This window comes from Pantoea sp. B566 (genome assembly GCF_024793925.1).
Lineage (GTDB): Bacteria > Pseudomonadota > Gammaproteobacteria > Enterobacterales > Enterobacteriaceae > Pantoea > Pantoea ananatis.
The window spans coordinates 1,669,845-1,785,187 of sequence record NZ_JANUQL010000003.1; the positions used below are offsets into that span (position 1 = coordinate 1,669,845).

Here is a 115,343-nt window from a genome sequence, read left to right on the forward strand (position 1 = left end):
CGATCACCACCACGATGTGGACGGATCGTGAGGCAATGCACCACAGTAATCTCAGCGAATCGGTGACGCCTTATAACGTTAATGCGCAGCAGATGTACAGTCAGCTTGAGGGGATGGGCATGACGCATCAGCAGGCCTCAGCGTACATCGCTCAGCAGATCACCAATCAGGGATTGATCATTTCCGCCAACGAGATTTTTTGGGCGTCGGCGGGCGTCTTTCTGGTGCTGTTGGTGCTGATCTGGTTTGCCCGTCCGCCCTTTACCGCCGGTGGCGGTGGTGGTGGCGCGCACTAGACGAACGCGATTGGGTTCTGGCGTGGAAGTCACGCCCGCCAGAACCCGTTTTTACGCCCAGCGCGTCGCTTTCATATCCATCACGAACCGGTATTTCACGTCACCTTTTAGCATTCGCGTAAAGGCTTCTTCGACCTGCTCTCCACGAATCATCTCAATGTCTGCGGTGATGTTGTTGTCGCCGCAGAAATCCAGCATCTCCTGGGTTTCTTTAATGCTGCCGATGGACGAGCCGCTGATGCTTAAACGACGGAACACCATTGGCGTCACGTTCGGTGAAGCGTGCGGACTGTCGGGAATGCCCACCAGCACCAGGCGGCCATTGGTTTTGAGCGTCGCCAGATAAGGGTCAAGATCGTGCGGGGCCGCCACGCAGTCAACGATAAGATCCAGCGCGTTCTGGCTGGCCTGCATAGCCTGAGCATCGCGTGATACCACCACATGACGGGCACCGAGACGGCGGGCATCCGCGGCTTTGTCAGCCGACGTGGTGAAAAGCGTCACCTCAGCTCCCAGCGCACTCGCCAGCTTCACCGCCATGTGGCCTAACCCACCCAGGCCAATCACGCCAACCTTATCGCCCGTTTTCACGTTAAAATGGCGCAGCGGTGACCAGACAGTGACGCCCGCGCACAGCAACGGCGCAACACCGGCCAACGGCAGGTGCTGTGGCACCGAAACCACGAAGTCCTGATCGACCACCACGTGCTCAGCATAGCCGCCTCGGGTAGATTCACCGGTGTATTTATCCGTACCGTTATAGGTCGCAGTGAAACCGGCTTCACAATATTGTTCTTCCTGCTGCTGACAGAAATGACAGGTGCGGCAGGAATCCACCATCACGCCCACGCCAACAATATCACCCGGCGTAAATCGGGTGGCAGCGCTACCGGTTTCGCTCACCCGTCCAACGATTTCGTGTCCTGGCACCAGGGGATAATGGCTTACCGCCCATTCGTTGCGTGCCATATGCAAATCTGAGTGGCAAACGCCACAGTAAAGGATTTCTATCCGGACATCCTGCGGTTGAAGCGGACGCAGCGCGATCTGGCCGGCGGTAAGGGGCTGGGTCGCATCGTGCGCGATCAGTGCATTAATTTTCATGGTGCCTCTCATAGTGACTGGCTTTTGATAACGGAGGGCGGCAAACTCTACTTAAATAGTGCCATTATTGATAGTAGTTACCATTTGGTGACCATAAAGGAGGGAGAAGACGATGCCTGCCTGGGTAGAGGGTAAACTGGTTTTTTATGTGGATTCACCGCCGCGCCGACTCATGGATCTTTTTTCTGCCAAGTGGAATCCGATGGTGCTGCATGCGCTGTATCACTGGCCGGGAGGCCGCGCACGCACGGGCGAGTTGCAGCGAAGTTTGCAGGGGATATCAAAAAAGATGTTGTTTCAGACGCTGAAGGAGCTGGAGCAGCGCGGATTGATCACCCGCCATGTTTACGACGTGATCCCACCCAAAGTCGACTATGCGTTAACGGCGCTGGGCCAGACCTTCGCGGAACCGGTAGAGCAGCTGTATCAATGGGGGCTGGATAATCAACGGGCGCTTGATGAGATGGACGAACATGTTGATCAGGCTACATCCGACTCCGGGGATGGTAAGGCGGGGTAACGGGCTGGCGGAGCATCTTTCACGCCCCGCCGGGAACGCTGAACCTGTATGGCACGTTTCACGGCACCATACATCAGCTAACATCAGGCGTTCTGACGCCACCATTCGGCCAGCAGAACGCCGGTAGCGACGGAGACGTTCAGACTTTCCACGTTGCCGGTGCCGCCAATCGACACGCTCATATCGCCCTGCTGGAACGTGCTGTCAGACAAGCCTTCACGCTCCTGACCCAGCACCAGTACCATTTTGGCCGGTAGCACCGCGTCAGACAGGGATGTGCCCTGATGGCTCGAGGTCGTCACGATGGTGTAACCCGCTTTGCGGAAGGCTTCGAGGCCTTCATTAAAGGTTGCGCCGCTGATAGCCTGAACGTGTTCAGCGCCGCCTTCCGCCGTGCGAACCGCTGCACCGGATTCCAGTAGCGAGGCATCGTTAACCAGCAGACCTTTCACACCAAAGTGCGCGCAGCTGCGCATGATCGCGCCAAGGTTATGGGGATTGCTGACATCTTCAAGCGCCAGTACACAGTCTTTGCTTTCGGCCTTGTTAAGCCATTCTGCTACGTCCATGCCCATGCGTTTCTTGATCAGGAAGCAGACGCCGCCGTGGTGTTCAGTACCGGAAGCTTTGGTGATCTCTGCGTCATCGACCACGTGGTAGGCTTTGCGGTTAGCCGCCAGCCAGCGCAGCGCATCGCGAAAACGTGGCGTCACGCTTTGCACAAACCAGGCGCGAACGATGCATTCAGGACGGCTCTGGAACAGCGCCTGACAGGCGTTTTCACCGTAAACGCGGGTTTCTTCCAGACGCTGGCGACGAATCTGCTCAACGTCAACCACGCCTTTACCGCTAATCCCTGGGTTTTCCGGTTTGTTGTCTTCCACGACCGGCGCGCGGGAGACGGTGCGCCATGGGGAATCACTGCTGCCGTAAGCATCACGATTGTCGCTGCCGCGATCGTTGCGGCGCGGTGCGCTGTCACTGCGGCGTGGCGCGCTATCGCTGCGACGGCCTGTACCGCGACCGCCTTCTTCACTACGCTCAGTGCGCGGGCCGGATGAACGACGATTGTCTTCACGGCGAGCAGCAGGACGGCCACCTTTGCCTGTACGAGGATTCGGCGCGCGCGCGCTTTGCTCATCTTCGCCACGCACATACATGACTTTGACCTTACCACTTTTGCCTTTAAATTCGTCGTTCATTTCTTCCTCCTGCATTGAGAGCGCGAAGATTACCTGATGTGACTGCGCTTAGCTATCAACTATTGTACCTATAGAGCAATCCACATTGAGACGATCTTACCACCCTTTCATAATGGACAATATTGAGCAAAGTGCTCTAGTTCATTATCAGAGGTTTATATGAATACGGTATGCACGTCTTGTCAGGCAACCAATCGCGTTCCCGAAGAACGGCTTGCCGATGGTGCCAAATGTGGTCGTTGCGGCGAAAGCCTGTTTTCTGGCGAGGTCATCAACGCCACCGCCGCCACGCTGGACAGCTATCTGCAGGACGATCTGCCGGTTGTGGTGGACTTTTGGGCGCCATGGTGCGGCCCCTGCGTTAATTTTGCCCCGGTGTTTAAAGACGTCGCACAGGAGCGCAGCGGCAAGGTGCGCTTCATTAAAGTGAATACGGAGGCCGAGCCGGCGCTGAGCAGTCGCTTCCGCATTCGCAGCATTCCCACCATTATGGTCTTTAAGAAAGGTGAGATGGTGGACATGCTAAACGGTGCCATGCCGAAAGCGCCCTTCAACGAGTGGCTCGACGAATCCCTGTAAGCGCAAAAGGCCAGCCAGTGCTGGCCTTTTCCCTTTGTCCGACGCTTCGATTACACTACGCTTTTTCTTGTCCTGAATAATCATGTCTGAAAATGCCGTTTTGCGTTTACGTGCCCAACGTCTGGCCCGCGCCACACGTCCCTTTCTGGCACGTGGAAACCGTGTGCTTCGTTGCCAGGGATGTCTGTTGCCGGAAAAACACTGTCTGTGCGCCAGCATTCGTGTGCAGTCTGCCCGCAGTCGCTTTTGTCTGGTGATGTTTGATACCGAACCGATGAAGCCAAGTAATACGGGCCGGTTGATCGCCGACGTCTTGCCAGATACCCAGGCCTTTGGCTGGTCACGCACCGAGCCCGATCCTTTACTGCTGCAGGCCGTGGCCAGTGAGGCTTATCAGCCACTGGTGGTTTTCCCTGCATCTTACGCCGATGAAGGTCGCAAGATTGTGCATTCGCCGCCGCTGTCAGGTAAACCGCCGCTGTTTATCATGCTGGATGGTACCTGGAATGAAGCCCGCAAGATGTTTCGTAAAAGCCCCTGGCTTGATCGCTTTCCGGTGATCTCGCTTAATGTCACGGCACCGTCCCGCTACAGGCTGCGCGAAGCGCATGGCGAAGGTCAGCATTGCACCGCAGAGATTGCCGCGGCGCTGCTGCACCAGGCCGGCGACCGTGAGGCTGGCGAGGCATTAACCCTGCACTTTGAGCAGTTCCGTCAGGCCTATCTTGCCGGTAAGCCGCATCATCCCGGCCAGGAGAGGTAACACTCGCTCTGACAGGCCGATTGTCATTATTCAGGCTGGGATCTGCCCGACGGTAAAAAAGCCCAAAAGCGTTTACACTCCCCTAAATGCCGACGAATGGAGAAGGTGATGAGTCAACGTGGACTGGAAGCGCTGTTAAGACCAAAATCAATTGCGGTAATCGGCGCCTCGGTCAAGCCGGGACGGGCAGGCTATTTTATGATGCGTAATCTGCTGGCGGGCGGCTTTAGCGGCCCGGTGTTGCCGGTGACGCCAAAATATAAAGCCGTTAGCGGCGTGCTGGCCTGGCCTGATATTCACAGTTTGCCCTTCGCCCCCGACCTGGCGGTGATCTGTACCCATCACAAAAGAAATCTGGGGCTGTTACAACAGCTCGGCGAGAAAGGCTGTAAAGCCTGCATCATCCTCTCCGCCCCCGCCAGTCAGCTCGCCGAGTTAAAAGCCTGCGCCAGCCGCTGGCAGATCCGATTGTTAGGCCCAAACAGTCTGGGATTGCTGGCCCCGTGGCAGGGGCTTAACGCCAGCTTTTCTCCTGTTCCCATCGCCAAAGGCCGTATTGCGTTCATATCGCAGTCATCAGCCGTCTCCAACACCATTCTTGACTGGGCGCAGCAACGTAACCTGGGGTTTTCATGGTTTATCGCCTTAGGCGACAGCCTGGATACCGACGTGGACGATCTGCTGGATTTTCTGGCCCGTGACGGCAAAACCAGCGCGATTCTGCTTTATCTTGAACACCTTAGCGATGCCCGACGGTTTGTCTCGGCCTCCCGTAGCGCATCCCGTAACAAACCTATTTTGATTATCAAAAGCGGCCGCAGTCGCCAGGCACAGGCGCTGCTTGGTACGCACAGCGGTCTCGATGCCGCCTGGGATGCGGCGATCCAGCGTGCGGGCTTGTTACGGGTGCAGGATACGCACGAGCTGTTCACCGCAGTTGAGTCCCTGAGCCATATGCGTCCACCACGCGGGCACCGGCTGATGATTATCAGCAATGGCGCGGCTCCCGCCGCGCTGGCGTTAGATGAACTCTATGCCCGCAACGGTAAGCTCGCCACGCTGGGCGAGCAAACGATAGAGCAGCTTAGTGCCGTTCTGCCGGAGGGCGTCGGGCACGGCAATCCGGTCGATTTAAAGGACGATGCAACGCCGGAACGCTATCTGGCCTGCCTGGCCGTCCTGCTCGACAGCCATGATTTAGATGCCCTGATGATTATTCATGCCCCCAGCGCTGTTGCCCCGGCGACCGAAACCGCAGAGAAAATCATTCAGCTTATTCATCAGCATCCGCGCGGAAAACAGCTCACGCTGTTGACCAACTGGTGCGGCGAATTCTCCTCTCAGGCAGCGCGCCGTGCTTTTACTCAGGCCGGCATTCCCACCTGGCGAACGCCGGAGGGCACCGTCACCGCCTTTATGCATCAGGTTGAATACCGGCGTAACCAGAAATTGTTGCGGGAAACCCCCGCCCTGCCGGTAAACCTGACCCAGGACAGCGCTCAGGCCCACCAGTTGCTGTCTCAGGCGCTGGATAAGGGCATCCTGTCGCTGGATACGCACGAAGTGCAGCCCGTTCTTAAAGCTTACGGCCTCGCGACGTTACCCACCTGGATAGCAAAAGACAGTGAGGACGCCGTCACGATTGCTGAACAAACCGGCTATCCGGTCGCGCTGAAGCTCCGTTCGCCCGATGTGGCGCATAAGTCCGAAGTGCAGGGCGTCATGCTCTACCTGCGTAACGCCGCCGAAGTTAAACGCGCGGCGGACGCGATTATTGACCGGGTCAGGCAGACGCTGCCGCACGCGCGTATTGAAGGACTGGTGGTGCAGAGCATGGCGAACCGGGCTGGTGCCCAGGAGCTGCGGATTGTGGTGGAGCAGGATGCGCTGTTTGGCCCCATCATCATGCTGGGTGAAGGCGGCGTAGAGTGGCAGGCAGAGAAACAGGCGGCGGTTGCTTTGCCGCCGCTGAATATGACCCTGGCGCGCTATCTGGTGATCCAGGCAATAAAAAGCGGCAAGGTCCGCAGCCGAAGTGCCTTGATTCCGCTTGATGTAGCTGGCCTGAGCCAACTGCTGGTGCAGGTCTCTAACCTGGTGGTAGATTGCCCGGAAATACAACGGCTGGATATTCATCCACTGCTGGCGGCAGGTAGCGATTTCACCTTACTGGACGTTACGCTGACGCTTGCGCCTTTTGACGGTGATAACGAAACGCGTCTGGCCATCCGCCCCTATCCTCAGCACCTGGAAGAACAGGTCGAGTTGAAGGACGGTCAGCACTGCTTATTCCGCCCTATCCTGCCGGAAGATGAACCGCTGCTGCGTGACTTTATCAGCCAGGTGACGAAAGAAGATCTCTACTACCGCTACTTTAGCGAAATTAATGAATTCACCCATGACGATTTGGCCAATATGACGCAGATTGACTACGACCGGGAGATGGCGATTGTCGCCGTTCGGCAGCATCAGGGGCAGCCGGAGATCATCGGTGTGACCCGCGCGATTTCGGATGCCGACAACGTTGATGCCGAGTTTTCGGTACTGGTGCGCTCCGATCTTAAAGGGCTGGGGATGGGAAGACGTTTACTGGAAAAAATGATCCGTTACACCCGCGCGCATGGCCTGCAACAACTGAACGGCATTACCATGCCCGGCAACCGCGGCATGGTGACGCTGGCGAAAAAACTCAACTTTGACGTGGATGTCCAAATGGACGATGGCATCGTCAGTCTTAAGCTTTTGTTACAGGATAATGTCAGTTTGCCGTGTAGAGAAAAGTAAAAATCGCCCAGTTCGTCGTGGTTGATGTTATTATTTAGCGTTATGACCCTGATTTGGTGGCAAAAGGCCATACAATGAACCGAGAAGAAGTGCACTGTGATGTTGTCTAAATTTAAACGCAATAAACACCAACAACACCTCGCACAGCTGCCTAAACTGTCACAATCTGTTGCGGATGTGTCGACGCTTTATTCGCCCGCCGAATTTCGTGAGACGCTTTTGGAAAAGATTGCGTCAGCGCAATCGCGCATTTGTATCGTCGCACTCTATCTGGAAAATGACGATGCGGGCCGCGCCGTCATGAATGCACTGTATGCTGCGAAACTCGCTCGCCCACAGCTCGACATCAGTATTTTAGTCGACTGGCACCGTGCCCAACGTGGCCGCATTGGTGCTGCACGAGGCGTGACCAATGCCGACTGGTATTGTGAGATGGCCCAACAGCATCCCGACCACGTCATTCCTGTCTACGGCATTCCGGTTAATACTCGCGAGGCACTCGGGGTACTGCATCTGAAAGGCTTCATCATTGATGATACGCTGCTCTACAGCGGGGCCAGCCTGAATGACGTTTACCTGCATCAGCACGATAAATATCGCTACGATCGCTACCAGCTCATTCGTAATCCCGCGCTGGCCGACACCATGTTTGAATGGATCAACCACCATTTAAAAGACGCCGAGGCCGTCAATCGCCTGGACTATGCTGAGCGTCCTTCCAGTCCGGAAATTAAAAATGAAACGCGTCAGTTTCGTCAGGACCTGCGCGGGTTCAACTATCAGTTTGAAGGCAACGCCGGCAACGATGAACTCACCGTGACGCCACTGGTCGGCCTGGGCAAGCGTAGCCTGCTGAACAAGACCATTTTCCATTTGATGCCCTGCGCTGAAAAGAAGCTCACCATCTGTACGCCCTATTTCAACCTGCCTGCGCTGCTGGTGCGCAATATCATTGGCCTGCTACGTCAGGGGCGTGACGTTGAGATCATCGTGGGTGATAAAACAGCGAATGACTTCTATATCGCACCCGATCAGCCATTTAAGATCATCGGTGCACTGCCCTACCTCTACGAAATTAACCTGCGTCGCTTTTTAAGCCGGCTGCAGTACTACGTTAGCAACGGGCAGCTGACCGTACGTTTATGGAAAGACGGTGAAAACAGCTATCACCTGAAAGGAATGTGGGTTGACGATGAGTGGCAGCTCATTACAGGCAACAATCTTAATCCCCGCGCCTGGCGGCTGGATCTCGAGAATGCGGTACTGATCCACGACCCGCATCAGCAGTTGGCCGAACAACGACAGCATGAGCTGATGCTGATCCGTCAAAATACCACGGTCGTTGGACACTTTCGCGAGCTGGAGAGCATCGCTGACTACCCGGCGAAAGTGCGTAAGCTGATTCGCCGTCTACGCCGTATTCGTATTGACCGCCTCATCAGCCGCATACTGTAAACCCTCAGAATGCCGCAGCCTGCCTGCGGCACTCCTTTCCTCTGCTACAGCTTAATTCCTTTCCCATGCCGGTGGAGCAGCAGCGAAACCAGAAACGCCAGCGCGCCCATCGCAGACACGTACCAGAAGAAGGTGGTCTCCATCCCTCTGTGCTTCATCAGTAACGCCACGTACTCTGCAGACCCACCGAAGATCGCATTCGCCACCGCATAAGACAGCCCGACGCCCAGGGCTCGCACCTGCGGCGGAAACATCTCAGCTTTCAGAATCCCACTGATCGAGGTGTAAAAGCTGGTAATAAGCAGTGCCAGCATAATCAGAACAAATGCCATGCCTGGACTCTGTACGTTTTGCAGCAGGGTGAGGATGGGCACGGTACAGATTGCTGCACCGGCACCGAAAATCATCATGGACGTGCGTCGGCCTATCTTATCCGACAAACCGCCAATAACGGGCTGCAGCAGCATATAGACGAAGAGCACACCGGTCATCAATGCACTGGCGGTTTTCGCATCCATGCCTGATGTATTTACCAGATACTTTTGCATGTAGGTTGTAAAGGTGTAAAAGCTCAACGAACCGCCCGCCGTAAAGCCCAGCACCATCAGGAAGGGTTTGGTGTGATTACGTAACAGGCCAATGACGCTACCGGCATCCCGATGCTCACGGCTCTGTTTATCGGACGTTTCGTCCAGAGAGCGGCGCAGCCATAACGCCACCACGGCCAGCGCAGCGCCTAAAAAGAACGGGATGCGCCAGCCCCATGTGCGTAGCTCCTGGTCGGTTAAGATGAACTGCAGCACCACCACCGTCAGCACAGCGGCTAACTGCCCACCAATTAAGGTGACGTATTGAAAGGAGGCATAAAAGCCTTTGCGCCCTTCCAGGGCCACTTCGCTCATATAGGTTGCACTTGTGCCGTACTCCCCGCCCACCGACAGCCCCTGGAACATACGAGCCAGTAACAGCAGGGCTGGCGCGGCTATCCCAATGCTGTTGTAACCCGGCAGACAGGCGATGACCAGCGATCCGAAACACATCATACAGACAGAAATCAGCATGGATTTTTTTCGCCCGTGGCGGTCACCAATATAGCCAAATAACCATCCGCCAATCGGCCTCATTAAAAAGCCTGCGGCAAACACGCCTGCCGTCTGGAGTAACTGGGTTGTCGTATCCCCTTGCGGAAAGAAGATATGGGCAAAGTAGAGTGAGAAAAACGAGTACACATAAAAGTCGAACCATTCGACGAGATTACCTGAGGATGCACCTACGATGGCCCAGATACGTTTTTTTCTGTCGAGCAACTGCGATTGTGGATTTTTGATCACATCTGACATGCTATGCCTCGGCTCCATGCTGATAAGCAGCGTTAAAGCGTTGAGTAAAGCATGGACGGGAATAAAACGGAAAGAGGTGTTGGTTCTGGATGACAAAATGTGACTTATGTTGTTAATTTGCTGTAACAACTGAAAGTGTCAGACCTCCGCGCCAGCCCGCTACGGATATCAAAAACGACCGACCTTTCTCTACAACATGTGTACGAGCAGTGCAGACAGGCCGGTGTTTTAGTGCATCAGAACGTCGTGACTACCGTGACGCCCGGTGATTCAAACTTATCCATATTGATTAACGCTTCTATGGATTGCTCGAGGCTGATGGTGCGGCCAATGAGCTTTTCAGGACAGAGTTTACCGGTGGCAATCATGTTCATCATGTCGCCGTAACGATGAGCCTGCATGCCGTGACTGCCAATAATCTCCAGTTCGTTAGCAATAACGCTGGCCATTGGAATGGGCGGCGCACTGTGTTCGCCCGCCATCAGGCCTATCTGGATGTGCCTGCCTCTTTTTCTTAAGGAATGAATGGAGTTCACGCAGGTCACAGTATGACCCAGCGCATCCAGTGACACATGTGCTCCGCCTTGGGTGATTTCTCTAATGGCTTCCGCCACATTGTGCACGCGAGCGCCATTTACTACGGCAACTGCACCCAAATCAAGGGCCAGCTGCAGCTTTTCATCCGAAATATCCACCGCCACCACGTTTGCTCCGAGCGCATTCGCGATCATGATGGCGGAAAGTCCCACACCGCCACAGCCGTGCACGGCAAGCCACTGACCTGCCGACGTTCTTCCCTGATCGACCACTGCCCTGAACGAGGTAATAAAACGGCACCCGAGACTGGCTGCGGTAGTGAAGTTCAGCGTGTCCGGCAGTGCGATAAGATTTAAGTCGGCCTGCTGTATCGCTACGTATTCGGCGAACGATCCCCAGTGCGTGAAGCCAGGCTGGAACTGATGGTCACAGACCTGCTGATTACCGGTATGACATTCGTGACAAAAGCCGCACCCCGATACAAAAGGTACCGTGACATTATCGCCCGGCCGCCATTTAGTCACCGCGTTGCCAACGGCTTCAATTGTGCCTGCGAATTCGTGTCCCGGCACATGAGGCAGAGGAATATCGGGATCGTGCCCGACCCAGCCGTGCCAGTCACTTCGGCAAACACCGGTGGCTTTGACCCGAATCACCACGCCATGCGGCTCGGGAGTAGGGTCCGGGACCGTTTGCAGCATCGGCGGCGACAGAAATGACTCGTATATCACTGCTTTCATCAGTAAACCCTCATCGTAGGCGTTCATAAAATTATACCTTTCGATTCGGAAATTACTTTTCATCTGTTGCAGGCGGATAATTATTTATGAAATTATCCTTCATCAAACATGCAATGGTTGAGTGGATATTTCAGTGAGTCTTCTTGATAAGAAAGATCTGGCGCTGCTGCGTTATCTGCAGCAGGACGGCAGGGTATCGAGTCTTAAACTTTCACAGGATTTGGATGTTAGCCCGGCTTCTGCATGGCGACGTCTGAAACGGCTTGAGGATGAGGCGTTTATTGAGGGTTATCAGGCGGTGGTTAACCGCAGAAAAGTGGGCTTTGGCGTGATGGCATTTGTCCGTCTGGTCTGTAGCCAGCACAGTGAAGCGGCAACGCGGGATTTTGAAGACAGGATTAATGCCAATCCCTATGTGCTTTCCTGCCACAACATTACCGGTGAAGCTGATTTCCTTTTACAGGTCGTGGCGCGCGACTTAGACCATTACAGTCTTTTTATCGAAAAGGAACTGCGTAAATTACCGGGGATACTGAGTATTAATTCTTCGATTTCGCTCAGAGAAGTGAAGAAAACGCATCCGCTACCGGTTTAACGGTGTCGCGATTTTGCAGGATGCAATGCAAAGTTGCTTTTCACTCGTTCTACCCTTCATAGCTGGGTAGTCGGCAAATTCCTTGTTGCCTGATTAATGCTATCGGTTAAAAAAACAGCTATTGCATTGTGCTGGATCTCAAACAGAGAAGGAATGCGGTGGATTGCGGTCAGGTACTTGCGGCTTTTGTATCGATGGCGTTTGTTGTATCACGATGATCAGGCGGTTCGTCGTCTTTGGGCAGGGGGTGCAGGTATATGACGCCGGGCGCGGCATGCCATCCGGCTTTCTCACGCGCCATTTTCCCGATCCGGCGGTTTTAATGACGCGGAAGGCACTCGCGCGGTCCCGGCCGTGCAGGACAGCCGGCCTGACGCCCCGCTTTTCACCGGTTACGCAAGTAAAAAAGCCCTGAACTTTCGTTCAGGGCTTTTTTACTTGTTTGATGCCTGGCAGTTCCCTACTCTCGCATGGGGAGACCCCACACTACCATCGGCGCTACGGCGTTTCACTTCTGAGTTCGGCATGGGGTCAGGTGGGACCACCGCGCTACAGCCGCCAGGCAAATTCTTTGTGCTCCGTCCTGCGTCTTTCACGCTGCTGCCGCGCTGGCTTCCCTCGCGCCGCTCAGTCACATACCTCAGTATGCTCCTTCACCCCGTCTCGGTTGCCGCCTTGCACTCAGCGCAAAATCCTTCGGACTCGCGTCCGCAGAACAGAACTAAATTCTTTATCCGGTAAACAATGCTGAAAATTCAAGTCGTCTCTCTACCAAAACGCCTCTGGCGTTGTAAGGTTAAGCCTCACGGGTCATTAGTACCGGTAAGCTCAACGCATCGCTGCGCTTACACACCCGGCCTATCAACGTCGTCGTCTTCAACGTCCCTTCAGGAGCCTTAAAGGCTCAGGGAGAACTCATCTCGGGGCAAGTTTCGTGCTTAGATGCTTTCAGCACTTATCTTTTCCGCACTTAGCTACCGGGCAGTGCCACTGGCGTGACAACCCGGACACCAGCGGTGCGTTCACTCCGGTCCTCTCGTACTAGGAGCAACCCCCCTCAATTCTCCAGCGCCCACGGCAGATAGGGACCGAACTGTCTCACGACGTTCTAAACCCAGCTCGCGTACCACTTTAAACGGCGAACAGCCGTACCCTTGGGACCTACTTCAGCCCCAGGATGTGATGAGCCGACATCGAGGTGCCAAACACCGCCGTCGATATGAACTCTTGGGCGGTATCAGCCTGTTATCCCCGGAGTACCTTTTATCCGTTGAGCGATGGCCCTTCCATTCAGAACCACCGGATCACTATGACCTGCTTTCGCACCTGCTCGAGCCGTCACTCTCGCAGTCAAGCTGGCTTATGCCATTGCACTAACCTCCTGATGTCCGACCAGGATTAGCCAACCTTCGTGCTCCTCCGTTACGCTTTGGGAGGAGACCGCCCCAGTCAAACTACCCACCAGACACTGTCCGCAGCCCGGATTACGGGCCTACGTTAGAACACCAAACATTAAAGGGTGGTATTTCAAGGTCGGCTCCACGCAGACTGGCGTCCACGCTTCAAAGCCTCCCACCTATCCTACACATCAAGGCTCAGTGTTCAGTGTCAAGCTGTAGTAAAGGTTCACGGGGTCTTTCCGTCTTGCCGCGGGTACACTGCATCTTCACAGCGATTTCAATTTCACTGAGTCTCGGGTGGAGACAGCCTGGCCATCATTACGCCATTCGTGCAGGTCGGAACTTACCCGACAAGGAATTTCGCTACCTTAGGACCGTTATAGTTACGGCCGCCGTTTACCGGGGCTTCGATCAAGAGCTTCTCCTTGCGGATAACCCCATCAATTAACCTTCCGGCACCGGGCAGGCGTCACACCGTATACGTCCACTTTCGTGTTTGCACAGTGCTGTGTTTTTAATAAACAGTTGCAGCCAGCTGGTATCTTCGACTGGCTTCAGCTCCGGGAGCAAGTCCCTTCACCTACGCGCCAGCGTGCCTTCTCCCGAAGTTACGGCACCATTTTGCCTAGTTCCTTCACCCGAGTTCTCTCAAGCGCCTTGGTATTCTCTACCTGACCACCTGTGTCGGTTTGGGGTACGATTTTGTGTTACCTGATGCTTAGAGGCTTTTCCTGGAAGCAGGGCATTTATCACTTCAGCACCGTAGTGCCTCGTCGTCACGCCTCAGTGTAAAGTGAACCGGATTTGCCTGGAACACACACCTACACGCTTAAACCGGGACAACCGTCGCCCGGCCGATATAGCCTTCTCCGTCCCCCCTTCGCAGTAACACCAAGTACAGGAATATTAACCTGTTTCCCATCGACTACGCCTTTCGGCCTCGCCTTAGGGGTCGACTCACCCTGCTCCGATTAACGTTGAACAGGAACCCTTGGTCTTCCGGCGACAAGGTTTTTCACCTTGTTTATCGTTACTTATGTCAGCATTCGCACTTCTGATACCTCCAGCATGCCTCACAGCACACCTTCGACGGCTTACAGAACGCTCCCCTACCCAACAACGCATAAGCGTCGCTGCCGCAGCTTCGGTGCATGGTTTAGCCCCGTTACATCTTCCGCGCAGGCCGACTCGACCAGTGAGCTATTACGCTTTCTTTAAATGATGGCTGCTTCTAAGCCAACATCCTGGCTGTCTGGGCCTTCCCACATCGTTTCCCACTTAACCATGACTTTGGGACCTTAGCTGGCGGTCTGGGTTGTTTCCCTCTTCACGACGGACGTTAGCACCCGCCGTGTGTCTCCCGTGATAACATTCTCCGGTATTCGCAGTTTGCATCGGGTTGGTAAGCCGGGATGGCCCCCTAGCCGAAACAGTGCTCTACCCCCGGAGATGAATTCACGAGGCGCTACCTAAATAGCTTTCGGGGAGAACCAGCTATCTCCCGGTTTGATTGGCCTTTCACCCCCAGCCACAGGTCATCCGCTAATTTTTCAACATTAGTCGGTTCGGTCCTCCAGTTAGTGTTACCCAACCTTCAACCTGCCCATGGCTAGATCACCGGGTTTCGGGTCTATACCCTGCAACTTAACGCCCAGTTAAGACTCGGTTTCCCTGCGGCTCCCCTATGCGGTTAACCTTGCTACAGAATATAAGTCGCTGACCCATTATACAAAAGGTACGCAGTCACCCCATAAAGAGGCTCCCACTGCTTGTACGTACACGGTTTCAGGTTCTGTTTCACTCCCCTCGCCGGGGTTCTTTTCGCCTTTCCCTCACGGTACTGGTTCACTATCGGTCAGTCAGGAGTATTTAGCCTTGGAGGATGGTCCCCCCATATTCAGACAGGATACCACGTGTCCCGCCTTACTCATCGAACTCACAGCCTGTGCACCTTTGTGTACGGGAGTATCACCCTGTACCCTGCGACTTTCCAGACGCTTCCACTGATGCACAAGCTGATGATGGTTCTGGGCTCCTCCCCGTTCGCTCGCCGCTACTGGGGGAATCTCGGTTGATTTCTTTTCCTCGGGGTACTTAGATGTTTCAGTTCCCCCGGTTCGCCTCATACAGCTATGTATTCACTGCATGATAGTGTGACGAGTCACACTGGGTTTCCCCATTCGGGTATCGCCGGTTGTAGCGGTTCATATCACCTTACCGGCGCTTATCGCAGATTAGCACGCCCTTCATCGCCTCTGACTGCCAGGGCATCCACCGTGTACGCTTAGTCGCTTAACCTCACAACCCACAGGCGTTTTACGCTGCGTGTCATGAGCTTTTGAGAGACTCGAACGCGTTGTGCTGTGTTCCTTATTACGGAGGAACACGACAATGCGTCGTTTCAAATTTTCAGCTTGTTCCGGATTGTTAAAGAGCAATATCTTAAAGATGACTCGCAAGTCATCTTTAAGATATGTGGGCAACACCTTTCACCTGTCACCAAGCAAGTGGCGTCCCCTAGGGGATTCGAACCCCTGTTGCCGCCGTGAAAGGGCGGAGTCCTAACCGCTAGACGAAGGGGACACTGACGTGTCTCGACTTCGCAGCCGTCTTGCTTCTTTATCTTTCTATCAGACAATCTGTGTGAGCACTTCGCGGGAAGGTATCTTCAGGTAAGGAGGTGATCCAACCGCAGGTTCCCCTACGGTTACCTTGTTACGACTTCACCCCAGTCATGAATCACAAAGTGGTAAGCGCCCTCCCGAAGGTTAAGCTACCTACTTCTTTTGCAACCCACTCCCATGGTGTGACGGGCGGTGTGTACAAGGCCCGGGAACGTATTCACCGTGGCATTCTGATCCACGATTACTAGCGATTCCGACTTCACGGAGTCGAGTTGCAGACTCCGATCCGGACTACGACGCACTTTATGAGGTCCGCTTGCTCTCGCGAGGTCGCTTCTCTTTGTATGCGCCATTGTAGCACGTGTGTAGCCCTACTCGTAAGGGCCATGATGACTTGACGTCATCCCCACCTTCCTCCGGTTTATCACCGGCAGTCTCCTTTGAGTTCCCGACCGAATCGCTGGCAACAAAGGATAAGGGTTGCGCTCGTTGCGGGACTTAACCCAACATTTCACAACACGAGCTGACGACAGCCATGCAGCACCTGTCTCAGAGTTCCCGAAGGCACCAAAGCATCTCTGCTAAGTTCTCTGGATGTCAAGAGTAGGTAAGGTTCTTCGCGTTGCATCGAATTAAACCACATGCTCCACCGCTTGTGCGGGCCCCCGTCAATTCATTTGAGTTTTAACCTTGCGGCCGTACTCCCCAGGCGGTCGACTTAACGCGTTAGCTCCGGAAGCCACTCCTCAAGGGAACAACCTCCAAGTCGACATCGTTTACGGCGTGGACTACCAGGGTATCTAATCCTGTTTGCTCCCCACGCTTTCGCACCTGAGCGTCAGTCTTCGTCCAGGGGGCCGCCTTCGCCACCGGTATTCCTCCAGATCTCTACGCATTTCACCGCTACACCTGGAATTCTACCCCCCTCTACGAGACTCAAGCCTGCCAGTTTCAAATGCAGTTCCCAGGTTAAGCCCGGGGATTTCACATCTGACTTAACAGACCGCCTGCGTGCGCTTTACGCCCAGTAATTCCGATTAACGCTTGCACCCTCCGTATTACCGCGGCTGCTGGCACGGAGTTAGCCGGTGCTTCTTCTGCGGGTAACGTCAATCGACGCGGTTATTAACCACATCGCCTTCCTCCCCGCTGAAAGTACTTTACAACCCGAAGGCCTTCTTCATACACGCGGCATGGCTGCATCAGGCTTGCGCCCATTGTGCAATATTCCCCACTGCTGCCTCCCGTAGGAGTCTGGACCGTGTCTCAGTTCCAGTGTGGCTGGTCATCCTCTCAGACCAGCTAGGGATCGTCGCCTAGGTGGGCCGTTACCCCGCCTACTAGCTAATCCCATCTGGGTTCATCCGATAGTGAGAGGCCCGAAGGTCCCCCTCTTTGGTCTTGCGACGTTATGCGGTATTAGCCACCGTTTCCAGTGGTTATCCCCCTCTATCGGGCAGATCCCCAGACATTACTCACCCGTCCGCCACTCGTCACCCGAGGAGCAAGCTCCTCTGTGCTACCGTCCGACTTGCATGTGTTAGGCCTGCCGCCAGCGTTCAATCTGAGCCATGATCAAACTCTTCAATTTAAAGTTTGATTTGCTGAAACAAGTCCAGCGGTGCTCATCTGTAAAACGTCATAATGAATTTCATTATGTGTTCACTCGTGAGGCTTTGATATTTTTTACGTCCGGAGACGCTGATATCAATCCTGCGAGTGCCCACACAGATTGTCTGATAAATTGTTAAAGAGCAGTGCGAACAGCGGGTTAACCGTCTGTCGCGAGGTGGCGTATATTACGCTTTCCTCCTTCAGAGTCAACCTCTTTTTCAGAAGTTTTTCTCCGGCGGAAACTCCTGGGAGCCTCCTGCTGAACACCGCGTTACGTAAGCCGTTGTGCCGTGTCAGTGGAGGCGCATTATAGGCAAATATTTTAGGCTGACAAGCGCTAATTCAAATAAATCTTTCGAGTGATTACTTTCCAGGCAATACGCTTTAAAAAAAGCCAAAACCACAGATTCCGCGTACAAAAAACGGGCGTAACGCCCGTTTTTAATAAATATGCCTTTACTGGTGGGCAGTAATGACGTCGTCTTTTACGTCCATCTCAATCACTTTGCCCGGGACCAGCTCACCAGAAAGAATCTGCTGTGCCAGTGGGTTTTCTATCTGCTGCTGGATAGCGCGTTTCAGTGGACGCGCACCGTAAACCGGGTCATAACCGTTTTCGCCCAACAGTTTGATCGCCGCATCAGAGATATGCAGCTGATAGCCTCGGTCTTCCAGACGTTTGTACAGCCGCTGCAGTTGAATCTGTGCAATAGACGCAATGTGTTTCTCACCCAGCGGATGGAACACCACTACCTCGTCAATACGGTTCACGAACTCTGGACGGAAATGTTGACCCACTACGCCCATCACCAGATTTTTCATCTCGGGATAATTCAGATTGCCGAAACGTTCCTGAATTAAATCTGAGCCCAGGTTAGAGGTCATGATCACGACCGTATTGCGGAAATCAACGGTGCGCCCTTGTCCGTCCGTCAACCGGCCATCATCCAGAACCTGCAGCAAAATATTGAAGACATCGGGATGCGCCTTCTCGATTTCATCCAACAGGATCACAGAATAAGGACGACGGCGAACCGCTTCAGTCAGATAGCCGCCCTCTTCATAGCCGACATAACCCGGAGGTGCGCCCACCAGCCGCGACACAGAATGTTTTTCCATAAATTCTGACATGTCGATACGAACCATCGCATCGTCACTGTCGAACAGGAAGTTAGCCAGTGATTTACACAGTTCCGTTTTACCCACACCTGTTGGGCCCAGGAACAGGAACGACCCGACAGGACGATTAGGATCGGCCAGACCTGCGCGGCTACGGCGAATGGCATTGGAAACCGCTTCAACCGCTTCATCCTGTCCGATGACTCGTGAATGCAGTTCCTGCTCCATACGCAGAAGTTTGTCGCGCTCCCCTTCCATCATCCGGGCGACCGGAATACCGGTCCAGCGCGCCAGAACATCGGCAATCTCAACGTCCGTTACGCGGTTACGCAGCAGCTTCATCGTCTTGCCTTCAGACTGTGTAGCGGAAGCCAGCTGTTTCTCCAGCGCCGGGATCTTGCCGTACTGCAGTTCAGACATCTGTGCCAGATCGCCTGAGCGACGTGCCTGCTCAAGTGTAAGGCGCGCCTGCTCCAGCTCCGCTTTGATATTCTGCGTGCCGGTCAACGAGGCCTTTTCCGCTTTCCACTCTTCTTCCAGCTCGGCATATTCACGCTCTTTCTGGTTGAGCTCGGCTTCCAGCATATCCAGACGTTTGACGCTGGCATCATCAGATTCTTTCTTCAACGCCTGCTGTTCCAGCTTCAGCTGAATAATACGGCGCTCCAGACGATCCAGTGCTTCCGGCTTGGAGTCAATCTGCATACGGATACTGGATGCCGCCTCATCAATCAGGTCAATCGCCTTATCTGGCAACTGGCGATCGGCTATGTAGCGATGAGAAAGCGTTGCTGCCGCGACGATAGCCGGGTCAGTGATCTGCACATGATGGTGCAACTCATAACGCTCTTTCAAACCCCGCAAAATCGCGATGGTATCTTCAACGCTGGGCTCTGCCACAAACACTTTCTGGAAACGGCGCTCCAGCGCTGCGTCTTTCTCGATATACTGGCGATATTCGTCCAGCGTGGTAGCGCCGACACAGTGTAACTCGCCGCGCGCCAGCGCAGGTTTCAGCATATTGCCGGCGTCCATTGCACCATCTGCTTTACCCGCGCCCACCATGGTATGCAGCTCATCAATAAACAGAATGACGTTGCCTTCCTGCTTAGACAGGTCGCTGAGCACGCCTTTCAGACGCTCTTCGAATTCACCACGGTATTTAGCCCCTGCCACCAGCGCGCCCATATCCAGTGCCAGCACACGGCGGCCTTTCAGCCCTTCCGGCACTTCACCATTGATAATGCGCTGCGCCAGCCCTTCGACGATGGCGGTTTTACCTACGCCGGGCTCACCAATCAACACGGGGTTGTTTTTAGTACGACGTTGCAGTACCTGAATGGTACGGCGAATCTCTTCATCACGCCCAATCACCGGATCGAGCTTGCCTTTCTCGGCGCGCTCGGTGAGATCGATCGTATATTTCTTTAAAGCCTGACGCTGATCTTCAGCACCCTGATCGTTCACGTTGTCGCCTCCACGAAGTTGTTCAATCGCTTTGGTGAGCTTTTCGTTGGTGACGCCTGCGGATTTCAATATGTCCGCCAGCGAGCCACGTGAATCCAGGGCTGCCAAAACAAATAATTCTGATGAGATAAAGTTGTCGTTGCGCTTCTGTGCCAGCTTATCGCACAGGTTAAGCACTCGGATCAGGTCGGATGATGGCTGCACATCTCCGCCGCTGCCTTCTACCTGCGGCAAACGGTCAATAGCCTGATCAATTTGCGTACGTAACGATGCTACGTCAGTACCGGCTGAGGACAACAGGGGCGCAACGGAACTCCCTTCCTGCTTGAGCAACGCGCTCATCAGGTGCAAGGGTTCAATAAACTGGTTATCCTGTCCTAAAGCCAAAGACTGCGCGTCGGACAGAGCGAGTTGAAATTTATTAGTAAGACGATCCAGACGCATAATTCCTCCCATTACAGGTCAAATGCTACTGGAGATTAAAATGAGGTCATTCCTCAAATATTCAAGGTTAATGACCTGAAAAAGGACTAAAAAACGCGCTGTCTGGATCGTCTTACGGGCTAAGACTATAACAGCCAAATTAAAGTTGCCATACGGCCGGTGATGCCATCCCGACGATAGGAGAAGAAAGCGTCCTGCTCGCTAAAGGTACAACGTGAATCCGCACTCACTGATTTCACGCCTGCAGCATGGAGCCGCTGACGGGCCAGTAGCCAGATATCCGCGTAGAATTTTTCCCCCGCCGGACGAAAAGCGGCAGCTGCCTCAGGATCGTGATTCATAAACGCGCGACGCACTTCTGCACCGACTTCGAACGCATCAGGACCAATGGCCGGCCCGAGCCAGGCGTGAATATTACCGGGCGCAGCCTGAAACTGTGCCAGGGTATTTTCTAGTACGCCGCCACACAGCCCGCGCCATCCTGCATGAGCCGCAGCAACTTCACGGCCGTCATCCGAACAAAACAGCACAGGCAGGCAGTCAGCCGTCATGATTGCACATACCACGCCCGTTTCCCGTGTGATACAAGCATCTGCCTGTAGCGGCGCGGTTCCCCCTGCGCGCAGGCAGGCAACGTCGGTGGAATGAACCTGCTCCAGCCACTGCGGCATCGCGGGCAACGCCGCAAACGCTATCAGCCGCTCACGGTTGGCTGCCACATGATGCAGCTTGTCACCGACATGGCTGCCAAGATTAAGCGAACGCCAGTTCCCCTCGCTCACGCCGCCCTGCCGTAACGTTGAGACGGCACGCACCCGATCGGGTGCCGGCCATTGTGGAATAATCAGGCTCATAGCCAGTCCAGCTGATCCTTGAACATCTCTGTATCCGCTTTCAGCGCATCAATCAGATCAATCATGTCCTGAGGTATTGCGGCATGGAATTCCATCTCAATCCCAGAGATAGGATGGTAAAGCCGAAGCATCGTCGCATGCAGCGCCTGGCGATCAAACCCGCGCAGCGTGGTAATAAAGTCTTCCGATGCGCCTTTTGGCGGACGCGGACGGCCACCGTAAAGCGGGTCGCCCACCAGAGGATGATTAATGTGCGACATATGCACACGGATCTGGTGCGTACGGCCGGTTTCCAGGCGCAGACGCAACCGCGTATGAGCTCGGAAATGCTCCATGATGCGATAGTGAGTGACAGCCGGTTTCCCCATGGGATGCACGGACATATGCGTACGTTTAGTCGAGTGACGGCTAATCGGTTCATCGACCGTGCCGCCAGCAGTCATCGTACCGATGGCGACCGCTTCATATTCACGTGTAATTTCACGGCGCTGAAGGGCGTCGACAAGGTGCGTTTGCGCCGGGACGGTTTTCGCCACGACCATCAGCCCGGTTGTATCTTTGTCCAGGCGATGAACGATGCCCGCTCGCGGGACATCGGCAATGGCGGGATAGTGATGCAGCAGCGCATTGAGTACGGTGCCATCAGGATTGCCCGCGCCCGGATGCACCACAAAGTCACGTGGTTTATTGATGACAATGATATCTTCATCTTCGTAGACGATATCCAGCGGGATATTTTGGGGTTCCCAGCGCTGCTCTTCTTCGATCTCAGCATCGATGGTCACGCGCTCGCCGCCGAGCACTTTTTCTTTCGGCTTATCAGTCACAGTGCCGTTGACACTGACGCGCTGGTTAAGGATCCACTCTTTTATGCGGGAACGTGAATAATCAGGGAACAATTCCGCCAAAGTTTGATCTAAACGTTGTCCGAGTTGTGACTCGGATACCGTTGCGGTGAGTTGAACTTGTTGTGCCATATACAGCTTCTTCGTTAACGTTGGGTTTTACGGCGATGCCGTTTAATATAATGTGCTATCGTACCTGGTCATTACCGGGAGCTATACGGACAGCTTCCGCCATAACATTTTGAGGATAATCACTTCGTCATGACGCGTATGAAATATCTGGTGGCTGCAGCCACACTGAGCCTGGCACTTGTTGGTTGTTCCGGCTCAAATGACGCGGTACCGGACAACCCGCCTTCTGAAATCTATGCTACAGCGCAACAAAAGCTGCAGGACGGTAACTTTAAAGCGGCGATTAAGCAACTGGAAGCGCTGGATAATCGTTACCCATTCGGTCCCTATTCGCAGCAGGTTCAGTTGGATTTGATCTACGCGTACTATAAAAATGCCGATCTGCCGATGGCGCAGGCTGCCATCAGCCGCTTTATGCGTTTAAATCCTACGCATCCTAATATCGATTACGTCATCTATATGAAAGGGCTGACGGATATGGCGCTGGATGATTCGGCATTGCAGGGCTTTTTCGGCATCGACCGTTCAGATCGCGATCCTACCCATGCTCGTGATGCATTCCGCGACTTTGCACAGCTGCTGCGCAGCTATCCAAACAGCCAATATGCAGCCGATGCCTATAAACGTCAGGTCTATCTGAAAGACCGTTTGTCAAAATATGAGCTTTCAGTGGCGCAATTCTATACCAAGCGTGGGGCCTATGTCGCGGTTGTTAACCGTGTTGAAGGCATGATGCGCGATTATCCGGACACGCAGGCGACGCACGATGCGTTACCGCTGATGGAAAACGCCTATCGCCAGTTGCAACTGAACGCCGAGGCAGATAAAGTCGCAAAAATTATCGCAGCAAACAACGACTGAGACGTTCGCGCGTTGAGCCACAAAAAAAGCAGCCCTGGAGGCTGCTTTTTTATGCGCATAAAACAGGCAAAATGTTGATTTACCTGTTGAGCTAACTTATCAAGAATGCCTTGATAAGGTGTTAGCTTCAAGGCTTTTCGGCCACATTCTCGCCCTTTCTCACAATTTGCTGTAGTTGACAAAAAGTGACATTTTTTTGTGATCAAAATCACACATCTACAGAGATATCGCGCTATGCTGGATCCATTCAGACGGCAATCACAGAGAGGTAAGCATAATGATCGTGAATATTACCAGTAAGCAAATGGAAATTACTCCAGCCATCCGTGAACACGTCGAAGACCGTCTCGCCAAGCTAGAAAAGTGGCAAACCGACCTGATTAACCCGCATATCGTTCTGTCGAAAGAATCCAAAGAGTTTGTGGCAGACGCCACGATTAATACGCCAAACGGTACACTGGTCGCCAGTGCCAAACATGACGATATGTACACTGCTATCAACGACCTGATAGGAAAACTCGAGCGCCAACTTAATAAAGTGCAGCACAAATCTGAAGCGCGCCGCGCGGCCACCAGCGTTAAAGACTTTACCCCCGCCGCCGAAGAGTAAGTTTTGTCCTCACCTTCCTGACGCGCCTACGGGCGCGTTTTTTGTTGACAGCTTTTCATCTGTGCGGTTACTCTCAGAACAGCTTATTTTTGGAACCTGTCATGAAAACACTGTCGTTTTTCTTCGCTTTCTTTTTTACCTTCCCCTGACTGGGAGGCCATTCGTCGTGTAAAAAGAAAGCGAAGACGAACAACAAAGCCTCCCAACCGGGAGGCTTTTTTATTGGATAGCTTACAGGTGAGCCTTATGACCCCGGACAATCCGCTTCTGGCACTGCGTGATAAAATCAGCGCCGTTGATGAAAAACTACTGACCTTACTTGCTGAACGGCGTTTGCTGGCTGTGGAGGTTGCAAAGTCGAAGCTGGCAACGCACCGCCCTGTCCGCGACGTCGAACGTGAACGCGCACTGATTGAGCACCTCATCGTACTGGGTAAAAAACATCAGTTGGATGCGCACTACATTACCCGCCTGTTTCAGTTAGTGATTGAAGATTCGGTTCTGACTCAGCAGGCCTTGCTGCAAAAAAACCTCAACCATACGCATGCTCATGCGGCCCGCATCGCCTTCTTGGGCCCGAAAGGCTCTTACTCTCATCTGGCTGCCCGTCAGTATGCCGCGCGTCATTTCAGTAACATGGTTGAATGCGGTTGCCTGAAATTTCATGACATTATCAAACAGGTGGAGAATAACGCGGCGGATTACGCCGTCTTACCGATCGAGAATACCAGCTCCGGTTCAATCAACGATGTGTACGACCTGCTGCAACAGACCAACCTCTCTATCGTAGGGGAACTGACGCTTCCGATTGAGCACTGCATGTTGGTCAGTAGCCAGAGCGACCTGGAACAGATTGAAACGGTCTACAGCCATCCGCAGCCTTTTCAGCAGACCAGCCACTTCATTAACCGCTTCCCGCACTGGAAGATTGTCTACACCGAAAGCACCGCCGCTGCCATGGAAAAAGTGGCCGCGCTCAACTCACCTAAGGTCGCGGCGATCGGTAGCGAAGCCGGTGGCGAACTGTATCAGTTACAGGTGCTGGAGCGTAATCTGGCCAACCAACAGCAGAATCACACACGCTTTATTGTCCTGGCCCGTAAGCCCATCGAAGTATCCGATCAGATTTCGGCGAAAACGACGCTGATCATGGCAACCGGCCAGCAGGCGGGTGCACTGGTTGACGCACTGTTGGTCTTGCGCCAGCACAACCTGATTATGAGCAAACTGGAATCCCGGCCTATCAACGGTAACCCGTGGGAAGAGATGTTTTATCTGGATGTGCAGGGCAATCTGCAGTCTCAAAAGATGCAGCAGGCATTAGAAGAGCTGAGGGCAATGACGCGTTCGTTAAAAGTACTTGGCTGTTACCCCAGCGAAAATATTATTCCCGTTGAACCCGACAAGTAATCAGTAAAAAGGCATCCAACTGGATGCCTTTTTAGCTTATGGCCGGCTGTCGTTCGCCGAGCGCAGCAGGCTTCGGCTCTCAACCAAAAAGCGTTTGGCGTGATCGCCAAACCACTCTTCTACCCGGTTGAAGCTGGCAATAAAGGCGTTTTTATCACCTTGTTCCAGCAGGGCAATGGCTTCACCAAAGCGCTGATAATAACGTTTGATAAGGTTCAGGTTATTTTCAGACGACATAATGATATCCGCGTACAGCTGCGGATCCTGTGCAAACAGGCGCCCCACCATTGCCAGCTCAAGCCGGTAAATGGGCGAGGACAAAGCCAGGAGCTGATCAAGATTGACATTCTCTTCAGCCAGGTGAAGGCCATAAGCAAAAGTCGCGAAATGGCGCAGCGCCTGGATAAATGCCATGTTCTGATCGTGTTCTTCTGCCCCAATGCGATGCAGGCGCGCTCCCCAGACCTGTATCTGCTCCAGAAACCACTGATAGGCTTCCGGCTGCCGCCCATCGCACCAGACCACAACCTGCTTGGCAAGACTGCCGCTGTCCGGCCCGAACATAGGATGCAGACCGAGTACCGGTCCCTGATGCGCCGCCAGCATCGCCTGTAGGGGCCGATTCTTGACGGACGCCAGATCCACCAGAATACAGTCATCCGGCAGCGCAGGGAGTTGTTGAATCACCTGCTCGGTCAGATGGATAGGCACGCTGATGATCACCATACCGGCATCGCTGAACAGCGTTTCCGCCCGATCCCAGTCATCTTTATCCAGCGTTTTTACCTGGTAGCCTGACAGCGTCAGCATTTTATTAAACAGGCGTCCCATCTGGCCATTACCGCCGACGATCACCACCGGACGTAACTCGGGACACAGGGTTTTAAACCCTTTATCATTTTCGCTGGTATAGGATTCTCGCATGACGCGGCGCAATACGTCTTCAATCAGATCGCCAGGCACGCCCAGCGCTTCTGCCTCTTTGCGACGGGACGCCAGCATAGAAGCTTCCCGCTCCGGAACATAGATTGGCAAACCATGGCGGCTTTTAACTTCGCCGACTTCCGCTACCAGTTCCAGACGTTTTGCCAGTAGATCCAGCAGTGCTTTATCTACCTTATCAATTTGTTCGCGTAATGCCGTTAATTCAGCCACCATTGCCCACTACACCTCGTGTGAAAGACGCGCCGACAGAACCTCGTTTAGCTCATCATGCATTTCGCGCAGTAACGCCTCGGTGACGTTCCAGTTGATGCAGGCATCGGTAACAGAGACGCCGTACTTCATCTCACTGCGCGGCTGCTCGGAAGACTGATTGCCTTCGCTAATGTGGCTTTCCAGCATCAGGCCAATAATCGAACGGTTGCCTTTCTTGATCTGATCGATGGCCGACTGCGCGACGCCAGGCTGACGGCGGTAGTCTTTATCAGAGTTACCGTGGCTGCAATCTATCATTAAGGCCGGGCGGAGTCCCGCTTTAAGCATGGCCGTTTCACATTGTGCCACGTCTTCCGGACTGTAGTTTGGTGCTTTGCCGCCGCGTAAAATAACGTGCCCGTCAGGATTTCCCTGTGTTTGCAACAGGCAAACCTGGCCTGACTGATTGATACCCACAAACCGATGAGGCATTGCCGCCGCGCGCATGGCATTTATCGCCGTCCCCAGGCTGCCGTCGGTACCGTTTTTAAAGCCCACCGGCATTGACAGGCCTGAAGCCATTTCACGGTGGGTTTGTGATTCCGTCGTGCGTGCGCCAATCGCCGACCAGCTAAAAAGATCGCCCAAATATTGCGGGCTGTTTGGATCCAGCGCTTCCGTCGCTAACGGCAAGCCCATATCGACAAGATTCACCAGCAACTCACGGGCAATGTGCAAACCCGCTTCCATATCAAATGAGTTATCCATGTAAGGATCGTTAATTAACCCCTTCCAGCCAACGGTCGTGCGGGGTTTCTCAAAGTAGACGCGCATAACAAGGTACAGTCGATCTTTCACCTGCTCAGAGAGGCTTTGCAGACGACGCGCATAATCCAGAGCCGCTTCTGTATCGTGAATTGAGCATGGGCCACAAACCACTAACAGGCGGGAATCACGGCCTGCAATGATATCCGCAATCGTCTGGCGCGAGGCGGCGATTTGCGCCTGCTGCGCATTGCTCAACGGGAATTTCGTTTTAAGCTCTTCGGGAGTAATCAACACCTGCTCATTGGCGATATGAACATTGTTTAACGCGTCTTTTTGCATCGTCCTGTCCTTTACACTCATTTATGCGGTCACGGGATCCTCATGGAGGAGAGATGAAACTGTATCATAATGAGTACACTCGACAATCCCTTATGTACACTTTATTTACCATCAAAAATAAAACACCTGAAAATATCAATAAAATATATTTAATATCAATGAATTAAAAAAATAAAAACACAATCAGTCAGGCTGTCATTGTGTAAACATAAATATACATAGCATCTGTTCCACCACCGAAATCCCCCTGTTAATATTGATACGTTAACTGACAAGGACGAAAACATGACCCAGACCACCGCAGCCATTCGCCTGCGTCCTTTTGATCTAAGCGATATTGAGGCCTTCACCGTAGCCGTTAATGACTCTTTGGATACGTTATTGCCCTGGATGAGTTGGGCGCATCCGGATTATCAGCCGGATGAAGCCGAAAGCTGGATTCGCTTTACACACTTACAACGCGCACTTAAAGAAGCAGAAGAATTTGCCATCGTGGATGCCCAGAACCACCTGTTAGGTGGTGCAAACTTTCGCTTTGCTAAAAAACCGGGAGAGTTTTGCGCTTTGGGGTACTGGGTTCGCAGTGACGCGCAATGTCAGGGTGTTGCCACGCAAGCGGTAAAGCTGTTACTGGAATTTGGCTTTGCGCGCCCGGATGTACAGACAATAGAACTGCTGGCGGTGGAGAATAACTTCGCCAGCAGACGTGTAGCGGAAAAGAGTGGCGGGCGCTTTATCGATTACCGTTATGGTTTAATTGTTTTAGACAGCGGGCCGGTCAACGCGGCGATCTATCATTTCCAGCGCCCCTCATGAAAAGGCATGAGATCGTACTCAGCGGTCGTAGGCCTCAACATAAGCGACAAGCCAGCTGTTAACGTCTATGGTTTTCCCGGTATTACGCAGAATGATAATGCCGGATTCGATCCGGACCAGTTCGAATGCGCGCATCTCTCTGTGGAAATGACAATAGCCTTTGATAAACATCCCATCGCAGGACTCCACATCCACGCGCCGGTAAGCCACCTTACCCTCGTAGTCAAAATAGCTGAAGCCGATCTCTTTTAGACTCAGCCAGGGCATATCAACCTCGACCAGGGGCACATGCGCCGTCACCGCCGTGGACGTTTTGTTCTTACGTGCCAGTTCCTTTTTGTGTTCGCGGCCTGCCCAAACAAGGATCACGTTAGCCGCCACAAAGATAAGGGCCGGACCATACAACCCCAGCGCAAGAAAAAGGGGAAACAACACGAATCCCATGCTTACCCAGACTGCGGTCAGGCAGCGGCAAAGCCACTTATGCTTGTTGCCTTCAAGTGCATATCGGGCTGAATAGAATGAGGCGAGCGAAAATATAAAGCCGGAAACTAAAAAAACGACGTCTTTCAAAACCTGTCCTTAGGGCAATGAGATTGAATAAGAGAATAATCGGTTGTGTCCGATGACGAGCAGATTGCGTTACGCAGCATCCCGGCGGTTGGCATGCACAGCATCGCAAAGATACCTGTTCTGTTCCGACAGGTTTTCCTTTATGTGAGACAGCGCTTTGGTCTGGCACACTTTGCCTGCAGATGACGGCAAACATTCGGCGTAGGCATTTTGTAGGCACTGGCATAAAAAAGGGGCTGGCACATTGCCAACCCCTTGTTTGCTATTAACTTTTAGATGTCGCGTTAGCGATACCTTAGTTAAGACGCTCTTTGATACGAGCAGACTTACCAGTACGCTCACGCAGGTAGTACAGTTTGGCTTTACGCACAGCGCCACGACGTTTAACAGCGATGCTGTCAATTACCGGAGAGTGAGTCTGGAAGACACGCTCAACGCCTTCGCCGTTAGAAATTTTGCGAACAGTGAATGCAGAGTGCAGACCGCGGTTACGAATAGCGATAACCACGCCCTCGAATGCCTGCAGACGTTTTTTAGAACCTTCAACGACCCATACTTTCACTTCCACGGTATCACCCGGACGGAAGGAAGGTACGTCCTGTTTCATCTGCTCTTGTTCAATTTGCTTAATAATGTTGCTCATAATTAAATCTCTTATCCTGGGTAAACTGATAGTCAGGGAAGATCACTCTCCCGCATCATCGTTTTGTTGCTGGTGTTCCTGTTGGAACGCCTTAAGCAACCTTGCTTGCTCTTCAGTCAGAGCCAGGTTTTCCAGAAGTTCAGGTCTTCTTAGCCAGGTACGGCCTAGCGACTGTTTCAGGCGCCACTGGCGAATATCGGCATGGTTGCCCGACAGCAAAACTGGCGGAACGTCCATCCCTTCTAACACTTCAGGTCGGGTATAGTGCGGACAATCCAGCAATCCGTCAGAGAACGAATCCTCATCGGCTGACGCCTGTTTGCCGAGTACTCCCGGAATGAACCGGGCAACCGCGTCAATCATCGTCATTGCTGGCAGTTCCCCGCCGCTGAGAACGTAATCACCGATTGACCATTCTTCATCAATTTCGGTCTGGATTACGCGCTCATCAATCCCTTCATAGCGACCACAGACAAGGATGAGCTTGTCTCGTGATGCCAGTTCGCAAACGCCCTGTTGGTCAAGTTTGCGGCCCTGAGGTGAAAGATATATCACCCTGGCACCCTCTCCCGCCGCTGCTTTCGCTGCGGAGATGGCATCCCGTAAAGGTTGTACCATCATCAGCATTCCCGGTCCGCCACCATAAGGACGATCGTCCACAGTACGGTGCCGGTCGTGCGTGAAGTCACGTGGACTCCAGCTTTGAACGCTGAGCAGGCCATTTTTTACTGCCCGGCCAGTTACCCCGTAATCGGTAATAGCGCGAAACATTTCTGGAAACAGGCTAATTACACCAATCCACATTGTCTTCGCCGTTACGTTACCGTTTGATTCGGAGATCAAAAACCAGGATCCCAATCTACTTCAATAAGGCCAGTAGAGAGATCGACTTTCTTGATAACCTGTTCATCAAGAAACGGAATTAACCGCTCCTGTACACCAAACGCATCTTTCAGGTTTGCCTTCACGACGAGAACGTCGTTCGAACCGGTTTCCATCATATCGACGACTTTACCCAGTTCGTAGCCTTCAACGTTGACTACCTTGCAACCCATCAGGTCTTTCCAGTAGTACTCACCGTTATCCAGCGCAGGCAGCTGCGTCGAGTCGACCTGAATTTCGCAATTGGTCAACTGTGCCGCCGCATCCCGATCGTCAATGCCTTTGACTTTGATGATCAGGTCCTGATTGTGGTGCTTCCAACCATCCAGTTCCACCTGCTGCCATTTACCGGCGCGCTGGATAAACCAGGGTTGGTAGTCAAAGATGCTTTCAGCGTCTTCAGTGGAGGAAAACACTTTGAGCCAGCCGCGAATGCCGTATGCCGCACCCATTTTACCCAATACAATCGGGTTAACAGGTGCCTGTGCGGCAAGTTGTCTGCTCATGCTCACCACCGTGACAGATTAAGCTGCTTTCTTTGCTTCTTTGATCAGCGCGTTAACGCGATCAGAAAGCGTTGCGCCCTGGCCAACCCAGTGCTCGATACGATCCAGATCCAGACGCAGACCTTCTGCCTGACCAGATGCGATCGGGTTGAAGAAACCTACGCGCTCGATGAAGCGACCGTTGCGTGCATTGCGGCTGTCAGTGACGACGACCTGATAGAACGGACGCTTTTTAGCGCCGTGACGTGCCAAACGAATTGTTACCATAACATCCTCTTCAGTTAATAAAACACCCGGCCCCCATCGAGGAACGGGGTCCGGGTGCTGTATAAAAAGCCCGAAAATTTTACTCATTTTGGCGCAAAAAGCAACCTAAACCGAGTAATCCCAGGCTTTTTTGTGGAACCCATTAGCGTCCTGGGAAACCTGGCGGCATCATACCTTTCATGCCGCGCATCATTTTCGCCATTCCGCCCTTCTTCATTTTCTTCATCATCCGCTGCATGTCGTCGAACTGCTTTAATAAGCGGTTAACGTCCTGCACCTGCATGCCCGAGCCGGTAGCGATGCGGCGCTTGCGCGAACCTTTGATAATTTCTGGTTTTTCACGCTCTTTGCGTGTCATCGAATTGATGATGGCTTCCATGCGCACCAGCACTTTATCATCCATCTGCGATTTCACGTTGTCTGGCAGTTGCCCCATGCCCGGCAGCTTGCCCATCAGGCTCGCCATACCGCCCATGTTACGCATCTGCTTTAACTGCTCAAGGAAGTCATTGAGATCAAAACCGTCGCCGGTTTTCAGTTTCTTCGCCAGTTTTTCCGCTTGCGCGCGGTCAACTTTACTTTCGATATCTTCAATAAGCGACAGCACGTCGCCCATGCCAAGAATGCGCGAGGCAATGCGGTCAGGATAAAAGGCTTCCAGCGCATCGGTCTTCTCGCCCATCCCCATAAATTTGATCGGCTTGCCGGTGATATGGCGAATAGACAGGGCAGCACCACCGCGTGCATCGCCATCCACCTTCGTCAGAATAACCCCTGTCAGCGGCAGCGCTTCATTAAAGGCTTTGGCGGTATTCGCCGCATCCTGACCGGTCATGGCATCCACGACAAACAGGGTTTCTACCGGATTAATTGCGGCGTGAACCTGTTTAATCTCGTCCATCATCGCTTCGTCTACGTGCAGACGACCCGCGGTATCGACCAGCAATACGTCATAAAACTTGAGTTTGGCTTCACGCAGCGCGTTGTTGACGATATCAACGGGCTTCTGGCTCAGATCCGAGGGGCAAAAATCCACACCGACCTGCTGTGCCAGTGTCTCAAGCTGTTTGATCGCCGCCGGGCGATAAACGTCAGCAGATACCACCAGCACTTTTTTCTTGTGCTTTTCACGCAGAAATTTACCCAGCTTACCGACACTGGTGGTTTTACCCGCACCCTGCAGACCGGCCATCAGCACAACGGCCGGCGGCTGTGCGGCAAGATCCAGCGCGTTGTTTTCTGCGCCCATCGCCGTAACCAGTTCGTTACGGACAATTTTGATAAATTCCTGGCCCGGCGTCAGGCTTTTGTTGACGTCGTGGCCTACCGCGCTCTCTTTGACGCGATTAATGAAGTCACGCACCACCGGCAGCGCAACGTCAGCTTCCAGCAGCGCCATGCGCACTTCGCGCAGCGTATCTTTAATGTTGTCTTCAGTCAGCCTTCCGCGGCCGCTGATATTGCGCAGAGTTTGCGACAAACGATCGGTTAAATTGTCAAACATTGTCTCTCACTTAAAAAAAATCGCGAGGCACCATACCGGCAGAATGCGGCGGATTATAACACGAAGCCGAGGCGATCTCTTCACTTCCACCTCAGTTCCTCTTCAATTCCACCTCAGATCGTTTGGAGCCTGCTGCGGCTGGCGCTATACTGCCCTTTTCCTTTATCTGACTGATGCCTGAAAGGAACTATGTCCGTTTTCGCGATTGTGGCGCTGTTCGCCTACTCCCTGAGTCTTGCACTCATCATCCCCAGCCTGTTGAAGCGTCAAAGCGGCTGGCGCAGGTTAGCTGTGCTGTCGGCCTGTGTGGCGTTAGTCACGCACGCTGTCGCCCTGCAGCAGCGTATCTTTGCCGTTGATGGCGGGCAAAATCTTAGCCTGTTGAATATCGGCTCTCTGGTCAGCCTGCTGATTTGTGCAATCATGACCATTGTTGCCTCCCGAAATCGTGGCTGGCTACTGCTGCCGATTGTTTACAGCTTTGCATTAATTAACCTGGCCTTTGCCACTTTTGTCCCGAATGCGTTTATTACGCACCTTGAAACCACGCCCGGCATCATGATTCATATCGGGCTGTCGCTGTTTGCCTATGCAACACTCATCATCGCGGCGTTGTACGCGTTGCAGCTTGCGTGGATTGATTACCAGCTTAAGAACAAAAAACTGGCTTTCACTCAGGACATGCCACCGCTGCTGACCATTGAACGTAAAATGTTTCACATCACCCAGGTTGGCGTTGTGTTACTGACGCTGGTGCTGTGTACCGGCCTGTTTTATATGCATGACCTGTTCAGCGCCGAAAACGTAGATAAGGCCGTGCTATCGATTATTGCCTGGTTTGTCTACATCGTTCTGCTCTGGGGCCACTATCATGAAGGCTGGCGTGGTCGCCGCGTAGTGTGGTTTAACTGCGGCGGCGCAGCGCTGCTCACGATGGCGTACTTTGGCAGTCGCGTACTGCAACACCTGCTCATTCACAGTTCTTAATAAAAGGAAGTTTTGCGGTGGAACATGTTTCGACCACGACGTTGATTGTCACACTCATCATTATGGTGTTGGTTTCAGCCTATTTTTCCGGCTCTGAAACCGGCATGATGACGCTCAATCGTTATAAACTGCGCCATCAGGCTAAACATGGCCATCGCGCAGCCCGCCGCGTCGAAAAATTGTTAAAGCGCCCGGATCGCCTCATCAGCCTGGTCCTTATCGGTAATAACCTGGTCAATATTCTGGCGTCCGCCATTGGTACTATTGTAGGGATGCGTTTGTATGGCGATGCCGGTGTCGCGATCGCGACCGGTATCCTGACATTTGTTGTACTGGTGTTTGCAGAAGTGCTGCCCAAAACGGTTGCTGCACTTTATCCAGAAAAAGTCGCTTACCCCAGTAGCTTTCTGCTCGGTCCGCTGCAATACATCATGCTGCCCCTGGTCTGGTTGCTTAACACCATTACCCGACTGCTGATGCGACTGGTGGGCATCCGGGCGGATGGTGCGATCAGTTCAGCGCTCAGCAAAGAAGAGTTGCGTACCATCGTTTACGAATCGCGTACGCACATGTCGCGCCGCAATCAGGATATGCTGTTATCTGTACTGGACCTTGAAAAGGTCAGTGTGGACGACATTATGGTGCCGCGTAACGAGATTGTTGGTATTAACATCAACGATGACTGGAAATCAGTCATCCGTCAGTTAAGCCATTCACCGCACGGCCGCATTGTCCTGTTCCGTGATTCGCTGGATGATTGTGTAGGGATGCTGCGGGTGCGCGAAGCCTGGCGCATGATGACCGAGAAAAAAGAGTTTACGAAAGAGATGCTGCTGCGTGCCGCCGATGAGATCTATTACATTCCCGAAGGCACGCCGCTCAACGTTCAGTTGGTGAAATTTCAGCGCAACAAGAAAAAGACCGGTCTGGTCGTGGATGAGTACGGCGATATCAAAGGCCTGATTTCGATAGAGGACATTCTGGAGGAGATTGTGGGTGATTTCACGACCTCAATGTCTCCGTCGCTGGCTGAAGAAGTGATGCCGCAAAATGATGGCTCCGTGCTGATTGAAGGTAGCGCGAATATTCGTGAGATCAATAAAGCCTTCAACTGGCAACTGCCTGAGCAGGAAGCGCGTACCATCAACGGTATGTTACTGGAAGCACTGGAAGAGATTCCAACAGTGAACACGCGCGTTCAGGTGAATCACTATGATGTTGATATTCTGGATGTGCAGGACAATATGATTAAGCAGGTTCGCATCACACCACAGACACCGCTCAAGCAATCCGTAGGATCCTGATGCTCATAAAAAACTGCACCTTACTCAGTTGGGTGTCCAACTTTTTGGGTGCAGTTCATTGCAAGGCGGTTTTTTTCGCCTGACCCGCAGGTTTTTGAAAAGCCCGCCGTCGTCATGCAGGCGCTGTTATAAAAAACGCCGCTCATGTGCGGCGTTTTACTGTCCGGACTAACCTAACTGACTAGATGTGCAGCTCTTTCAGTTTTTCGGCAGGCAGTTTCAGATCGTCATTGTGGTTAACACCGATCTCCTGCGCCAGCACGTTGCGGGCAATTTGCTGAGCTTCATCCAGAGAATGCAGTTTATAGCTGCCACACTGATATTCGTTCAGCTCTGGAATCTGGTTCTGATCTTTCACCTTCAGCACGTCTTCCATCGCGCCTTTCCAGGCTTGTGCCACACGTTGCTCGTCTGGTGTACCAATCAGGCTCATGTAGAAGCCTGTGCGGCAACCCATAGGTGAAATATCAACAATCTCTACGCCGTTACCGTTGAGATGGTTACGCATAAAGCCCGCAAACAAATGCTCAAGCGTGTGGATCCCACGTTCAGTCAGAATGTCGATATTGGGGCGACAAAAACGCAGGTCAAAAACAGTAATCGTATCGCCATGGGGAGTCTTCATGGTTTTTGCTACACGCACTGCGGGCGCGGCCATGATGGTGTGATCAACAGTAAAACTATCCAGTAATGGCATACGTCACCTCTTGGTCTGAAAAATTTTTTGAGAACGATGAAACTTTTCCGATCGCCCAGCGTCTGAATATATGAAAGACGCGCATTTGTTATCATCCATCCCTGACAACAGAGATGTTAATTTGGCCACATTGATGTGGCCTTTTTCTTTTCTACCCTTCCCGGCCAGCCAGATAGGTTTCAAAATCTAACGTATCATTCGCTTCAAGCTGCTGCTGCGCGGCAACGGACGCCTGTGCCTGACGCGCAAAGTCTTCCGGCTTGAGCACTTCCAGTGGCTCGTTAACCAGCAACTGCTGATACTGCTCTGCCAGAGCGATGCCCGTTCCCGTCACGCCGCTTTCTTTCATGGCTTTAAGAATACGCGCCGAATAGGTTAGCTCAGGATCGTCGAAGGATGCTACCAGTTCGTCACAGACTTGCTGATATTCTGTTGTGCCTTGATTGCTGTCCAGCGCTTCCGCAACGCGGCGCAAATCAGCAAACAGTGTCTTGCCGACCTCGACCAGTGAATACTCTGCTTCACCGCAGCCGACTGCAATTTTCAGATCGGGTTTGCGCCCTTCCAGCACCACGCGATTCCAGTTCTGCCGACTGCACTGCAATTCATCAGAGCTCATCTCTGGCGCATCTGCCAGCGTGCACCAAATCAGGAACAGATCCAGGAACCGCACCTGGTTTTCATCCACCCCGATGGGCGAGAAAGGGTTAATGTCCATTGAGCGCACTTCGATGTACTCAATGCCGCCACGTTGCAGGGCATCGGAAGGCGCTTCACCGGATCGGGTAACGCGCTTGGGACGAATCGGCGCATAGAGCTCATTCTCAATCTGCAGGACGTTGGTGTTCAGCTGCAACCAGTTTCCGTCTGCATCCCGCGTGCCCATCTTCACGAAGTCTTCAGAAGGCGTTTTAATCGCTTTTTTCAGGGCGCTGACATAACCCTCAAGAGAGTTAAAGGTAATACCCAGCGAGCTCTGCGACTTATTGGTATAGCCCAGGTCACTCAGACGCAGCGAAGTGGCATAGGGGAGCCAGAGCGTACCTTTATTATCGGTGTCAAACGGCAGTGCGCTCTCGCTGCCCTGCAGGAAACTGGAACAAATTGCAGGCGATGCGCCAAACAGATAAGGGATGATCCAGCCAAAACGATAGTAGTTGCGGATCAGCCGCAGATAACCGGCAGATATGGTTTCTTTACCGCTTTCATAATCTTTTACGTCCGCCCAGGCCTGCCAGAAGGACAACGGCAGCGAGAAGTTGTAATGGATACCGGAGATGGTTTGCATCAACGCACCATAGCGGTTCTTTAATCCCTGACGGTAAAGGGTTTTCATACGACCGATATTGGATTTGCCGTATTGTGCCAGCGTAATTTTATCCGCATCTTCAATCAGGCAAGGCATGCTGAAAGGCCACATGCGCTCTTCACCGAGTTCGCGGGCAACATGACGATGAACGTCACGCAAAAACGCCAGCATGTGATCGATGCTGTGATCAACCGGGGTAATAAACTCCAGCAGCGTTTCAGCAAAGTCGGTGGTGATCCAGTCATGCTTAAGCGCCGACCCCAGTGACTCTGGATGCGCGGTCGTCGCAAGATGACCATCTGGCTGCACACGCAGCGTTTCACGTTCAATACCACGGCCAATGCCTTTAAGTGCATCAGGATGCGCTTCCAGCCAGGATAACGCTTTTGATACGTCGGGGATCACATTAACCTCCCGCTGTGTGAATAATTTATTTTTGTTCAGCATAGTGTTAACCCTAGCCCCGAATCAGTACGAATCAATGCCACCATTCCATGCCCTGTAATGTGGCGTTCGCAATAACGATATAACGCAGCGTTTTACCGATAGCCAGAAACAGTATTGAGGGCAACCAGCCAAAGCGTAACCAACCTGCAAGAATGCAGAGCAGATCGCCTACAACCGGTAGCCAACTTAACAACAGTGCTGCCGGCCCCAGCCGTTGCAACCACGTCATCGCTGTCTCATGCCATCGCCCCTGACGTTTTAACGGCAATAAGCGACCCAAAATTATGTTGGTCAAGCCACCCAGGGTATTCCCTAACGATGCGACTAAAATCAACCCATAGACTGATGCGCTTTTCGCGATCAGTAGTGCAACTAACAGCGCCTCTGAGCTACCCGGAAGTAACGTCGCACTGAGAAAGCTGCTACTCAATAAAGACACATAAGCCAGTGTTTCGCTCACAGCAGGCGAACATCAACCACGGCCATTCCTGCGGCCTTCGCTGCCTGCACGCCAAAATCAGCGTCTTCGAACACCACACAGCGCTCTGGTGCGATGCCCATCAGCGCAGCACAGCGTAGAAAGGTATCGGGCTCAGGCTTGTGACGCTGCACGTCATCGGCCCCCACCACAGCAGAAAAGAGATCTCTGACACCCAACTGGCTGAGCAGCGCATCAGCCATAGCGTGCTCACTACCTGTACCCACAGCCAAAGGGCGGCGACCATAGTACGCCTTGACGACCTCCATGAGCGGAAGCGGCTGCACGTTATCCAGCAGCATCGCTTTTACCGCTGCCGTTTTTTCAGCGGCGAGCAAATAAGGATCGCGATCTGAATTATTGGTTTCAATAATGAACTTCGCCAGTTGCCATGAGGGCGCACCGTTGAACGCCGTTACGCGCGCTTCATCGAACGCCAGGCCATAGCGTGACAGCACCTGACGCCACGCTTTTCGATGTGTCGGTTCAGTATCAAGAATAGTACCGTCCATATCGAAAATCAGGGCGTCGTATTGATCGTAGATTGTCACTGAGGACCTCCAACAAATGAGCCATTACTTTAGCTGAATGTGCGTAGGTTGTCGCCAGGCGGGATGAACAGCAAATGCTTTGAAAGCATTAGCTATTTTAGTTTTCAGATAAAGGTGATCGGGTTGGAAAGCCTGTAAGGTCGCGAATTCCCTGTGATTTTAGCAGCGATGCAGAAGGTAAGCGCTATGCCAGGAATGTTATCAAGGATTAACAATGTTCAGCAGAAAATGTATCACCACAATCAATGTGATTCTGGCACAAGATCGCGACTACGCTCACGCCTAAAGCCCGGACGCGTTCAGGCCGCATAAACCGAAGCTTGCGCGACACAGGTGAGGTTTGAGGGCATTCAGGTGAGGCGTTCTCAGATCGTCTGAGTAAACAGAGAGAACGAACAGTGTTGTCCTGCGCCTGATAACACGATGGCTTCACAGGTCATATGCGGGGGATTTCGGCCAGAAGATTCGCAAGACAGTGCCTGCGTAAGGATGACTCGGCTGACGCCTCGCCCTTCGGGTCGCTGCTGAAGCAATGCTATCCTTCCTGGTGTTCGCTGTGATGACACCTGATTATGGCGGAGAGGTTTCGCTTTAGCACTACAGAATATGGTGCATCCGGGAGGATGACTCGGCTGACGCCTCGCCCTTCGGGCCGTTGCTGAAGCAACGTTATCCTCCCTGGTGTTCGCTGTGATGACACCGGACTATGGCAGAGAGGTTTCGCTTTAGCACTACAGAATATGGTGCATCCGGGAGGATGACTCGGCTGACGCCTCGCCCTTCGGGTCGTTGCTGAAGCAACGCTATCCTCCCTGGCGCTCGCTGTGATGACACCGGAGCATGACAGAGAGGTTTCGCTTGAACATTGCAGAATATGGTGCATCCGGGAGGATTCGAACCTCCGACCGCTCGGTTCGTAGCCGAGTACTCTATCCAGCTGAGCTACGGATGCATAGATAATCTTTTATGGACTGGCAGAAATCAACCTGGGGGTAATACGAAGAATGGTGCATCCGGGAGGATTATTCGGCTGACGCCTCGCCCTTCGGGCCGTTGCTGAAGCAACGTTATCCTCCCTGGCTCTGCCTGACAAATCGACGATGTCTTACAGACCAGGAATACACGTCCATACCGAAAAGTATGGTGCATCCGGGAGGATTCGAACCTCCGACCGCTCGGTTCGTAGCCGAGTACTCTATCCAGCTGAGCTACGGATGCATTATGAAATTCTTGTACAACGCAGGGTGCTAACGACTCACCATGAAGGAATTGCTAGTTCACTTTACAACTCTGTTCCGACAATGTTTTCTGCGGCGCTTCGCCTGACATCAACATATCCATATTCAACGATATGGTGCATCCGGGAGGATTCGAACCTCCGACCGCTCGGTTCGTAGCCGAGTACTCTATCCAGCTGAGCTACGGATGCATCGGAAATGGCGGTGAGGGAGGGATTCGAACCCTCGATACAGCTTTTGACCGTATACTCCCTTAGCAGGGGAGCGCCTTCAGCCTCTCGGCCACCTCACCTTACGCGTTCTTCCGAACTGCGCTTCTGAACTTGTTTCTGCTCATCGGCACTGCGTGGCGCACATATTACTTTCCCGCACTTATAAGTCAAACAATTTTTCGGAAGGTTTTTTCCGTTTGCACAAATGACAGGCAATTGGGACAAAATGACCGCAAAAAGAGTGAATAATCAACAATCAAAGATGATGAAGTTAACAAAAATGGTAGATAACGAGGAAAAAGAAAAGGCGAGACGGTGGGAACAAAGGGTAGCGTCTCGCACAGGTGCGAGACGCTGAATCTGTCAAACGTTGGTTTGTTGCGTTTTTTCGGCCTGGATGCGCTGATAAATCTCTTCGCGATGCACAGACACTTCTTTTGGTGCGTTAACACCAATGCGGACCTGGTTACCTTTGACGCCCAGTACCGTTACAGTCACCTCATCACCGATCATGAGGGTTTCACCAACTCGACGAGTTAGAATAAGCATTCTTTGCTCCTTGAAAGATTAAAAGAGTCGGGCTTGATAAAGCTTCCCGGCGTTATCCATCACTTAACGCTGTACACAGGCTATGAGAAATACACCATTGCACATCAACGCGCCAATACATTCTGCTGATAAATAGTTTAGCCGAAATACGCTACATCAACCCGACTTTGTCACTAGCAAATTTAACATCGTATTAAAAAGCGCCGGAACATCAGTTCTGGCGCTTGCTACGATGAATTATTTTATTTCATTACAGACGGCTCGAAACCCATCCTTCAACACCTGCCAGCGCACCTTTCAGTGCAGTAGCATCACTGCCACCTGCCTGCGCCATGTCCGGTCTGCCACCGCCCTTACCACCCACTTTAGGCGCAAGTTCGGCGATGAGCTCCCCAGCCTTAACACGGTCGGTTAAATCTTTCGTTACGCCAGCAATCAGTGACACTTTGCCATCTGCTACCGTAGCCAGCACGATAATCGCCGAACCCAGCTGGTTTTTCAGATCATCCACCATGGTCCTCAGCATTTTCGGATCGGTGTTGCTGAGCTTAGTCACCAGCAGCTTAACGCCTTTGACGTCGACCGCATGATTGCCCAGCTGCGCACTTTCCTGCGCCGCCTGCTGATCGCGTAACTGCTGTAACTCTTTCTCCAGCGAACGCAGATGATCAACCAGCCCGCGCACTTTTTCATTCAGGTTACTGCTGTTGGCTTTCACCAGTTGGGCAATATCCTGTAGCTGGCTACTCTGCGCATAAACCTGTGCCAGAGCCGCCTCGCCTGTGATCGCCTCAATACGGCGAATCCCTGCGGCAGTACCGGACTCGGCCTGAATGCGGAACAGGCCGATATCACCGGTTCGCGCAGCGTGCGTTCCGCCACACAGCTCAACCGAGAAATCCCCCATGGTCAGAACGCGAACCTGCTGATCGTATTTTTCACCGAACAGGGCCATCGCGCCTTTGGCTTTCGCCGCCTCAAGATCCATGACACGGGTTTCAACAGGCAAATTGCGACGGATCTGTGCGTTAACAATATCTTCGACCTGACGAATCTCCTGAGGTTTCATGGCCTCAAAATGTGAGAAGTCAAAACGCAAATATTTGTCGTTAACCAACGAGCCCTTCTGAGCAACATGTTCACCTAAAACCTGACGCAATGCAGCATGCAACAGATGCGTTGCGGAGTGATTCAGACGAATACGAGCCCTGCGCGCCTCATCAACCACCGCCTCAAGACGATCGCCAACGCGTAATTGTCCGCTGCTGAGTTTGCCAATATGACCAATCGCCTGACCATATTTTTGCGTATCCTGTACGCTAAACAGCGCGTTATTGCCTTTCAGCTCGCCTGTGTCGCCCACCTGACCGCCAGACTCGCCATAAAATGGCGTTTCATCCAGCACAATCACCGCGTCCTGACCGGCAGACAGGGCGTCAACGGCTTCACCGTTCACGAACAGCCCCTTGACGGTCGCCGTCAGATCCAACTGCTCATAGCCTTTAAACGACGAAGCTGCGTCGATAAGAATCACATTGCTGTAGTCTGCGCCGAAGCCGCTGGCTTCACGTGCGCGCTGACGCTGCTGTTCCATCGCCTTTTCAAAACCGGCTTCATCGATTTTGAGGTTACGTTCACGGCAAACGTCAGCCGTTAAATCGGCAGGGAATCCGAAGGTATCGTATAAGCGGAAGACGGTTTCGCCATCCAGTGTATCACCCTGCAGTTTTGCCAGTTCCTCGTCCAGAAGTGCCAGGCCACGTTCAAGCGTTTTAGCAAACTGCTCTTCTTCACTTTTCAGAACGTTCTCAACCTGTGCCTGCTGACGCTGTAACTCTTCGCCTGCCGCGCCCATGACCTGAATCAGTGGTGCAACCAGCTTGTAGAAGAATGCGTCTTTAGCACCCAGCATATTGCCGTGACGCACGGCGCGGCGAATGATGCGACGCAGGACATAGCCACGGTTTTCATTCGACGGAATGACGCCATCGGCAATCAGGAAGGCGCAGGAACGAATGTGATCGGCAATAACGCGCAGGGATTTATTATTCAGATCGGTCGCGCCGGTGACCTTCGCAACCGCTTCAATCAACGTCTGGAACAGGTCGATTTCGTAGTTTGAATTAACATGCTGCAGAACCGCAGTAATACGTTCCAGCCCCATCCCGGTATCCACAGAGGGCTTAGGTAATGGCAACATCGTGCCATCCGCCTGACGGTTAAACTGCATAAAGACGATGTTCCAGATCTCAATATAGCGATCGCCATCCTCTTCAGGGCTGCCCGGTGGTCCGCCCCAGATATGGTCGCCGTGATCGTAGAAAATTTCGCTGCAGGGACCGCAAGGCCCGGTATCACCCATCTGCCAGAAGTTATCTGACGCGTAGGCGCTGCCCTTGTTATCACCGATACGGATAATACGCTCACGGGGAACGCCAATATCGTTGGCCCAGATATCGTAAGCTTCGTCATCGGTTTCATACACGGTGACCCACAGGCGCTCTTTGGGCAGCTTAAACCACTGCTCGCCGGTCAGCAGTTCCCAGGCAAACGCAATAGCTTCTTTTTTGAAGTAGTCGCCAAAGCTGAAATTGCCCAGCATTTCAAAAAAGGTGTGGTGACGTGCGGTATAACCGACGTTTTCAAGATCGTTGTGTTTCCCACCGGCACGTACGCAGCGTTGTGACGTCGTTGCTCGCGTGTAGTCACGCTTTTCCTGACCCAGAAACACATCTTTGAACTGGTTCATTCCGGCGTTGGTAAACAGCAACGTCGGATCGTTGTTTGGTACCAGGGAGCTGCTTGCTACAACCTGATGTCCCTTACTATTGAAAAAGTCGAGAAACGCTTGACGGATCTCAGCAGTGCTCTTGCTCATATATATCCTGGAATCACGCTAACGAAAGGTCCTTCTTTATCAGGCGTACCGCATCGTTACGGCAGCAAGCATAAGGAACCAAAAGGGGTAAGATAAATATTCTTCGGAGGGAAGTAAAATCACATCGACTTTTAGTCATCAAAATTTCTGAAAACCTGCTGAATATCCTCGCTCAGAAAGCCTTTGGCATGCAAAAAGCGCTGCACTTTGGCTTTTTCTTTCCATTCTGTCGGCAATGGGTGACCAAATTTTTTCTCGGCGAGTTCAGCCGCACAGGCCGACCAGTCAATATCGGTTTCTTCCATGGCGAGATCGATCGCATCACGGCTGATGCCCTTTTGTGCCAGCTCCAGCCTGATACGCTGTGAACCAAATCCCTTGCGGCTTCGGCTCTGAATAAATCGTGCGGTAAAGCGCTCGTCATTTAACCAGCCGTTTTCACCACACCAGTTCAGCACCTTTTCCATTAGCTCGGGCGTAATGATTTCAGGATCTTTTTGTTTCATCCACGCGCTACGCTGAGCGGACAGCTGGAGCTTTTGTTTAAGCTCTTCGCGGCTGTGGTCACGCTGGCCCAGCAGGCGCATCGCACGATCCAGCAGGCGTGAAAATGAGATGACTTGTGGCTGAGATTGTTCAGACATACTGCGCACCTTTTACGAACGGAGGGAGAGTATGGCGGGAGACAGGAACAGAGGAAAGGCACGTGAGGCGTTAATGTAAAACAGGAGCGGAAAATCCGCTCCTGCTTCAGGCTTTAATAATCTTCGTTGGCTTCGCTCGCCGCCTTCTCAACGTCGTTGCCTGCAACGTCCGCCGCGATATTTTGATCGCCACCGTTAAGCAGCATTTCACGCAGTTTGATATCAAGCTCGTCGGCCACCGCGGCATTTTCTTTGAGGAAGTTGCCCGCGTTTGCCTTGCCCTGACCGATCTTATCGCCTTTATAGCTGTACCATGCACCGGCTTTTTCAATCAGCTTGTGCTTCACGCCAAGATCCACCAGCTCACCGAAGGTGTTAATGCCTTCGCCGTACATGATCTGGAACTCAGCCTGTTTAAATGGCGCTGCAATTTTGTTCTTAACGACTTTAACGCGCGTTTCACTACCCACCACGTTGTCACCCTCTTTAATCGCACCGATACGGCGAATATCAAGGCGAACAGAAGCGTAGAACTTCAGCGCGTTACCACCGGTAGTGGTTTCCGGGTTACCGAACATCACACCAATCTTCATACGAATCTGGTTGATGAAGATCAGCAGCGTATTTGACTGCTTCAGGTTACCCGCCAGCTTACGCATTGCCTGGCTCATCATACGTGCCGCCAGGCCCATATGTGAGTCACCGATTTCACCTTCGATTTCGGCTTTTGGCGTCAGTGCAGCTACGGAGTCAACGATAATGACGTCAACGGCACCAGAGCGGGCCAGCGCATCACAAATTTCCAGGGCCTGCTCACCGGTATCCGGCTGTGAACACAGCAGATTGTCGATATCTACGCCCAGTTTCTTAGCATAGATGGGATCCAGTGCGTGCTCGGCATCGATAAAGGCACAGGTTTTGCCCTTACGCTGCGCGGCGGCAATAACCTGAAGTGTCAGTGTCGTTTTACCTGAGGCCTCTGGGCCGTAGATCTCAACGATACGTCCCATCGGTAAACCACCCGCACCTAATGCGATATCCAGTGACAGAGAACCCGTTGAAATGGTTTCCACATCCATTGAGCGGTCTTCACCCAAGCGCATGATGGAGCCTTTACCAAATTGCTTCTCAATCTGGCCGAGCGCGGCAGCTAAAGCCTTCTGTTTGTTTTCATCAATTGCCATTTCTACTCCTAATCATGCCGGGTAAACACGCACGCATGGTGCCTGTGCACTTTCTGTTGCGGGTAATTATACTGTATAGTCATACAGTATCAAGTTTAATTTTGCAGAAATTGACGGGATAACGTCTGGAGTGCCCAGCCAACTGACTGACGGCGCACGGCATCGCGATCGCCATCAAACTGCTGACGAAAAGCCATGACCACGCCACCCGGCGCCGCAAAGCCAAACCAGACCGTGCCTACCGGTTTGTCTTCACTGCCACCATCCGGGCCGGCAATACCGCTAACGGAAATAGCGTAATCGGCGCGCGCCCGCTGCTGTGCACCAAGGGCCATTTCACGCACTACCGCCTCGCTGACGGCGCCGTATTGCGCCAGTGACGCCGCGCTGACACCGACCAGTTCTTGTTTGGCATCGTTACTGTAGGTGACAAAGCCCCGTTCGAACCAGGCAGAGCTTCCGCTCACGTCAGTAAACACTTTTGCTATCCAGCCGCCCGTGCAGGATTCTGCACAAGTCACGGTAGCGTTACGCTGTTTAAGCGCCTCACCTGTCTGCGCACTCAGCGCGTGCAACTTCTGGTCATTCATTTTTCGCTCCCTGTCGCCGTTGAGTGAACATGGTGCATGCTCTGCGCTTTTTCAAGCACTCAGGGGCGCTTAGTCAACAAATTGCGCGTTACGCTCCAGTTTAGCCGTTGCGTGTCGCCACCATGAAAAGCCGGGGAAAAGCTAAGAGTACCTTGCCATCCTGACGGGCGGGATAGCCGGTAATAAGACACTGATGATAAGCAGCCAGAAACTGTTCCTGCTCAGAGACGTCCAGCGGCGCAAGGAAAGGACGCAGCCCGGTGGCCTTTAACCAGTGGATGATAGCCTGCGCATCGTCCATAACGTGATAGTAGGTGGTTCGCCAGATATCAACCGCGCAGCCTGCCTTTGTCAGCACGTCATAATAGTGTTCAGTTGAGGGTAATTTTTTGCGTTCCGCCGCCTGCGCGCTGATCTTGTCGCGCCAGGGGCCGGATGCGGCGACCTCACGCATTAACTGATGCGAAGGTTCTTCCAGATTATCGGGCATTTGAACCGCCAGCGCACCGGCAGGCGCCAGTTGACTGACTAACCGTGGTAACAGGGTGGGATGATCGCCAAGCCATTGCAGCGACGCGTTGGCATAAATCACCTGCTGCGGGATGTCGGTTGTCCAGTTGCCGATATCCGCCTGAATAAACTGGCACTGAGGCAAACGTTCCCGCGCCTGCGCGAGCATGGCGGCAGAACTGTCAAGCCCGATCACCTGCGCCTGCGGCCAGGCATCGTAAAGCAGTTCGGTGCTGTTCCCGGGGCCACAGCCCAGATCGGTAACGAACCGGACATCTTCAACCTCAATTCGTGCCAGTAATTCATGCGCAGGCCGCGTTCTTTCTGCCTCAAATTTACGATACAGCGCGGGATCCCAGTCTTGCATATTGCGTCTCCTCTCAGGGGTTAAAGATTCACAGAAGATGAGACGTATAAATAAACATAAAGTGCCCGACCAACAGCAAAATATGTCAGCGGCACGCAAACGGGCACGAGGTCTTTATAAGGGAAAAGTCCGGTCGGGCTGACAGGAATAAGATCGGGCGCAGCGAGCAGGCGCCCGGCAGAATCAGTTCTTTTTCACAAACTCAGATTTGAGCTTCATCGGACCAAATCCGTCGATCTTGCAATCAATATTGTGATCGCCTTCAACCAGCCGGATGCTCTTAACCCGGGTGCCTATTTTCAGCACAGACGAACTGCCTTTGACCTTCAGATCTTTAACGACCGTGACGCTGTCGCCATCGGCGAGTAAATTGCCGTTTGCATCACGAACGATCAAATCCTGACCGCTGTCATCCCCTTCAGCCTGAGTCCAGATATGACCACAGGACGGACAGTTAAGATTTTCAGCATCTTGCCAGGTGTAATCGGCATGGCAAACAGGGCAAGCAGGTAAAGACATAACGGCTCCAGAAAATGAGGACGGCACAGAATAAAGGGCCGTCATCATATATCCTTACAGTTGCTAAGGGTAGTTTTAAAACAGCGATCCCTGACGCGCCTTGCTGACCGCCTCTCCCAGTTGCCACACGGTCATCGCGTAATGCGTGCTGTTGTTGTAGCGGGTAATGGCATAGAAGTTAGGCAAGCCGTACCAGTACTGGTAGCTGGTGCCGAGATCCAGACGGAGCAGGCTGACCTCGTCATGGCCATCCAGCGAACCCTGTGGAGAAAGCCCCGATGCTGCCAGCGTGCTGACGTTGTAACGGGTTTTGAAACCGTTTTCGAGCATGGGTGCCTGACCACTGGCTGGCACGGCAACATTTTCACCCGGACGCCAGCCGTTCTGCTGGAAATAGTGTGCGACACTGCCTATCGCATCGACGGGATCCCACAAATTGATATGGCCGTCACCGTTAAAATCTACCGCATAAGCTTTGTAGGACGATGGCATGAACTGACCGTAGCCCATCGCGCCCGCAAAGGAGCCTTTAAGATCGAGCGGATCGTCCTTCTCATCACGCGCCATGAGCAGGAAGGTCTCCAGCTCACCGCTAAAGTAAGCAGCACGGCGCGGGTAATCAAATGAGAGCGTTGCCAGCGCGTCCAGAATGCGGGTTTTCCCCATGATGCGGCCCCAGCGCGTTTCCACGCCGATAATGCCAACAATAATCTCAGGCGGAACGCCGTAGACCTGCTGCGCACGCTGCAGTGCATCATGATATTGATTCCAGAACGCGACGCCATTTTGCACGTTATCCGGTGTGATAAATTTATTGCGATAGCGAATCCATGCGCCGTTAGGCCCACTCGGCGGTGTATAGGACGGTGCCTGACGATCCATTAAACGCAGGACGTAGTCCAGCCGCTTAGCCTGGCCAATAATGGCGTGCAGTTGCTCACGGTCGAAGCCGTGTTTCGCCACCATTTTGTCGATGAACTGTTCCGCAACAGGATTGCTGGCGAAGTCACCAAACATCGGCTGAACAGCATGAGACGGCTCCAGCAAAAAGCCACCTTTAGGCGCAACCAGTTCGGCGGGCGGCTGCGAAGAGTGTGGCTTACTGCTACAGGCAGCAAGCAGGGCAAAAAGCGGAAGGTAAGCAAGCTTAAAACGCATCAGATATCCATATAACAGGCCAGACCAGGGATTTTAATGTTAATCGTTCAACGCGGATACATACAAACGAGATCGTAAAAAAAACACTTTTTTTAACAATCAAACCGGCTGTTTTGTGAAATGCCTCTACTGCTTTCTCTCTCATCAAAAAAATCATTCAGTTGGCGACCCGGCTTTGCTAACTTCATTACCCGCTGCGGTAAGCCGGATGATGCAGGAGCCGTAAAATGGTACTATTTCCGCGCGGCATATGCAGCATGATGGTCGCTGCCTATCACCCTTGTTTAACCCAGCGAAAACCGTGACGGGAAAAGGAAGAGTCAACCTTGAGTAAGAATGAGATGAACAAAACAGCGCACATGGACTTGAGTACTCACACGCCAATGATGCAGCAATATTTACGCCTCAAGGCTGAGCATCCGGATATCCTGCTGTTTTATCGCATGGGCGATTTCTACGAGCTGTTTTATGACGATGCCAAACGTGCCTCTCAGCTGTTAGACATTTCCTTAACCAAACGCGGTGCCTCGGCAGGCGAGCCGATCCCCATGGCCGGTGTGCCCCATCACGCCGTCGAAAACTATTTAGCCCGGCTGGTGCAACTCGGTGAATCAGTCGCCATCTGTGAGCAAATTGGCGACCCTGCGCTGAGTAAAGGCCCGGTGGAACGCAAAGTCGTTCGTATTGTTACCCCGGGCACCATCAGCGATGAAGCCCTGTTACAGGAACGGCAGGATAACCTGCTGGCGGCAATTGTTCAGGGGGCGCGCGGCTATGGTTATGCCACGCTGGATATCAGCTCAGGCCGTTTTCGCCTGAGTGAACCTGCCGATCAGGAAACGATGGCGGCAGAGCTGCAGCGAACGAATCCTGCCGAGCTACTTTATCCGGAAGATTTTGCTGCGATGGCGCTTATCGATCAGCGTCGCGGTTTACGTCGCCGTCCGCTTTGGGAGTTTGAAATCGACACGGCGCGTCAGCAGCTCAACATGCAGTTTGGCACACGGGACTTAAACGGTTTTGGTGTTGAGCAGGCGCACCTGGGTCTGCGCGCCGCCGGTTGTCTGCTGCAGTATGTGAAAGATACCCAACGAACCAGCCTGCCCCATATCCGCTCTCTTAGCATGGAGCGTCAGCAGGACAGCATCATTATGGATGCGGCCACGCGCCGTAACCTTGAAATTACGCAAAATCTTGCGGGCGGAACAGAGAACACGCTGGCCGCCGTGCTGGATAAAACCGTCACGCCAATGGGAAGCCGGATGCTAAAGCGCTGGCTGCATATGCCGCTGCGTGACAGTAGTATCATCGCGAAACGACAGGCATCAATTGCAGAGCTGCAACCACTCAGCGATGTGCTGCAACCCGTTCTGCGTCAGGTCGGTGATTTAGAGCGTATTCTGGCCCGACTGGCGCTGCGAACGGCGCGCCCGCGTGATCTGGCGCGCATGCGCCATGCCTTTCAGCAGTTGCCGGAACTCAACGATCTGCTGGCAAACGCCGAATCCCCCCAGTTGAAAACGCTGCGTGCACAGATGGGCGAGTTTAGCGAACTGCGCACTCTGCTTGAGCAGGCCGTTGTCGAATCCCCCCCGGTATTAATCAGGGATGGTGGCGTTATTGCGCCCGGTTATAACGCCGAGCTTGATGAGTGGCGAGCACTCGCCGATGGCGCAACAGATTATCTGGATCGACTGGAAGTTCGCGAACGCGAAAAGCTCGGTCTGGACAGCCTGAAAGTGGGCTTTAACGGCGTTCACGGCTACTACATTCAGGTCAGCCGTGGCCAGAGCCATCAGGTGCCTATCCACTATGTTCGCCGTCAGACGTTGAAGAACGCAGAGCGCTACATCATTCCAGAGCTGAAAGAGTACGAAGATAAAGTCCTTACCTCTAAGGGCAAAGCGCTGGCGCTGGAGAAAAGCCTGTATGAAGGCCTGTTTGACCAGCTGTTGCCGCATCTTGAAGCGCTGCAGCTCAGTGCGGCGGCGCTGGCCGAACTGGATGTCCTGAGTAACCTCGCGGAACGTGCCTGGACACTTAACTACTGCCGTCCCACGCTGCACGACAAGCCCGGGATTAAAATTACCGCCGGCCGCCATCCGGTAGTGGAGCAGGTCCTGAAAGAACCTTTTATCGCGAACCCGCTCTCTCTGGCCCCACAACGCCGCATGTTGATCATCACCGGTCCGAATATGGGCGGTAAAAGTACCTACATGCGCCAGGCGGCATTAATCGCCCTGATGGCCTGGATTGGCAGCTTCGTTCCTGCCGAAGAGGTGGTCATTGGTCCACTGGATCGTATCTTCACCCGTGTGGGCGCGGCAGATGATCTGGCCTCCGGGCGTTCGACCTTTATGGTTGAAATGACCGAGACGGCCAATATTCTGCACAACGCGACAGAAAACAGCCTTGTCCTGATGGATGAAATCGGCCGCGGCACTTCGACGTATGACGGTTTATCGCTGGCCTGGGCCTGTGCGGAAAATCTGGCTAACCGTATTAAAGCGATGACCCTGTTTGCAACGCACTACTTTGAACTGACAACCCTGCCTGAAAAACTGGAAGGCGTGGTTAACGTTCACCTGGACGCAGTTGAACACGGCGATACGATTGCGTTCATGCATAGCGTGCAAGACGGGGCTGCCAGTAAAAGCTACGGACTGGCCGTAGCTGCGCTCGCGGGCGTGCCCAAAGAGGTCATTAAACGGGCGCGCAATAAGCTGAAAGAGCTCGAAACGGTTTCCAGTCAGTCCGCGACGTCAAACATTGACGGCTCGCAGTTGCCGCTGTTGGTGGAAGAAACCTCCCCTGCCGTGGAAGCACTTGAGGCACTGGATCCCGATACGCTGACACCGCGACAGGCGCTGGACTGGATCTATCGACTTAAATCGCTGGTCTGATCACTGCCGCCCTTGACTGGGCGGCAACTGACTGCGCGTCAACCTTCTCTTGCGCCCGCGTTTCCCATTCTGCTGGCGCATTTTTCTGTTACTGCTTTACGCTATGACCGGCCGTTAAAGCGGTGTCATACTGCTGTCGTGTGCCTGTCGTGCTGCGATCGTGTTCCTGACGACGCTAACCGGGGATGCTGCTTACCGATTGTTTACTCTTTCGGAGACTGCACTATGCGTAACCTGAATAAAGTCAGAGAATATCGTCTTGCCCGCGCCTGGTCACAGGAGCAACTGGCCGAAATGGCCGGACTCAGCACCCGAACCGTACAACGCATTGAAAACGGTGATCCACCCAGTCTGGAAACGTTAAGCGCGCTGGCGGCCGTCTTTGCGTGTAAAATCACCGACCTGACCAGCGAGGCATCAGCGGAGAACGGCGAAGCGTTGGACAGCTACATTTCAGATGCCCGCCTGCAGCTTGCTGCCGAGAGTCGGTTTTACCGTTCTCTGTTTAGCGCCGTGGTAGTGTGCACACTGCTGTTCGTCCTCAACCACTTTACCTCGCCGAATGAGCGCTGGTCACTTTGGGTCGCTGCTATTTGGGGAGCCTTACTCGTGGTCAGAGCATTACGCCTGTTTATTTTCAAGGAAGCGATCCGCCGTTGGCAGCAAAGACGGCTGCAAAAGTTATTGCGCAGGCAGGGGTAACTTAGCGGGTTGCGCCTTCCTGTTATCCTCACACTTCAGGAACAGCTTATGCACTGGTACAGTCAGGACGCGTTTGCAATTCGTCTCGAATGGGGCATCGCCGCACTGGATCATCTTGCCGGCAATGTGGATGCCATTGTGATAGTGGATGTGATGTCCTTTTCCACCTGCGTCAGTCTTGCCGTGGAGAACGGGGCACGCGTGTATCCCTATCCCTGGAAAGATCAGACTGTCGTCCATTATGCGCAGTCCGTCGGTGCTGTCGCGGCGAACAGCGACAGGCGATTCGGTGGCGAAGGCTACAGCCTGTCGCCCCGAACGTTGCTCAGCGTTCGCCCTGGTGAAAGGTTGGTACTGCCCTCCCCTAATGGCTCCGCGACCTGCTTCCGGGCACGAGAGTGGGGCGTGCCCGTGCTGACAGGCTGTCTGAGAAACCTCACTGCCACCGCCGAGGCCTGCCGCCCCTTTAAACGTCTTTTGATTGTCCCCTGCGGCGAACGTTGGCCGGACGGGAGCCTTCGCCCCTGTATTGAGGACTATGTGGTTGCCGGGGGGATCATTGCCGCACTTGAGCGAAACTCGCTGTCACCGGAAGCACAGACCGCTGTCGCAGCCTGGCACGCTCATCAGTTGCAGGATTTCACGGCGCTGTTTCACTGTTCGTCAGCAGCAGAACTGATACAGCGCGGTTTTCCGGAGGATGTAACATTGTGCCTGACAAAAGATGCGGCCCGTCGGCCCTGTTTTTTGTCAGGCGAGTATTTTGCCCTGCGGGCAGAGGCATAACACGCAGATAAAAAAAAAGCGATGGGGTTAACCATCGCTTTCTGTTGATGTGCTCTGTGACGGCTTATTCGCGGAACAGTGCTTCAATGCTGAGGCCCTGACCCTGCAGGATTTCACGCAGACGGCGCAAACCTTCAACCTGAATCTGACGCACACGCTCGCGGGTTAAACCGATTTCACGGCCAACATCTTCGAGCGTTGCCGCTTCATAGCCCAACAGGCCGAAACGACGAGCCAACACTTCGCGCTGCTTAGCGTTCAGTTCGAACAACCATTTAACGATACTTTGTTTCATATCGTCATCTTGCGTAGTGTCTTCTGGGCCGTTGTCTTTTTCATCGGCCAGAATATCCAGCAGCGCTTTCTCAGAATCCCCTCCCAGTGGAGTATCAACTGAGGTAATGCGTTCGTTGAGACGCAACATACGACTAACGTCATCAACCGGTTTATCCAGTTGTTCTGCAATTTCTTCCGCACTCGGCTCATGGTCAAGCTTGTGAGAAAGTTCACGCGCAGTACGCAGATAAACGTTCAGTTCTTTAACAATATGGATTGGCAAACGAATTGTACGGGTCTGGTTCATGATTGCCCGTTCAATGGTCTGACGAATCCACCAGGTGGCATACGTTGAGAAGCGGAATCCACGTTCTGGATCAAACTTTTCAACGGCGCGGATCAGGCCGAGGTTACCTTCTTCAATCAGGTCCAGCAGAGCCAGACCGCGATTGCTGTAACGTCGGGCAATCTTAACCACCAGGCGTAAGTTACTTTCGATCATGCGGCGACGAGAAGGAATATCACCTCGTAATGCGCGGCGAGCAAAAAGAACTTCTTCCTCTGCCGTCAGCAATGGAGAATAGCCAATCTCCCCAAGATAGAGTTGAGTAGCATCAAGTACACGTTGCGTCGCACCCTGCGCCAGCAACTCCTCTTCTGCTACATCATTGTCGCCAGATTCATTTTCAACGAGTGCCTTCTCATCAAAAATCTCTGCTCCATTCTCTTCGAATTCCGCGTTCTCATGTAACTCGTTTACTTTCAGCGTATTCTGGCTCATAAGTGGCTCCTACCCGTGATTCCAGGGCAGATTCCTGAGGACTCTGCCGGATTATCGCTGCGGCAAATAACGCAACGGGTTTACGGATTTCCCCTTGTAACGAATTTCAAAGTGTAATCTAACTGAACTGGTTCCGGTGCTACCCATGGTAGCGATCTTTTGCCCAGCCTTAACTTCCTGTTGTTCCCGGACCAGCATTGTATCGTTATGGGCGTAGGCACTCAGGTAATCATCATTGTGTTTAATGATGATTAAATTACCGTAACCACGAAGCGCATTGCCTGCGTAAACCACCCTTCCTGAAGCAGTGGCTACAATTGGCTGTCCGCGCGAACCTGCGATATCGATGCCTTTATTGCCACCCTCGGCGGCAGAGAAGTTATCGATGATCTTACCTTCAGTTGGCCAACGCCAGCTTCCCACAGGGGTTGAACTGTTAGTTGTACTGCTAACCGTAGGCGGTGCGGTAACGGCTGGAGCTGTTGTCGTTGCAACATTTGCTCCCTTCGAAGGCAACAATTTGCTGCCACTCGATTCACCCGAATCATCAGAATACGTAATAACAGGCTGCTGTGCAACAGGGGCCTGTTTTATTTGTGGTGCACTCACAACGCCGCTTTGCGTTGCATCTGCAGCGGTGATGGCGTTGCCACCGGTAATGGGCTGACCCGAGCCGTTGTCAACCTGTAGCGTCTGTCCCACATTCAGGCTGTAAGGGGCCTGAACATTGTTGCGCTGCGCTAAATCGCGGAAGTCATTGCCCGTAATCCAGGCGATATAGAACAAGGTATCCCCACGTTTTACGGTGTAGGTCTGGCCAGAATAGCTACCTTTAGGAATATTCTGATAACTTCTGTTGTACACAATCCGGCCATTTTCAGTTTGCACATTATTATTATTGGCACTAATGATTCCCGAATTGTTCTGCGGTAAAGGTGTACTACGGCTTAACATTCCGCCCTGCGGTGGCACAGAGGGCACGCCGCCGGTGGCTGGCGCAGTACCAGAGCCAGCCATATTACTGTTGTCATTAACGCTGTTGCTGTCGCCGATATTGCTTATCGGCGCCTGAGTATTATCGCCTGAACTACAGCCTGCCAGCCAAAAACTCACCAGTGAAAGCGCCGCCAGACGGCGTAACTGAAAAATTGTGCTTCCCGTGCTCATTAATCCCCCGTGGTGGCAACCTTTAAAAAACTGACTTACTCGTCTCACCAGCACAATACACTGTGCGGCACGTTAAACGCTGGATTTTCGTTGAATGAACTGGATAGTAGCAATATCAACTACCTGATTCCATGAAACAGTTATGAAGAAATGCTAACAAGGCAGTCAGGCCAGATCGCCCTGAACTAAGGGAACGAAACGGACCGGCTCAATGGTTTCTTCTGTAATCTCATTGCCGCGGCGGCGCAGACGCTTTAACACCTGCTGCTCCTCACCTACGGGCAGCACCATAATGCCGCCTTCCGCCAGTTGCGCTATCAGCGCAATCGGAATTTCAGGCGGTGCCGCGGTAACGATAATGGCATCAAAAGGGCCACGAGACGGCCAACCCTGCCAGCCATCGCCGTGTCGGGTTGAAACATTGTGTAAATCAAGCTGTTTCAGGCGCCGTTTGGCCTGCCACTGCAGGCCTTTAATGCGCTCGACCGAGTAAACGTGTTCAACCAGGTGGGCGAGGATGGCGGTCTGGTAGCCGGAACCGGTGCCAATCTCCAGCACGCGCGCGTGCTCTGTCAGCGCCAGCAACGCGGTCATGCGTGCCACCATATAGGGCTGCGAGATGGTTTGACCGGACCCGATGGGCAGCGCCATGTTGTCCCAGGCTTTGTGCTCGAAGGCTTCATCAATAAAGCGTTCGCGCGGGACATCGGCAATGGCTTTTAACAGGTGCTCATCTTTAATGCCCTGTTGACGCAGCTGTGACAGCAATGTCTCAATACGCCGACTTACCATGCCAGGTGTACCTCAGCGTTGGCCAGCCAGGTGCTGAGAACAGCCTGCGCATTATGCGCAGTCAGATCGACGTGCAATGCAGTCACTGACACATAACCCTCATCCACGGCGGCAAAGTCAGTCTCAGGGCCCGCATCCAGTTTTTCACCGGGCGGTCCAATCCAGTACAGCGGATTACCACGAGGGTCGGTTTGCGCAATCACCCGATCGGCCGGATGACGGCTGCCGCAGCGCGTGACGCGAATGCCCTTTATTTCAGCCAGAGGCAAATCGGGCACGTTGATATTTAAGATGCGTCCGGTGCGCAGCGGTTGTTGCGTCAGCGCTTTAAGAATGGCACAGGTCACTGCCGCGGCAGTGTCATAGTGCAGCTGGCCATTTAGCGATACCGCCACGGCGGGCAATCCCAGATGGCGGCCCTCCATTGCGGCCGCTACCGTACCGGAATAGATCACATCATCCCCCAAATTGGGGCCGGCATTAATGCCTGACACCACGATGTCTGGCCGGGGCTGCATAAGCGCATTCACGCCCAAATAAACGCAATCGGTGGGCGTCCCCATTTGCACGGCAATATCCCCATTGTCATGGGTAAAGGTGCGCAACGGGGTTTCCAGCGTCAATGAGTTAGAGGCACCACTGCGATTACGATCCGGTGCCACAACCTGCACCTCGGCAAATTGACGCAAAGCCTTTGCCAGCGTCTGAATACCAGGCGCGTGGATGCCATCATCGTTGCTGAGCAATATCCGCATTTAATTCTGACCTTTTCTGTTCAACCGGGCCGCCGTTATATGGACCTGTTTTGAGGCATGGCAACAAGTTAAGAGTGGACAGCGACTTTTGCATTCTAGCGGTGAGCGAGAGGAAGTGGTAGGCGAAAATCAAACGAACGGGCAGGAAAAGAGCAAGGTCGCTACGATGTTAAAGCATCTGGAACAGTGAAATACGCATACTGCCATGCCAACGGGCCGCCTACGCGGCTCGTTGGCAGCCTGGCGACGAGGCCGGTTCTGATACACAGGCGACGTCGCGGCTTATTCGTCAGGCATATCAAGTAACTCGGTGCTGTTGAGCAACTCCCGGACAACGCTGGTGGCAAAGCTGCCTGCGGGCAGCCAGAATTGCATCTCCAGCGTGGCCTCATCCTGCCAGCGCCAGCGCAGGTCGCGCGGAACCACCAGCATCGCCCGGCGCCCGGCATCCACGCGCTCACGCTCAAGCAGACCGCGCAGCTCACCGGCATCGGCCAGGCACTGCTGTTCAAAAGCCAGCGCATCCGCCTGAGGGCCGGGCTCGCCCTGCCCCGGTAACGGTGCCGTAATGCGAAGCGCATGCTGATTAACACGCGTCTGCAGCTCGGCCAGATCTTCCGGCTGGGCAACGAACCAGCTGCCGCGACCGGTAAGCTGCAGTGCATCCCCGTTCATAACCTGGGTTAATCCGCCCTGCTGCGCTAAACGCATGCTGGTGACCTGATTAAACAGCGCACTGCGCGCCGCAGAGAGCATCAGTCCGCGCTTGCTGCGATCGCGTATCTGAATCTCGTTCCGCGCTAACTTTGCCGCCGTCACCAGGTTATTGCCGTTGCGGCCAAAGCGTTGTTCGCCAAAATAGTTGGGCACGCCGTTATCACGGATGCTAACCAGCCGCGCCTCGGTTTCCTCACGATGGCTGACCTGCCGGATCACCAGCCGGAATGCATTTCCCGCCAGGGCGCCGATGCGCAGCTTGCGCTTATGGCGCACCACCTCAAGTATGTCAACGCCGTCCAGCGCAAACCCCGCCAGAACGGGCATGGAATTGCCGGGGACGCGAAAGCAAAGCGTCTGTTCCGTGACCGCATGGCGATCTTTCATGCCCGCATAGCTCAGGTCGCGTACGCTGACCTTCATAAACTTCGCCAGGGCTTCGGCAACAAAACGGGTATTGGCGCCGCTTTTGCGAATGCGCACCAGCACGTGCTCACCCTCGCCATCCGGCTGATAACCCAAATCTTCCACGACCACGAAATCTTCCGGTGTCGCTTTAATCACGCCTGTCGCCTTTGGCGTACCCTGCAGGTAGTGCAGCGTCATGCCGGTTCCACTTTCAACAGTAAGGCCACCGCTTCACAGGCAATACCTTCACCCCGACCGGTAAAACCGAGTTTCTCGGTGGTGGTGGCTTTAACGTTAACCTGGTCCATGTGGCAGCCCAGATCTTCGGCAATGTTAATGCGCATTTGCGGCACGTGCGGCAGCATTTTAGGTGCCTGGGCAATCAGCGTGACATCGACGTTGCCAATGCAGTAGCCTTTAGCCTCAATGCGACGCCATGCTTCACGCAACAGCCCGCGGCTGTCCGCGCCTTTGAACACTGGATCGGTGTCCGGGAACAGCTTGCCGATATCGCCCATGGCCACCGCGCCCAACAGCGCATCGGTGAGCGCATGCAGCGCCACATCACCATCGGAATGGGCAATAAAGCCATACTCAAATGGGATTCGCACACCGCCAATCACCAGCGGACCTTCTCCACCGAAGGCGTGAACGTCAAAACCGTGACCGATACGCATTATGTGCTCTCCTTTGACTGAATCTGACTGAGATAAAAAGCCGCCAGGGCTAAGTCTTCCGGGCGGGTAACTTTGATGTTGTCGCTACGGCCTGTTACCAGCTCAGGATGATAACCGCAGTACTCCAGCGCCGAGGCTTCGTCGGTAATGGTCGCCCCTTCGTTCAAGGCTCGCATCAGGCTGGCCGTCAGTAAGGCCCGGGGGAAAAATTGCGGGGTTAAAGCGTGCCACAGGTTGTCGCGATCGACAGTGTGCGCAATCGCCGCCTGACCAGGCTCGCCGCGTTTCATGGTGTCACACACGGGCGCCGCCAGAATGCCGCCCGTTTTGCTGGTTTCCCGCAACTGCAGCAGACGATCCAGGTCGTCAGGATGCAGGCAAGGCCGTGCCGCATCGTGAACCAGCACCCAGCTGGCACCCTGAGCTGCCTGCAGGCCGGCCAGAACCGACTCCGCGCGCGTATCGCCTCCGGTGACGCAAATCACGCGCGGATCGTCTGCCAGAGGCAAAGCAGCAAAGTGCCGATCGTCTGGGCTTAACGCGACGATAACCTGCGAGACAGCTGGATGGGAAAACAGACGGGCAATGCTGTGTTCCAGAAGGGTGTGCTGACCAATCGTCAGATACTGTTTAGGGCAGGTTGCCTGCATGCGGCTGCCGATACCGGCAGCGGGCACAACGGCAATCACATCCGCAGAGTGGGACCGATTGTTCATGTTTTATCGTTGTTGGTTTTGCGCGGCTTGTTGCGCGTTGCGTTTGTTCTGGTCAGGGACCAGACGATAGAAGGTTTCACCAGGCTTAATCATGCCTAATTCGCTGCGTGCGCGTTCCTCAATCGCTTCAGAGCCGCCATTGAGATCGTCAATTTCGGCAAAGAGTTGATCGTTGCGCATTTTCAATTTGGCGTTATTCGCCTTTTGTACCGCAACGTCATCGTTGACGCGCGTAAAGTCATGGATGCCGTTCTTACCCAGCCACAATGAATATTGCAGCCAACCCAACAGCACCAACAGCAGTAACGTCAGTTTTCCCATCCCGCCCCCTAAAAACGGCCCAATCATCCCATAACTTTACCCAGGACTCCACACTGGCAGTAAAAATGGCGTGCAATGCCGTTTATGCAGACAAAAAAGGCAGGAAAAGATCGGACGCAAAGCAGGAAAACTTTTGTAACCTGCTGCTGCGTTTGGACATCAGTGTCCTTACCAGCGGGACAGAAACAGGAACAGTAACCAGAACTGACAGGCCACCGCAGCAACGCAGATCAGAACGGTCCAGAGCAGTTGCCCACGGAGCCAGGTATTCAATACCATTCCTGTGAGAACGGAAACGGGAAACAGTGCCAGGAAAAAGGGCCACGTGTAGAGGAAGAAAAACAGCGTGCTGGAGCCGTACAACAGGAAAGGTATGGCAAGCGCGCACCAGTAACAGATAAAGCCAATGACGCCTCCAGGAAGGACGGAACGAGGCTCATCCGGTGTACGGTGGTCTTTGCGTGCCAGCATGGGAGTAATGTTCTGCATAAATATCCTGTCAACGCGAAGGCGGCAAAACGAAAGGCGCTTTGCCGCTGTCTGTTCAGGAACTGATAATATCGCGCTGACGCAGCAGATCTAACAATTGGGCCGTCAGTTTTGTAACCAATTGTTCCCCGTTAAGCCAGATTTCTGGCTGGTCCGGCGCTTCATAAACGCTGTCTATTCCGGTGAAATTCTGTAACTCGCCTGCACGGGCTTTTTTGTACAACCCTTTAGGATCGCGCGCTTCACACACTGCCAGCGGCGTATCGACAAAAACCTCGATAAACCGGTCGCTGTCCAGCAGATCGCGCACCATCTGGCGCTCGGCACGGTGCGGTGAGATAAAGGCGGTAAGGACGACCAAACCGGCATCCACCATTAGTTTGGCCACCTCGCCTACACGGCGGATATTCTCTTTACGATGTTCATCGCTAAAGCCCAGATCGCGACACAACCCGTGACGGACATTATCGCCGTCCAGCAGATAGGTGCTGACACCGATGCGGTGTAGCGCCTGCTCCAGCGCCCCCGCAACGGTGGATTTACCGGACCCCGAAAGGCCGGTAAACCACAGTACCACGCCCTGATGGCCATGTTGCTGTTCGCGTGCCTGCCGCGTAACCGGATGGTCATGCCATACTACGTTTTCATCGTGTTGGGCCATTACTGACCGCCCAGCAGATCGCGCGCATTCCAGTGCGGGAAGTGGCGACGGACCAGTGCATTAAGCTCGAGTTCGAACGCGCTGAACTCGCCGTTGTGCTGCGGCCGATCGTTCAGTGGCTCATGAATCAGCCCCGCGCCTACGGTGACGTTACTCAGACGGTCAATAATGATCATGCCGCCGGTTACGGGATTTTGCTGATAGCTGTCAAGCACCAGCGGCTCATCAAACGTAAACTCAGCAAGGCCAATCCCGTTCAGCGGCAGATTGTCCACCTGCCGTTTCTCCAGTGAATTAATCTCAACCTGGTGAATGACCTTTTCCACTCGCCCACGGGCTTTCTTACCGGCGATTTTTACATCGTAGCTCTGCCCGGCCTGAAGCGGCTGCTCGGCCATCCACACCACATCGACGGTGGCGGACTGAACGGCGCGCAGCTCGGCGCTGGCGTCCACTAACAGATCGCCACGGCTGATATCGATTTCGTCGTTCAGGACCAGCGTAATGGCCTCGCCCGCTCCCGCTTCCTGCAGATCGCCATCAAAGGTCACAATGCGGGCAATGGTGGACTCCACGCCTGAAGGCAGGACTTTAACGCGCTGTCCTACTTTCACCACGCCAGAGGCCAGCGTGCCGGCATAACCGCGGAAGTCGAGATTGGGACGATTAACATACTGCACCGGGAAACGCATCGGCTGGTGATCCACCACCGCGTTTAACTCCACGGTTTCCAGAACGTCGAGTAACGTCGGGCCGCTGTACCACGGCATGCTCTGGCTCTGTGAGGCGACGTTTTCGCCTTCCAGCGCCGACATCGGCACAAAGCGAATATCCAGATCTTCAGGCAACTGGCCGGCAAAATCGAGGTAATCCTGCTTGATCTGCTCAAACACAGACTGCTGGTAATCCACCAGATCCATTTTGTTTATCGCCACAACCAGATGCTTGATGCCCAGCAGCGTCGAAATAAAGCTATGGCGACGCGTCTGATCCAGTACGCCTTTGCGGGCGTCGATCAGCAGGATCGCCAGGTCACAGGTTGATGCGCCCGTTGCCATATTGCGGGTGTACTGCTCATGGCCTGGCGTGTCGGCGATGATGAACTTACGCTTTTCGGTGGAGAAATAGCGATAGGCGACATCAATGGTAATCCCCTGCTCGCGCTCGGCCTGTAAACCATCGACCAGCAGCGCCAGATCCAGTTTCTCGCCCTGGGTGCCGTGACGTTTGCTGTCGCTTTGTAATGAAGACAGCTGATCTTCATAGATCTGACGCGTGTCATGCAGCAAGCGGCCAATCAGCGTACTTTTGCCGTCATCGACGCTGCCGCAGGTCAGAAAACGCAGCAGGCTTTTATGTTGTTGTGCGGTCAGCCAGGCTTCAACGCCGCCCTGTTCGGCAATCTGTTGTGCAATTACGGTATTCATCTGGCGTCTCCTTAGAAATAACCCTGACGTTTTTTCAGTTCCATCGAACCGGACTGATCGCGGTCAATCACACGGCCCTGACGCTCGCTGGTGGTGGAAACCAGCATCTCTTCAATAATCTCAGGCAAGGTTTGCGCTTCAGATTCCACCGCACCGGTCAACGGCCAGCACCCAAGGGTACGGAAACGAACCATGCGCTGTTTGATCACTTCACCTGGCTGGAGGTTAATACGATCGTCATCGATCATCATCAACATGCCATCACGTTCCAGTACGGGACGCGGCGCGGCCAGATAAAGCGGCACGATCTCAATGTTTTCCAGGAAGATGTATTGCCAGATATCCAGCTCGGTCCAGTTAGACAGCGGGAAAACACGAATGCTCTCGCCTTTGTTAATCTGGCCGTTATAGTTGTGCCACAGTTCCGGGCGCTGATTTTTTGGGTCCCAGCGGTGAAAACGGTCACGGAACGAGTAAATACGCTCTTTGGCACGTGACTTCTCTTCATCCCGACGGGCGCCACCGAAGGCCGCATCAAAGCCGTACTTGTTCAGCGCCTGCTTCAGGCCTTCGGTTTTCATAATGTCGGTGTGCTTGGCGCTGCCGTGCACAAAGGGGTTGATCCCCATCGCCACCCCTTCGGGATTGCGATGTACCAACAGCTCCGCGCCCATCGCTTTGACGGTGCGGTCGCGGAATTCATACATCTCGCGAAATTTCCAGCCGGTGTCCACGTGCAGCAACGGGAACGGCAACGTGCCTGGGTAGAAGGCCTTACGCGCCAGATGCAACATGACAGAGGAATCCTTGCCGATGGAATACATCATGACCGGATTGCCGAATTCGGCTGCCACTTCGCGGATAATATGGATGCTCTCCGCCTCCAGTTGGCGCAGATGAGTGAGTCGTTTTTGGTCCATCGTTTTTCCTCTCAAGCCAGATTGACAACGGCGGACTCGCGAGCCCCCTGCTGTGCCGAATGCTGAAACCAGGCCAGTTGCCCGTGTAAATTAACCACTTCCCCAATCACCAGCAGGGCCGGGGAAGGCGCTGACGCTGCCAGCGTCTCCAGATGTTCGAGTGTGCCGGTCAATACCTGTTGATCCGGTCGGGTACCGCGCCCAATCACCGCAACCGGTGTTGAGGCGGCGCGCCCATGAAGAATAAGCTGCTGGCTGATGTGAGCCGCCTTGACAGCGCCCATGTAAATCGCCAGCGTCTGACGGGCACGCGCGAGGGATGGCCAGTCAATATCATCGCCATCCGGACGGCAGTGTCCGGTGATAAACAGCACGCTTTGTGCGTAATCACGGTGCGTCAGCGGAATGCCAGCATAAGCGGTAGCCCCTGCGGCGGCCGTTACGCCAGGCACGACCTGGAATGGAATGCCCGCTTGCTGCGCCGCCTGTAACTCTTCGCCGCCGCGGCCAAAAATAAAGGGATCGCCGCCTTTAAGGCGCACCACACGTTTGCCTTTCTGCGCCAGCTGCACCATCAACTGGTTAATTTCGTCCTGTGGCAGGAGATGGGCGCTGGCACGCTTGCCTACGCAGATACGATCGGCATCGCGCCGGACCAGATCGAGCACCTCATCGCTGACGAGATGATCGTAGAGCACCACGTCCGCCAGCTGCATCACCTGCAGTCCGCGCAGGGTTAACAGGCCGCTGTCGCCAGGCCCCGCGCCAACCAGAATAATTTCGCCCTGTCGGGGCGGCTGATCGCCCAGTTCGCTATCCAGCGTCTGTTTAGCGGCCGTAACGTCGCCCGTCGCCATCTGACTGGCAAAACGGCCATTAAATATTCTTTCCCAGTAACGACGGCGATCGGACATACGGCTGAAGCGAGCTTTGACTTTGTCACGCCACTGACCCGCCAGCTCGGCCATTTGGCCCAGATGGGATGGCAGCAGCGTTTCGAGTTTCTCGCGCAGCATGCGGGCCAGCACCGGCGCGGTGCCACTGGAGGAGATCGCCACGACCAGTGGCGAGCGATCAACAATAGAGGGGAAAATAAAGCTGCATTTAGGCTGATCGTCTACCACGTTTACCAGCTTGTGGCGGGCATTCGCTTCGTCATAGACCTGCGCATTCAGCGCATTGTCATCGGTAGCGGCAATGACCAGAAAGACCTTGTCGAGCTGAGCGGGTTCAAAGAACGTGGCCAGCCATTCAAGCTGCTGTTCATCCAGCAAAGCCTGTAACTCGGGGCAGAGTTCGCGTGAGGCGATTTGAATGCGCGCCCCGGCCCGACGCAGCAGCTCAATCTTGCGCGCCGCGATATCTCCGCCGCCGACGACCAGTACGGGTCGACCTGCGAGATCGGCAAAAAGAGGCAAATAATCCACGTTAACCCTAGTGTTGTTACGATGCGTTATCGCGACTATACGTTCACAGGTTTATTGAGATGAAATTACGAATTGGAATGAGATGTTACCGAATGGAATAACGCCCGGCAAAAGCTCAGAACAAAATGTGCTTAGCGAATGATCTTATGAGGCTTTCCGGACGATTCAAATTGTGTAATCACCGTCACAGTTTCATACTAGGCACAAAAAAATACGGCCCTCTTTTACGGAATGATCCACAAGGAACCCGACATGTCTGCCTTTCTCCGCCTGGCCGTACTGCTTGGCGGCTGCATTATTTTCAGCGCTCAGGCCGTGACCGACCTCACCGGGCACTTTGCTGAGCAACAGGTTCGTCATATTGCCACCTATTTTCCCGGCCGCATGAGCGGAAGCCCGGCTGAACTGATGGCGGCCGACTATCTGCAGCAGCAGTTTACCCAACTCGGTTTTGAAACTAATACCCGGCAGTTTAATACCGGCTATGCCTGGCGCGAAAATGACGGCACCTCGCGCTGGCATAAGCTTACCGCGACATCGGTTATTGCCGCGCGTGAAGGCAGTGCGCCCCAGGAAATCCTGGTTGTCGCCAGCCTGGATACCTGGATTCCGCTCACCCGCAGTGAAACCGCGCGCAGCGAAGGCGGATTGCGTTTGCAAGGCGTTGATGACAATGCATCCGGGCTTGGCGTGATGCTGGAACTGGCCCGGCAGATGAGTCATAAACCGCTCCATTATGGCGTGCGCTTTGTCGCGCTCAGCGCCAGCGAATCTCAGTTGCACGGCATGGAAGACTATGTGGCACGCATGAGTGAGAAAGAGAAAAAAAATACGCTGCTGGTGATCGATCTCAACAGCCTGATTACGGGCGACCACCTTTATTTCAACAGCGGCATCAACACGCCGCGCGCCGTGCGTAAACAGACCAGCGAACGCGCCTTACTGCTGGCTCGCCGCTATGGCATTTCTGCCGTCAGTCGTCAGATGAAGAGCACTGATTTTCAGGGCATCAATCCTTTCGACGCGGCAGGATTCCCTTTGCTTGATGTCACTGCGCGAAACTGGAACCTGGGCAGCAAGGATGGTGAACAGCAACGCACCCGTTCCCGGCATTTCCCGGATGGCACGACCTGGCATCAGACCGATCGCGATAATCTGGATTTTTTAGATCACTGGCTACCCGGCCGGATTGGTCTTCGTACCCATGACAGCGTTAAAGTGCTGCTGCCATTGCTGAGCGAGTTAACCAACCCCAAAGTGTGAGGACAGACGATGTATGTCATTTACCTGAGTTATTTTCGGCCCATCGAGGAAGTGGAAGCCCTGCTGGCACCCCATATAACGTGGCTGGATCGCTATTTTGACAACGGTGAGTTTATTGCTGCCGGCCGCAAAGATCCCCGCACGGGCGGCATGATCATGGTAAGAGACATGGATCGCGCCCGGCTGGATACGATTCTGGCGGAAGATCCCTTTGTCGCCGTGGCCCATTATGAGGTCACAAAGGTCAACGTGACGCGCACAGCCGATGCGTTTGCGGGGCTGAAAGACCTGTAGCCCCTGAGCCAACAGCGCCGGGCGCCCCGTTTCCCCACGCGGCGCTGCTTTCAACTTGCCCGTCGGCTCAGGTAAAGTCAGACAGCTTCTGACCCGCGTTAATTAAGGTTTTCAGCAGCATCTGACGCCGCGCTTCTGGTGTATCCCGGCTTACCATAAAACAGATGGCCGCCACCGCCAGATCGTTGCGGGCGCGAATAGGCGCAGCCATACAGCAGGTAAAGCTCTCTGACAGCCCTTCCGTCATGGAGTAGCCAAGATGCCCGGCCCGGTGAATGTCAGCCAGAAAGTCCTGCTTATCCAGCACCTTCCCGTTCGCCAGCTGGTAATCCTCTTCCGGGATCAGGGCCAAAATCGCCTCATCGCTCCAGTTACTCAGCAGCAAGCGGCCGGTGGCTGTCCAGGGAATCGGGATTTTAACGCCGATATCGGAGGTTATCTTGAACGGATGGGCATTGCTCTCTGACAGCACCACCGTGTATTTATTGCCTTCCAGCATACACAGCTGCACGGTTTCACCATGCTCCGCAACCATCTCGATCATTAACTGATGGGCACGACGGATCAGGGGATTGTGCGCCATATAATCCGCACCGTAATAGTGCATTTCACGACCAAAATAGATACTGCCTTCCGAATCAATTTCGACCAGCCCCGCCTCACTCAACAGATTAACCAGTTCATACACGCTTGAGCGGGGCGCGCCCGTCGCCTCGATCAGTTCACGCATCGCCATGGGCTGGCGGGCAACGTGTAACTGACGAAAAATCGCGATCACACGGTCCACGCCACGTGCTCTGGCGGGTTTATCTTCCTGCATACCCTTATTCTCCTGCCGGGATCGTCACGTTAAGGTTGATGTAATACATCATACACAGCCCACTTTGTTTTACCTACGGTCGCGCACGCTATCCCGCCTTTTCTTTTTTTCGCGACATGCTATTTATCAGGGCACCAAAAGAGCGCACTCAATAATGATAAAAAGAGATCTTCATCACCATTTATTTAAAAAACTTATCATTAATGACAAATATTCGTGAAGCCAGTTGTAAAGCATCAAAATAATCCCTGATCAGGCTATTGCAAAAGAAATAACATTGTGCAAATCTCGACCTATCCGGTATTGCAGATTTAATTCCGGTATATCAGACAAGCTACAGGAATGATTCTAAGGGCACAAGCATGACAATCAAGCGCTATGGCACAGAGGGCGGTGTCGGTACCGGAGGACAAAAGCTGCCTTTTGCCCGTGCGGTAGAAGCCGACGGCTGGCTGTATATCTCCGGGCAGACGCCAATGAAAGGCGGCGAGGTCGTTGAAGGCGGCATAATTGAGCAGACGCGCCTGGCCTTCGACAACTGTCTGACCATTATGCAGGAAGCAGGCTATCGGATTCAGGATGTGGTGCATGTGACGGCGGTCCTGACGGATGCACGTTACTTCAGCTCATTTAATAAAGTGTTTAGTGAGCTTTTTCATGATAACCCGCCCGCCCGTATTTGCAGCGTGCAGGACCTGGTTGTGGATTGCAAAGTCGAAGTCGATATGACGTGTTTTAATGCCGAACGGAAATAAAAGCTGATTCTTATCTCCCCGGCCAGAAATAAACGCATTCGGTATAAAAGTGATAATTAAAAAACGTCTCTCCACATTATTTAATAATGTTGGTGATATCCCTCTTTTATTTGAGAGCAGAAATATGAATACCACTTTCCAGCAAAATGTATTCACCCGGTTCCTGCCTGCCCTGTTCACCGTGGTGGCACTGGCCGGTTGTACGCCAACGGACAATAAAAATGAAACCGCAGGTGCCGCACCGGCATCCACGCTGCAAACCGTGCTTCAGCGTGGCACGTTGCGGGTGGGTGACTGCCTGAGCTTTGCGCCCTTCGGTTTTTACGATAAAGCCGGTAATCCCGACGGTTACGATGTGGATCTGGCCAAAGCCCTGGCAAAAGCGATGGGGGTAAAGCTCGAAATGGTGAACACCACCAGCGCTAACCGCATTCCTAATCTGCAAACCAATAAAGTGGATGTCGTGTTCTGTAATTTCACCCGCAACCTGGAGCGCGCCAAAGAGATTGGTTTTACTCAGCCTTACGTGGTGGCCAGTGAAGCGATGCTGGTTCGCAAAGTAAGCGGAATCAAATCGGCCCACGACATGGCAGGAAAAACCATCGCGACGGTCAAAGGCTCGACCAACGGCGACGAAGTTCGCAGCATGGGGATCGATGTAAAGATCCAGGAATATGATTCCTCTCAGGCAGCAATTCTGGCCGTGAAGCAGGGTCAGGCAGATGCCATGATTGAAGATAATAACTTCCTCGCCTATCAGGCCAAACTCGACCCAACACTGGAAGTCACTAATGAAGCCCTGGTTCCGCTGGAATACAACGCGTTCGGCGTCAAGCAAGGCGATCAGGTGTGGACGAACTATCTCAACGAATTCCTGTTTGAAATTAACGCATCAGGTGAGAACGCTCAGCTCTACCAAAAATGGTTTGGCAGTAAGCCTCGCTATCCGCTGAATCCGCAGTTCTGACAGAAGAGGACACAGGTCACGCCTGTGTCCTCCTGAGGAGGCTTTCTATGCGCTACCAATGGCTGACACTCTGGCAATATGCCGATACCTTTCTCGCCGCGACCTGGTTAACGCTTCAGGTGACGTTGCTGGCTTTTATGCTGGCGCTGGTACTGGGACTGCTGGCCGCGCTGGCGAAATCTGCGACTTTTGCGCCTTTGCGCTGGTTGAGCCACGGCTACGTTGAATTTATTCGTAACACGCCCGTGTTGCTGCAGATTTTTATCGTCTTTTTCGGGCTTCCCTCGCTGGGCATTACCATGAGCGCCTTTACCGCGGGCGTGCTGGCGCTGGGGATTAACGTCGGTGCGTATCTGGCTGAGGTTTTTCGCGCCGGTATTCAGTCCGTCCCCAAAGGTCAGCTGGAAGCCGCCTGGATTCTTGGCATTAGTCGTCGCCAGCGATTTTTAAACGTGGTCATGCCACAGGCCGCGCGCGCCGTCTGGCCCGCGATTATTAACAACCTGATTCAGCTACTGTTGGGCACCTCACTGCTGTCAGCCATTGCGCTACCGGAGTTGACGGGAACTGCAACGGTCATCAATGCGCGTACGCTGCTCTACATTCAGACATTCAGCGTCGTCGCGCTGGTCTATCTGTTTCTCAGTAACCTGTTTTCCTGGCTGGGCAATGTCGCGGGACGCCGACTGTTTATGCCGCCGCTGGTTGTCTCGGTCAAACGGCCCATCTGGATGCAGGCGAAAAGAATGTTTTCCCATACGATTAAACGGGAGCCAGCCCAATGAGCGAACTGATCCTCAGCAGTCTGCCGCTCCTGTGGCGCGGTCTGGTGATTACGTTATTGCTGTCGGTCGCTGCCATTGCGGGCAGCACGTTGCTGGGTTTACTGGCCGCGATTTTGCGTACCAGCCGCATCCCTGTCGCCCGGCAAATTGCCGTGATCTATACCGAGCTGTTTCGCGGCACGCCCGTGCTTATCACGCTGATGTTTATTTACTTTGGCGTGGCCTATTTCGGGTATGACATCAACCTGTTTGCCGCAGGCATTTTGGGCCTGAGCATTTATCAGGGCGCTTACATTGCCGAGATTTTTCGTGGCGGGATTGAAGCCGTGCCGAAAGGACAGTGGGAAGTTTCGTGGATCCTTGGGCTCTCCAGGCGGCAGACTTTCACCAGCGTGATTCTGCCGCAAACACGCGGCATCGTATTGCCGCCGCTGGTGGGTCAGTATCTGTCGCTGATTAAAGATACCTCTATCGTCAGCATGATAGGCATGTCGGAACTGATGCATCAGGGCCAGGCCATCGTCGATCGCATCGGACAGCCCGTAGTGGTTTATGGTCTGGTTGCCCTGCTCTATTTCGTTATCTGTTTTCCGCTTTCCCGCTGGGTCCAGCATCAGCAAACCAGGAACTCGTTATCATGAAAAATGCAGCCATTACTCTGAGCCGGATTACGAAGTCATTTGGCGCTACGCAAGTTCTGAAAGAGATCAGCCTTGATGTCTCGCCCGGAGAGGTGCTGGTGCTGATCGGCGCATCCGGTTCCGGTAAAAGTACCGTACTACGGATCATGAGTGGTCTGGAAAAGGCCGACGGCGGCGAAATTTGGGTTAACGACGTTCCGCTGCACGACCCAAAACGCAATCGTGATATTTGTGGTCAGGTGGGGATGGTGTTCCAGCAGTTCAACCTGTTTCCTCATAAAACCGCCCTCGGCAATGTCACCCTGGCGCTGATAAAAGCGCAGAAACTGTCAGTGGCCGAGGCGAATTCGCGCGGGATGGCAGCGCTGGAGCGCGTTGGACTGGCTGACCGCGCCGATCACTATCCTTCTCAGCTCTCCGGGGGACAGCAACAACGTGTGGCCATTGCGCGCGCTCTGGCGGTGCAGCCAAAAATCATGTTCTTTGATGAAGCCACGTCCGCTCTCGATCCTGAATTAGTCGGTGAAGTAATGGAAGTGATGCGCGGGCTGGCGCGCGAGGGCATGACAATGGTGGTGGTAACCCACGAAATGGGGTTTGCCCGGAAAACAGCCGATCGCGTTGTTTTTATGGATCAGGGCGTGATTGCTGAGCAGGGTAAGCCGGACGACATTTTTGTTCATCCGCAGAATCCGCGCACGCAACAGTTTCTGTCACGCGTGCTTGAGCACTAAGGAGCCGCCATGTCTTTACATTTTCCGCTGATCGCAGACGCGAAGCTGGACACTGCGCAGCCGTCGCCCCGCTTTAAATCGGTTGCCGGTGAGGGCGATGCTCCCCTTAAGGTCGGCACCGCCGTGCTGAGTAGTGAAGATGTCTTTTCGCCCGTCATGGTAATGAAACAGTCCGCTCTGGAAAACAACCTGCGGCAGTTAGCAGCGTTTTGCCAGGAGAAAGGCGTCATGCTGGCAGCACATGGCAAAACCTCAATGGCACCGGCAGTCTTACGCCGGGCCGTGACCCAGGGCGGCGCGTGGGGGATTAGCGCAGCAACACCTGCTCAGGTGCGCGCCCTGCGCCATTTCGGTATCCGCAACGTGTTTCTGGCAAACGAATGTGTCGATCCTGGCGGAATTCGCTGGATTGGTGAATGGCAGCGTCGGCATCCTGACCACGGCTTTCTCTGTTACGTTGACTCCCTGGCGGGCGTTACGCTGCTGGAGCAAAACCTGGGCGACACGGCCATTGCGGTCTTGATTGAAGTGTCGATTCCCGGCGGCAGAACAGGATGCAGAACCGAAGAGGAGGTGCTGGCGATTGCTGAGCGCATCGCCCAAAGTCGCCATCTTCATCTTGTAGGTATCGCAGGCTATGAAGGCGCGCTGGGTGCCGGGCGGGATGCGGCTGGCGTGGCGTTAATTCAGCACTACTGCAACGTTATGCTGGACTGCGCCAGAATGCTGGCTGAACGCCAGCTGTTCCACAGCAAGACGATTCTGCTCAGCGCAGGCGGGGGGGCGTGGTTTGATGTGGTGACAGCCTGTTTTACCCAGGCCGTTTTGCCGCTGCCGGTTCAGCCTTTGATTCGCTCGGGTGCCTACATGGCACACGACAGCGGGCTCTATTCGCGTATTGCGCCTTTTTCCCAGCCCGGCGCTGACCACCATTTTGAAGCGGCCCTGGAAATCTGGGGGCGCGTGCTTTCCCGCCCTGAATCTGGTCTGGCGCTGCTGGATTTCGGCAGACGGGACGTGCCTTTCGATCAGGATTTGCCCGTGCCTTTGTGGATTCGCCAGCCGGATGGCACCGCGCCACGAACCGGCACGCATCTGCACATCAGTGAGGTTAACGATCAGCACGCCTATTTACGCGTGCCTGACGATGAATCGCTGATGCCGGGAGACTGGGTCGGATGCGGTATTTCTCATCCGTGCACGGCATTTGATAAATGGCGTTATCTTCCCTTAGTGGATGATGAATACCGGGTGGTGGACAGCGTCGAGACGGCGTTTTGATCGCAGCCGACATCCTTCCCCTGAGGCGATGACAGAGGCCATAGCAAAACGGGCGACCCCAGAGGATCGCCCGTTACCAGAACTAAGCGCGTCAGTTAGCCTTCGTGCAGGCCGCACTCACGTTTCAGGCCAAAGAAACGCGTTTCTTCTTCTGCCATCCCCGGCTCCCACTTGCGCGTGGTGTGCGTATCTCCGACAGACAGATAGCCTTCCTCCCACAGCGGATGGTATTTCAGGTTGTGGGTTTGCAGATACTGATGAATCTGGCGGTTATCCCAGTCAATAATTGGCAGCACTTTAAACACGCCGCGCTGCACGCCCAGTACCGGCAATGTAGCGCGGCTGCCTGACTGATCGCGTCGCAGGCCCGCAAACCAGGTTTGGGCGCCCAGGGTTTCCAGCGCCCGATTCATCGGCTCAACTTTGTTGATCTGGTTGTACTGTTCAATGCCCTCTACCCCTTGCTCCCACAGCTTGCCGTAGCGGGCTTCCTGCCACGCTGGCGAGGTTTCCGCCCGGAACACCTGCAGGTTAAGGTTAAGCTGGTCAGCCAGTTCATCAATAAAGCGGTAGGTTTCCGGAAACAGATAGCCGGTATCGGTGAGGATGACCGGAATATCCGGTTGTACGCGCGTCACCAGATGCAGCGATACCGCAGCCTGAATGCCAAAGCTGGACGAGAGCACGTAAGCCCCCGGCAGATTTTCCAGAGCCCAGCTTACACGCTCTTCAGCCGTGGCCTTTTCCAGTTGGGCGTTGGTTGCCGCCAACGCCATCGCGCGCTGGACCTTCGACATCTCATTCAGTGCTGCAAGATCGATACTCATTTTGCCTCCTGCCAGAAGTCGCGCGCAGGATCCAACACCGGCGTAACAATGCCAGCCCGAATCACGAAGTCACCAAAGCCTTCTGCGGCCTCGCGCTCTTTCGCCCAGCGACCTACCAGCTCATCAAGTGTGGCGAGAATTTCACTTTCAGTAATATTTTCGCGATACATACGTGGAATGCGCGTTCCGATGCGGTTACCCCCGATATGCAGGTTGTAACGGCCCGGCGCTTTCCCCACCAGGCCTACTTCTGCCAGCATGGCACGGCCACAGCCGTTCGGACAACCGGTAACGCGTAACACTATGTGCTCTTCGCCTACGCCATGGCTGTGCATGATCTCTTCGACTTTCGTCACGAAAGACGGCAGAAAACGTTCAGCCTCCGCCATCGCCAGCGGACAGGTTGGAAACGCCACGCAGGCCATCGAGTTTTCCCGCTGGGCCGTCACGTTTTCCATCAGGCCGTGTTCGCGGGCAATCGCTTCAATCTGCGCTTTTTGGCTTTCCGGCACGCCTGCCACAATCAGGTTCTGGTTGGCGGTCAGACGGAAATCGCCCTGATGGATTTTGGCGATTTCCGCCACGCCGCTTTTCAGCGGACGTCCCGGATAATCCAGCAGACGACCGTTTTCGATGAACAGCGTCAGATGCCACTTGTTATCAATGCCCTTGATCCAGCCAATGCGATCGCCACGGGTGGTGAATTCGTAAGGACGTGTCGGTGCAAACGTGACACCGGCGCGCTTCTCGACTTCCGCCTTAAACGTCTCTACGCCTACGCGTTCCAGCGTGTATTTGGTTTTGGCGTTTTTACGATCGGTACGGTTGCCCCAGTCGCGCTGGGTCGTCACTACCGCTGCTGCCACATCCAGGATCTTATCGACCGGGAAGTAGCCAAATTCGCTGGCGGTACGCGCGTAGGTGGCTTTATTACCGTGCTCGATAGACAGGCCGCCGCCCACCAGCAGGTTAAAGCCCACCAGCTTGCCGTTTTCCGCAATCGCGATAAAGTTCAGATCGTTAGCGTGCAGATCAACATCGTTATGCGGCGGAATCACCACCGTGGTTTTAAACTTACGCGGCAGGTAGGTCTGGCCCAGGATCGGCTCTTCGTCGGTGGTGGCCACTTTTTCCTGATCCCACCAGATCTCGGCATAAGCGCGGGTTTGCGGCAGCAGATGCTCCGACAGCTTTTTGGCCCACTCATAGGCTTCCTGATGCAACTCAGACTCCACTGGGTTTGAGGTGCAGAGGACGTTACGGTTAACGTCATTCGCGGTCGCCAGCGCATCCAGCCCCACTTCGTGCAGCATCTGGTGCGTCGGCTTCACGTTCTTCTTCAGAATGCCGTGAAACTGGAAAGTCTGACGGTTGGTCAAACGGATGCTGCCGTAAAGGGTTTTATCGGTAGCAAATTTATCAATCGCCAGCCACTGTGTGGGCGTAATGATCCCGCCCGGCAGACGACAGCGCAGCATCATCGCATGGCGAGGCTCAAGTTTTTGCTCCGCACGTTCAGCACGAATATCGCGGTCATCCTGCTGATACATGCCGTGAAAACGGATCAGCAGGAAGTTATCGCCGCTGAAACCACCGGTCAGGCCCTCGTCGAGGTCCTCAAGGATGGTACCGCGCAGGTAGTTGCTCTCTTTTTTTAAACGCTCAGCGTCGGTGAGTTTGCCTTCAACCACCAGCGGGCCAGGGTATTTTTCAGTCATTAGTAAACGTCTCGCTGATAACGGCGCTCAATGCGCAGCTCACTTAAAAATTCGTCAGCCGTTTCACGATCCATAGCGCCGTGTTCGACCACCACATCCAGTAATGCCTGCTCAACGTCTTTTGCCATACGATTGGCGTCGCCGCAGACGTAAAGGTGCGCGCCTTCCTGTAACCAGCTCCACACCTCCGCACCCTTAGCGCGGATTTTATCTTGTACGTAAATTTTCTCGGCCTGATCGCGCGACCAGGCCAGATCGATATTCGTTAACAGGCCATCTTTCACGTATTTCTGCCATTCCACCTGATACAGGAAATCGTCAGTAAAGTGGGGATTGCCAAAGAATAGCCAGTTTTTACCGCTGGCGCCGTCGTTCTCGCGCTGCTGCATAAAGGCGCGGAACGGCGCAATACCTGTGCCAGGCCCAATCATAATGACCGGTGCATCCGGGTTGGCGGGCAGGCGAAAATTATCGTTGTGTTCGATAAACACGCGCACCTCACCGTCTTCTTCAATGCGATCCGCCAGCCAGGTGGAAGCGCCGCCGCCGCGCGGGCGCCCTTCAATATCAAAGCGCACGGCCCCCACGGTGATATGTACTTCGGTATCGGTTTCGGCCTGAGACGAAGCGATAGAGTAAAGACGCGGCGTTAACGGACGCAGCAAGCCGGATAACTGTTCTGCGCTCAGTTGGGCTGGTGCCAGACGAACCATATCAACAATCGGATAGCGTTGCGCATACTGCTGCAGTTTGGCTTTATCATCCACCAGTGACAGCAGTTCGTCGTTACGCGCTAAGCTCGCATATTGCGCCACGATTTGCGCCGTATTGACCGTTAACTCAAAATGTTTCTGCAACGCCTCTGCCAGCGGTAACGTCTGGCCCTGCACCTCAACCGGCTCATCGCCTTTTAGCCACACCAGTTCAAGCAGCTCGTTAACCAGCGCGGCGTCATTCTCATACCAGACGCCCAGCGCATCACCAGGCTGGTAGCGTAACCCTGAATCGCCCAGGTCGATCTCGATATGACGCACATCTTTGTCCGAATCGCGCCCGGTAATTTTCTGGTTCACCGCCAGGCTGGCACTAAGCGGCTGCTCTTTAGTGTAAGGGCTGGTAAAGACTTCGTTCACGCTGCCGGCGACGGTTGCCGCACTCTGGGCCGGTGACGCTGCCGGTACGCGTTCTTTCAGTGCAGCAGTAATTGCCGCGCGCCAGGCGCTGGCCTGCTCGGCATATTCAACATCCGCATCGACCCGATCCAGCAGTCGTTCTGCACCCAGTTCGGCCAGGCGGCTGTCAAAATCTTTGCCCGCTTTGCTGAAGAATTCATAGGAGGTATCGCCCAGACCAAACACGGCAAAGGCCGCGCCGTCCATTTTGGGCGCTTTCTTAGACATCAGGAATTTATGCAGCGCAACGGCCTCTTCCGGTGGTTCGCCTTCGCCCTGCGTCGAGGTCACGACAATCAGAATTTTTTCCTGGCCAATCTGCTTAAATTTAAAGTCGCCCGCGTTGACCAGATTCACGGTCAGTTTTGCCGCCTGCAGGTCATCGCGTAACTGCTCGGCTACCCGGCGGGCATTGCCGGTTTGTGAAGCAGAGAGCAGCGTAATCGCCGGGGTTTCAGCCTGCGCAGGCGCGCTGGCAACCGCCTGGCCTGGCGTTTGATTGACCATGCCCCAGAAATAGCCAGAGAGCCAGGCCATCTGAGTGGTGGAAAAATCTGTCGTTGCTGCCTGTAAACGAGCAAGTTGCTCCGGAGAGAGCGGAAGCATTGTGCCTGGTGCCTGAGTCGTCATCGCGATAAAAATTCCAGTAGCAGAAGTCCGGACCGAATAGTAGCGGAAGAGAAGAAAGGGTACAGGCTGCTATATTAACGATTAAATACGCCTTCGACATATCAAATAACCAAAATGACTAAATGGTTTTTCAGATAAAATTAATCGTTAAAAGTGGTAAGAATATTGAGAGTTAACACACTCAGGTAATCACGGCGCTCACTGGACTTTACGACGGGTGATCGCGGCAAATTGCTGGGTTAACAACAGGAAAACGACCAGGAGCGACGACAGGTGCCAGGCATTATCACCGCGTTACCGCAAGCAATGGCGGAGCAGATTCTGCAAAAACTGGGGTTTAGCGCGCCTCCCGCTCCTGATGAGATCGGACTGAGTGAGATATATCGCGCCTGGTGCCAGTCGGTACCCTTTGATAATCTCCGCCGCCGTCTGATGACTGACCACGACAGCGCCCTCCCCTTGCCCGGCAGCACGGCAACCGACTTTTTCACTCACTGGTTAACCTATGGCACAGGCGGCACCTGCTGGGCGGGCCATGGCGCGCTGCATGCCCTGCTGATACACGTGGGATTTAACGTGCAGTTTGGCCTTTCCACCATGCTGTCCTCACGTCCGACGCCCGCAGGTTCCCCCGGTCATGGCATGCTGTTTGTTAACATGGATGCAGGCACGCGGGTGGTTGACAGCACGCTGCTCCATGGCCATCCGCTCCCGCTGGAAGCCAGGCTGAATCCCCATCCCGTCTGGGGCACACGCGTTTATGAGCGAGACGGCAGTTGGTACATACACTGGAAACCGCTGGGTCGGGCAGGAATCGACTGCAAAATTCTGACTACCGGCCTCCCCGTTGACGCGTTTCAGTCACGTCATCAACAGAGCCGACATAGCAGCCGCTTTGACGGTGCCTTGCTGATTCGCCGCGCCAGCGCAGGGAGCATCACCGGAATCGTGAAGGGAGAACGGGTGATCAGGGACTCTGAGGGAAAGGAAACCTTTACGCCGCTGTCACGTTCAGAGCAGCAACGGCTGCTGATTGAGGATTACGGCATAGCGGAAGCTATCGTGGCGCGGCTTCCGGCTGACGATCCGGGTCATGGCTGAGCGCATTTTGGGAAAGGCGCGCGAATCCTTTTACTATTCTGGCTTAATCGTCGTTTAACGGCGCTTAGCAGATGCGAAAAACTGCTCTTTCAGGTAGAATTCAGCCGTTTTTAATGCCTGAGAGCGATTATGTCTACCACGTTATTTAAAGAGTTCCAGTTCGAAGCCGCACACTATTTACCCAATGTGCCGGCAGGACACAAATGCGGCCGTCTGCACGGTCACTCATTCCTTGTTCGTCTGGAAATTACCGGTGAAGTGGATGCGCATACCGGCTGGGTCATGGATTTTGCTGAGCTGAAAGCGGCGTTTAAACCCCTCTATGACAGGCTCGATCACTATTATCTTAATGAGATCCCCGGACTGGAGAATCCCACCAGCGAAGTCCTGGCAAAATGGATTTGGGATCACATGAAGCCTCGCCTGCCGCTGCTGAGTGCGGTGATGATCAAAGAAACCTGTACTGCAGGCTGCACCTATCGCGGTTAATCTGCTCTGTACGGCAGCGCAGGGCCGGTCACCCGCTTACTGACCTGTTGATCGGCCTGCTGCCGCCTCTCCTGCACGACATCAGCTGAACTCTCCTCCTCTGTCTGACGTCATCCTTCTGTCATCTTTCCCCACCAGGCTGTTCTCTCCTTCATTAAAGATCAAGAGAATCAACAATGAACCTGGTAAAACCGCTTTTTGCTTGTCTCTTTTTTATCACCGCCTCTGCCGCCGTTCAGGCGGAAAACATCCTCAGCTTTCCACAACCCGATTCACTGCCCGACGAATTCTATGCCGTGACGGAAATTCCGGCAGGCGGAATCATCAAATATGAAACCGATGCGAAAACCGGTTTTATCGTTGCCGATCGTTTTCAGTCGATGCCGGTCGCTTATCCGGCAAACTACGGTTCGCTGACGCAATCGCTGGGCGGCGATAACGATCCGCTGGATGTGATCTTCTACACCCGCGCCCCACTTGCGCCCGGGACATTAATTAAACTGCGCCCGATTGGCGTACTGAAAATGATCGACGGTGGCGAAGTGGATGACAAAATCGTGGCGGTTCCGGCCAGCAAAGTCGATCCGACCTATGATGCGATTCAGACGGTCGCCGATCTGCCAAAGCTGGAACAGCAGCGGCTGGAAGCGTTCTTTCGCGTCTATAAAGCGCTGCCGGAAGGGCGTAAAAACGTGGAGCTGAAGGGATTCGAAGACGACAGCGCGGCCAAAGCGGAGATCAAACAGGCTTTTGAGGCCTGGAAAGCGAAGCAATAACGGTCAGGCGGCGAGAGGCCGCCTGAGTCTTATCAGGCGATGTTCAGATATTTATGTGTCTGCATCGACAGGCGCCAGTTGCGCGCAATACAGGTTTCAATACAAAGTTTTGTCGCCTCATCTTTGCGGCTAATTGGCTGCAGCGCAATGATTCGAGCTTTGCTGTCCTGAATGCCAGCCAGCAGGTCGTCTAACGCCTCCACATCACGTTGCCGGGCAACCGGATGTTTGATTTCATCCGCACGGCTCAGGGCCTGAGCCAGCACGTCGTATCCGCCGCGCATATTTACCTTGGGTGAAACGGTAACCCAGGTTTGTTCGGAACAGTGGATTTCATGGGTTCCGCTGGTCTCAATCTGGCATTGAAATCCTGCCGCCTCCAGCGATGCGGTCAGCGGGCGTAAATCGTAAATGGCCGGTTCGCCGCCAGTGATCACCACATGGCGGGCCGTCCAGCCCTGTTGCGCGATGCTGCTGAGCAGCGTCGCCGTATCGGCGTTGCCCCAGGCATCGCTTTCCACCGTTTTGACCAGAATATCGCCTAATGATGTTTCCCGATCCGCCTGTTTTTCCCAGGTGTGTTTGGTGTCACACCAGCTGCATCCTACCGGACATCCCTGTAAGCGGATGAAAATAGCCGGCACGCCGGTGTAATAACCTTCGCCTTGCAGCGTCTGGAACATTTCGTTAATCGGGTACTGCATAATGGTCTCTGTGGTTTTAGCAAAACGCGATTATCGCAGAACTCCGGGTTAAGATCATGTCAGGTGATGCGGCGTGGCTGACTTTGTCTAAGGCAAGCCGGATTTTTGCGTTTATCCAGAGGCGAATTTCACTGATTATTGTGAGCTGATTAGCACTATTTGGCCCGTTGCTGGCTCTTTGTCCTGCAAATTGATCGTCATCATTCCTCCGCTTACATCCCACTTTTAGCATCGCCTTTTGTCGCCAAAGATGTAAGGAAATAAACGATGACTGACTCTTCTCAATCCGAACCGCTTAAGGTCGGACCGGGCGCTTACCTGGCCTTGCTGTTTGCCATGGTGTTTTTCTCCGGTCTGCTTGGCGGAAAAGAGTGGTATGGCGTGTTTGACTTCACCACATTAAACGGGGCATTCGGAAAAGTGGTATCCGGTGTCAGTCTTCAAACCGACACCCTGGATGTCGCGCAAAGCGCCTTTCGGGGAAAAGGCGGTTATGGGGCAATGGATGGGTTCCTGTTCGCATTTGGCTTGATCCCTGCAGTTATGTTTGCGTTAGGCATGATCAACGTGCTTGAGCACTACGGCGCACTTCGTGCAGCCCGTAAGCTACTTACCCCGCTACTGCGGCCTCTGATGGGGATCCCAGGCTCAACCGGGCTGGCCATGATTGGGAGTCTGCAAAGCACGGATGTTGGCGCATCATTAACCCGCGTACTGGCTGATGAAGGGCAGATCACGGAAAAAGAAAAAACAATTTTTACTATGTTTCAGTTTTCCGCTGGCGCGATGATTACCAACTTTTTCTCCTCCGGTGCGGTGCTGTTTACCCTGATAGCGCTTGATGGCTCGCATGCCGTTCCAGCCTCAATTGGTCTGTGCGTGGCGGTAATGTTCGTCATGAAAATCGTGGGCGCTAATCTGGTTCGCCTGATCCTGACGATCGGCGAACGCAGACAAGGTACAGAGGTAAAAAATGACTGACTCAACTAAACCGATGATCACCGATGTCTTTGTGGCCGGAGCGCGAAAAGGCTGGACCATCGCGACGACCAGCACACTGCCTAACGTTCTGATGGCCTTCATTATTATTTATGCCCTGGAACTCACCGGCACGCTGGCTGGCATGGCATGGCTGTTCGGCCCCCTGATGCGGCTTTTCGGCCTGCCGGGCGAGGCCGCCGCGGTGCTCATTGGCGGCTGGATGTCCATGGGCGGTGGCGTGGGCGTTGCCATCAGTTTATTTGAGCGAGGGATTCTGACCGGTGCCCATCTGGCTATCCTTGCGCCAGCCATCTACCTGATGGGTTCACAGGTCCAGTACGCTGGACGCATTCTTGGCGTGATCGGCATTCCAGCAAAACGTATCCCTTTGATGATTGCCCTGTCGGTGCTGAATGCCTTCGGCGCCATGATAGTTATGCGACTGATGATTGCGGAGTAACCTATGGAATTAACACAGTATCTTCAGGAACTGGAACAGGTTGTCAATATTGACTGCGGAACGGGCTCGGTGGAAGGCGTGGAACAGGTATACCAGCACTTTCAGCAATGGTATCAACAGGATGGCTGGCACTGTCAACGTGTTGAGCTGGACGACAAGGTGGGCCCGGGCCTGCTGGTTACCAACAAACCTGATGCAGAGCATTATGATGTTTTACTGGTGGGGCATATGGATACCGTTTTTCCTGTGGGAACGGTGGCTGCACGTCCTTTCTCTCTTGAGGGCGATCGCGCCAGAGGCCCCGGCGTGGCGGACATGAAAGGGGGATTGCTGACCATTCTCTGGGCATTACGTGGGCTGAATCACGCTGAGCGCGATCGTTTATCTATTGCCGTCGCCATGAATCCCGATGAAGAAACCGGATCGGTGTATTCTCATCACTGGTTGACCGGGTTGGCAAAACGCAGCCGTTGCGTGCTGGTTGGCGAAGCGGCGAGAAGCGATGGCTCACTGGTCAAAGCACGGAAAGGCATGGCGCGGTATCGGCTGAATTTTAGCGGCGTTGCTGCGCATTCGGGCAACGATCCCGATAAAGGCCGTTCAGCCATCAACGCACTGGCGTACAGCGTCATTGCCGTTGCGAACCTGGCCGATCCCGCACAGGGCACAACGGTAAACACCGGCGTGATTTCAGGCGGGGACGCGGCAAATATTGTGCCAGACCACGCAGAGATGATCGTAGACGTGCGCTTTCAGCTTAACGCTGAGTTTGAGCGGGTCAACATGGCGATGAAAGCCCTTGCGCATTTTGAGGCGGAGCCCGGCGTAACGACGCAGGTTACCCAGCAGGCTTACACGCCTGCCATGACGCCAGATGCTAAAACAGAAGCGCTAATGCAGATCGTTGAGCAAGCCGGGCAAACAGAAGACATTGAGATTAGCTGGCAGGCTGTAGGCGGGGGCTCGGATGCCAACCATACCGCCGCAGTGGGCACGCCCTCACTGGATGGGTTTGGCCCCATCGGCGCAAATTTTCATAGCCCGTCTGAATATATGGAACTGAACAGCATTGAACCGCGCATTCGTTTACTGAAACGCATCATTCAGTCGCTGTAATGCTGTGGCTGCACAGGCTGCGGTCAGCGCCGCGACCTGTGCCGTCTATACCTCGGACTAGATCTTCAGGTCCACCCAGACTGCCGCATGATCCGAGGCGGCATTCACCTCTTTTTTCAGTTCGGGATAGGTTTCCCATTTTACCGGGCGCACGCCTGGCCACATCCCTTTGCGCCACACGCCGCCCTTTTCCACTTTTTTCCACAGCGCGGGGGACAGTAAAATGTAGTCAATTTTATTACTGGCGCTGCAGCCGCCCCAGGTTCCTGGATAGCCGCCGTTATCAAATTTTTCATGGGTGAAGATATCTTTCAGATCGGTTTCTTTCAGCAGAGGTGCCAGCGCCTCGCTGTCCGGCGTATCGTTAAAGTCTCCGGTGATAGCAATCAGCGTTTGTCCCTCTTTAATTCGCTGCTGATAAATTGCCTTCACCCGTTCGGCCTGCAGTTTACGGCGGGCGTCGGAAAGCGTTTTGGCACCGTAGCCTTTGCTTTTAAAATGGTTAACCAGCACGTGCAGGGTTTGTCCATCGGGTAGCGGAATCGCAAATTCGGGACAGTCGCGCGAGAAAATCAGGTCGCCCTGCTTATCCTTATCATCAACGTGGCTGCGAATGGTGTCGATTGCGAAGCCTGCTCCTGTCATCAGGCCAACATCAATGCCCCGCTCATCGTTGCCGTCAATCACCATGACGTGATCAAAAGGCGTTCCCTGGCGCGCAGGCAGCATGGCGTTATTAAATTCCAGTAAAGCGGGCCGGCTTTCTGCCTCAACAACGGTCAAAATATCTGCCTTGAGGTCAATCATGACCTGCGCTGTTAATCCCATAGCTATTTCATCTACCGGCGCACGCCGCAGTTCCAGCGAACCGACCCAGTCGGCGCGTCCTGCGGCAATAATCTTTATTCCGCTGTTGTCTGTGGGGCGGGTCAACAGCTTGCCCCGGTTACGCCGGAGGATAACAAAGGGCCCGGTATCTGACTTTTGCAGCCCCAGCGCCTCCATCAATTCCACCATTTGCTTCTTAGTCGCATCGCTGTATTCCACCTGCCCCAGCAGTGCATTCAGTTGGGCGAATTTTTCCAGCGTCGGTTTGCCCTCACGCCATTCGTTTTGGTTCATTGCTCTGGCGCGATCGAACAGGTTTTCCACGTTATAAGAAGCCAGTCTCATGCGTTTCCCCCTTCTGCCTGTCAGAAATGTGAACCTGAAGCGCGTGCTTCAGGCCAGCGGTAAGGTGCGGGGTCAGCCCGGCGCACCTTGCTCGTTATTCAGTGTCGGTGGGTTTTATTAAGAACGGATGTAAACAGCATAGACGTCGCGCAAAAAGATGGCGGAAGCCGCATAAGGTCCGGGCATAAAAAAACCCGCCACGTGGGCGGGTTATGATCAGAAGTCAGACGGCAGTAAACTTACTGACCTTTAACTTCTTTCAGACCGTTGAAGGGGGCTTTTGAACCCAGCGCTTCTTCGATACGGATCAGCTGGTTGTACTTAGCAACACGGTCAGAACGGCTCATTGAACCGGTTTTGATCTGGCCCGCAGCTGTACCGACCGCCAGGTCAGCGATGGTCGCATCTTCAGTTTCGCCTGAGCGGTGAGAGATCACAGCGGTATAGCCTGCATCTTTCGCCATTTTAATTGCAGCCAGGGTTTCGGTCAGTGAACCGATCTGGTTGAATTTGATCAGGATAGAGTTAGCGATGCCTTTCTCGATACCTTCTTTCAGGATTTTGGTGTTGGTTACGAACAGGTCGTCGCCCACCAGCTGGATTTTGTCGCCCAGCACTTTGGTCTGGTAGGCGAAGCCATCCCAGTCAGACTCGTCCAGGCCATCTTCGATAGAAACGATCGGATACTGTTTAGTCAGATCTTCCAGGAAGTGGGTGAACTCTTCTGAGGTAAACGCTTTACCGCCTTCACCGGCCAGAACGTATTTGCCATCTTTGTAGAATTCAGAAGCCGCACAGTCCATGGCCAGAGTGATGTCTTTACCCAGCTCGTAACCGGCTGCTTTTACCGCTTCAGCGATAACGGCCAGCGCTTCGGCGTTAGAACCCAGGTTTGGCGCATAGCCACCTTCGTCACCCACCGCCGTGCTCATGCCTTTGCTTTTCAGCACTTTTGCCAGGTTGTGGAACACTTCAGAACCCATACGGATCGCTTCTTTAACGTTTGAAGCGCCAACCGGCTGAATCATGAATTCCTGAATGTCGACGTTGTTGTCTGCATGTTCGCCGCCGTTGATGATGTTCATCATTGGCAGTGGCATAGAGTATTTGCCCGGGGTGCCGTTCAGTTCAGCGATGTGCTCATACAGCGCCTGACCTTTAGAGGCCGCTGCGGCTTTCGCTGCTGCCAGGGAAACAGCCAGAATGGCGTTAGCACCGAAGTTAGATTTGTTCTCAGTACCGTCCAGGTCGATCATGATTTTATCGATGTTCGCCTGATCTTTCGCGTCTTTGCCTTTTACCGCTTCAGCAATCGGGCCGTTAACCGCAGCAACGGCTTTGGTTACGCCTTTGCCCAGGAAACGGGATTTGTCACCGTCACGCAGTTCCAGTGCTTCACGAGAACCGGTAGATGCACCTGAAGGTGCCGCAGCCAGACCAACGAAACCACCTTCCAGGTGAACTTCTGCTTCAACAGTTGGGTTGCCACGTGAGTCGATAATTTCGCGACCGATGACTTTTACGATTTTGGCCATTACGATTTTCCTCAGTACAAGTTAGTCAATCCTAAGACAAACAACGCGCGAAAAGTTCGCGCGTTGTTCGTTAAACTTATTTCGCTAAACGCTTCTGATGCTCATGTGCTGCTTTCACAAAACCCGCAAACAACGGATGACCATCGCGAGGCGTCGATGTGAACTCAGGGTGGAACTGGCAAGCAATAAACCATGGATGATTCGGGATCTCAATGATCTCAACCAACTGATCGTCACCTGAACGACCTGCCACGCGTAAACCCGCTGCCTCAATTTGCTTCAGCAGCATGTTGTTCACTTCATAGCGGTGACGATGGCGCTCAACAATGGTGTCAGAACCGTACAGCTGGCGAACCTTACTTTCCGGATTCAGCTGGCACTGCTGGCTGCCCAGGCGCATGGTGCCACCCAGATCGCTCTGTTCAGTACGCACTTCCACGTTGCCTTCTTCGTCACGCCATTCGGTGATCAGTGCCACCACCGGATACTTACAGTCTGGCACAAATTCAGTGGAGTTAGCGCCTTCCATTCCGGCGACGTTACGGGCGAACTCCATCAGTGCGACCTGCATGCCGAGGCAGATGCCGAGATAAGGCACGTTGTTTTCACGCGCGTATTTCGCCGTCATTAGCTTGCCTTCTACGCCACGGTAGCCAAAGCCACCAGGGATCAGAATGGCATCCAAATCTTTCAGCAATTCGACACCACGGGTTTCAACGTCCTGTGAGTCGATCAGCTTGATGTTTACGGTCACACGATTTTTCAGACCGCCGTGCTTCAGCGCTTCAATAACGGATTTATAGGCATCCGGCAGCTCGACATATTTGCCCACCATGCCAATGGTGACTTCGCCGCCCGGATTGGCTTCTTCATAAATCACCTGCTCCCACTCGGCCAGATTGGCTTCCGGGGCGTTCAGGTTGAAACGCTTACAGATGTAGTCGTCCAGGCCCTGTGATTTCAACATGCCAGGAATTTTATAAATTGAATCGACGTCTTTCAGCGAGATAACGGCTTTTTCCGGCACGTTACAGAACAGGGCAATTTTGCCACGCTCATTGGCTGGCACCGCACGATCGGACCGGCAAATGAGCACGTCAGGCTGAATACCGATGGAGAGCAGCTCTTTGACCGAGTGCTGCGTCGGCTTGGTTTTCACCTCGCCTGCGGCGGCCATGTAAGGCACCAGCGTCAGGTGCATATACATCGTATGCTCGCGGCCCACATCCACCGCCATCTGACGAATCGCTTCCAGGAACGGCAGGGATTCGATATCACCGACCGTACCGCCGATTTCGACCAGCACCACATCGTGGCCTTCACCGCCTTCAAGAATGCGCTCTTTGATCGCATTCGTGATATGAGGGATGACCTGAATAGTGGCGCCAAGGTAGTCACCGCGACGCTCTTTGCGCAGGACTTCTGAGTAGATACGGCCCGTGGTGAAGTTGTTACGGCGCGACATTTTAGTGCGGATGAAGCGCTCGTAGTGACCCAAATCCAGATCGGTTTCGGCACCATCATCGGTGACAAACACTTCACCATGCTGAGTAGGGCTCATGGTACCCGGATCGACGTTGATGTACGGATCCAGTTTCATGATGGTCACATTCAGACCACGCGCTTCGAGAATGGCTGCGAGGGAGGCTGCGGCAATGCCTTTACCCAGAGAGGATACGACCCCGCCGGTCACAAAAATATAATTCGTTGTCATGCTGAACCTGAGAGTTTAGGTTTAAAGACGGTGGAATAACCAGGACGGGAAAACAGTATACTGGAAACCGCTATCAGCCACAATTGATGAATCACATCCCTCTCCCAAAGCATTGCTGCGGGTAACATAGCGGATAGCGGTAAACAAAATTTTGACCTGCGTCACAAATCTGACGTCAGGCTGAATCGAGTAAGCTCGAGCGCACACTTTATGCGCGGTGCAGGAATAATCAGCTTTTTTCCGTTGCCTTTACCTGCTGCCAGGCGGCCTCCATCTGCTCCAGCGTCGCCCCCGGCATTGTCAGGCCCTGCGCGCTGATAATAGCTTCTACCGCGCGGAAACGTCGCTCAAACTTGTCGTTGGCTTTCTGCAGCGCCGTTTCGGCCTTGCTGCCCAAATGACGAGAGAGGTTAACGGTCGCAAACAGGAGATCGCCAATCTCTTCTTCCAGTTTTTGGGGATCGATAACGCTTTGCTGCGCTTCATGCATGACTTCGTCAATCTCTTCATGCACCTTATCGACCACCGGCCCCAGTGTGCTCCAGTCGAAGCCCACGTTGTGGCATCGTTTCTGAATTTTATGGGCGCGCATCAGGGCTGGCAGGGCTTTGGGAATATCGTCCAGCGCGGAGTGCTGCGCTTTTTCTGCCCGTTCCGCGCGTTTAATCGCTTCCCAGTTTTTTAACACGTCTGCGCTGTTCTCTGCCGTGCCGTCCGCAAAAATGTGTGGATGGCGGCGTTCCAGCTTGTCACTGATGGCATGGCAGATATCATCAAAATTAAAACGCCCCTGCTCCTGGGCCATCTGGGCATAAAACACCACCTGAAACAGCAAATCGCCCAGCTCCCCCCGCAGATCGTCGAAGTCCTCGCGCTGGATGGCGTCCAGCACTTCATAGGTTTCTTCCAGCGTGTAAGGCGCGATAGTGGCAAAGGTCTGCTCGCGATCCCACGGGCAACCCTGCTGCGGATCGCGCAGGGTTTTCATAATGCCCAGCAGGCGATCAATTGACGTCATAGGGAAATCCTTCAGGTGTTCAGTTGGCATAACAGCGGTGATAAAAGCAGCCAGGCGCACGTCGGTCAAGACATGCGCCTGATAACGGACGATTAGTGCAGGCGGCGGGCATCGATAATGTCAGGCACCTGATTCAGGCGAGACAGCACGCGCCCCAGGACCTGGTGGTTATAAATCTCGATGTCCATATCAATGGTGGCGAGCTGTTTTTTGGTATCGCTGCGGCTTGAAACGCCCAGGACGTTAACCTTCTCATTCGCGAGGATGGTGGTGATATCGCGTAACAGCCCGCTACGATCGTTGGCCGTCACCCTTACGACCAGCGAGTAGCCGCTGGAGTAGCTTTCGCCCCATACGGCATCCACAATGCGCTCGGGCGCGGTGGAAATCAGCTCAGACAGCTGGTCGCAATCGGCGCGGTGAATCGAAATGCCCCGTCCGTGCGTGATAAAACCCACGATGTCGTCACCCGGAATCGGCTGACAGCAGCGTGCAATATGGTGCATCAGGTTGCCCACGCCTTCCACGACCACACGGCCGCTCTCTTTGCGTGACGTTGGCGCATGCGATTTTTGTGTGAGTTGGCGCAGGGCTTCACGATCCTGCTCTTCCGCCGTCGGCTTATTGAGCTTCGCCTGCAGGAAATTCACCATCTGATGAAGGCGAATGTCCCCCCCGCCGATGGCAGCCAGCAACTCGTCCAGCGAGGTAACGTTATAGCGCGGCAGCAGCAGTTTCTCGGCTTCACGCAGGCTGATATCCATCTGATTCAGCTCGTTATCCAGAATCTGACGGCCGGCAAGAATGTTTTTATCGCGATCCTGCTTGCGGAACCAGTTATGAATCTTGGCGCGGCCTCGGCTGGTGGTGATGAACCCCAGGTTAGGGTTCAGCCAGTCACGACTCGGGTTCGGCTGTTTTTGGGTGATGACTTCCACCTGATCGCCCATCTGCAACTGATAGGTGAAGGGCACGATGCGGCCACCAATCTTGGCACCGATGCAGCGGTGACCGATATCGCTGTGAATGTGGTAAGCGAAGTCCAGCGGGGTAGAACCTGCCGGCAAATCGACCACGTCCCCTTTTGGCGTAAAGACATAGACGCGGTCGTCAAATACCTGGCTGCGCACCTCTTCCAGCAGCTCGCCGGAATCCGCCATCTCTTCCTGCCATGAGATCAGCTTACGTAGCCAGGCAATGCGCTCTTCGTGACCTGCCGCGCCACGCGCATGGCTGGACGACGGCCCTTCTTTGTATTTCCAGTGCGCGGCGACGCCCAGCTCGGCGTCCTCATGCATCTGGCGGGTACGGATCTGGATCTCGACGGTTTTGCCCTCGGGCCCCAGAACCACGGTATGAATGGACTGATAGCCGTTAGGTTTGGGGTTGGCGACATAGTCGTCGAACTCGTTGGGCAGGTGGCGATACAGCGTGTGCACCGTGCCCAGCGCGCCGTAGCAGTCCTGCAGTCGCTCGGCAACAATACGCACCGCGCGAACATCAAATAGCTCATCAAACGCCAGCGACTTCTTCTGCATCTTGCGCCAGATGCTGTAGATATGTTTAGGACGGCCGTACACTTCGGCCCGCACGCCCTCTTTTGCCATCTCTTTGCGCAGATTATCGACAAAGTTATCGATGTACTGCTCACGGTCAATGCGGCGCTCGTGCAGCAGCTTAGCAATGCGCTTGTACTCGTCGGGATGCAGGTAGCGGAAGCAGTAATCTTCCAGCTCCCACTTAAGCTGACCGATGCCCAGGCGGTTCGCCAGCGGGGCATAAATATTGGTGCTCTCTTTCGCCGCCAGTACGCGTTCATCTTCCGGCGCGTCTTTAACTTCGCGCAGGTTCATGATGCGCTCAGCCAACTTCAGCACCACGCAGCGGAAATCTTCCACCATGGCGAGCAGCATACGGCGGACATTATCCACCTGCTCAGAAGCCATTGAATCGTTATGAATGGCTTTCAGCTGACGAATGGCGTCCATATCGCGGACCCCGTGCACCAGCGAAACGATGCCCGGACCGACGGTTTTTTCCAGCTCTTCTTCGCTGACCACTTCGTCATTCGCGAGCGGGAAAATCAATGCGGCGCACAGGCTTTCGATATCCATGCTGAGCATCGAGAGAATTTCCACCATCTCGATGCCGCGCCACAGCAGCAGCGACTGGTGAGGATGCCCCTGAGTCTGCGCTTCACAATAGCGCCAGGTTTCAGCAAGGCGATCACAGGAATGCGGGTTAGCAACGCCAAGACTGGCGATCCACTGGTCAAGGGCAAACTCCCCTTCCGTATTTAAATGCGCACTTCTGACCGCAACCATATCCTCTCCTGCACAGCGCCCCTGCCGGACACTTATATTTTTTTTCTGAACAGCACCATGGATTCGAGATGACGGGTATGAGGAAACATATCCAGCATCGCGACCCTTTCCAATTGGTAACCCGCTGACAGCAATGTTTCACTGTCACGTGCGAGTGTCACAGGATTACACGAAACATAGACCACGCATTCTGGCGATAATTTGACGACATGTGCCATGACACCTGCCGCCCCAGCGCGAGCCGGATCGAGTAATACCTTGTTAAATCCCTGCATAGCCCAGGGCTGGCGCGAAACATCTTCTTCCAGATTATGCTGGAAGAATTTGACGTTTTTTAGCGCATTCACGTCAGCATTATACTCTGCCTGCTGCACTAATGCTGCAACGCCCTCCACACCCACGGCACTTTGTACCGATTTTCCTACAGGAAGCGTAAAGTTTCCCATGCCGCAAAACAGATCCAGCACCCGATCTTCAGGTTGCAAATCCAGCCACGCAATGGCCTTCGCCACCATCTGCTGATTCACCGTATCGTTGACCTGAATAAAATCCTTTGGACTGAAGATTAGCTCAAGCTGGTGAGAATGATAAAACGGCTGCCGATCGCCAGATGCGCGCAGCGTCTCGCTTCCATCATCCAGAAACAGCATCAGTTGGTGCTGATGCGAAAAACGTTCCAGTTTTGCAATATCATCGGTACTTAATGCATCGAGATGGCGCAATAACAGCACCGGGCCGTTGTCAGCCAGCACCAGCTCAACATGACCTAAGCGTTTGACAGCATTAAGCATAGTGAGACAATTGCGCAGCGGAATAATCAGCGCTTCAAGCTGGGGCACCATGATGGGGCACTGCTGGATATCGACGAGATCGTTGGTGGCCGCCTGGCGAAACCCCATCAGCAACTGCTGTGTTTTGTTCTGCCACTGCAGGCCAAGCCTGACGCGGCGACGGTAGCCCCAGGCCGGTCCGGCAATGATCTCATCAACCGCCACCGGCTGGTTCGCTGCCTGGGTCAACATCCGTGCCAGCGCACGTGATTTACTTTGCTGTTGTAACGCCTCGTCGACATGCTGCTGCTGACAACCGCCACAGCGGCTAAAATGGGGACAGCGCGGCGCAACCCGTGAAGGACTGTGGTTAAGCAGGCGCACGGCTTTCGCTCTGGCATACTGGCGTTTATCCTCCAGCAGGGTGACCTCGGCCTGCTCTCCGGGCAGCGCGCCCGAGACAAACAGGGTTTTGCCCTTGTAGCGGGCAACGCCCTGACCAAACGGGTCGAGGTCTTCAATGGTGACGGTGATCCGTTGTTGGGTCGTCACGCGCTGTTTTGCGGAGTAAAATTGCGCCATAGTGTGGTTCTTTCTCTTTAAGATTCGATGTGCACAAGGTTCAGCAGATGCACAGGGACGTTCATGCCGGACAGCAGGCGACTATTATGACCAAATACAGCCTGCGGGCGCGAATGATGATTTTAATTTTGGCCCCAACGTTGATGGTTGGGTTACTGCTCAGCTCATTTTTTGTCGTGCATCGTTATAATGAGCTGCAGCGCCAGGTCATCGATGCCGGGGCCAATATCATCGAACCGCTGGCGGTTTCTACCGAATACAGCATGACATGGCACAATCGTGACGCGCTGCGTGAACTGGTCAGTTTACTGCATCGCCGCCATTCCGGGATCGTGCGCGCCATCTCCGTTTTCGACGATAATAATCAGCTTTATGTCACCTCTAATAATCACCAAAACCTGAGTCTGGAAAGCAAGCAGGCTATTCGCGCGCTGCCTGAGGATGTGTCCGTTGAAGGCAGTGGCAACCTGCTGATCTTACGCAAGCCGATTATCTCTGAACGTTACGCCGTGGATGAGCTGCCGGGTCAGGATGCCAAACCCGCAGGTAACCCGTTGGGCTATGTGGCGATAGAGCTGGATCTGCAATCCGTGCGCTTACAGCAATATCGGGAAGTTTTTATTGCTACCCTGATGCTGCTGTTCTGCCTGTGTATTGCCATGCTGTTTGCCTATCGCCTGATGCGGGACGTCACCGGCCCTATTCGTAATATGGTTAGCACCGTTGACCGAATTCGTCGTGGACAACTGGACAGCCGGGTTGAAGGCCATATGCTGGGTGAATTGAGTATCCTGAAAAACGGTATCAACGCGATGGCGATGTCGCTCACCGCCTATCACGAAGAGATGCAGCACAATATCGATCAGGCCACATGGGACCTGCGGGAAACGCTGGAGCAGTTGGAGATTCAGAACGTCGAGCTGGATCTGGCCAAAAAGCGCGCGCAGGAAGCCGCCCGTATCAAATCCGAATTTCTGGCAAATATGTCGCATGAGTTGCGTACGCCGCTTAATGGCGTGCTGGGCTTTACCCGTCAGATGTTGAAAACGCCGCTGCGCACCACGCAGCGCGACTACATGCTGACCATTGAGCGCTCGGCCAACAATCTCCTGTCCATCATTAATGACGTGCTTGATTTTTCCAGACTGGAAGCCGGCAAGCTGATGCTGGAGTCCATTCCCTTTCCGTTGCGCGCCACCCTGGATGAAACCCTGGTTTTGCTGGCCCCATCCGCCCATGAGAAGGGGCTGGAGTTGACCGTGGTCTGCGATAACAGCGTGCCGGACAACGTGATTGGCGATGCGCTCCGCCTGCAGCAGATCCTGATCAACCTGATGGGCAACGCGATTAAATTTACCGAAAAAGGGACCATCAATTTACGGGTAGAACAGCACACGATTACGGCGACGCATGTTGAACTGGAGATTCAGGTTCGCGACACAGGCATTGGCATTTCTGAAGAGCAGCAGGCCCAGCTGTTTCAGGCCTTTCGCCAGGCGGATGCCAGCATTTCCCGCCGCCACGGAGGATCGGGGCTGGGGCTGGTCATTACCCAAAAACTGGTAAGGGAAATGAACGGGGAGATCACCTTCGTCAGCCGTCAGAACCACGGCTCTACCTTTTGGGTGCGCGTTAAACTAGACCTCAATCCCAATGCACCGAGTATGCCTCGAGTGCTGGATGCACTGTCGAACACGCGCATGGCCTATGTGGAGGCGAACCCCGACGTCGCCAGCGCGGTGGTAGAGATTTTAGGTGCCACGCCGTTGCAGGTTGAGCACAGTTTAACCCTGGAGGGCCTGAGCCAGTCGCGCTATCCCATTGTGTTAATGGCCATGCCGGTCAACGCCAGCCAGCCGCAGGTGCTTGAGGACAGGCTGATCCATACGCTTTTGGAGCGCGCCGACCAGGTCATTATGGCGCTGCCGAGTCCGATGATGTTACTGGCCGATGAGCTGAAAGTGCGTGGTATTGATGGCTGCATCGCAAAACCCGTCTCGCAGACGCGCCTGTTGCCGATGCTGCTGGAGCTGCATGCCCGTCACAGCAGCGAACTATCGGCCTCACCGCGTCTGCCGCTGACCGTGATGGCCGTGGACGACAATCCCGCTAACCTCAAGCTGATTGGGGCGCTGCTGGAAGAGCAGGTTCAACATATCGTACTGTGCAATAATGCGGAGCAGGCCATCCGTGTGGCCCACAGGCAAGTGCTGGACGTGATCTTAATGGATATACAAATGCCCGATATTGATGGCATTCGGGCCAGCGAGATCATCCGCACGCTGCCCAACCACGCAACCACCCCGATAGTCGCCGTTACCGCCCACGCTATTGACGGTGAACGCGAACATCTTATCCGGGCCGGCATGAACGACTACCTGGCCAAGCCTATTGATGAAAACAAGCTCGCTCAGGTCCTGGCCCGCTATATGCCCAGCCCGAGCACCACGGCGCCCGAGATCCCCCCAATATTACCCACGCTGGACTGGAAGCTGGCATTACGCCAGGCAGCGAATAAGCCGGATCTGGCGCGGGATTTACTCCGAATGCTGTTGGCATTCCTGCCGGAAGTGCACGGTAAAATGGCGCAGTTTATCGCCGACAACGACGCGACCTCCCTGCGTGAGATCATTCATAAACTTCACGGCAGCGCCAGCTACAGCGGCGTCCCGCGGATGAAACAACTGTGCCGTAAGCTTGAGAAAGAGCTTCATCAGGCAAGCGATATCGAAGCGCTGGAGCCGGAACTGCTGGAGCTTCAGGATGAAATGGAGAACGTCGCCAGACAGGCACGGCGCATCCTCTCCATGCCTTAGCCGGGCATACTGCGAAAGAACAAACGGCCCTGTCAGGTGAAGGGCCGTGAATACGCTTAGTGGAACCCGGCGATTTTCATTGTGGCAGCCACATTGCGCGCGGTGAGACGGACATTGTTTTCTGCCCCTTTTAGCGCCTCATCCAGCGAGCAAATACGGTAAAGCACGCTAAATACGGCATCCAGGCCATGCTGATGCACCACACCGACATCGTCAGTCAGGCTACCGGCAATGCCTATCACGGGAATATTAAAACGCTTAGCGACCTTTGCCACACCAATCGGCACCTTGCCCTTGATGCTCTGGCTGTCGATTCGTCCCTCGCCGGTAATGACCAGATCGGCATCTTTTACCTGCTCCTCCAGGCCCAGCGCTTCCGTCACAATCTCAATCCCACGGCGTAATTCCGCCTGACAAAACGCGTGCAGCGCAGCCCCCATGCCACCGGCAGCGCCGCCACCGCTGATCTGCAGCACATCAATACCCAAATCGCGCTGAATAAGCGCAGCGTAATGTGTCAGGGCTCGATCCAGTTGCTCAACCCGTTCCGGCGTCGCGCCTTTCTGGGGGCCAAACACCGCAGAGGCACCGTGATCGCCCGTCAGCGTATTGGTTACATCGCAGGCCACTTCAACGCGGCACTGCCGAATGCGCGGGTCAAGTCCGGTAACGTCAATGCTTGCCAGGTCAGGCAATGCGCCACCTCCCCGACCAATTTGCTCGCCCTGTTTATCCAGCAAGCGAGCGCCCAGCGCCTGCATCATGCCAGCACCACCGTCATTGGTGGCGCTGCCACCGATACCGATAATGATGTGTCGGACGCCTTTATCGAGCGCGTTTTTAATTAGCTCCCCAGTCCCAAACGAGGTGGTGATAAGGGGATCCCGCTGCGCTGCCGGTACCAGCTCCAGGCCGCTGGCCGCCGCCATCTCGATATAGGCGGTATCTTCATTACCCGACAGGCCGTAAAACGCCTCGACAGGTTCACCCAGCGGACCGGTGACCTTTAACCTGACCCGCTTTCCCTGGGTCGCAGCCACCATGGCTTCCACCGTGCCTTCACCACCATCAGCAACCGGTATTTTCACATAATGGGCATCGGGAAAAACCTCACGGAACCCCGCTTCGATTGCCGATGCCACTTCCAGGGCCGAAAGACTTTCTTTATATGAATCCGGTGCGATTACGATTTTCATAGGCAATCCAGGCGGTATTAATTAACGATCAGAGCGTGAAATCGGCCCGGCCTCCACAGAAGCCGGGCAAGGCATTAGCGAGAGATCTCAACCTTTGCTAATTTCTCATAATAGCAGGCCAGCGCGCTGTGGTCGGCACTCCCCTGTCCGTCATTACGCAACGCCTGCATCATTTCCATCACGGCCGCCGTCAGCGGCAGGTGCGCACCAAGGCTGTGCGAGGTATCCAGCGCGTTAGCCAGATCCTTGATATGTAAATCAATGCGGAAACCCGGCTTAAAGTTGCGGTCCATCACCATGGGCGCTTTGGCATCCAGCACGGTGCTGCCCGCCAGACCGCCACGAATCGCCTGATACACCAGTTCCGGACTGACGCCCGCTTTGGTCGCCAGCGACAAGGCTTCAGACATGGCGGCAATATTCAGCGCTACAATGACCTGATTTGCCAGCTTCGTCACGTTACCTGCGCCGATATCGCCGGTATGAACCACCGATCCCGCCATGGCTTTCATGATGTCGTAGCACTGGTCAAACACGGCTTTATCGCCGCCCACCATCACGGATAACGTCCCCTCAATCGCTTTGGGCTCGCCGCCGCTCACCGGCGCATCCAGCATGTGAATCTGCTTTGCTGCCAGCGCATCGTGGACTTCACGGCTCGCCAGCGGCGCAATGGAGCTCATATCGATCACAATCAGGCCCGGTTTCGCGCCATCGATAATGCCGTTTTCGCCCAGGCAAACCTCTTTCACCTGTGGGGAATTTGGCACCATGGTGATCACCACATCGCACTGTTGCGCCAGTTCTTTGGCATTCGCCGCTGTGGTCGCCCCCAGCTTCACCAGCTCAGCTTCGCTTTCTGCATTGTGATCGCGTACCACCAGTGAATAACCGGCTTTCAGCAGGTTTTTGCTCATTGGTTTGCCCATGATGCCCAGGCCAATAAAGCCAATTTTCATGTCGTTTCTCCTGGATGATTACTTTTTAAATTTGTCGCACAACGCCTGCGTGGCACTGCGGAAAACACCGAGATCGCTGCCAACGGCAACAAAGGTTGCGCCCCATTCGAGATAGCGACGGGCATCAGCTTCCACCGGTGCCAGAATGCCGCTAGGTTTGTTGGCGGCTTTTGCCCGCTCAAAGATGTGTTTGATGACCGTTAACACCTCCGGATGGGCTGGCTGCCCGAGATAGCCGAGTGCGGCAGAGAGATCGCCCGGCCCGACAAAAATGCCGTCCACGCCATCAACCGCGGCGATGGCGTCAATGTTGTCGACAGCCTGCTGGGTTTCTATTTGGACCAGCACCGAAATGTTGTCGTTGATGGTGGCGTTATAATCCGGCACCGTGCCGTACATGTTGCTGCGATGGGAAACCGACACGCCGCGAATTCCGGCAGGCGGATAGCGCGTGGAGGCCACCGCACGTCTGGCTTCGTCTTCGTTCTCGACGAAGGGAACAAGGATGTTATTAAAACCAATATCCAGCAGGCGCTTGATGATGACCGGTTCGTTACAGGGTGGACGTACCACTGGCGCGCTGCGGCTGCCCTTCAGCGCCATTAGCTGGGGAACAAACGTGGTGATATCGTTCGGTGCGTGCTCGCCATCCAGAACTAACCAGTCAAATCCGGCCAGCCCTAACACCTCGGTCGAGATGGGACTTGCCATGGCGCACCAACTGCCGATCAGGGTTTCACCTGCCAGCAGGCGGCGACGGAATTCATTTGGCCAGGCTGTATTACTCATGGTTTGACTCCTGTGGAACGGACTTCCTGAAGGAAGCCCAAAAAAGTTAACGCACCAGGCACGGACGCTTGTTATCAAACGTCCACTGTGGGATCAGGAACTGCATGGCCTGAGCATCATCACGTGCGCCAAGGCCATGCTTTTGATACAGCGCGTTAGCCTGCATGACCTGGTCCATATCCAGTTCAATGCCCAGGCCCGGTGCCTGCGGCACTGCGACCATGCCGCCTTCAATCTGGAAAGGCGTTTTCGTCAGTCGTTGATTGCCTTCCTGCCAGATCCAGTGGGTATCAATAGCGGTGATCTTGCCCGGCGCGGCAGCGGCAACGTGGGTAAACATCGCCAGTGAAATATCGAAATGATTGTTGGAGTGCGAACCCCACGTCAGGCCAAACGCGTGGCACATTTGCGCCACGTGCACGGAACCCTGCATCGTCCAGAAGTGCGGATCGGCCAGTGGGATATCCACCGACTGTAATGACAACGTGTGGCCCATTTGACGCCAGTCAGTGGCGATCATATTCGTCGCCGTCGGCAGACCGGTAGCGCGCCGGAACTCGGCCATCACTTCACGCCCCGAATAGCCCTGCTCTGCGCCACAGGGATCTTCTGCATAGGCGAGGACGTTTTTAAGCTGCTTACCCAGCGTAATGGCTTCGTCAAGCGACCAGGCACCGTTGGGATCGATAGTGACGCGCGCCTGGGGGAAGCGCTTCGCGAGTGCAGTAATCGCTTCAGCCTCATCACTGCCGCTCAGCACGCCGCCTTTAAGTTTAAAATCGTTGAACCCGTATTTTTCATAGGCCGCTTCGGCCAGCCGTACCACGGCATCCGGCGTGAGCGCTTCCTGATGGCGCAGGCGATACCAGTCGCAGGTATCGTTGTCCTGATGCTGGTATGCCAGCGAGGTCTTGTTGCGATCGCCAACGTAGAACAGATAACCCAGCATTTCGACTTTGTCGCGCTGCTGTCCGTCGCCCAATAGCGAGGCGACATTGACGCCCAGATGCTGCCCCAGCAGATCCAGCAGTGAGGCTTCGATGCCGGTGACCACGTGAATGGTGGTGCGAAGATCAAAGGTCTGATTACCTCGCCCAGCGGCATCGCGATCGGCAAAGGTGGCGCGAACCTGGCTCAGGATGTTTTTATATTCGCCAATCGTTTTGCCCACCACCAGCGCGGCAGCCTCTTCCAGGGTTTGACGAATCTTTTCGCCACCGGGGATTTCACCTACGCCGGTATGGCCTGCGTTGTCTTCAATGATCACGATATTGCGGGTGAAAAAAGGCGAATGTGCGCCGCTCAGGTTCAGTAACATGCTGTCATAGCCGGCAACCGGGATGACCTGCATGGCGGTAATTTTTGGTGTGGTATTCATCTGTTATCCCTTAAGCAGAGGCCCGGCCAAAGGCCGGCCGTTTACGGTCAAATGTCCAGCCTGGTAGCAAGTACTGCATGGCTGTGGCGTCATTACGTCCGCCCGCCGGCAGTGATTTGTAGTGTTCGTTTGCCAGGCGGAGTCGTTCCCAATCCAGTTCAATGCCCAAGCCAGGCGCATCTGGCACCGTGATTTTGCCCTGACGGATCTGCAGCGGCTCTTTTGTCAGGCGTTGATCGCCCTCCTGCCAGATCCAGTGCGTATCTATGGCGGTGGGATTACCGGGCGCGGCGGCACCGACGTGGGTGAACATCGCGAGAGAAATATCAAAGTGGTTATTCGAGTGGCAGCCCCAGGTTAAGCCCCATTCATCGCACAGTTGCGCGACCCGAACGGCGCCGCTCATCGTCCAGAAGTGTGGATCGGCCAGTGGGATATCGACAGCATTGAGCATCAGCGCATGGTTCATTTCACGCCAGTTGGTGGCGATCATGTTGGTGGCGACCGGTAATCCGGTCGCACGACGAAACTCGGCCATCACCTCGCGCCCTGAATAACCCTGCTCGGCGCCACAGGGATCTTCTGCATAGGTCAGGACATCCTGCATGCCCTTACAGAATCCGATCGCCTCGTCCAGCCACCACGCGCCGTTAGGATCGACGGTGATGCGCGCCTCGGGGAAGCGCTTTTTCAGCGCCTGCGCGGTGGCGATCTCCTGTTCGCCCGGCAGCACTCCGCCCTTGAGTTTGAAATCTTTGAAACCGTATTTATCCTGCGCCGCCTCGGCCAGCCGGACAACCGACTCGCTATTCAGCGCTTCCTGATGGCGCAGGTGATACCAGTCATGCTGCGCCTTCTCACCCGTCAGATAAGGCAAATCGGTTTTACGGCGATCGCCTAAGTAGAACAGGTAGCCTAAAACCGTCACCTCATCGCGCTGCTTACCCGGTCCAAGCAGTTCGGCGACCGGCACGCCCAGGCATTGTCCCAGAAGGTCCAGCAGTGCGGCTTCCAGTGCCGCGACCGCGTTGACGCGCAGCTCAAAGGTCCAGGCCCCTTTGCCAAAAGTCTCGAAATCGGCGGACTGATTCCCCTGATGAATCTTCTGCACCAGCCGGTTCATACGGGCGACCTGCTGACCGATCACCTGCGGCGCGGCCTCGATTAAGGTCTGATAGAGGGTTTCTCCCCCCGGTGCTTCACCCAGCCCGGTGTGTCCTGCACTGTCGGTCAGGATCACGATATTGCGCGTGAAGCGGGCATTGTGTGCCCCGCCAATGTTGAGCAGCATACTGTCGTAGCCAGCCACAGGGACCACCTGCATAGTCGTAATAACGGGCGTCGATTGCGTATTCATGCAGGCTCCTTAGCGTGTTTTCAGCTCAATGCGTTTGATGTTATCCACCAGCACCAGGTAGCTGAGTACGGCAACGAACGCGTGGATACCGACATAAACCAGCGCGCCGTTATAAGAACCGGTAGAGGCAATGATGTAGCCGATCGCGATGGGGGTAATAATGCCGGATGCATTACCGAACATATTGAACAGACCGCCGCTCAGGCCGCTAATCTCTTTCGGTGCGGTGTCCGCCATCACTGCCCATCCCAGCGCGCCAATTCCTTTACCAAAGAAGGCGGTTGCCATGAACAGCACCACGACCCAGTCCGTCTCGACATAGTTACAGACCACCATGGACGTCGAGAGCAACATGCCGAGCACAATCGGGGTTTTACGGGCGATATTGAGTGAGCCGGTTTTGCGCATCAGCCAGTCAGAGATCACCCCGCCGAGCACGCCACCGATAAAGCCGCACAGCGCAGGCACCGAGGCGACAAAGCCCGCTTTAAGGATCGACATGCCCCTTGCCTGCACCAGATAAACCGGAAACCAGGTGATAAAGAAGTAGGTCAGAGCGTTGATGCAGTACTGGCCAATGTAGACACCGATCATCATGCGCGACTGCAGCAGTTGCTTGATCTGGAACCACTTATCACTGAAGCTGACTTTTTGCTTCTCGCTTTTCTGATCCATATTGATCAGGGCGCCGCCCTCCGCCATGTAGTCCAGCTCCGCTTTGTTCACGCCGGGATGATCGCAGGGATCGTAAATCACTTTGAGCCAGATAAAGCTCAAAATAATGCCCAGCCCTCCCATAAACCAGAACACGTGCGCCCAGCCCACCGCGGAGGTCAACCAGCCCATGATGGGCGCGAAAATTACCGTCGCGAAGTATTGTGCGGAGTTGAAAATCGCCACGGCAGTGCCGCGCTCCTGAGCCGGAAACCAGGCTGCCACAATACGGCTGTTACCCGGGAATGAAGGGGCTTCCGCCAGCCCGACCATAAAGCGCAGCATAAACAGCGCCATGACGATGGTGTAGCCGCTGAACACGTCCACGAACCCCTGCAGCAGGGTAAACAACGACCAAAGAAAGATACTCCAGAAATAGACGCGCTTAGAACCAAAGCGATCCAACAGCCAGCCACCGGGGATTTGCCCAATGACATAGGCCCATGAAAAAGCAGAGAAGATAAACCCCATCCCCACGGGATCGAGGCCAATTTCTTTTGCCATGGCCGAACCCGCGATAGACAACGTGGCGCGGTCACCGTAGTTGAATGAGGTCACAATAAATAGCATGACCACTATCCAGTAACGCGCGTTCGTCCGTTTTTGTACCGCCTCCGTTGTCTGGTGATAACTACTCATGATGCACTCCTGAAATATAGCGAAAGCTACATTCGCTCTGACTGCATACACATCGCGTTGGGTATCAGAGAGATGTAGGTTAAACACGGCGATTTTTTTTAATGGCAAACCGATAATGCGTCGTGACGAATAACCTGATCGGGAAAACGGAAATCAGTATAGGAAGCGGGTTTGGGTGAGGCATTGGAACATCACCCTGGAATAAGGTGAATGAACGATGATTTTTTGGGCTAATGCATAAACTGCTGCGGGACGTTTCACGTTATTTGTAAAAAGTCGCAATAAGCACGCCCAAACAGGCGTTGATAAGCGGCTTTGTGAGAATCTTCACTTGATTTAGTAAAAAGATAATAAAACCGCGCCATCTCTCAGCCGAATATAGGTCAATTGCACAATGTGCAGGCAGTAACACCTTCTTATACTGACGGTGGCAAATACCGAACCTGTGACACCTGACGTCTCATAATGAATGCGCCGTACCAGCAAGGCGCTACGCACTGGAAGGTGAGCGATGAACCCCATTTCAAAAGAGCAGCCGCTTTACATTAAAGTTCACGAAAACGATAACGTTGCGATTGTGGTAAACAGCCAGGGGCTGACTGCGGGCACCACGTTTAAGGATGGATTAACACTAACCGAACATGTACCGCAGGGGCATAAGGTGGCGTTGGCCGCCATTCCTCAGGGTCAGCCTGTATTGCGCTATGGTGAAATTATTGGCCTTGCCGTTCGTGATATTGCCCAAGGCAGTTGGATCGATGAATCACTCATTGCGCTTCCGGACGCACCGGATTTGCAGAGTTTGCCCCTGGCGAATAACGTGCCGCCTGACTTACCGCCGCTTGAAGGTTATACCTTCGAGGGCTATCGCAACGCTGACGGCAGCGTGGGCACCCGTAACCTGTTGGGCATTACCACCAGCGTTCACTGCGTGGCGGGCGTGGTGGATTATGTGGTGCAGATGATAGAGCGTGATTTGCTGCCCCGTTATCCCAATGTGGACGGCGTGGTTGCGCTAAATCATCTCTACGGCTGCGGCGTGGCAATCAACGCGCCTGCGGCGGTTATTCCTATCCGTTCCGTCCACAACCTGGCCCTTAACGCGAATTTTGGCGGGGAGATCATGGTAGTCAGTCTGGGTTGTGAAAAATTACAACCTGAGCGCTTGTTGACCGGTACGCCCGACGTGCAGCCCATCTCGCTGGATGAGGAGGATATTGTGCGTTTGCAGGATGAGAAGCTGGTGGGCTTTGGCGCCATGGTGGATGAGATCCTCCAGGTCGCAGAGCGCCATCTGAAACGGCTTAACCAGCGCCAGCGTGAAACCTGCCCTGCCTCGGAACTGGTCGTGGGCATGCAGTGCGGCGGCAGTGATGCTTTTTCTGGCGTGACGGCGAATCCCGCGGTGGGCTTTGCTTCCGACCTGCTGGTGCGCAGCGGCGCGACCGTTATGTTCTCTGAGGTCACCGAGGTGCGCGATGCCATTCACTTACTGACACCGCGCGTGATCAATCAGGAAGTGGGTCAGCGGCTGATTGAAGAGATGGCATGGTATGACCGCTACCTTGATCAAGGCAAAACCGATCGCAGCGCCAATCCCTCACCGGGCAACAAGAAAGGTGGGCTGGCAAACGTGGTGGAAAAAGCCTTGGGTTCCATTGCCAAATCAGGCCGAAGCCCGATTGTGGAGGTTCTGTCGCCCGGACAACGTCCGACACGACGTGGACTGATTTTTGCCGCGACGCCCGCCAGCGATTTTGTGTGCGGCACGCAGCAGCTCGCCTCAGGTATCACCCTGCAGGTCTTTACCACCGGCAGAGGAACCCCGTATGGCCTGGCGGCAATCCCGGTGATAAAAATGGCTACCCGTAACGCGCTGGCCGAGCGCTGGCATGACCTGATGGACATCAATGCTGGCACGATTGCGACAGGCGAGGAAACCATTGAGCAGGTTGGCTGGCGGTTGTTTGAATTGATACTGGACATTGCCAGTGGCAGAAAGCAAACCTGGTCAGATCGCTGGGGAATTCGTAATCAGCTGGCCGTATTTAATCCCGCGCCGATAACCTGAGAAACGGGAGCGCGCAGGGCGATGACGGAACGCGCTGTACGCAGAATCCTGTTATCGTAACACCGCTGCCGCCGGTGTAATCCGAACGGCAGCGGAACAGCGTAGCAGCCTTGATCTTATCAGAGCTGCTTGCCCCACTGCTCAACCCACGGCGTGGTGACGGATTCAGGTTCTGGATGTTCCGTGGCATCAACCAGCAGAACCTCACCCACCCGTTTAGCCTGATGCTCCTGTAACAGGGCATCAAAGCGCTTACCCGCACCGCAGAAATTCTCGTAGCTGCTGTCGCCCAAGGCAATAACGCCGTAGCGCAGCCCTGGCTGGTGGCCCAGCTTGTCCTGCACGTCATGGAACAGGCCAGAAATAGTATCCGGGAAATCGCCCTGCCCGGTGGTTGATGTAATCACTAAGGCGACATCATTCGCATAGTTTTGCCATTCGGCTAACGTAGGATCTTCAAAAATCCTTACGTCATGGCCTTGCTGCTGCAATGCCGGTTCTGCTTCTTCTGCAACCAGTAATGCATTGCCATAAACGGTGCCTACAAAAATACCAATTTTCGCCATTTCTTTTCCCCTTTATTCCGTCCCGCTATCCTGACCTGAGCCAGCCATAAACTCAACCCGTGGCACATCCGGCATACAGGCCTGCCAGCCAAACTGATCCATTACCCGTTGCCAGACAAGATCAAGTCCGGCGCGAATAACCAGGGGTTCTCCCGTCACCGGGTGGCTGAGCGACAAGCTGCTGGCATGCAACATTAAACGATTTGCGCCAAAGTGTGCAGCCGCCCCCCGATTCTGACGCAAATCGCCATGGGCCGAATCGCCGATAATGGGATGGCGAAGATGAGACATATGCCGACGCAGCTGATGCTTGCGTCCGGTTTTGGGTTTGAGCTCAATCAGGCTGTAACGTGCAGTGGGATAACGACTCACTGCCACCGGCATTTCTACGGTTGCCAGTGAGGCGTAATCGGTCACCGCAGGCTGAGGCGCGCGGGGGTCGCTGACAAATTTGTCGGCAATTTTATCCAGCTCTTCGACAAGCGGATAATCCAGCCGATCGCGGCCTTCCAGCCAGCCGCGCACCACGGCATGATAGGTCTTCTCCATCTGATGATGCTCAAACTGCTGGGAAAGCAGGCGGCCCACCTCACTGGACAGGCCCATTAGCAGAACGCCCGATGTGGGGCGATCAAGCCGGTGCGCCGTGAAAACATGCTGGCCTATCTGGTCGCGTACCGTCTGCATGACAAACTGCGTTTCATGGCGATCAAGCCAGCTACGGTGGACCAGCCAACCGGCGGGTTTGTTCACCGCCACCAGCCACGCATCCTGATAAATGATCTCTAACATCAGGCAGACTCATCCTCCAGAAGGGCATCCAGCTGCTTTAACGTCAACACCAGCAGGGCACGACCGGGCTGCCCGGGCGTTAACGCCACTTCAAAATAGGGGGCGATCGCGACGTTCTTCGGCAACGGCTGCCCGGCACCAATGATGGCCTGAACGCGCGGTATCAGCACCCACTGTAACCATTCCAGCGGCTGAAGCGTATCAAGGAAGAAAGGTTGCTGGCTGGTGAACGCGTGATCGTCTGGCGCAACAGACTGCCAGAGATCGTGCTCGCGCATTATCGCTTCGACCTGTTCGAGTCGTTGCAAAATTAAGTGTTCCAGCGTCATGCTTCACCTCTGACCGGATAAAAATGGGCGGCAAGCATAACCCGCAGGCATAAAAAAAGGGAGCACTGTATTAAACAGTGCTCCCGGTTCGTTTGCAGCTTTCCCGCTACGTTAGTGCTCCCTGCTCATCCGTGACAACTTTTCCCGTGCGAATTCCATTCGCGCATCATCCTGACAAATCCTTAGCATCCAGGCCCGCCACCTCTTCTGAGGGGCTCTCATTCTCCGTCCTGGAGGTGTCCTTTAACTCAATCCAGAGTGTCCTGCTTCATCCTGAAGCCTTCCTTGTGACGTAAACTCCGTTACGTTCCGGCCTCCTGGCTACCGTCATCCTGACGGCTCCTGTTGTCCAGGACATCCTGTCCGCGAGTGATATTCTCGTCAGAAATTACTCAGAGCACAAGGTGGTAAAACGCCTTATAACGATATCTTATGAAAAGCGCTCATCAGCGCAGCTAATAAGTTAATGATTTACAATATTTTTACATCTTTCCGAAATGATCACTGCGTGAAGGATAGAGCGATCTCTCACAGAGCTTGTAAGAGATCTCTCACACCGCTGATAGCGGATATCTGCAACTAGTCACTAAGCGGTTGTAAATCATTAAGAAATGATGGGATATCAGGTGCCAGCGTCTGGCGATGTTTGCGCCCTGGGGTTTCCAGAATGACATGTCCGCTCAGGTTACACAGCGAGATAATGTTTTCTTCGGAATCCGTTGTCGCGATAAACAGCGTCGGCGCCTGCTTCAGCCGGCGCTGCATCACTAAATGACCAATCAGATTTTCCTGCAGTCGGACAAAATCCTCTTCGCTCCAGACCTGCAGAAGCGTTAACCTGATTTGGTCGTGAGTGGCGCGCATGTCTCCCGCGAACTGGTGGGTATAAAATGCGGTAATCTGCGGCTGGAGCTGGATATCCAGCGCGCGCTCAACGGCATCCAGAGACGGCGGCAGGCTAAAGGGCTGCGGTTGCCACAGCGCCTGCTCGCCACGATTTTCAATCAGGCAGGGTGAAGGAACGCCATAAAGATCGCTACTGGCCGGTGCATGGCCATTATTCTGCTGCCAGTGCAGACAGTATCGGGTGGTAAAATCAGTTAACGCTTCAGCCGTTTGCTGCATCATTCAAATTCTCACTTCTGATAGGTTACACTTACTCACTTTGATGACCTCAGTGGTAACCGTTATGTCTTCTTATCAGCCGGATCCGGCGCTCAGCAACCTGACGCTTGGCAAGCCCACAGCTTATCACGATCGCTACGACAACAGCTTATTACAGGCCGTTCCGCGCAGCATGAACCGCGAACCACTCGGCCTTTATCCTGATAACCTGCCTTTTACGGGAGGCGATATCTGGACGCTATATGAACTCTCCTGGCTCAACAGCAAAGGCGTTCCGCAGGTGGCGGTTGGCGAAGTGGTGCTAGACGCCCACAGTCGTAATCTTATCGAGTCCAAGAGTTTCAAACTCTATCTTAACAGCTTTAACCAGACGCGGTTCGCAGACTGGGGCGAGGTGCGCCAGACGCTGGAGCAGGATCTGCGTGTCTGTGCCGAAGGCGAGGTGCGCGTCGCGCTGTTTCGGTTAAATGAAATTGAAGGTCAACCTGTGGGACACTTTGCAGGCTACTGCATAGATGAGCAGGATATCGAAATTGAAGATTATGCCTTCAATGCCGATTATCTGATTAACGCAGCCGGTGAGGAACAGGTGGAAGAAACGCTGGTCAGTCACCTGCTTAAGTCCAACTGTCTGATCACGAATCAGCCTGACTGGGGCTCGGTGATGATTCGCTATAAGGGCCCACGGCTCGATCGCGAAGCGCTGCTGCGCTACATCATTTCATTTCGTCAACATAATGAGTTTCATGAACAGTGCGTTGAGCGTATCTTCAATGACCTGATGCGTTTTTGTCAGCCCGAACAGCTCACCGTTTACGCGCGTTATACGCGTCGGGGCGGACTGGATATTAATCCATGGCGTAGTAATGTGCCCTTTACGCCGGGTCATTCTCGTCTGGTTCGTCAGTAGTTTGCGAGGTATTTCTCAGGCTGCCGGTCAACTATAGCGTTCCACTTGAGTCAGCCCTGCCGACAAGGCTACTCTGGGCAAGGCGGCATACAGTGGATTGCCAACCAGGGATTTTCGTCACTGCATTTGCAGTGTCAGCCATCACCCCAGCGGGTGCAAAGGAGTTCATTTGATTACACATGTCAGCCCTCTTGGCTCTATGGATCTGCTCTCCCAACTGGAAGTAGATATGCTGAAGCGCACAGCCAGCAGCGATTTATATCAACTTTTCCGTAACTGCTCGCTCGCCGTGCTCAATTCTGGCAGCCAGACTGACAGCAGCCACGAGCTCCTGTCCCGCTTTGAGAACTTCGATATTAACGTGCTGCGCCGCGAGCGCGGCATCAAGCTTGAACTGATCAATCCCCCCGAAGAGGCCTTTGTTGACGGCCATATTATTCGTTCACTGCAGGCTAACCTGTTTGCCGTGCTGCGCGATATCCTGTTTGTTAACGGCCAGTTAGCCAGTTCCGGCCGGTTACCCTGCGCAGAAGACAACGACTCGGTCATGATTACCAACACCGTGTTTTCTATTCTGCGTAATGCCCGGGCATTACACGTGGGCGAATATCCCAATACCGTTGTCTGTTGGGGCGGCCACTCGATTAACGCGGTGGAATACCAGTACTGTCGTAACGTCGGTACGCAGTTGGGCCTGCGTGAACTGAATATTTGTACCGGCTGTGGCCCGGGCGTGATGGAAGCGCCCATGAAGGGGGCGGCGGTAGGCCATGCACAGCAACGCTACCGCGACAGCCGCTTTATCGGTTTAACCGAGCCGTCGATTATCGCGGCTGAACCGCCTAACCCGCTGGTGAACGAACTGATCATCATGCCGGACATCGAAAAACGTCTGGAAGCCTTTGTACGCATTGCACATGGCATCATTATTTTCCCTGGCGGCGTGGGGACGGCAGAGGAGTTTCTTTACCTGCTGGGCATTCTGATGAATCCGCAAAATGAGCATCAGGTTCTGCCGCTCATTCTGACCGGGCCGAAAGAAAGCGCCGACTATTTCCGTGTGCTGGATGACTTTATTGTCAGCACGCTCGGGGAGCAGGCACGTAAGCATTATCAGATCATTATTGATGATGCCGCCGAGGTGGCCCGCCTGATGAGAAAAGCGATGCCGCAGGTGAAAGAACACCGCCGCGAAACGGGTGATGCCTATAGCTTTAACTGGTCTATCCGCATCGCGCAGGATTTGCAGGTGCCCTTTATGCCAACGCATGAAAATATGGCCAATCTCAATCTCTACACTAACCAGCCGCCGGAAAAACTGGCAGCCGACCTGCGCCGGGCGTTCTCGGGCATTGTGGCAGGTAACGTTAAAGAGATGGGCATCCGTGAGATCCGGGAAAAAGGCCCTTATAAACTGCACGGTGATGCCGACATCATGCACCGCATGGATGAACTGCTACAGGGCTTTGTGGCGCAGCAGCGTATGAAACTGCCAGGTACTGCCTATATCCCGTGCTACGAAATCATTAAGTAAATCAGGAGGCAGCCGCCGGGCTGCCCGTACCTTATGTCACATCACTTACTTATTGTTGATGCACTCAATCTCATTCGCCGCCTTCACGCCGTTCAAGGCTCTCCCTGTGTGGACGGCTGCGTGGCGGCATTGCGCCAGCTTCTCGGCCACACGCGTCCTTCTCACGTTGTGGCCGTGTTTGACGGTGAAGCGCGCCATCAGGGATGGCGGCATCAGCTGCTGCCCGACTATAAAAGCGGTCGCCCGCCCATGCCGGAAGATTTGCAGGCTGAAATGCCCGCTTTGCAGGCGGCGTTTCGGGCCGCGGGCGTGAGCTGCTGGATTGCCGAACAGGATGAAGCCGACGATCTGGCGGCCACGCTGGCGGTAAAAATGGCGCGGGCGGGCCATCAGGCCACTATCGTTTCCACCGACAAAGGCTACTGTCAGCTACTGGCGCCGGACATTCGCATCCGCGATTATTTTCAGAAGCGCTGGCTGGATTTGCCGTTTATTGAAACGGAGTTTGGCGTTGCGCCCACTGTGCTGCCCGACTACTGGGGATTATGCGGCATCAGCAGCAGTAAAATCCCGGGTATCGCGGGCATCGGCCCCAAAAGCGCCCGGGAACTGCTGCAGCAGTTTGGCTCACTGGAATCGCTTTACCAACAGTTGGATCAGGTCCCCACCAAATGGCGCAATAAACTGCAGACAGGGCAAGAGATGGCGTTCATCAGCCGCGACGTCGCCCGGCTGAAACAGGATTTGGTGCTGGAAGGAAATCTGAATTTACTGCGTTACAGCGGTGACTAGCATGGTCAACCGATCGGGCACCATCGCGCCCGATCGGTTCGATTAGCGCTCGTCGCGACGGCCACCGACCGCGGCCCAGATACGACGAATATGCACCGTTACTTCTTCACGATCGTGGTAGAGCTGGCGTGCGCGAATTTGCGCATTAATACCCTTTTCCGTGAGGCGCTGCTCAATCATGGCCAGATTCTGCGTGACTTCTTCATACCGCTTCTTCATGGGCAGCTTCAGGTTGAAAATGGCCTCACGACACCAGCCATTCACCAGCCAGTCCGCCATCAGATTGGCCACGCGAGCCGGTTTTTCCACCATGTCGCAGACCAGCCAGCTGATATTGGTGCGCGGTGGGCGGAAGCGGAAACCGTCTTCGCGTTCGTGAAAGACCTGTCCGGTATCCATCAGACTCGGTGCCATGGGGCCGTTATCCACGGCGTAGACCATCATGCTGCGCTGTACCAGCTGATACGTCCAGCCGCCAGGGCAGGCGCCCAGATCCACCGCATACATGCCGCTGGCTAACCGCTCATCCCACTCGTCGGCGGGCACAAAAACGTGGAAAGCCTCTTCCAGCTTAAGCGTTGAACGGCTTGGCGCATCAGAGGGAAACTTAAGACGCGGAATGCCCATATAAAAGGGGGAATTGTTTTCTGGCAGCGAATAGCCCACGTAACAGGTACCGGGAGCAATAAAGAACACGTGCACGACCGGGCGTTTTGGGCTCTCGTAATTAAGCAGAATTTTGCTCTCACGCAGGCTGGCACGTAGGGGAACGGTAAACTTGCGGCAGAATTTGGTGAGCTCTTTTGCTTCATTGGTGTCAGGCACCTCAACACGCAGCTCGCCGCCTTTCTCGACCACACCGCTCAACATGCCAACGATAGGCGAAATACGATCGTCCTGAAGCAAGTCACGCAGCAGCTCGCCGACAACCAGCATCTGGCGGGCGAAAATCAGGGTTTCAAATGGCAGTTCCCGAATCAGCCTTTCCGCATCGGGCTGCTGATAGCATTCAAACAGCACATAACCGGCATCTTCTTTTACCCGTGGAAAGCCGTAGACGTTACGCTCTGCGGCTTTCGCACTAATCTCTGCCGCACACTCTTTTTCAAAGCCGGAGCGGCAATACAGTAAAACTTTATTCATGGCGTTCTGCCTTGGTTTTAAGACGCAGTGCGCCAATCAACATCAATAGCCAGCCGACGAGGAAGAATAGGCCTCCGACTGGCGTGATAAATACAAAAAACGTTAAATGCGACAGCGCCAGTGAATAGAGGCTGCCGCTAAATAATACGGTTCCCAGCGCCATAGACGCACTGCTCCAGTAAAACCAGATGTTACAGCGATACAGCATTGCCGCACCCAGCCCCAGTACAGCCAGCGTATGGTAAGCCTGATATTCCAGCCCGGTGTGAATCCAGGCCATTTCAGTGGCTCCCAGCGTTTTGTTCAACACGTGAGCACCAAAAGCACCAAATGCCACCAGGAAAAAGCCGCTGATGGCCGCAAAAATAAACATGGCACGTCTGGACATCAATCTATCCTCAAGGTGCGTTTGCAGGTCCCTGCAAAAAAAATCAAAAAGTTACTGATCATAACGAAAGCGGAATTTTTCTTGTTCGGTTGCCGCTTTAGCGAGGATCCACTGTCGAAAGGCGGCTATTTTACCCAGTTCTGCCTGGCTGTCATGACAAACCAGATAAAAAGCATTTTTGCTCACTAAAACGTCATTAAACGGACAAATCAACCGCCCCGCTTCGATTTCGCTCTGCGCCATAACGTTATTGGCCAATGCCACGCCCTGACCATGAATCGCCGCCTGCAACACCATGGCGCTGTGACTGAAGATGGGGCCCTGTTGAACGTTGATATGCTGAACGCCGAGCTGGCGAATATAGGATTGCCAGTCACGACGCGACGCATCATGCAGCAGAGTAAAGCGAGCAAGATCCATAGGGGTTTTAAGCGGATTTTCCCCGGTCATCAACGCCGGAGAACAGACCGGCAGCAGGTATTCTGCGTAGAGTTTTTCCACCCGTAACCCAGGCCAGTTGCCCCGACCATAGAAAATCGCCACGTCCACATCGTCGGCCAGTTTCTCCTCATCGCGGTCAACGGCCTGGATACGGACATCGATTCCCGGATAAGCCAGATTAAAGCTGGAGAGGCGCGGCACGAGCCATTGAATGGCAAAACTCGGCAGTAAACTGACCGTGAGCGCGCCTTTGGCACTGCGTGCCTGCAGCTTGCGCGTGGCTTCATTCAGGGCAGAGAAGATTTCTTTAATGTCCAGATAGTAGCTTTGCCCCTCTTCCGTGAGCAAAAGCGAACGATTCCTCCGCCTGAACAGCTTTAATCCCAGAAAATCTTCCAGTGATTTAATCTGATGGCTGACGGCAGCCTGGGTGACAAACAGCTCTTCAGCCGCTTTGGTAAAGCTTAAATGGCGTGCTGCGGCATCGAAAACCCGCAGTGCATTAAGGGGAGGAAGACGTTTTGACATGGTTATCCATAGCCAGCCTGGCAAAAAATACGCGAACTAATACAAAGGCTTTACGTATTAGAATTTATAATCCGAGACATTATAAATTGTCCGTTGATGAAGCTCCAGCAAATACCTATAGTTGCGCTACTTCCTGAGCCGGAACGAAAAGTTTTTAGATTTGTGAGTGAGTTCGCAGATTTTCTGAAAGCTTTTGGCTTGTGGTCGTGATGTTGTGTTTGCAATTTTGGTCTGACCTTTACAGATCAAGCTTTTTTAATTCCTGTAGATTTACCCTGTCTGTCCATTGTGATATTGAGTAGCACCGCAAATTGCGGTGCTTTTTTTATGGGCTGATTACTTCATTTCAACCATTTCTTTCACATCTGAACGGTTAATCTGCTGCTCATTGCCATTCGCATCTTTATAGCTGATCATACCGGTGTCAGTATCGACCTTTGGTTTGCCTTCAGCGACGATAGTGCGTCCATCATTGGTATGCATCACGTAGTTGCTTGAACAGGCAGCCAGGGTAAAGGCCATTGTACAAATGGCCAGCATTGCGGCGAGTTTTTTCATCTTCTATCTCCTTGCAGATTGATTGCACCAAACCCCCCGCGTTACGCTGACCAAAGAAACGGTCAAGTGCGATCGACTGTAAGTAGGTCGTCTCGCCATGCGGGTTAAGTTTATACCTTGCAATACTCAGCATAACCCGCTTTTCCAGCTTTGCCAGACAGACAGCCATCTTTCAGCCTGGACCTGAAAATTAACAACCTGTGAGCCACGTATGAGCGCCTTCAACCCTTCTTCATTTCGTCAGCAGTTTCCTGCGCTAAACGATGCCGGTGTCTATCTTGACAGTGCCGCCACCATGCTGAAACCGCAGACGGTGATAGACGCGACGCAGCAATTCTACAGCCTGAGCGCTGGCACCGTTCACCGGAGCCAGTTTGCTGCTGCCCGCCAGTTAACGGAGCAGTACGAACAGGCGCGTGGCATGGTGGCACACTGGCTGAATGCCGCCAGCGATCGCCAGATCGTATGGACGCGCGGCACCACTGATGCGATAAACCTGGTGGCGCATGGCTGGTTAGCGCCGCGTTTACAGCCTGGCGATGAGATAATTGTCAGTGAGGCAGAACATCATGCGAATCTGGTGCCCTGGCTGATGGTTGCGCAGGCCAGCGGCGCGCGGGTGGTGAAATGGCCGATTGGTGCCGATCGCCTGCCGGATATCTCACTGCTGCCTGCGCTGATTAACAACCGGACCCGGCTGCTGGCGGTCGGGCAGATGTCTAACGTGACCGGCGGCTGTCCCGATCTAGCGCAGGCCATTGCGCTGGCCCACGCAGCAGGCGCAAAAGTCATGGTGGATGGCGCTCAGGGCGTGGTGCATTGCCCACCGGATGTGCAGGCGCTGGATATTGATTTTTATGCTTTTTCCGGCCACAAGCTCTACGGGCCAATGGGCATTGGCGTGCTGTACGGAAAAGCGGAACAGCTGGAAGAGATGCTTCCCTTACAGGGCGGCGGAAAGATGCTGACACAGGTCGATTTTACCGGCTTTACGCCGCAGCCCGTTCCCTGGCGTTTCGAGGCGGGCACACCCAACGTTGCTGGCGTTACCGGGTTAAGCGCCGCCCTCGGCTGGCTGAAGCAGTTGGATATGCGCAAAGCCGAGATGTGGAGCCAGCAGCTTGCCAGCCTGGCCGAGGAGCAACTGGCTGAACTGCCCGGCTTTCGTAGCTTCCGCTGTGGCAGTGCCAGCCTGCTGGCCTTCGACATTCAAGGCATTCATCACAGCGACATCGTGACGCTTCTGGCCGAGCACGGTATCGCCCTGCGGGCGGGTCAGCATTGCGCTCAGCCATTGATGGCGGCATTAGGCGTTGACGGCACGCTGCGCGTTTCGTTTGCACCTTATAATAATCTTCAGGATGTCGATGCCCTGCTGCGCGCCATGCGCAGCGCCATCGATCTGTTATCGGAGTTTTAATGATGAACGCACCGCTGTTAGCGCCTCACCCGTTCGGCGCTGAAATCACCACGGCTGATTTACAGGCTACCTTCTCCCGCTTTCATCAGTGGGAAGATCGCTACCGGCAGCTGATTTTACTGGGACGGCAGTTACCCGGGTTGCCTGACGCGTTAAAAACAGCGGATATCGAACTGAGCGGCTGCGAAAACCGCGTCTGGTTCGGCAGTCAACTGGGAGAGAAGGGTACCCTGCACTTCTATGGAGACAGCGAAGGTCGTATCGTGCGCGGTCTGCTGGCCGTGTTGCTAACCGCCGTTGAAGGCAAGACGCCAGCTCAGTTGCTGGCGTCCGATCCGCTCGATCTGTTTGAGGCGCTGGGCCTGCGCGCTCAGCTTAGCGCATCACGCAGCAGTGGCCTGAAAGCGCTGGCTGACGCCGTGCGGCAGAGCGCCCAACGGTATCAGGGTTAAGCCTGGCGCGCCGCGCGCGCCAGAAACTTCTTCAGGGCATGGGATACCGCAACAAAGCCGAAGGTGGCCGTCACCATCGTTGCCGCGCCAAACCCGGATTCGCAGTCCATTCTTTTCGGCCCTTCTGCCGTACTGCGTGAGGCGCAAACCGTGCCATCCGCCTGCGGATAAACCAGCGCCTCAGTAGAAAATACGCAGTCGATGCCCAGCTTGCCTTTGCTGTTCTTCACGACACCAAACTGTTTAAGGCGCTCGCGCAGTTTGGCCGCAAGCGGATCCTGGATCGTTTTGGCTAAATCGGTGACCTGAATTTGTGTCGGATCGATCTGGCCGCCTGCGCCACCGGTAGTGACCAGCGGGATCTTGTTGCGCCGACACCAGGCAATCAGCGCGGCTTTGGGCCGCACGCTATCAATGGCATCAATCACGTAATCGATATCGCCCGTCAGCAGGGTCGCCGTGTTTTCCGGCGTAATAAAATCATCAATGCACACCACTTCACAATCAGGATTAATGGCGCGCAGGCGATCCGCCATGACTTCCGTCTTGGCTTTACCCACGTTGCCATGGATCGCATGTATCTGACGATTGGTATTGGTGATGCAGACATCGTCCATATCGATCAGGGTAATCCTGCCGATACCGGTGCGTACCAATGCCTCTGCAGCCCAGGAACCTACGCCACCAATCCCAATGACGCAGAAATGCGCATCCGCAAACCGCTGCAGAGCCTGCTGGCCATAAAGACGTGCCGTGCCACCAAAGCGCTGGTGCCAGGCATCGTTTAACACTTTCATAGTCAAACCTGTTACAGAGTGCGGGCCAGAACGCCCGCCACATCAAAAATTAGTTAGCACCCAACAACAGGGTGCCGTTGTTGCCGCCCTGCGCATTGCTGAACAGCGGCTGACCGGCGCCAAGGGCAGATTTAAGCACCCATACGCGTCCATAATGGTTATAGAAACCGGCAAGATGAGCGGCATCCGGGCCCACGCCCTGATAAATGTCGAAGTGCTGGCCTTTGATGGCACCGCCAACATCCAGCGCCACCATCATTCGCATCTCATATTTACCGTTAAATTTCCCTTTTTCATTTAACTGCGGCACTTCTGCCAGCAACACCGTTCCGGCAGGAATCAGTGAGCGGTCTGATGCCACAGAAGCTTTCGCCACCAAAGGTACAGCGCTGGCACCGCGCACCGGCACATAGTCTTCAGGTTTGAAAAACACAAATGAAGGGTTGGTTTCTAACAGCGCACGCACTTCCTGCGGAGAATGCTCCTCAGCCCACTGGCGAATCGCCTGCATGGACATGTCTTCTCGCTTCACTTCGCCACGATCGATCAGCTCTTTACCGATGCTATGATAGCCCCAGCCGTTTTTTCCGCCATAACCAAAAAAGCGCATTGGACGCCCGTCGCCAAAATCAACGTAGCCGCTCCCCTGTACGTCCATAATAAAGTTATCGATGAGTGAATTACTCCAGGCAATCACATAGCGATCGTCCAACCCACCACTATATATAGAAGCACGGCTTGG

Annotated in this window: 105 protein-coding genes, 5 tRNA genes, 3 rRNA genes and 1 other annotated feature (2 of these 114 cut by a window edge); of the genes, 38 read left to right on the plus strand and 75 right to left on the minus strand. The window is 54.2% G+C overall.

What is annotated here, in order from left to right:
- Positions 1-296, plus strand: the 3' end of a protein-coding gene (gene emrB, locus NYE92_RS09345; protein ID WP_013026871.1) for a multidrug efflux MFS transporter permease subunit EmrB. It extends 1,240 nt beyond the left edge of the window; 296 of the gene's 1,536 nt are visible here — the last part of the coding sequence; its start codon lies off the left edge, out of view; the stop codon is at positions 294-296.
- A gap of 51 nt (positions 297-347) precedes the next feature.
- Here emrB and NYE92_RS09350 read toward each other — a convergent pair whose 3' ends face one another.
- On the minus strand, positions 348-1,400 hold the full coding sequence (locus tag NYE92_RS09350) for an NAD(P)-dependent alcohol dehydrogenase (RefSeq protein ID WP_015699651.1): 1,053 nt from the start codon (positions 1,398-1,400) through the stop codon (positions 348-350).
- A gap of 112 nt (positions 1,401-1,512) precedes the next feature.
- Here NYE92_RS09350 and NYE92_RS09355 point away from each other — a divergent pair, with 112 nt between their 5' ends.
- Positions 1,513-1,920 (plus strand): helix-turn-helix domain-containing protein, encoded by a 408-nt coding sequence (locus tag NYE92_RS09355; protein ID WP_014605192.1) that lies wholly within the window; start codon positions 1,513-1,515, stop codon positions 1,918-1,920.
- Between the two features lie 83 nt (positions 1,921-2,003).
- Here the strand turns inward: NYE92_RS09355 and NYE92_RS09360 are convergent, their stop codons facing one another.
- A complete protein-coding gene (locus tag NYE92_RS09360) occupies positions 2,004-3,122 on the minus strand; it encodes a tRNA/rRNA methyltransferase (protein WP_015699650.1) in 1,119 nt (372 codons plus the stop codon).
- Positions 3,123-3,281: 159 nt separating this feature from the next.
- Between NYE92_RS09360 and trxC the strand changes: the two genes are divergently transcribed.
- The 4 genes from trxC to pssA all read left to right on the plus strand — a co-directional run bounded on the left by trxC (position 3,282) and on the right by pssA (position 8,703).
- Positions 3,282-3,701, plus strand: a complete 420-nt coding sequence (gene trxC, locus NYE92_RS09365; RefSeq protein ID WP_013026875.1) for a thioredoxin TrxC — start codon at positions 3,282-3,284, stop codon at positions 3,699-3,701.
- An 82-nt stretch (positions 3,702-3,783) separates the two neighbouring features.
- Complete coding sequence (locus NYE92_RS09370; protein ID WP_013026876.1) at positions 3,784-4,464, plus strand: tRNA-uridine aminocarboxypropyltransferase; 681 nt, start codon at positions 3,784-3,786, stop codon at positions 4,462-4,464.
- Positions 4,465-4,572: 108 nt separating this feature from the next.
- A complete protein-coding gene (locus NYE92_RS09375; protein ID WP_041930880.1) occupies positions 4,573-7,248 on the plus strand; it encodes a bifunctional acetate--CoA ligase family protein/GNAT family N-acetyltransferase in 2,676 nt (891 codons plus the stop codon).
- A gap of 99 nt (positions 7,249-7,347) precedes the next feature.
- Entirely contained in the window at positions 7,348-8,703 is a 1,356-nt protein-coding gene (pssA, locus tag NYE92_RS09385) for a CDP-diacylglycerol--serine O-phosphatidyltransferase (RefSeq protein WP_029569085.1), read from the plus strand.
- 44 nt (positions 8,704-8,747) lie between these two features.
- Here the strand turns inward: pssA and NYE92_RS09390 are convergent, their stop codons facing one another.
- Both NYE92_RS09390 and NYE92_RS09395 read right to left on the minus strand, forming a co-directional pair.
- Positions 8,748-10,043, minus strand: a complete 1,296-nt coding sequence (locus NYE92_RS09390) for an MFS family transporter (protein ID WP_029569086.1) — start codon at positions 10,041-10,043, stop codon at positions 8,748-8,750.
- Between the two features lie 236 nt (positions 10,044-10,279).
- Positions 10,280-11,347: a zinc-dependent alcohol dehydrogenase family protein gene (locus NYE92_RS09395; protein ID WP_259018891.1), complete on the minus strand. Its 1,068-nt coding sequence runs from the start codon at positions 11,345-11,347 to the stop codon at positions 10,280-10,282.
- Between the two features lie 106 nt (positions 11,348-11,453).
- On the opposite strand from NYE92_RS09395, the gene NYE92_RS09400 reads away from it, so the two are divergent.
- Positions 11,454-11,915: an Lrp/AsnC family transcriptional regulator gene (locus NYE92_RS09400; RefSeq protein ID WP_014605185.1), complete on the plus strand. Its 462-nt coding sequence runs from the start codon at positions 11,454-11,456 to the stop codon at positions 11,913-11,915.
- A gap of 447 nt (positions 11,916-12,362) precedes the next feature.
- Here the strand turns inward: NYE92_RS09400 and rrf are convergent.
- From rrf to rluD, 7 genes are all read right to left on the minus strand, one after another.
- Positions 12,363-12,478, minus strand: a 5S ribosomal RNA gene (gene rrf / locus NYE92_RS09405).
- Between the two features lie 229 nt (positions 12,479-12,707).
- Positions 12,708-15,613, minus strand: a 23S ribosomal RNA gene (locus NYE92_RS09410).
- A 210-nt stretch (positions 15,614-15,823) separates the two neighbouring features.
- Positions 15,824-15,898: transfer RNA gene (locus NYE92_RS09415), tRNA-Glu, on the minus strand.
- A 90-nt stretch (positions 15,899-15,988) separates the two neighbouring features.
- A 16S ribosomal RNA gene (locus NYE92_RS09420) occupies positions 15,989-17,530 on the minus strand.
- Together the 16S, 23S and 5S rRNA genes with 1 tRNA gene alongside form the textbook arrangement of a ribosomal RNA operon.
- Positions 17,531-18,009: 479 nt before the next feature.
- Positions 18,010-20,583: an ATP-dependent chaperone ClpB gene (gene clpB / locus NYE92_RS09425; RefSeq protein WP_014605184.1), complete on the minus strand. Its 2,574-nt coding sequence runs from the start codon at positions 20,581-20,583 to the stop codon at positions 18,010-18,012.
- Positions 20,584-20,708: 125 nt separating this feature from the next.
- A complete protein-coding gene (gene yfiH, locus NYE92_RS09430) occupies positions 20,709-21,437 on the minus strand; it encodes a purine nucleoside phosphorylase YfiH (protein ID WP_259018892.1) in 729 nt (242 codons plus the stop codon).
- Positions 21,434-22,414 carry a 23S rRNA pseudouridine(1911/1915/1917) synthase RluD gene (gene rluD, locus NYE92_RS09435; RefSeq protein ID WP_013026884.1) on the minus strand — a complete coding sequence of 327 codons (981 nt, stop codon included), beginning with the start codon at positions 22,412-22,414 and terminating at the stop codon, positions 21,434-21,436. Before rluD ends, yfiH begins: the two co-directional genes overlap by 4 nt.
- A gap of 129 nt (positions 22,415-22,543) precedes the next feature.
- Between rluD and bamD the strand changes: the two genes are divergently transcribed.
- The 4 genes from bamD to pheA all read left to right on the plus strand — a co-directional run bounded on the left by bamD (position 22,544) and on the right by pheA (position 25,295).
- Positions 22,544-23,275: an outer membrane protein assembly factor BamD gene (gene bamD / locus NYE92_RS09440; protein ID WP_013026885.1), complete on the plus strand. Its 732-nt coding sequence runs from the start codon at positions 22,544-22,546 to the stop codon at positions 23,273-23,275.
- Between the two features lie 277 nt (positions 23,276-23,552).
- A complete protein-coding gene (raiA, locus tag NYE92_RS09445; protein WP_013026886.1) occupies positions 23,553-23,885 on the plus strand; it encodes a ribosome-associated translation inhibitor RaiA in 333 nt (110 codons plus the stop codon).
- A gap of 100 nt (positions 23,886-23,985) precedes the next feature.
- Positions 23,986-24,109 (plus strand) — a sequence feature (Phe leader region).
- Positions 23,987-24,034 carry a hypothetical protein gene (locus NYE92_RS09450; RefSeq protein ID WP_193372328.1) on the plus strand — a complete coding sequence of 16 codons (48 nt, stop codon included), beginning with the start codon at positions 23,987-23,989 and terminating at the stop codon, positions 24,032-24,034. It overlaps the preceding feature by 48 nt.
- A gap of 22 nt (positions 24,110-24,131) precedes the next feature.
- Positions 24,132-25,295: a bifunctional chorismate mutase/prephenate dehydratase gene (gene pheA / locus NYE92_RS09455; RefSeq protein WP_194761696.1), complete on the plus strand. Its 1,164-nt coding sequence runs from the start codon at positions 24,132-24,134 to the stop codon at positions 25,293-25,295.
- Between the two features lie 36 nt (positions 25,296-25,331).
- Here pheA and tyrA read toward each other — a convergent pair whose 3' ends face one another.
- Positions 25,332-26,453: a bifunctional chorismate mutase/prephenate dehydrogenase gene (tyrA, locus tag NYE92_RS09460; protein WP_259018893.1), complete on the minus strand. Its 1,122-nt coding sequence runs from the start codon at positions 26,451-26,453 to the stop codon at positions 25,332-25,334.
- 6 nt (positions 26,454-26,459) lie between these two features.
- Positions 26,460-27,539 carry a 3-deoxy-7-phosphoheptulonate synthase gene (locus NYE92_RS09465; RefSeq protein ID WP_014605181.1) on the minus strand — a complete coding sequence of 360 codons (1,080 nt, stop codon included), beginning with the start codon at positions 27,537-27,539 and terminating at the stop codon, positions 26,460-26,462.
- 285 nt (positions 27,540-27,824) lie between these two features.
- Here NYE92_RS09465 and NYE92_RS09470 point away from each other — a divergent pair, with 285 nt between their 5' ends.
- Complete coding sequence (locus NYE92_RS09470) at positions 27,825-28,355, plus strand: GNAT family N-acetyltransferase (protein WP_259018895.1); 531 nt, start codon at positions 27,825-27,827, stop codon at positions 28,353-28,355.
- A gap of 18 nt (positions 28,356-28,373) precedes the next feature.
- Here NYE92_RS09470 and NYE92_RS09475 read toward each other — a convergent pair whose 3' ends face one another.
- From NYE92_RS09475 to ffh, 6 genes are all read right to left on the minus strand, one after another.
- A complete protein-coding gene (locus NYE92_RS09475) occupies positions 28,374-28,928 on the minus strand; it encodes a hypothetical protein (RefSeq protein WP_019104712.1) in 555 nt (184 codons plus the stop codon).
- A gap of 295 nt (positions 28,929-29,223) precedes the next feature.
- Positions 29,224-29,571, minus strand: a complete 348-nt coding sequence (gene rplS, locus NYE92_RS09480) for a 50S ribosomal protein L19 (RefSeq protein ID WP_013026892.1) — start codon at positions 29,569-29,571, stop codon at positions 29,224-29,226.
- A gap of 42 nt (positions 29,572-29,613) precedes the next feature.
- On the minus strand, positions 29,614-30,375 hold the full coding sequence (trmD, locus tag NYE92_RS09485) for a tRNA (guanosine(37)-N1)-methyltransferase TrmD (RefSeq protein ID WP_014594415.1): 762 nt from the start codon (positions 30,373-30,375) through the stop codon (positions 29,614-29,616).
- A gap of 35 nt (positions 30,376-30,410) precedes the next feature.
- Positions 30,411-30,959, minus strand: coding sequence for a ribosome maturation factor RimM (gene rimM / locus NYE92_RS09490; protein WP_014594416.1), 549 nt, complete (start codon positions 30,957-30,959; stop codon positions 30,411-30,413).
- Between the two features lie 18 nt (positions 30,960-30,977).
- Positions 30,978-31,226 (minus strand): 30S ribosomal protein S16, encoded by a 249-nt coding sequence (rpsP, locus tag NYE92_RS09495; RefSeq protein WP_007893313.1) that lies wholly within the window; start codon positions 31,224-31,226, stop codon positions 30,978-30,980.
- A 142-nt stretch (positions 31,227-31,368) separates the two neighbouring features.
- Positions 31,369-32,730: a signal recognition particle protein gene (gene ffh, locus NYE92_RS09500; protein ID WP_013026896.1), complete on the minus strand. Its 1,362-nt coding sequence runs from the start codon at positions 32,728-32,730 to the stop codon at positions 31,369-31,371.
- 189 nt (positions 32,731-32,919) lie between these two features.
- On the opposite strand from ffh, the gene NYE92_RS09505 reads away from it, so the two are divergent.
- Together NYE92_RS09505 and NYE92_RS09510 are read left to right on the plus strand one after the other, a co-directional pair.
- Positions 32,920-33,717, plus strand: a complete 798-nt coding sequence (locus tag NYE92_RS09505) for an inner membrane protein YpjD (RefSeq protein ID WP_013026897.1) — start codon at positions 32,920-32,922, stop codon at positions 33,715-33,717.
- Between the two features lie 17 nt (positions 33,718-33,734).
- On the plus strand, positions 33,735-35,021 hold the full coding sequence (locus NYE92_RS09510; RefSeq protein WP_013026898.1) for an HlyC/CorC family transporter: 1,287 nt from the start codon (positions 33,735-33,737) through the stop codon (positions 35,019-35,021).
- A gap of 181 nt (positions 35,022-35,202) precedes the next feature.
- Here the strand turns inward: NYE92_RS09510 and luxS are convergent, their stop codons facing one another.
- From luxS to mltB, 16 genes are all read right to left on the minus strand, one after another.
- Positions 35,203-35,718, minus strand: coding sequence for an S-ribosylhomocysteine lyase (luxS, locus tag NYE92_RS09515; protein WP_013026899.1), 516 nt, complete (start codon positions 35,716-35,718; stop codon positions 35,203-35,205).
- A 151-nt stretch (positions 35,719-35,869) separates the two neighbouring features.
- A complete protein-coding gene (gene gshA, locus NYE92_RS09520; protein WP_014594418.1) occupies positions 35,870-37,474 on the minus strand; it encodes a glutamate--cysteine ligase in 1,605 nt (534 codons plus the stop codon).
- A 31-nt stretch (positions 37,475-37,505) separates the two neighbouring features.
- Positions 37,506-37,934, minus strand: coding sequence for a YqaA family protein (locus NYE92_RS09525; protein WP_259018896.1), 429 nt, complete (start codon positions 37,932-37,934; stop codon positions 37,506-37,508).
- Positions 37,931-38,497 carry a fructose-1-phosphate/6-phosphogluconate phosphatase gene (gene yqaB, locus NYE92_RS09530; protein ID WP_024471530.1) on the minus strand — a complete coding sequence of 189 codons (567 nt, stop codon included), beginning with the start codon at positions 38,495-38,497 and terminating at the stop codon, positions 37,931-37,933. Before yqaB ends, NYE92_RS09525 begins: the two co-directional genes overlap by 4 nt.
- 881 nt (positions 38,498-39,378) lie before the next feature.
- A tRNA-Arg gene (locus tag NYE92_RS09535) sits at positions 39,379-39,455 on the minus strand.
- Between the two features lie 189 nt (positions 39,456-39,644).
- Positions 39,645-39,721 (minus strand) — tRNA-Arg (locus NYE92_RS09540).
- 134 nt (positions 39,722-39,855) lie between these two features.
- Positions 39,856-39,932 (minus strand) — tRNA-Arg (locus tag NYE92_RS09545).
- 8 nt (positions 39,933-39,940) lie between these two features.
- Positions 39,941-40,033, minus strand: a tRNA-Ser gene (locus tag NYE92_RS09550).
- A gap of 283 nt (positions 40,034-40,316) precedes the next feature.
- Positions 40,317-40,502, minus strand: coding sequence for a carbon storage regulator CsrA (gene csrA / locus NYE92_RS09555; protein WP_006120718.1), 186 nt, complete (start codon positions 40,500-40,502; stop codon positions 40,317-40,319).
- Positions 40,503-40,752: 250 nt separating this feature from the next.
- Positions 40,753-43,380, minus strand: coding sequence for an alanine--tRNA ligase (gene alaS, locus NYE92_RS09560; RefSeq protein WP_259018898.1), 2,628 nt, complete (start codon positions 43,378-43,380; stop codon positions 40,753-40,755).
- A gap of 131 nt (positions 43,381-43,511) precedes the next feature.
- Positions 43,512-44,024, minus strand: coding sequence for a regulatory protein RecX (locus tag NYE92_RS09565; protein WP_014594422.1), 513 nt, complete (start codon positions 44,022-44,024; stop codon positions 43,512-43,514).
- Positions 44,025-44,137: 113 nt separating this feature from the next.
- Positions 44,138-45,208 carry a recombinase RecA gene (gene recA, locus NYE92_RS09570; RefSeq protein WP_014594423.1) on the minus strand — a complete coding sequence of 357 codons (1,071 nt, stop codon included), beginning with the start codon at positions 45,206-45,208 and terminating at the stop codon, positions 44,138-44,140.
- A gap of 95 nt (positions 45,209-45,303) precedes the next feature.
- Positions 45,304-45,798, minus strand: coding sequence for a nicotinamide-nucleotide amidase (gene pncC, locus NYE92_RS09575; RefSeq protein ID WP_072138252.1), 495 nt, complete (start codon positions 45,796-45,798; stop codon positions 45,304-45,306).
- 100 nt (positions 45,799-45,898) lie between these two features.
- Positions 45,899-46,675, minus strand: a complete 777-nt coding sequence (tam, locus tag NYE92_RS09580; protein WP_014594424.1) for a trans-aconitate 2-methyltransferase — start codon at positions 46,673-46,675, stop codon at positions 45,899-45,901.
- Positions 46,676-46,858: 183 nt separating this feature from the next.
- A complete protein-coding gene (locus tag NYE92_RS09585; protein WP_014605175.1) occupies positions 46,859-47,194 on the minus strand; it encodes a zinc ribbon domain-containing protein YjdM in 336 nt (111 codons plus the stop codon).
- Positions 47,195-47,269: 75 nt separating this feature from the next.
- On the minus strand, positions 47,270-48,352 hold the full coding sequence (gene mltB, locus NYE92_RS09590; RefSeq protein WP_259018899.1) for a lytic murein transglycosylase B: 1,083 nt from the start codon (positions 48,350-48,352) through the stop codon (positions 47,270-47,272).
- Positions 48,353-48,693: 341 nt separating this feature from the next.
- Here mltB and mutS point away from each other — a divergent pair, with 341 nt between their 5' ends.
- The 3 genes from mutS to NYE92_RS09605 all read left to right on the plus strand — a co-directional run bounded on the left by mutS (position 48,694) and on the right by NYE92_RS09605 (position 52,743).
- On the plus strand, positions 48,694-51,255 hold the full coding sequence (gene mutS, locus NYE92_RS09595) for a DNA mismatch repair protein MutS (RefSeq protein WP_014594426.1): 2,562 nt from the start codon (positions 48,694-48,696) through the stop codon (positions 51,253-51,255).
- 225 nt (positions 51,256-51,480) lie between these two features.
- Positions 51,481-51,957, plus strand: a complete 477-nt coding sequence (locus NYE92_RS09600; protein ID WP_014594427.1) for a helix-turn-helix domain-containing protein — start codon at positions 51,481-51,483, stop codon at positions 51,955-51,957.
- A 48-nt stretch (positions 51,958-52,005) separates the two neighbouring features.
- Positions 52,006-52,743 (plus strand): 2-phosphosulfolactate phosphatase, encoded by a 738-nt coding sequence (locus tag NYE92_RS09605; protein ID WP_072139000.1) that lies wholly within the window; start codon positions 52,006-52,008, stop codon positions 52,741-52,743.
- Between the two features lie 64 nt (positions 52,744-52,807).
- On the opposite strand, the gene rpoS is transcribed toward NYE92_RS09605, so the two are convergent.
- The 13 genes from rpoS to cysG all read right to left on the minus strand — a co-directional run bounded on the left by rpoS (position 52,808) and on the right by cysG (position 64,277).
- Positions 52,808-53,800: an RNA polymerase sigma factor RpoS gene (gene rpoS / locus NYE92_RS09610; RefSeq protein WP_013026913.1), complete on the minus strand. Its 993-nt coding sequence runs from the start codon at positions 53,798-53,800 to the stop codon at positions 52,808-52,810.
- Positions 53,801-53,851: 51 nt separating this feature from the next.
- Positions 53,852-54,967: a murein hydrolase activator NlpD gene (nlpD, locus tag NYE92_RS09615; protein ID WP_013026914.1), complete on the minus strand. Its 1,116-nt coding sequence runs from the start codon at positions 54,965-54,967 to the stop codon at positions 53,852-53,854.
- A gap of 165 nt (positions 54,968-55,132) precedes the next feature.
- Positions 55,133-55,759: a protein-L-isoaspartate(D-aspartate) O-methyltransferase gene (locus NYE92_RS09620; RefSeq protein ID WP_014605172.1), complete on the minus strand. Its 627-nt coding sequence runs from the start codon at positions 55,757-55,759 to the stop codon at positions 55,133-55,135.
- The gene (gene surE / locus NYE92_RS09625) at positions 55,753-56,514 is read right to left on the minus strand and encodes a 5'/3'-nucleotidase SurE (protein WP_014594429.1); all 762 of its coding nucleotides are present in this window, start codon (positions 56,512-56,514) and stop codon (positions 55,753-55,755) included. The genes NYE92_RS09620 and surE overlap by 7 nt, the downstream gene beginning before the upstream one ends.
- 282 nt (positions 56,515-56,796) lie before the next feature.
- Complete coding sequence (gene truD, locus NYE92_RS09630) at positions 56,797-57,837, minus strand: tRNA pseudouridine(13) synthase TruD (protein ID WP_259018900.1); 1,041 nt, start codon at positions 57,835-57,837, stop codon at positions 56,797-56,799.
- Complete coding sequence (ispF, locus tag NYE92_RS09635) at positions 57,834-58,316, minus strand: 2-C-methyl-D-erythritol 2,4-cyclodiphosphate synthase (protein WP_259018901.1); 483 nt, start codon at positions 58,314-58,316, stop codon at positions 57,834-57,836. Before ispF ends, truD begins: the two co-directional genes overlap by 4 nt.
- On the minus strand, positions 58,316-59,032 hold the full coding sequence (gene ispD, locus NYE92_RS09640; RefSeq protein WP_014594431.1) for a 2-C-methyl-D-erythritol 4-phosphate cytidylyltransferase: 717 nt from the start codon (positions 59,030-59,032) through the stop codon (positions 58,316-58,318). Before ispD ends, ispF begins: the two co-directional genes overlap by 1 nt.
- 3 nt (positions 59,033-59,035) lie before the next feature.
- Complete coding sequence (gene ftsB, locus NYE92_RS09645) at positions 59,036-59,353, minus strand: cell division protein FtsB (protein ID WP_024471451.1); 318 nt, start codon at positions 59,351-59,353, stop codon at positions 59,036-59,038.
- 168 nt (positions 59,354-59,521) lie between these two features.
- Positions 59,522-59,842: a DUF3561 family protein gene (locus tag NYE92_RS09650; RefSeq protein ID WP_013026921.1), complete on the minus strand. Its 321-nt coding sequence runs from the start codon at positions 59,840-59,842 to the stop codon at positions 59,522-59,524.
- A 55-nt stretch (positions 59,843-59,897) separates the two neighbouring features.
- A complete protein-coding gene (gene cysC, locus NYE92_RS09655) occupies positions 59,898-60,503 on the minus strand; it encodes an adenylyl-sulfate kinase (protein ID WP_013026922.1) in 606 nt (201 codons plus the stop codon).
- Positions 60,503-61,930 (minus strand): sulfate adenylyltransferase subunit CysN, encoded by a 1,428-nt coding sequence (gene cysN, locus NYE92_RS09660; protein WP_013026923.1) that lies wholly within the window; start codon positions 61,928-61,930, stop codon positions 60,503-60,505. The genes cysC and cysN overlap by 1 nt, the downstream gene beginning before the upstream one ends.
- Positions 61,931-61,941: 11 nt before the next feature.
- Entirely contained in the window at positions 61,942-62,850 is a 909-nt protein-coding gene (cysD, locus tag NYE92_RS09665) for a sulfate adenylyltransferase subunit CysD (protein WP_006120739.1), read from the minus strand.
- An 11-nt stretch (positions 62,851-62,861) separates the two neighbouring features.
- Positions 62,862-64,277: a siroheme synthase CysG gene (gene cysG, locus NYE92_RS09670; RefSeq protein ID WP_259018902.1), complete on the minus strand. Its 1,416-nt coding sequence runs from the start codon at positions 64,275-64,277 to the stop codon at positions 62,862-62,864.
- Positions 64,278-64,529: 252 nt separating this feature from the next.
- On the opposite strand from cysG, the gene NYE92_RS09675 reads away from it, so the two are divergent.
- Together NYE92_RS09675 and NYE92_RS09680 are read left to right on the plus strand one after the other, a co-directional pair.
- Complete coding sequence (locus tag NYE92_RS09675; RefSeq protein WP_259018903.1) at positions 64,530-65,540, plus strand: aminopeptidase; 1,011 nt, start codon at positions 64,530-64,532, stop codon at positions 65,538-65,540.
- Positions 65,541-65,549: 9 nt separating this feature from the next.
- Positions 65,550-65,834 carry a YciI family protein gene (locus NYE92_RS09680; RefSeq protein WP_013026927.1) on the plus strand — a complete coding sequence of 95 codons (285 nt, stop codon included), beginning with the start codon at positions 65,550-65,552 and terminating at the stop codon, positions 65,832-65,834.
- A 67-nt stretch (positions 65,835-65,901) separates the two neighbouring features.
- Here the strand turns inward: NYE92_RS09680 and NYE92_RS09685 are convergent, their stop codons facing one another.
- The gene (locus NYE92_RS09685; protein ID WP_013026928.1) at positions 65,902-66,654 is read right to left on the minus strand and encodes an IclR family transcriptional regulator; all 753 of its coding nucleotides are present in this window, start codon (positions 66,652-66,654) and stop codon (positions 65,902-65,904) included.
- Positions 66,655-67,016: 362 nt separating this feature from the next.
- Here NYE92_RS09685 and NYE92_RS09690 point away from each other — a divergent pair, with 362 nt between their 5' ends.
- The 6 genes from NYE92_RS09690 to NYE92_RS09715 all read left to right on the plus strand — a co-directional run bounded on the left by NYE92_RS09690 (position 67,017) and on the right by NYE92_RS09715 (position 71,817).
- Positions 67,017-67,409 carry a RidA family protein gene (locus tag NYE92_RS09690; RefSeq protein WP_013026929.1) on the plus strand — a complete coding sequence of 131 codons (393 nt, stop codon included), beginning with the start codon at positions 67,017-67,019 and terminating at the stop codon, positions 67,407-67,409.
- A 124-nt stretch (positions 67,410-67,533) separates the two neighbouring features.
- Positions 67,534-68,376 carry a transporter substrate-binding domain-containing protein gene (locus tag NYE92_RS09695; RefSeq protein WP_013026930.1) on the plus strand — a complete coding sequence of 281 codons (843 nt, stop codon included), beginning with the start codon at positions 67,534-67,536 and terminating at the stop codon, positions 68,374-68,376.
- Positions 68,377-68,423: 47 nt separating this feature from the next.
- Positions 68,424-69,161 carry an amino acid ABC transporter permease gene (locus NYE92_RS09700; RefSeq protein WP_259018904.1) on the plus strand — a complete coding sequence of 246 codons (738 nt, stop codon included), beginning with the start codon at positions 68,424-68,426 and terminating at the stop codon, positions 69,159-69,161.
- Complete coding sequence (locus tag NYE92_RS09705) at positions 69,158-69,802, plus strand: amino acid ABC transporter permease (protein ID WP_013026932.1); 645 nt, start codon at positions 69,158-69,160, stop codon at positions 69,800-69,802. Before NYE92_RS09700 ends, NYE92_RS09705 begins: the two co-directional genes overlap by 4 nt.
- Complete coding sequence (locus NYE92_RS09710) at positions 69,799-70,536, plus strand: amino acid ABC transporter ATP-binding protein (protein ID WP_013026933.1); 738 nt, start codon at positions 69,799-69,801, stop codon at positions 70,534-70,536. Before NYE92_RS09705 ends, NYE92_RS09710 begins: the two co-directional genes overlap by 4 nt.
- A gap of 9 nt (positions 70,537-70,545) precedes the next feature.
- A complete protein-coding gene (locus NYE92_RS09715) occupies positions 70,546-71,817 on the plus strand; it encodes an alanine racemase (RefSeq protein WP_028715724.1) in 1,272 nt (423 codons plus the stop codon).
- A gap of 95 nt (positions 71,818-71,912) precedes the next feature.
- Here NYE92_RS09715 and NYE92_RS09720 read toward each other — a convergent pair whose 3' ends face one another.
- Genes NYE92_RS09720 through cysJ form a run of 3 tightly spaced genes read right to left on the minus strand, consistent with a single transcriptional unit; the run spans position 71,913 to position 76,164 of the window.
- A complete protein-coding gene (locus tag NYE92_RS09720) occupies positions 71,913-72,644 on the minus strand; it encodes a phosphoadenylyl-sulfate reductase (protein WP_014594441.1) in 732 nt (243 codons plus the stop codon).
- On the minus strand, positions 72,641-74,362 hold the full coding sequence (gene cysI, locus NYE92_RS09725; RefSeq protein WP_014594442.1) for an assimilatory sulfite reductase (NADPH) hemoprotein subunit: 1,722 nt from the start codon (positions 74,360-74,362) through the stop codon (positions 72,641-72,643). Before cysI ends, NYE92_RS09720 begins: the two co-directional genes overlap by 4 nt.
- Complete coding sequence (gene cysJ, locus NYE92_RS09730) at positions 74,362-76,164, minus strand: NADPH-dependent assimilatory sulfite reductase flavoprotein subunit (protein WP_210452010.1); 1,803 nt, start codon at positions 76,162-76,164, stop codon at positions 74,362-74,364. The genes cysI and cysJ overlap by 1 nt, the downstream gene beginning before the upstream one ends.
- Before the next feature lie 273 nt (positions 76,165-76,437).
- On the opposite strand from cysJ, the gene NYE92_RS09735 reads away from it, so the two are divergent.
- The 3 genes from NYE92_RS09735 to NYE92_RS09745 all read left to right on the plus strand — a co-directional run bounded on the left by NYE92_RS09735 (position 76,438) and on the right by NYE92_RS09745 (position 78,530).
- Positions 76,438-77,265: an arylamine N-acetyltransferase gene (locus NYE92_RS09735; protein WP_013026938.1), complete on the plus strand. Its 828-nt coding sequence runs from the start codon at positions 76,438-76,440 to the stop codon at positions 77,263-77,265.
- Positions 77,266-77,394: 129 nt separating this feature from the next.
- Entirely contained in the window at positions 77,395-77,754 is a 360-nt protein-coding gene (gene queD / locus NYE92_RS09740; protein WP_013026939.1) for a 6-carboxytetrahydropterin synthase QueD, read from the plus strand.
- A 176-nt stretch (positions 77,755-77,930) separates the two neighbouring features.
- A complete protein-coding gene (locus NYE92_RS09745) occupies positions 77,931-78,530 on the plus strand; it encodes an inorganic diphosphatase (RefSeq protein ID WP_259018905.1) in 600 nt (199 codons plus the stop codon).
- A gap of 32 nt (positions 78,531-78,562) precedes the next feature.
- Here NYE92_RS09745 and queE read toward each other — a convergent pair whose 3' ends face one another.
- The gene (gene queE / locus NYE92_RS09750) at positions 78,563-79,234 is read right to left on the minus strand and encodes a 7-carboxy-7-deazaguanine synthase QueE (protein WP_014594445.1); all 672 of its coding nucleotides are present in this window, start codon (positions 79,232-79,234) and stop codon (positions 78,563-78,565) included.
- Between the two features lie 267 nt (positions 79,235-79,501).
- Here queE and NYE92_RS09755 point away from each other — a divergent pair, with 267 nt between their 5' ends.
- The 3 genes from NYE92_RS09755 to NYE92_RS09765 are packed head-to-tail and all read left to right on the plus strand — an operon-like array spanning position 79,502 to position 81,791.
- Complete coding sequence (locus NYE92_RS09755) at positions 79,502-80,215, plus strand: nucleoside recognition domain-containing protein (RefSeq protein WP_013026942.1); 714 nt, start codon at positions 79,502-79,504, stop codon at positions 80,213-80,215.
- The gene (locus NYE92_RS09760) at positions 80,208-80,675 is read left to right on the plus strand and encodes a YjiG family protein (protein ID WP_013026943.1); all 468 of its coding nucleotides are present in this window, start codon (positions 80,208-80,210) and stop codon (positions 80,673-80,675) included. Before NYE92_RS09755 ends, NYE92_RS09760 begins: the two co-directional genes overlap by 8 nt.
- Before the next feature lie 3 nt (positions 80,676-80,678).
- Positions 80,679-81,791: a M20 family metallopeptidase gene (locus NYE92_RS09765; RefSeq protein WP_013026944.1), complete on the plus strand. Its 1,113-nt coding sequence runs from the start codon at positions 80,679-80,681 to the stop codon at positions 81,789-81,791.
- A 57-nt stretch (positions 81,792-81,848) separates the two neighbouring features.
- Here NYE92_RS09765 and NYE92_RS09770 read toward each other — a convergent pair whose 3' ends face one another.
- From NYE92_RS09770 to rlmD, 6 genes are all read right to left on the minus strand, one after another.
- Positions 81,849-82,964: an endonuclease/exonuclease/phosphatase family protein gene (locus NYE92_RS09770; RefSeq protein WP_022623104.1), complete on the minus strand. Its 1,116-nt coding sequence runs from the start codon at positions 82,962-82,964 to the stop codon at positions 81,849-81,851.
- Positions 82,965-83,203: 239 nt separating this feature from the next.
- Complete coding sequence (gene eno / locus NYE92_RS09775) at positions 83,204-84,499, minus strand: phosphopyruvate hydratase (protein WP_013026946.1); 1,296 nt, start codon at positions 84,497-84,499, stop codon at positions 83,204-83,206.
- Positions 84,500-84,575: 76 nt separating this feature from the next.
- On the minus strand, positions 84,576-86,213 hold the full coding sequence (pyrG, locus tag NYE92_RS09780; RefSeq protein WP_013026947.1) for a glutamine hydrolyzing CTP synthase: 1,638 nt from the start codon (positions 86,211-86,213) through the stop codon (positions 84,576-84,578).
- Positions 86,214-86,442: 229 nt separating this feature from the next.
- A complete protein-coding gene (mazG, locus tag NYE92_RS09785; RefSeq protein WP_024471448.1) occupies positions 86,443-87,231 on the minus strand; it encodes a nucleoside triphosphate pyrophosphohydrolase in 789 nt (262 codons plus the stop codon).
- Between the two features lie 92 nt (positions 87,232-87,323).
- Positions 87,324-89,555, minus strand: coding sequence for a GTP diphosphokinase (gene relA / locus NYE92_RS09790; RefSeq protein WP_013026949.1), 2,232 nt, complete (start codon positions 89,553-89,555; stop codon positions 87,324-87,326).
- Positions 89,556-89,587: 32 nt separating this feature from the next.
- Positions 89,588-90,907: a 23S rRNA (uracil(1939)-C(5))-methyltransferase RlmD gene (gene rlmD, locus NYE92_RS09795; RefSeq protein WP_014594451.1), complete on the minus strand. Its 1,320-nt coding sequence runs from the start codon at positions 90,905-90,907 to the stop codon at positions 89,588-89,590.
- Positions 90,908-90,993: 86 nt separating this feature from the next.
- On the opposite strand from rlmD, the gene barA reads away from it, so the two are divergent.
- Positions 90,994-93,723 carry a two-component sensor histidine kinase BarA gene (barA, locus tag NYE92_RS09800; RefSeq protein WP_026020900.1) on the plus strand — a complete coding sequence of 910 codons (2,730 nt, stop codon included), beginning with the start codon at positions 90,994-90,996 and terminating at the stop codon, positions 93,721-93,723.
- 56 nt (positions 93,724-93,779) lie between these two features.
- Here the strand turns inward: barA and NYE92_RS09805 are convergent, their stop codons facing one another.
- The 6 genes from NYE92_RS09805 to NYE92_RS09830 all read right to left on the minus strand — a co-directional run bounded on the left by NYE92_RS09805 (position 93,780) and on the right by NYE92_RS09830 (position 100,755).
- Complete coding sequence (locus tag NYE92_RS09805) at positions 93,780-94,919, minus strand: glycerate kinase (protein WP_014605158.1); 1,140 nt, start codon at positions 94,917-94,919, stop codon at positions 93,780-93,782.
- 74 nt (positions 94,920-94,993) lie between these two features.
- Positions 94,994-95,878, minus strand: a complete 885-nt coding sequence (garR, locus tag NYE92_RS09810; RefSeq protein ID WP_014594454.1) for a 2-hydroxy-3-oxopropionate reductase — start codon at positions 95,876-95,878, stop codon at positions 94,994-94,996.
- Positions 95,879-95,896: 18 nt separating this feature from the next.
- A complete protein-coding gene (gene garL / locus NYE92_RS09815) occupies positions 95,897-96,667 on the minus strand; it encodes a 2-dehydro-3-deoxyglucarate aldolase (RefSeq protein WP_072138263.1) in 771 nt (256 codons plus the stop codon).
- 46 nt (positions 96,668-96,713) lie between these two features.
- Positions 96,714-98,045 carry a glucarate dehydratase gene (gene gudD, locus NYE92_RS09820; protein ID WP_259018907.1) on the minus strand — a complete coding sequence of 444 codons (1,332 nt, stop codon included), beginning with the start codon at positions 98,043-98,045 and terminating at the stop codon, positions 96,714-96,716.
- A 10-nt stretch (positions 98,046-98,055) separates the two neighbouring features.
- Complete coding sequence (locus NYE92_RS09825; protein WP_014605155.1) at positions 98,056-99,402, minus strand: enolase C-terminal domain-like protein; 1,347 nt, start codon at positions 99,400-99,402, stop codon at positions 98,056-98,058.
- A gap of 9 nt (positions 99,403-99,411) precedes the next feature.
- Entirely contained in the window at positions 99,412-100,755 is a 1,344-nt protein-coding gene (locus NYE92_RS09830; protein ID WP_014594458.1) for an MFS transporter, read from the minus strand.
- Between the two features lie 511 nt (positions 100,756-101,266).
- Between NYE92_RS09830 and garD the strand changes: the two genes are divergently transcribed.
- Positions 101,267-102,826, plus strand: coding sequence for a galactarate dehydratase (gene garD / locus NYE92_RS09835; RefSeq protein WP_029569100.1), 1,560 nt, complete (start codon positions 101,267-101,269; stop codon positions 102,824-102,826).
- Positions 102,827-102,945: 119 nt separating this feature from the next.
- Here the strand turns inward: garD and NYE92_RS09840 are convergent, their stop codons facing one another.
- From NYE92_RS09840 to syd, 4 genes are all read right to left on the minus strand, one after another.
- Complete coding sequence (locus NYE92_RS09840; RefSeq protein WP_019104737.1) at positions 102,946-103,392, minus strand: flavodoxin; 447 nt, start codon at positions 103,390-103,392, stop codon at positions 102,946-102,948.
- 12 nt (positions 103,393-103,404) lie between these two features.
- Positions 103,405-104,184 carry a tRNA pseudouridine(65) synthase TruC gene (gene truC / locus NYE92_RS09845; RefSeq protein WP_014594461.1) on the minus strand — a complete coding sequence of 260 codons (780 nt, stop codon included), beginning with the start codon at positions 104,182-104,184 and terminating at the stop codon, positions 103,405-103,407.
- A complete protein-coding gene (locus NYE92_RS09850) occupies positions 104,184-104,513 on the minus strand; it encodes a YqcC family protein (RefSeq protein ID WP_013026961.1) in 330 nt (109 codons plus the stop codon). The genes truC and NYE92_RS09850 overlap by 1 nt, the downstream gene beginning before the upstream one ends.
- 579 nt (positions 104,514-105,092) lie before the next feature.
- Positions 105,093-105,641 carry a SecY-interacting protein gene (syd, locus tag NYE92_RS09855; RefSeq protein WP_210452015.1) on the minus strand — a complete coding sequence of 183 codons (549 nt, stop codon included), beginning with the start codon at positions 105,639-105,641 and terminating at the stop codon, positions 105,093-105,095.
- Between the two features lie 61 nt (positions 105,642-105,702).
- On the opposite strand from syd, the gene queF reads away from it, so the two are divergent.
- From queF to xni, 3 genes are all read left to right on the plus strand, one after another.
- On the plus strand, positions 105,703-106,548 hold the full coding sequence (gene queF / locus NYE92_RS09860; protein ID WP_041455829.1) for an NADPH-dependent 7-cyano-7-deazaguanine reductase QueF: 846 nt from the start codon (positions 105,703-105,705) through the stop codon (positions 106,546-106,548).
- A gap of 169 nt (positions 106,549-106,717) precedes the next feature.
- The gene (ppnN, locus tag NYE92_RS09865; protein ID WP_014605152.1) at positions 106,718-108,082 is read left to right on the plus strand and encodes a nucleotide 5'-monophosphate nucleosidase PpnN; all 1,365 of its coding nucleotides are present in this window, start codon (positions 106,718-106,720) and stop codon (positions 108,080-108,082) included.
- Positions 108,083-108,115: 33 nt separating this feature from the next.
- Complete coding sequence (gene xni / locus NYE92_RS09870; RefSeq protein ID WP_072138265.1) at positions 108,116-108,874, plus strand: flap endonuclease Xni; 759 nt, start codon at positions 108,116-108,118, stop codon at positions 108,872-108,874.
- A 42-nt stretch (positions 108,875-108,916) separates the two neighbouring features.
- Here xni and rlmM read toward each other — a convergent pair whose 3' ends face one another.
- The 4 genes from rlmM to NYE92_RS09890 all read right to left on the minus strand — a co-directional run bounded on the left by rlmM (position 108,917) and on the right by NYE92_RS09890 (position 111,932).
- Positions 108,917-110,017: a 23S rRNA (cytidine(2498)-2'-O)-methyltransferase RlmM gene (gene rlmM, locus NYE92_RS09875; protein ID WP_259018908.1), complete on the minus strand. Its 1,101-nt coding sequence runs from the start codon at positions 110,015-110,017 to the stop codon at positions 108,917-108,919.
- Positions 110,010-110,405: a DUF423 domain-containing protein gene (locus NYE92_RS09880; protein WP_014605150.1), complete on the minus strand. Its 396-nt coding sequence runs from the start codon at positions 110,403-110,405 to the stop codon at positions 110,010-110,012. The genes rlmM and NYE92_RS09880 overlap by 8 nt, the downstream gene beginning before the upstream one ends.
- Before the next feature lie 51 nt (positions 110,406-110,456).
- The gene (locus NYE92_RS09885; protein ID WP_014594466.1) at positions 110,457-111,374 is read right to left on the minus strand and encodes a transcriptional regulator GcvA; all 918 of its coding nucleotides are present in this window, start codon (positions 111,372-111,374) and stop codon (positions 110,457-110,459) included.
- Between the two features lie 336 nt (positions 111,375-111,710).
- On the minus strand, positions 111,711-111,932 hold the full coding sequence (locus tag NYE92_RS09890) for a YgdI/YgdR family lipoprotein (RefSeq protein WP_013026969.1): 222 nt from the start codon (positions 111,930-111,932) through the stop codon (positions 111,711-111,713).
- Positions 111,933-112,143: 211 nt separating this feature from the next.
- Between NYE92_RS09890 and csdA the strand changes: the two genes are divergently transcribed.
- Positions 112,144-113,352: a cysteine desulfurase CsdA gene (csdA, locus tag NYE92_RS09895; protein WP_072137135.1), complete on the plus strand. Its 1,209-nt coding sequence runs from the start codon at positions 112,144-112,146 to the stop codon at positions 113,350-113,352.
- A gap of 2 nt (positions 113,353-113,354) precedes the next feature.
- Positions 113,355-113,804, plus strand: a complete 450-nt coding sequence (gene csdE, locus NYE92_RS09900) for a cysteine desulfurase sulfur acceptor subunit CsdE (protein WP_013026971.1) — start codon at positions 113,355-113,357, stop codon at positions 113,802-113,804.
- Here the strand turns inward: csdE and tcdA are convergent.
- Positions 113,801-114,601 (minus strand): tRNA cyclic N6-threonylcarbamoyladenosine(37) synthase TcdA, encoded by an 801-nt coding sequence (tcdA, locus tag NYE92_RS09905; RefSeq protein ID WP_014594469.1) that lies wholly within the window; start codon positions 114,599-114,601, stop codon positions 113,801-113,803. The two genes, csdE and tcdA, sit on opposite strands and share 4 nt — an antisense overlap.
- Before the next feature lie 49 nt (positions 114,602-114,650).
- A protein-coding gene (mltA, locus tag NYE92_RS09910) for a murein transglycosylase A (RefSeq protein ID WP_259018909.1) crosses the window boundary here: on the minus strand, positions 114,651-115,343 show its 3' portion. The gene runs 456 nt beyond the window's last position; 693 of the gene's 1,149 nt are visible here — the last part of the coding sequence; its start codon lies beyond the right edge, outside the window — the gene reads right to left on this strand; its stop codon occupies positions 114,651-114,653.

What these genes read in the sequence shown, in the direction of transcription:
- truC (WP_014594461.1), bottom strand. Translation starts at nt 104,184, where the DNA reads ATGTTAGAGATCATTTATCAGGATGCGTGGCTGGTGGCGGTGAACAAA.
- recA (WP_014594423.1), bottom strand. Translation starts at nt 45,208, where the DNA reads ATGGCAATTGATGAAAACAAACAGAAGGCTTTAGCTGCCGCGCTCGGC.
- NYE92_RS09880 (WP_014605150.1), bottom strand. Translation starts at nt 110,405, where the DNA reads ATGTCCAGACGTGCCATGTTTATTTTTGCGGCCATCAGCGGCTTTTTC.
- ispD (WP_014594431.1), bottom strand. Translation starts at nt 59,032, where the DNA reads ATGAACAATCGGTCCCACTCTGCGGATGTGATTGCCGTTGTGCCCGCT.
- NYE92_RS09825 (WP_014605155.1), bottom strand. Translation starts at nt 99,402, where the DNA reads ATGAATACGCAATCGACGCCCGTTATTACGACTATGCAGGTGGTCCCT.
- trxC (WP_013026875.1), top strand. Translation starts at nt 3,282, where the DNA reads ATGAATACGGTATGCACGTCTTGTCAGGCAACCAATCGCGTTCCCGAA.
- mutS (WP_014594426.1), top strand. Translation starts at nt 48,694, where the DNA reads ATGAACAAAACAGCGCACATGGACTTGAGTACTCACACGCCAATGATG.
- NYE92_RS09890 (WP_013026969.1), bottom strand. Translation starts at nt 111,932, where the DNA reads ATGAAAAAACTCGCCGCAATGCTGGCCATTTGTACAATGGCCTTTACC.
- rimM (WP_014594416.1), bottom strand. Translation starts at nt 30,959, where the DNA reads ATGAGCAGACAACTTGCCGCACAGGCACCTGTTAACCCGATTGTATTG.
- syd (WP_210452015.1), bottom strand. Translation starts at nt 105,641, where the DNA reads ATGATGCAGCAAACGGCTGAAGCGTTAACTGATTTTACCACCCGATAC.
- raiA (WP_013026886.1), top strand. Translation starts at nt 23,553, where the DNA reads ATGATCGTGAATATTACCAGTAAGCAAATGGAAATTACTCCAGCCATC.
- rpsP (WP_007893313.1), bottom strand. Translation starts at nt 31,226, where the DNA reads ATGGTAACAATTCGTTTGGCACGTCACGGCGCTAAAAAGCGTCCGTTC.
- NYE92_RS09830 (WP_014594458.1), bottom strand. Translation starts at nt 100,755, where the DNA reads ATGAGTAGTTATCACCAGACAACGGAGGCGGTACAAAAACGGACGAAC.
- NYE92_RS09680 (WP_013026927.1), top strand. Translation starts at nt 65,550, where the DNA reads ATGTATGTCATTTACCTGAGTTATTTTCGGCCCATCGAGGAAGTGGAA.
- NYE92_RS09350 (WP_015699651.1), bottom strand. Translation starts at nt 1,400, where the DNA reads ATGAAAATTAATGCACTGATCGCGCACGATGCGACCCAGCCCCTTACC.
- rplS (WP_013026892.1), bottom strand. Translation starts at nt 29,571, where the DNA reads ATGAGCAACATTATTAAGCAAATTGAACAAGAGCAGATGAAACAGGAC.
- ffh (WP_013026896.1), bottom strand. Translation starts at nt 32,730, where the DNA reads ATGTTTGACAATTTAACCGATCGTTTGTCGCAAACTCTGCGCAATATC.
- NYE92_RS09690 (WP_013026929.1), top strand. Translation starts at nt 67,017, where the DNA reads ATGACAATCAAGCGCTATGGCACAGAGGGCGGTGTCGGTACCGGAGGA.
- tam (WP_014594424.1), bottom strand. Translation starts at nt 46,675, where the DNA reads ATGCAAGACTGGGATCCCGCGCTGTATCGTAAATTTGAGGCAGAAAGA.
- ftsB (WP_024471451.1), bottom strand. Translation starts at nt 59,353, where the DNA reads ATGGGAAAACTGACGTTACTGCTGTTGGTGCTGTTGGGTTGGCTGCAA.
- NYE92_RS09720 (WP_014594441.1), bottom strand. Translation starts at nt 72,644, where the DNA reads ATGAGTATCGATCTTGCAGCACTGAATGAGATGTCGAAGGTCCAGCGC.
- NYE92_RS09695 (WP_013026930.1), top strand. Translation starts at nt 67,534, where the DNA reads ATGAATACCACTTTCCAGCAAAATGTATTCACCCGGTTCCTGCCTGCC.
- pncC (WP_072138252.1), bottom strand. Translation starts at nt 45,798, where the DNA reads ATGAATGACCAGAAGTTGCACGCGCTGAGTGCGCAGACAGGTGAGGCG.
- NYE92_RS09850 (WP_013026961.1), bottom strand. Translation starts at nt 104,513, where the DNA reads ATGACGCTGGAACACTTAATTTTGCAACGACTCGAACAGGTCGAAGCG.
- gudD (WP_259018907.1), bottom strand. Translation starts at nt 98,045, where the DNA reads ATGAATACCACACCAAAAATTACCGCCATGCAGGTCATCCCGGTTGCC.
- yfiH (WP_259018892.1), bottom strand. Translation starts at nt 21,437, where the DNA reads ATGAGCCTGATTATTCCACAATGGCCGGCACCCGATCGGGTGCGTGCC.
- NYE92_RS09710 (WP_013026933.1), top strand. Translation starts at nt 69,799, where the DNA reads ATGAAAAATGCAGCCATTACTCTGAGCCGGATTACGAAGTCATTTGGC.
- NYE92_RS09745 (WP_259018905.1), top strand. Translation starts at nt 77,931, where the DNA reads ATGAACCTGGTAAAACCGCTTTTTGCTTGTCTCTTTTTTATCACCGCC.
- NYE92_RS09605 (WP_072139000.1), top strand. Translation starts at nt 52,006, where the DNA reads ATGCACTGGTACAGTCAGGACGCGTTTGCAATTCGTCTCGAATGGGGC.
- tyrA (WP_259018893.1), bottom strand. Translation starts at nt 26,453, where the DNA reads ATGGTGGCTGAATTAACGGCATTACGCGAACAAATTGATAAGGTAGAT.
- csdA (WP_072137135.1), top strand. Translation starts at nt 112,144, where the DNA reads ATGAGCGCCTTCAACCCTTCTTCATTTCGTCAGCAGTTTCCTGCGCTA.
- relA (WP_013026949.1), bottom strand. Translation starts at nt 89,555, where the DNA reads ATGGTTGCGGTCAGAAGTGCGCATTTAAATACGGAAGGGGAGTTTGCC.
- garD (WP_029569100.1), top strand. Translation starts at nt 101,267, where the DNA reads ATGAACCCCATTTCAAAAGAGCAGCCGCTTTACATTAAAGTTCACGAA.
- NYE92_RS09355 (WP_014605192.1), top strand. Translation starts at nt 1,513, where the DNA reads ATGCCTGCCTGGGTAGAGGGTAAACTGGTTTTTTATGTGGATTCACCG.
- NYE92_RS09755 (WP_013026942.1), top strand. Translation starts at nt 79,502, where the DNA reads ATGACTGACTCTTCTCAATCCGAACCGCTTAAGGTCGGACCGGGCGCT.
- NYE92_RS09565 (WP_014594422.1), bottom strand. Translation starts at nt 44,024, where the DNA reads ATGTCTGAACAATCTCAGCCACAAGTCATCTCATTTTCACGCCTGCTG.
- NYE92_RS09700 (WP_259018904.1), top strand. Translation starts at nt 68,424, where the DNA reads ATGCGCTACCAATGGCTGACACTCTGGCAATATGCCGATACCTTTCTC.
- csdE (WP_013026971.1), top strand. Translation starts at nt 113,355, where the DNA reads ATGAACGCACCGCTGTTAGCGCCTCACCCGTTCGGCGCTGAAATCACC.
- NYE92_RS09360 (WP_015699650.1), bottom strand. Translation starts at nt 3,122, where the DNA reads ATGAACGACGAATTTAAAGGCAAAAGTGGTAAGGTCAAAGTCATGTAT.
- eno (WP_013026946.1), bottom strand. Translation starts at nt 84,499, where the DNA reads ATGGCCAAAATCGTAAAAGTCATCGGTCGCGAAATTATCGACTCACGT.
- NYE92_RS09885 (WP_014594466.1), bottom strand. Translation starts at nt 111,374, where the DNA reads ATGTCAAAACGTCTTCCTCCCCTTAATGCACTGCGGGTTTTCGATGCC.
- truD (WP_259018900.1), bottom strand. Translation starts at nt 57,837, where the DNA reads ATGACGCTGCACTACCTGCAGGGTACGCCAAAGGCGACAGGCGTGATT.
- ispF (WP_259018901.1), bottom strand. Translation starts at nt 58,316, where the DNA reads ATGCGTATCGGTCACGGTTTTGACGTTCACGCCTTCGGTGGAGAAGGT.
- NYE92_RS09470 (WP_259018895.1), top strand. Translation starts at nt 27,825, where the DNA reads ATGACCCAGACCACCGCAGCCATTCGCCTGCGTCCTTTTGATCTAAGC.
- queF (WP_041455829.1), top strand. Translation starts at nt 105,703, where the DNA reads ATGTCTTCTTATCAGCCGGATCCGGCGCTCAGCAACCTGACGCTTGGC.
- xni (WP_072138265.1), top strand. Translation starts at nt 108,116, where the DNA reads ATGTCACATCACTTACTTATTGTTGATGCACTCAATCTCATTCGCCGC.
- tcdA (WP_014594469.1), bottom strand. Translation starts at nt 114,601, where the DNA reads ATGAAAGTGTTAAACGATGCCTGGCACCAGCGCTTTGGTGGCACGGCA.
- pyrG (WP_013026947.1), bottom strand. Translation starts at nt 86,213, where the DNA reads ATGACAACGAATTATATTTTTGTGACCGGCGGGGTCGTATCCTCTCTG.
- NYE92_RS09505 (WP_013026897.1), top strand. Translation starts at nt 32,920, where the DNA reads ATGTCCGTTTTCGCGATTGTGGCGCTGTTCGCCTACTCCCTGAGTCTT.
- NYE92_RS09705 (WP_013026932.1), top strand. Translation starts at nt 69,158, where the DNA reads ATGAGCGAACTGATCCTCAGCAGTCTGCCGCTCCTGTGGCGCGGTCTG.
- luxS (WP_013026899.1), bottom strand. Translation starts at nt 35,718, where the DNA reads ATGCCATTACTGGATAGTTTTACTGTTGATCACACCATCATGGCCGCG.
- NYE92_RS09395 (WP_259018891.1), bottom strand. Translation starts at nt 11,347, where the DNA reads ATGAACGCCTACGATGAGGGTTTACTGATGAAAGCAGTGATATACGAG.
- NYE92_RS09465 (WP_014605181.1), bottom strand. Translation starts at nt 27,539, where the DNA reads ATGCAAAAAGACGCGTTAAACAATGTTCATATCGCCAATGAGCAGGTG.
- trmD (WP_014594415.1), bottom strand. Translation starts at nt 30,375, where the DNA reads ATGTGGATTGGTGTAATTAGCCTGTTTCCAGAAATGTTTCGCGCTATT.
- NYE92_RS09585 (WP_014605175.1), bottom strand. Translation starts at nt 47,194, where the DNA reads ATGTCTTTACCTGCTTGCCCTGTTTGCCATGCCGATTACACCTGGCAA.
- rlmM (WP_259018908.1), bottom strand. Translation starts at nt 110,017, where the DNA reads ATGAATAAAGTTTTACTGTATTGCCGCTCCGGCTTTGAAAAAGAGTGT.
- NYE92_RS09600 (WP_014594427.1), top strand. Translation starts at nt 51,481, where the DNA reads ATGCGTAACCTGAATAAAGTCAGAGAATATCGTCTTGCCCGCGCCTGG.
- NYE92_RS09675 (WP_259018903.1), top strand. Translation starts at nt 64,530, where the DNA reads ATGTCTGCCTTTCTCCGCCTGGCCGTACTGCTTGGCGGCTGCATTATT.
- csrA (WP_006120718.1), bottom strand. Translation starts at nt 40,502, where the DNA reads ATGCTTATTCTAACTCGTCGAGTTGGTGAAACCCTCATGATCGGTGAT.
- NYE92_RS09620 (WP_014605172.1), bottom strand. Translation starts at nt 55,759, where the DNA reads ATGGTAAGTCGGCGTATTGAGACATTGCTGTCACAGCTGCGTCAACAG.
- cysC (WP_013026922.1), bottom strand. Translation starts at nt 60,503, where the DNA reads ATGGCCCAACACGATGAAAACGTAGTATGGCATGACCATCCGGTTACG.
- nlpD (WP_013026914.1), bottom strand. Translation starts at nt 54,967, where the DNA reads ATGAGCACGGGAAGCACAATTTTTCAGTTACGCCGTCTGGCGGCGCTT.
- cysI (WP_014594442.1), bottom strand. Translation starts at nt 74,362, where the DNA reads ATGACTGAAAAATACCCTGGCCCGCTGGTGGTTGAAGGCAAACTCACC.
- NYE92_RS09375 (WP_041930880.1), top strand. Translation starts at nt 4,573, where the DNA reads ATGAGTCAACGTGGACTGGAAGCGCTGTTAAGACCAAAATCAATTGCG.
- cysN (WP_013026923.1), bottom strand. Translation starts at nt 61,930, where the DNA reads ATGAATACCGTAATTGCACAACAGATTGCCGAACAGGGCGGCGTTGAA.
- gshA (WP_014594418.1), bottom strand. Translation starts at nt 37,474, where the DNA reads ATGCTGAACAAAAATAAATTATTCACACAGCGGGAGGTTAATGTGATC.
- mazG (WP_024471448.1), bottom strand. Translation starts at nt 87,231, where the DNA reads ATGACGTCAATTGATCGCCTGCTGGGCATTATGAAAACCCTGCGCGAT.
- bamD (WP_013026885.1), top strand. Translation starts at nt 22,544, where the DNA reads ATGACGCGTATGAAATATCTGGTGGCTGCAGCCACACTGAGCCTGGCA.
- pssA (WP_029569085.1), top strand. Translation starts at nt 7,348, where the DNA reads ATGTTGTCTAAATTTAAACGCAATAAACACCAACAACACCTCGCACAG.
- NYE92_RS09760 (WP_013026943.1), top strand. Translation starts at nt 80,208, where the DNA reads ATGACTGACTCAACTAAACCGATGATCACCGATGTCTTTGTGGCCGGA.
- NYE92_RS09390 (WP_029569086.1), bottom strand. Translation starts at nt 10,043, where the DNA reads ATGTCAGATGTGATCAAAAATCCACAATCGCAGTTGCTCGACAGAAAA.
- queD (WP_013026939.1), top strand. Translation starts at nt 77,395, where the DNA reads ATGTCTACCACGTTATTTAAAGAGTTCCAGTTCGAAGCCGCACACTAT.
- cysJ (WP_210452010.1), bottom strand. Translation starts at nt 76,164, where the DNA reads ATGACGACTCAGGCACCAGGCACAATGCTTCCGCTCTCTCCGGAGCAA.
- rluD (WP_013026884.1), bottom strand. Translation starts at nt 22,414, where the DNA reads ATGGCACAACAAGTTCAACTCACCGCAACGGTATCCGAGTCACAACTC.
- NYE92_RS09770 (WP_022623104.1), bottom strand. Translation starts at nt 82,964, where the DNA reads ATGAGACTGGCTTCTTATAACGTGGAAAACCTGTTCGATCGCGCCAGA.
- queE (WP_014594445.1), bottom strand. Translation starts at nt 79,234, where the DNA reads ATGCAGTACCCGATTAACGAAATGTTCCAGACGCTGCAAGGCGAAGGT.
- NYE92_RS09650 (WP_013026921.1), bottom strand. Translation starts at nt 59,842, where the DNA reads ATGCAGAACATTACTCCCATGCTGGCACGCAAAGACCACCGTACACCG.
- NYE92_RS09685 (WP_013026928.1), bottom strand. Translation starts at nt 66,654, where the DNA reads ATGCAGGAAGATAAACCCGCCAGAGCACGTGGCGTGGACCGTGTGATC.
- NYE92_RS09715 (WP_028715724.1), top strand. Translation starts at nt 70,546, where the DNA reads ATGTCTTTACATTTTCCGCTGATCGCAGACGCGAAGCTGGACACTGCG.
- alaS (WP_259018898.1), bottom strand. Translation starts at nt 43,380, where the DNA reads ATGAGCAAGAGCACTGCTGAGATCCGTCAAGCGTTTCTCGACTTTTTC.
- pheA (WP_194761696.1), top strand. Translation starts at nt 24,132, where the DNA reads ATGACCCCGGACAATCCGCTTCTGGCACTGCGTGATAAAATCAGCGCC.
- NYE92_RS09840 (WP_019104737.1), bottom strand. Translation starts at nt 103,392, where the DNA reads ATGGCGAAAATTGGTATTTTTGTAGGCACCGTTTATGGCAATGCATTA.
- rlmD (WP_014594451.1), bottom strand. Translation starts at nt 90,907, where the DNA reads ATGGCGCAATTTTACTCCGCAAAACAGCGCGTGACGACCCAACAACGG.
- clpB (WP_014605184.1), bottom strand. Translation starts at nt 20,583, where the DNA reads ATGCGTCTGGATCGTCTTACTAATAAATTTCAACTCGCTCTGTCCGAC.
- NYE92_RS09765 (WP_013026944.1), top strand. Translation starts at nt 80,679, where the DNA reads ATGGAATTAACACAGTATCTTCAGGAACTGGAACAGGTTGTCAATATT.
- surE (WP_014594429.1), bottom strand. Translation starts at nt 56,514, where the DNA reads ATGCGGATATTGCTCAGCAACGATGATGGCATCCACGCGCCTGGTATT.
- mltB (WP_259018899.1), bottom strand. Translation starts at nt 48,352, where the DNA reads ATGCGTTTTAAGCTTGCTTACCTTCCGCTTTTTGCCCTGCTTGCTGCC.
- NYE92_RS09370 (WP_013026876.1), top strand. Translation starts at nt 3,784, where the DNA reads ATGTCTGAAAATGCCGTTTTGCGTTTACGTGCCCAACGTCTGGCCCGC.
- rpoS (WP_013026913.1), bottom strand. Translation starts at nt 53,800, where the DNA reads ATGAGCCAGAATACGCTGAAAGTAAACGAGTTACATGAGAACGCGGAA.
- garR (WP_014594454.1), bottom strand. Translation starts at nt 95,878, where the DNA reads ATGAAAATTGGCTTTATTGGCCTGGGCATCATGGGCAAACCAATGAGC.
- garL (WP_072138263.1), bottom strand. Translation starts at nt 96,667, where the DNA reads ATGAGTAATACAGCCTGGCCAAATGAATTCCGTCGCCGCCTGCTGGCA.
- barA (WP_026020900.1), top strand. Translation starts at nt 90,994, where the DNA reads ATGACCAAATACAGCCTGCGGGCGCGAATGATGATTTTAATTTTGGCC.
- cysD (WP_006120739.1), bottom strand. Translation starts at nt 62,850, where the DNA reads ATGGACCAAAAACGACTCACTCATCTGCGCCAACTGGAGGCGGAGAGC.
- NYE92_RS09805 (WP_014605158.1), bottom strand. Translation starts at nt 94,919, where the DNA reads ATGAAAATCGTAATCGCACCGGATTCATATAAAGAAAGTCTTTCGGCC.